The organism is Streptomyces sp. NPDC057445, from assembly GCF_042802855.1.
Classification (GTDB): Bacteria; Actinomycetota; Actinomycetes; order Streptomycetales; family Streptomycetaceae; genus Streptomyces.
The window spans coordinates 57,258-171,086 of the sequence record NZ_JBHVDH010000015.1 but is presented as its reverse complement, the minus strand read 5'-3'; the positions used below and the strand labels follow the sequence as shown (position 1 = coordinate 171,086).

The 113,829-nt window shown below is 71.6% G+C and carries 101 protein-coding genes and 3 pseudogenes; 62 read left to right on the top strand and 42 right to left on the bottom strand.

Features of this window, described 5'->3' with window-relative positions:
* Window positions 1–343: 343 nt before the first annotated feature.
* On the bottom strand, window positions 344–3,484 hold the full coding sequence (gene ileS / locus ACFU5O_RS26875; protein ID WP_384244460.1) for an isoleucine--tRNA ligase: 3,141 nt from the start codon (window positions 3,482–3,484) through the stop codon (window positions 344–346).
* Window positions 3,485–4,040: 556 nt separating this feature from the next.
* Between ileS and ACFU5O_RS26870 the strand changes: the two genes are divergently transcribed.
* The 6 genes from ACFU5O_RS26870 (at window position 4,041) to ACFU5O_RS26845 (ending at window position 9,889) form a co-directional block, all read left to right on the top strand.
* Window positions 4,041–5,135, top strand: a complete 1,095-nt coding sequence (locus tag ACFU5O_RS26870) for a TraR/DksA family transcriptional regulator (RefSeq protein ID WP_384244459.1) — start codon at window positions 4,041–4,043, stop codon at window positions 5,133–5,135.
* Between the two features lie 162 nt (window positions 5,136–5,297).
* The gene (gene lspA, locus ACFU5O_RS26865; protein ID WP_384244458.1) at window positions 5,298–5,858 is read left to right on the top strand and encodes a signal peptidase II; all 561 of its coding nucleotides are present in this window, start codon (window positions 5,298–5,300) and stop codon (window positions 5,856–5,858) included.
* A 51-nt stretch (window positions 5,859–5,909) separates the two neighbouring features.
* On the top strand, window positions 5,910–6,851 hold the full coding sequence (locus ACFU5O_RS26860) for an RluA family pseudouridine synthase (RefSeq protein ID WP_384244456.1): 942 nt from the start codon (window positions 5,910–5,912) through the stop codon (window positions 6,849–6,851).
* Complete coding sequence (locus ACFU5O_RS26855; RefSeq protein WP_384244455.1) at window positions 6,848–7,294, top strand: GNAT family N-acetyltransferase; 447 nt, start codon at window positions 6,848–6,850, stop codon at window positions 7,292–7,294. Before ACFU5O_RS26860 ends, ACFU5O_RS26855 begins: the two co-directional genes overlap by 4 nt.
* Window positions 7,295–7,481: 187 nt before the next feature.
* Window positions 7,482–9,068 carry a Na+/H+ antiporter gene (locus ACFU5O_RS26850; RefSeq protein ID WP_384244453.1) on the top strand — a complete coding sequence of 529 codons (1,587 nt, stop codon included), beginning with the start codon at window positions 7,482–7,484 and terminating at the stop codon, window positions 9,066–9,068.
* A gap of 74 nt (window positions 9,069–9,142) precedes the next feature.
* Window positions 9,143–9,889, top strand: a complete 747-nt coding sequence (locus ACFU5O_RS26845) for an SDR family NAD(P)-dependent oxidoreductase (protein ID WP_384244452.1) — start codon at window positions 9,143–9,145, stop codon at window positions 9,887–9,889.
* A gap of 67 nt (window positions 9,890–9,956) precedes the next feature.
* Here ACFU5O_RS26845 and ACFU5O_RS26840 read toward each other — a convergent pair whose 3' ends face one another.
* The gene (locus ACFU5O_RS26840; RefSeq protein WP_384244451.1) at window positions 9,957–11,051 is read right to left on the bottom strand and encodes a mechanosensitive ion channel family protein; all 1,095 of its coding nucleotides are present in this window, start codon (window positions 11,049–11,051) and stop codon (window positions 9,957–9,959) included.
* A gap of 32 nt (window positions 11,052–11,083) precedes the next feature.
* Between ACFU5O_RS26840 and ACFU5O_RS26835 the strand changes: the two are divergent.
* Window positions 11,084–11,320 (top strand): annotated as a pseudogene (locus ACFU5O_RS26835) (dienelactone hydrolase); the annotation flags it as partial.
* Between the two features lie 295 nt (window positions 11,321–11,615).
* Here ACFU5O_RS26835 and ACFU5O_RS26830 read toward each other — a convergent pair.
* From ACFU5O_RS26830 to ACFU5O_RS26810, 5 genes are all read right to left on the bottom strand, one after another.
* A complete protein-coding gene (locus ACFU5O_RS26830; RefSeq protein WP_384244450.1) occupies window positions 11,616–13,163 on the bottom strand; it encodes a serine/threonine-protein kinase in 1,548 nt (515 codons plus the stop codon).
* Window positions 13,164–13,196: 33 nt separating this feature from the next.
* Window positions 13,197–14,858 carry an alkaline phosphatase D family protein gene (locus ACFU5O_RS26825; protein WP_384244448.1) on the bottom strand — a complete coding sequence of 554 codons (1,662 nt, stop codon included), beginning with the start codon at window positions 14,856–14,858 and terminating at the stop codon, window positions 13,197–13,199.
* A gap of 85 nt (window positions 14,859–14,943) precedes the next feature.
* Window positions 14,944–15,756: a DsbA family protein gene (locus ACFU5O_RS26820; protein WP_384244447.1), complete on the bottom strand. Its 813-nt coding sequence runs from the start codon at window positions 15,754–15,756 to the stop codon at window positions 14,944–14,946.
* 49 nt (window positions 15,757–15,805) lie between these two features.
* Window positions 15,806–16,489 carry a hypothetical protein gene (locus ACFU5O_RS26815; RefSeq protein WP_384244446.1) on the bottom strand — a complete coding sequence of 228 codons (684 nt, stop codon included), beginning with the start codon at window positions 16,487–16,489 and terminating at the stop codon, window positions 15,806–15,808.
* Between the two features lie 88 nt (window positions 16,490–16,577).
* Window positions 16,578–17,906 (bottom strand): DUF2252 domain-containing protein, encoded by a 1,329-nt coding sequence (locus ACFU5O_RS26810; protein ID WP_384244444.1) that lies wholly within the window; start codon window positions 17,904–17,906, stop codon window positions 16,578–16,580.
* 280 nt (window positions 17,907–18,186) lie between these two features.
* Between ACFU5O_RS26810 and dnaE the strand changes: the two genes are divergently transcribed.
* Window positions 18,187–21,726 carry a DNA polymerase III subunit alpha gene (gene dnaE / locus ACFU5O_RS26805; protein ID WP_384244443.1) on the top strand — a complete coding sequence of 1,180 codons (3,540 nt, stop codon included), beginning with the start codon at window positions 18,187–18,189 and terminating at the stop codon, window positions 21,724–21,726.
* 140 nt (window positions 21,727–21,866) lie between these two features.
* Here dnaE and ACFU5O_RS26800 read toward each other — a convergent pair whose 3' ends face one another.
* Window positions 21,867–22,040, bottom strand: a complete 174-nt coding sequence (locus ACFU5O_RS26800; protein ID WP_384244442.1) for a hypothetical protein — start codon at window positions 22,038–22,040, stop codon at window positions 21,867–21,869.
* 224 nt (window positions 22,041–22,264) lie between these two features.
* Between ACFU5O_RS26800 and ACFU5O_RS26795 the strand changes: the two genes are divergently transcribed.
* The 4 genes from ACFU5O_RS26795 to ACFU5O_RS26780 all read left to right on the top strand — a co-directional run bounded on the left by ACFU5O_RS26795 (window position 22,265) and on the right by ACFU5O_RS26780 (window position 26,248).
* A complete protein-coding gene (locus ACFU5O_RS26795) occupies window positions 22,265–23,521 on the top strand; it encodes an NYN domain-containing protein (RefSeq protein WP_384244440.1) in 1,257 nt (418 codons plus the stop codon).
* 37 nt (window positions 23,522–23,558) lie between these two features.
* Window positions 23,559–24,533 carry an ABC transporter ATP-binding protein gene (locus tag ACFU5O_RS26790; RefSeq protein WP_384244470.1) on the top strand — a complete coding sequence of 325 codons (975 nt, stop codon included), beginning with the start codon at window positions 23,559–23,561 and terminating at the stop codon, window positions 24,531–24,533.
* Between the two features lie 205 nt (window positions 24,534–24,738).
* The gene (locus ACFU5O_RS26785) at window positions 24,739–25,575 is read left to right on the top strand and encodes an ABC transporter permease (RefSeq protein ID WP_384244439.1); all 837 of its coding nucleotides are present in this window, start codon (window positions 24,739–24,741) and stop codon (window positions 25,573–25,575) included.
* Window positions 25,576–25,624: 49 nt separating this feature from the next.
* Window positions 25,625–26,248 carry a DUF2567 domain-containing protein gene (locus ACFU5O_RS26780; RefSeq protein WP_384244438.1) on the top strand — a complete coding sequence of 208 codons (624 nt, stop codon included), beginning with the start codon at window positions 25,625–25,627 and terminating at the stop codon, window positions 26,246–26,248.
* A 561-nt stretch (window positions 26,249–26,809) separates the two neighbouring features.
* On the opposite strand, the gene ybaK is transcribed toward ACFU5O_RS26780, so the two are convergent.
* From ybaK to ACFU5O_RS26760, 4 genes are all read right to left on the bottom strand, one after another.
* Complete coding sequence (gene ybaK / locus ACFU5O_RS26775; protein ID WP_384244436.1) at window positions 26,810–27,307, bottom strand: Cys-tRNA(Pro) deacylase; 498 nt, start codon at window positions 27,305–27,307, stop codon at window positions 26,810–26,812.
* Between the two features lie 26 nt (window positions 27,308–27,333).
* Window positions 27,334–28,074, bottom strand: a complete 741-nt coding sequence (locus ACFU5O_RS26770) for an LON peptidase substrate-binding domain-containing protein (protein ID WP_384244435.1) — start codon at window positions 28,072–28,074, stop codon at window positions 27,334–27,336.
* Window positions 28,075–28,079: 5 nt separating this feature from the next.
* Window positions 28,080–29,150 (bottom strand): hypothetical protein, encoded by a 1,071-nt coding sequence (locus ACFU5O_RS26765; RefSeq protein ID WP_384244434.1) that lies wholly within the window; start codon window positions 29,148–29,150, stop codon window positions 28,080–28,082.
* A gap of 371 nt (window positions 29,151–29,521) precedes the next feature.
* Window positions 29,522–31,129, bottom strand: a complete 1,608-nt coding sequence (locus ACFU5O_RS26760; protein ID WP_384244432.1) for an oxidoreductase — start codon at window positions 31,127–31,129, stop codon at window positions 29,522–29,524.
* A gap of 223 nt (window positions 31,130–31,352) precedes the next feature.
* Between ACFU5O_RS26760 and hisD the strand changes: the two genes are divergently transcribed.
* The 10 genes from hisD (at window position 31,353) to ACFU5O_RS26710 (ending at window position 39,351) form a co-directional block, all read left to right on the top strand.
* Window positions 31,353–32,705, top strand: coding sequence for a histidinol dehydrogenase (gene hisD / locus ACFU5O_RS26755; RefSeq protein WP_384244431.1), 1,353 nt, complete (start codon window positions 31,353–31,355; stop codon window positions 32,703–32,705).
* A gap of 71 nt (window positions 32,706–32,776) precedes the next feature.
* Complete coding sequence (locus tag ACFU5O_RS26750; protein WP_384244430.1) at window positions 32,777–33,898, top strand: histidinol-phosphate transaminase; 1,122 nt, start codon at window positions 32,777–32,779, stop codon at window positions 33,896–33,898.
* On the top strand, window positions 33,895–34,488 hold the full coding sequence (hisB, locus tag ACFU5O_RS26745) for an imidazoleglycerol-phosphate dehydratase HisB (RefSeq protein ID WP_384244428.1): 594 nt from the start codon (window positions 33,895–33,897) through the stop codon (window positions 34,486–34,488). Before ACFU5O_RS26750 ends, hisB begins: the two co-directional genes overlap by 4 nt.
* Before the next feature lie 2 nt (window positions 34,489–34,490).
* Window positions 34,491–34,655 (top strand): hypothetical protein, encoded by a 165-nt coding sequence (locus ACFU5O_RS26740; protein ID WP_384244426.1) that lies wholly within the window; start codon window positions 34,491–34,493, stop codon window positions 34,653–34,655.
* Window positions 34,652–35,293, top strand: a complete 642-nt coding sequence (hisH, locus tag ACFU5O_RS26735; RefSeq protein ID WP_384244425.1) for an imidazole glycerol phosphate synthase subunit HisH — start codon at window positions 34,652–34,654, stop codon at window positions 35,291–35,293. Before ACFU5O_RS26740 ends, hisH begins: the two co-directional genes overlap by 4 nt.
* 2 nt (window positions 35,294–35,295) lie before the next feature.
* Window positions 35,296–36,024: a bifunctional 1-(5-phosphoribosyl)-5-((5-phosphoribosylamino)methylideneamino)imidazole-4-carboxamide isomerase/phosphoribosylanthranilate isomerase PriA gene (gene priA / locus ACFU5O_RS26730; RefSeq protein WP_384244424.1), complete on the top strand. Its 729-nt coding sequence runs from the start codon at window positions 35,296–35,298 to the stop codon at window positions 36,022–36,024.
* Window positions 36,021–36,419, top strand: a complete 399-nt coding sequence (locus tag ACFU5O_RS26725) for a RidA family protein (protein ID WP_384244422.1) — start codon at window positions 36,021–36,023, stop codon at window positions 36,417–36,419. The genes priA and ACFU5O_RS26725 overlap by 4 nt, the downstream gene beginning before the upstream one ends.
* Window positions 36,416–37,171: an imidazole glycerol phosphate synthase subunit HisF gene (hisF, locus tag ACFU5O_RS26720; RefSeq protein ID WP_384244421.1), complete on the top strand. Its 756-nt coding sequence runs from the start codon at window positions 36,416–36,418 to the stop codon at window positions 37,169–37,171. The genes ACFU5O_RS26725 and hisF overlap by 4 nt, the downstream gene beginning before the upstream one ends.
* Window positions 37,172–37,338: 167 nt before the next feature.
* Entirely contained in the window at window positions 37,339–38,544 is a 1,206-nt protein-coding gene (locus tag ACFU5O_RS26715; RefSeq protein WP_384244419.1) for a DNA sulfur modification protein DndB, read from the top strand.
* A 159-nt stretch (window positions 38,545–38,703) separates the two neighbouring features.
* Entirely contained in the window at window positions 38,704–39,351 is a 648-nt protein-coding gene (locus ACFU5O_RS26710) for an NYN domain-containing protein (RefSeq protein WP_384244418.1), read from the top strand.
* Between the two features lie 296 nt (window positions 39,352–39,647).
* Here ACFU5O_RS26710 and ACFU5O_RS26705 read toward each other — a convergent pair whose 3' ends face one another.
* On the bottom strand, window positions 39,648–40,289 hold the full coding sequence (locus ACFU5O_RS26705; RefSeq protein ID WP_384244417.1) for a TIGR03085 family metal-binding protein: 642 nt from the start codon (window positions 40,287–40,289) through the stop codon (window positions 39,648–39,650).
* Window positions 40,290–40,373: 84 nt separating this feature from the next.
* Between ACFU5O_RS26705 and hisI the strand changes: the two genes are divergently transcribed.
* The 11 genes from hisI (at window position 40,374) to lgt (ending at window position 49,442) form a co-directional block, all read left to right on the top strand.
* Window positions 40,374–40,733 (top strand): phosphoribosyl-AMP cyclohydrolase, encoded by a 360-nt coding sequence (gene hisI / locus ACFU5O_RS26700; RefSeq protein ID WP_384244415.1) that lies wholly within the window; start codon window positions 40,374–40,376, stop codon window positions 40,731–40,733.
* 11 nt (window positions 40,734–40,744) lie between these two features.
* Window positions 40,745–42,286 (top strand): anthranilate synthase component I, encoded by a 1,542-nt coding sequence (locus ACFU5O_RS26695; RefSeq protein ID WP_384244414.1) that lies wholly within the window; start codon window positions 40,745–40,747, stop codon window positions 42,284–42,286.
* Between the two features lie 14 nt (window positions 42,287–42,300).
* Window positions 42,301–42,954, top strand: a complete 654-nt coding sequence (locus ACFU5O_RS26690; protein ID WP_384244413.1) for a TIGR02234 family membrane protein — start codon at window positions 42,301–42,303, stop codon at window positions 42,952–42,954.
* A gap of 122 nt (window positions 42,955–43,076) precedes the next feature.
* Window positions 43,077–43,340 (top strand): HGxxPAAW family protein, encoded by a 264-nt coding sequence (locus ACFU5O_RS26685; RefSeq protein WP_384244412.1) that lies wholly within the window; start codon window positions 43,077–43,079, stop codon window positions 43,338–43,340.
* A gap of 94 nt (window positions 43,341–43,434) precedes the next feature.
* Complete coding sequence (locus ACFU5O_RS26680; RefSeq protein WP_384244410.1) at window positions 43,435–44,007, top strand: DUF2752 domain-containing protein; 573 nt, start codon at window positions 43,435–43,437, stop codon at window positions 44,005–44,007.
* A gap of 127 nt (window positions 44,008–44,134) precedes the next feature.
* Window positions 44,135–44,944, top strand: coding sequence for an indole-3-glycerol phosphate synthase TrpC (trpC, locus tag ACFU5O_RS26675; RefSeq protein ID WP_384244409.1), 810 nt, complete (start codon window positions 44,135–44,137; stop codon window positions 44,942–44,944).
* 9 nt (window positions 44,945–44,953) lie between these two features.
* Complete coding sequence (gene trpM / locus ACFU5O_RS26670) at window positions 44,954–45,169, top strand: tryptophan biosynthesis modulator TrpM (protein WP_384244408.1); 216 nt, start codon at window positions 44,954–44,956, stop codon at window positions 45,167–45,169.
* 72 nt (window positions 45,170–45,241) lie between these two features.
* On the top strand, window positions 45,242–46,534 hold the full coding sequence (gene trpB, locus ACFU5O_RS26665; protein WP_384244407.1) for a tryptophan synthase subunit beta: 1,293 nt from the start codon (window positions 45,242–45,244) through the stop codon (window positions 46,532–46,534).
* A 14-nt stretch (window positions 46,535–46,548) separates the two neighbouring features.
* Complete coding sequence (gene trpA / locus ACFU5O_RS26660; RefSeq protein WP_384244469.1) at window positions 46,549–47,361, top strand: tryptophan synthase subunit alpha; 813 nt, start codon at window positions 46,549–46,551, stop codon at window positions 47,359–47,361.
* Window positions 47,362–47,464: 103 nt separating this feature from the next.
* On the top strand, window positions 47,465–48,322 hold the full coding sequence (locus ACFU5O_RS26655; RefSeq protein WP_384244405.1) for a DsbA family protein: 858 nt from the start codon (window positions 47,465–47,467) through the stop codon (window positions 48,320–48,322).
* A gap of 151 nt (window positions 48,323–48,473) precedes the next feature.
* Window positions 48,474–49,442, top strand: a complete 969-nt coding sequence (lgt, locus tag ACFU5O_RS26650; protein WP_384244403.1) for a prolipoprotein diacylglyceryl transferase — start codon at window positions 48,474–48,476, stop codon at window positions 49,440–49,442.
* Window positions 49,443–49,721: 279 nt separating this feature from the next.
* On the opposite strand, the gene ACFU5O_RS26645 is transcribed toward lgt, so the two are convergent.
* The 7 genes from ACFU5O_RS26645 to ACFU5O_RS26615 form a co-directional block, all read right to left on the bottom strand.
* Window positions 49,722–50,558, bottom strand: a complete 837-nt coding sequence (locus ACFU5O_RS26645) for an HpcH/HpaI aldolase/citrate lyase family protein (RefSeq protein WP_384244402.1) — start codon at window positions 50,556–50,558, stop codon at window positions 49,722–49,724.
* Complete coding sequence (locus ACFU5O_RS26640) at window positions 50,555–51,787, bottom strand: CaiB/BaiF CoA transferase family protein (protein WP_384244401.1); 1,233 nt, start codon at window positions 51,785–51,787, stop codon at window positions 50,555–50,557. The genes ACFU5O_RS26645 and ACFU5O_RS26640 overlap by 4 nt, the downstream gene beginning before the upstream one ends.
* Window positions 51,788–51,938: 151 nt before the next feature.
* On the bottom strand, window positions 51,939–52,844 hold the full coding sequence (gene rbsK / locus ACFU5O_RS26635; RefSeq protein WP_384244400.1) for a ribokinase: 906 nt from the start codon (window positions 52,842–52,844) through the stop codon (window positions 51,939–51,941).
* Window positions 52,841–54,286, bottom strand: a complete 1,446-nt coding sequence (locus tag ACFU5O_RS26630) for an ADP-ribosylglycohydrolase family protein (RefSeq protein WP_384244399.1) — start codon at window positions 54,284–54,286, stop codon at window positions 52,841–52,843. Before ACFU5O_RS26630 ends, rbsK begins: the two co-directional genes overlap by 4 nt.
* On the bottom strand, window positions 54,283–55,452 hold the full coding sequence (locus ACFU5O_RS26625; RefSeq protein WP_384244398.1) for an ADP-ribosylglycohydrolase family protein: 1,170 nt from the start codon (window positions 55,450–55,452) through the stop codon (window positions 54,283–54,285). The genes ACFU5O_RS26630 and ACFU5O_RS26625 overlap by 4 nt, the downstream gene beginning before the upstream one ends.
* A gap of 109 nt (window positions 55,453–55,561) precedes the next feature.
* Window positions 55,562–56,926, bottom strand: a complete 1,365-nt coding sequence (locus ACFU5O_RS26620; RefSeq protein ID WP_384244468.1) for an ADP-ribosylglycohydrolase family protein — start codon at window positions 56,924–56,926, stop codon at window positions 55,562–55,564.
* A 551-nt stretch (window positions 56,927–57,477) separates the two neighbouring features.
* Entirely contained in the window at window positions 57,478–58,488 is a 1,011-nt protein-coding gene (locus ACFU5O_RS26615) for an ADP-ribosylglycohydrolase family protein (RefSeq protein ID WP_384244397.1), read from the bottom strand.
* Window positions 58,489–58,704: 216 nt separating this feature from the next.
* Here ACFU5O_RS26615 and ACFU5O_RS26610 point away from each other — a divergent pair, with 216 nt between their 5' ends.
* From ACFU5O_RS26610 to ACFU5O_RS26600, 3 genes are all read left to right on the top strand, one after another.
* Window positions 58,705–59,433 carry a VIT1/CCC1 transporter family protein gene (locus tag ACFU5O_RS26610; RefSeq protein ID WP_384244396.1) on the top strand — a complete coding sequence of 243 codons (729 nt, stop codon included), beginning with the start codon at window positions 58,705–58,707 and terminating at the stop codon, window positions 59,431–59,433.
* Window positions 59,434–59,995: 562 nt separating this feature from the next.
* Complete coding sequence (gltB, locus tag ACFU5O_RS26605; RefSeq protein ID WP_384244395.1) at window positions 59,996–64,567, top strand: glutamate synthase large subunit; 4,572 nt, start codon at window positions 59,996–59,998, stop codon at window positions 64,565–64,567.
* Window positions 64,560–66,020, top strand: coding sequence for a glutamate synthase subunit beta (locus ACFU5O_RS26600; protein ID WP_384244393.1), 1,461 nt, complete (start codon window positions 64,560–64,562; stop codon window positions 66,018–66,020). Before gltB ends, ACFU5O_RS26600 begins: the two co-directional genes overlap by 8 nt.
* Before the next feature lie 231 nt (window positions 66,021–66,251).
* Here ACFU5O_RS26600 and ACFU5O_RS26595 read toward each other — a convergent pair whose 3' ends face one another.
* Entirely contained in the window at window positions 66,252–67,166 is a 915-nt protein-coding gene (locus tag ACFU5O_RS26595) for a rhomboid family intramembrane serine protease (protein ID WP_384244392.1), read from the bottom strand.
* Window positions 67,167–67,357: 191 nt separating this feature from the next.
* Here ACFU5O_RS26595 and ACFU5O_RS26590 point away from each other — a divergent pair, with 191 nt between their 5' ends.
* Complete coding sequence (locus ACFU5O_RS26590) at window positions 67,358–68,080, top strand: vWA domain-containing protein (RefSeq protein WP_384244391.1); 723 nt, start codon at window positions 67,358–67,360, stop codon at window positions 68,078–68,080.
* A gap of 399 nt (window positions 68,081–68,479) precedes the next feature.
* Here the strand turns inward: ACFU5O_RS26590 and ACFU5O_RS26585 are convergent, their stop codons facing one another.
* Window positions 68,480–68,860: a VOC family protein gene (locus tag ACFU5O_RS26585; protein ID WP_384244390.1), complete on the bottom strand. Its 381-nt coding sequence runs from the start codon at window positions 68,858–68,860 to the stop codon at window positions 68,480–68,482.
* Between the two features lie 89 nt (window positions 68,861–68,949).
* On the opposite strand from ACFU5O_RS26585, the gene ACFU5O_RS26580 reads away from it, so the two are divergent.
* On the top strand, window positions 68,950–69,462 hold the full coding sequence (locus ACFU5O_RS26580) for a pyridoxamine 5'-phosphate oxidase family protein (protein WP_384244388.1): 513 nt from the start codon (window positions 68,950–68,952) through the stop codon (window positions 69,460–69,462).
* A gap of 59 nt (window positions 69,463–69,521) precedes the next feature.
* On the opposite strand, the gene ACFU5O_RS26575 is transcribed toward ACFU5O_RS26580, so the two are convergent.
* Entirely contained in the window at window positions 69,522–70,097 is a 576-nt protein-coding gene (locus tag ACFU5O_RS26575; protein ID WP_384244387.1) for a hypothetical protein, read from the bottom strand.
* An 83-nt stretch (window positions 70,098–70,180) separates the two neighbouring features.
* Here ACFU5O_RS26575 and ACFU5O_RS26570 point away from each other — a divergent pair, with 83 nt between their 5' ends.
* Window positions 70,181–70,621: a GNAT family N-acetyltransferase gene (locus ACFU5O_RS26570; protein ID WP_384244386.1), complete on the top strand. Its 441-nt coding sequence runs from the start codon at window positions 70,181–70,183 to the stop codon at window positions 70,619–70,621.
* 10 nt (window positions 70,622–70,631) lie between these two features.
* Here the strand turns inward: ACFU5O_RS26570 and ACFU5O_RS26565 are convergent, their stop codons facing one another.
* Both ACFU5O_RS26565 and ACFU5O_RS26560 read right to left on the bottom strand, forming a co-directional pair.
* Complete coding sequence (locus tag ACFU5O_RS26565) at window positions 70,632–71,621, bottom strand: acyl-CoA dehydrogenase family protein (protein WP_384244385.1); 990 nt, start codon at window positions 71,619–71,621, stop codon at window positions 70,632–70,634.
* Between the two features lie 164 nt (window positions 71,622–71,785).
* Entirely contained in the window at window positions 71,786–72,937 is a 1,152-nt protein-coding gene (locus tag ACFU5O_RS26560) for an acyl-CoA dehydrogenase family protein (RefSeq protein WP_384244383.1), read from the bottom strand.
* Between the two features lie 80 nt (window positions 72,938–73,017).
* Between ACFU5O_RS26560 and ACFU5O_RS26555 the strand changes: the two genes are divergently transcribed.
* The 5 genes from ACFU5O_RS26555 (at window position 73,018) to ACFU5O_RS26535 (ending at window position 77,900) form a co-directional block, all read left to right on the top strand.
* A complete protein-coding gene (locus ACFU5O_RS26555; RefSeq protein ID WP_384244382.1) occupies window positions 73,018–73,818 on the top strand; it encodes an SDR family oxidoreductase in 801 nt (266 codons plus the stop codon).
* 25 nt (window positions 73,819–73,843) lie between these two features.
* Window positions 73,844–74,461: a TetR/AcrR family transcriptional regulator gene (locus tag ACFU5O_RS26550; protein ID WP_384244381.1), complete on the top strand. Its 618-nt coding sequence runs from the start codon at window positions 73,844–73,846 to the stop codon at window positions 74,459–74,461.
* 66 nt (window positions 74,462–74,527) lie between these two features.
* Window positions 74,528–75,685 carry an acetyl-CoA C-acetyltransferase gene (locus ACFU5O_RS26545; protein ID WP_384244380.1) on the top strand — a complete coding sequence of 386 codons (1,158 nt, stop codon included), beginning with the start codon at window positions 74,528–74,530 and terminating at the stop codon, window positions 75,683–75,685.
* Window positions 75,686–75,949: 264 nt separating this feature from the next.
* The gene (locus ACFU5O_RS26540; RefSeq protein WP_384244378.1) at window positions 75,950–76,153 is read left to right on the top strand and encodes a cold-shock protein; all 204 of its coding nucleotides are present in this window, start codon (window positions 75,950–75,952) and stop codon (window positions 76,151–76,153) included.
* Between the two features lie 94 nt (window positions 76,154–76,247).
* Window positions 76,248–77,900, top strand: coding sequence for a DEAD/DEAH box helicase (locus ACFU5O_RS26535; RefSeq protein ID WP_384244377.1), 1,653 nt, complete (start codon window positions 76,248–76,250; stop codon window positions 77,898–77,900).
* Window positions 77,901–78,813: 913 nt separating this feature from the next.
* Here the strand turns inward: ACFU5O_RS26535 and ACFU5O_RS26530 are convergent.
* Genes ACFU5O_RS26530 through ACFU5O_RS26515 form a run of 4 tightly spaced genes read right to left on the bottom strand, consistent with a single transcriptional unit; the run spans window position 78,814 to window position 82,203 of the window.
* The gene (locus tag ACFU5O_RS26530) at window positions 78,814–79,863 is read right to left on the bottom strand and encodes an NAD(P)H-dependent flavin oxidoreductase (protein WP_384244376.1); all 1,050 of its coding nucleotides are present in this window, start codon (window positions 79,861–79,863) and stop codon (window positions 78,814–78,816) included.
* On the bottom strand, window positions 79,863–80,609 hold the full coding sequence (locus ACFU5O_RS26525) for a CoA-transferase subunit beta (RefSeq protein ID WP_384244375.1): 747 nt from the start codon (window positions 80,607–80,609) through the stop codon (window positions 79,863–79,865). Before ACFU5O_RS26525 ends, ACFU5O_RS26530 begins: the two co-directional genes overlap by 1 nt.
* The gene (locus tag ACFU5O_RS26520) at window positions 80,606–81,457 is read right to left on the bottom strand and encodes a CoA transferase subunit A (protein WP_384244374.1); all 852 of its coding nucleotides are present in this window, start codon (window positions 81,455–81,457) and stop codon (window positions 80,606–80,608) included. Before ACFU5O_RS26520 ends, ACFU5O_RS26525 begins: the two co-directional genes overlap by 4 nt.
* Window positions 81,454–82,203, bottom strand: a complete 750-nt coding sequence (locus ACFU5O_RS26515) for an enoyl-CoA hydratase family protein (protein ID WP_384244373.1) — start codon at window positions 82,201–82,203, stop codon at window positions 81,454–81,456. Before ACFU5O_RS26515 ends, ACFU5O_RS26520 begins: the two co-directional genes overlap by 4 nt.
* A 66-nt stretch (window positions 82,204–82,269) precedes the next feature.
* On the opposite strand from ACFU5O_RS26515, the gene ACFU5O_RS26510 reads away from it, so the two are divergent.
* Window positions 82,270–83,046, top strand: a complete 777-nt coding sequence (locus tag ACFU5O_RS26510; protein WP_384244372.1) for an SDR family oxidoreductase — start codon at window positions 82,270–82,272, stop codon at window positions 83,044–83,046.
* On the top strand, window positions 83,036–83,965 hold the full coding sequence (locus ACFU5O_RS26505) for an SDR family oxidoreductase (RefSeq protein WP_384244371.1): 930 nt from the start codon (window positions 83,036–83,038) through the stop codon (window positions 83,963–83,965). Before ACFU5O_RS26510 ends, ACFU5O_RS26505 begins: the two co-directional genes overlap by 11 nt.
* Here ACFU5O_RS26505 and ACFU5O_RS26500 read toward each other — a convergent pair.
* Together ACFU5O_RS26500 and ACFU5O_RS26495 are read right to left on the bottom strand one after the other, a co-directional pair.
* The gene (locus ACFU5O_RS26500; RefSeq protein ID WP_384244370.1) at window positions 83,941–84,291 is read right to left on the bottom strand and encodes a hypothetical protein; all 351 of its coding nucleotides are present in this window, start codon (window positions 84,289–84,291) and stop codon (window positions 83,941–83,943) included. The genes ACFU5O_RS26505 and ACFU5O_RS26500 overlap by 25 nt on opposite strands.
* A 165-nt stretch (window positions 84,292–84,456) precedes the next feature.
* Entirely contained in the window at window positions 84,457–84,927 is a 471-nt protein-coding gene (locus tag ACFU5O_RS26495; RefSeq protein WP_384244368.1) for a MarR family winged helix-turn-helix transcriptional regulator, read from the bottom strand.
* 120 nt (window positions 84,928–85,047) lie between these two features.
* Here ACFU5O_RS26495 and ACFU5O_RS26490 point away from each other — a divergent pair, with 120 nt between their 5' ends.
* From ACFU5O_RS26490 to ACFU5O_RS26470, 5 genes are all read left to right on the top strand, one after another.
* Entirely contained in the window at window positions 85,048–85,356 is a 309-nt protein-coding gene (locus ACFU5O_RS26490) for an MFS transporter (protein ID WP_384244367.1), read from the top strand.
* A gap of 191 nt (window positions 85,357–85,547) precedes the next feature.
* Window positions 85,548–86,465, top strand: a complete 918-nt coding sequence (locus tag ACFU5O_RS26485; RefSeq protein ID WP_384244366.1) for a hypothetical protein — start codon at window positions 85,548–85,550, stop codon at window positions 86,463–86,465.
* A gap of 243 nt (window positions 86,466–86,708) precedes the next feature.
* Window positions 86,709–87,101 (top strand): ribonuclease domain-containing protein, encoded by a 393-nt coding sequence (locus tag ACFU5O_RS26480; RefSeq protein ID WP_384244365.1) that lies wholly within the window; start codon window positions 86,709–86,711, stop codon window positions 87,099–87,101.
* Between the two features lie 550 nt (window positions 87,102–87,651).
* Window positions 87,652–88,755 carry a TauD/TfdA family dioxygenase gene (locus ACFU5O_RS26475; protein ID WP_384244363.1) on the top strand — a complete coding sequence of 368 codons (1,104 nt, stop codon included), beginning with the start codon at window positions 87,652–87,654 and terminating at the stop codon, window positions 88,753–88,755.
* Window positions 88,752–89,327 carry a phosphonate degradation HD-domain oxygenase gene (locus ACFU5O_RS26470; protein ID WP_384244362.1) on the top strand — a complete coding sequence of 192 codons (576 nt, stop codon included), beginning with the start codon at window positions 88,752–88,754 and terminating at the stop codon, window positions 89,325–89,327. Before ACFU5O_RS26475 ends, ACFU5O_RS26470 begins: the two co-directional genes overlap by 4 nt.
* Window positions 89,328–89,469: 142 nt before the next feature.
* Here ACFU5O_RS26470 and ACFU5O_RS26465 read toward each other — a convergent pair whose 3' ends face one another.
* The 8 genes from ACFU5O_RS26465 to ACFU5O_RS26430 form a co-directional block, all read right to left on the bottom strand.
* Window positions 89,470–90,225 (bottom strand): GntR family transcriptional regulator, encoded by a 756-nt coding sequence (locus tag ACFU5O_RS26465; RefSeq protein WP_384244361.1) that lies wholly within the window; start codon window positions 90,223–90,225, stop codon window positions 89,470–89,472.
* Window positions 90,226–90,237: 12 nt separating this feature from the next.
* The gene (locus ACFU5O_RS26460) at window positions 90,238–90,885 is read right to left on the bottom strand and encodes an HAD family hydrolase (protein ID WP_384244467.1); all 648 of its coding nucleotides are present in this window, start codon (window positions 90,883–90,885) and stop codon (window positions 90,238–90,240) included.
* 14 nt (window positions 90,886–90,899) lie between these two features.
* Window positions 90,900–91,976 carry an ABC transporter ATP-binding protein gene (locus tag ACFU5O_RS26455; protein WP_384244359.1) on the bottom strand — a complete coding sequence of 359 codons (1,077 nt, stop codon included), beginning with the start codon at window positions 91,974–91,976 and terminating at the stop codon, window positions 90,900–90,902.
* Window positions 91,976–92,839, bottom strand: a complete 864-nt coding sequence (locus tag ACFU5O_RS26450; RefSeq protein WP_384244358.1) for an ABC transporter permease — start codon at window positions 92,837–92,839, stop codon at window positions 91,976–91,978. Before ACFU5O_RS26450 ends, ACFU5O_RS26455 begins: the two co-directional genes overlap by 1 nt.
* Window positions 92,827–93,756, bottom strand: coding sequence for an ABC transporter permease (locus tag ACFU5O_RS26445; RefSeq protein ID WP_384244357.1), 930 nt, complete (start codon window positions 93,754–93,756; stop codon window positions 92,827–92,829). The genes ACFU5O_RS26450 and ACFU5O_RS26445 overlap by 13 nt, the downstream gene beginning before the upstream one ends.
* Before the next feature lie 7 nt (window positions 93,757–93,763).
* Window positions 93,764–94,984, bottom strand: coding sequence for an ABC transporter substrate-binding protein (locus ACFU5O_RS26440; protein ID WP_384244356.1), 1,221 nt, complete (start codon window positions 94,982–94,984; stop codon window positions 93,764–93,766).
* Between the two features lie 1,231 nt (window positions 94,985–96,215).
* Window positions 96,216–97,787: an ankyrin repeat domain-containing protein gene (locus ACFU5O_RS26435; RefSeq protein ID WP_384244354.1), complete on the bottom strand. Its 1,572-nt coding sequence runs from the start codon at window positions 97,785–97,787 to the stop codon at window positions 96,216–96,218.
* A 24-nt stretch (window positions 97,788–97,811) separates the two neighbouring features.
* Complete coding sequence (locus ACFU5O_RS26430) at window positions 97,812–98,726, bottom strand: hypothetical protein (RefSeq protein ID WP_384244353.1); 915 nt, start codon at window positions 98,724–98,726, stop codon at window positions 97,812–97,814.
* Window positions 98,727–98,964: 238 nt separating this feature from the next.
* Here ACFU5O_RS26430 and ACFU5O_RS26425 point away from each other — a divergent pair, with 238 nt between their 5' ends.
* Window positions 98,965–99,738 (top strand): S1 family peptidase, encoded by a 774-nt coding sequence (locus ACFU5O_RS26425; RefSeq protein WP_384244352.1) that lies wholly within the window; start codon window positions 98,965–98,967, stop codon window positions 99,736–99,738.
* Between the two features lie 144 nt (window positions 99,739–99,882).
* Here the strand turns inward: ACFU5O_RS26425 and ACFU5O_RS26420 are convergent.
* Both ACFU5O_RS26420 and ACFU5O_RS26415 read right to left on the bottom strand, forming a co-directional pair.
* Window positions 99,883–100,044, bottom strand: a pseudogene (locus ACFU5O_RS26420) (hypothetical protein); the annotation flags it as partial.
* Between the two features lie 127 nt (window positions 100,045–100,171).
* A pseudogene (locus ACFU5O_RS26415) lies at window positions 100,172–100,351 on the bottom strand (beta-galactosidase); the annotation flags it as partial.
* Between the two features lie 174 nt (window positions 100,352–100,525).
* On the opposite strand from ACFU5O_RS26415, the gene ACFU5O_RS26410 reads away from it, so the two are divergent.
* The 6 genes from ACFU5O_RS26410 (at window position 100,526) to ACFU5O_RS26385 (ending at window position 108,350) form a co-directional block, all read left to right on the top strand.
* Window positions 100,526–101,413, top strand: coding sequence for a helix-turn-helix domain-containing protein (locus ACFU5O_RS26410; RefSeq protein WP_384244351.1), 888 nt, complete (start codon window positions 100,526–100,528; stop codon window positions 101,411–101,413).
* 11 nt (window positions 101,414–101,424) lie between these two features.
* Complete coding sequence (locus ACFU5O_RS26405; protein WP_384244349.1) at window positions 101,425–101,748, top strand: chorismate mutase; 324 nt, start codon at window positions 101,425–101,427, stop codon at window positions 101,746–101,748.
* Window positions 101,745–102,710 (top strand): asparaginase, encoded by a 966-nt coding sequence (locus ACFU5O_RS26400; protein WP_384244348.1) that lies wholly within the window; start codon window positions 101,745–101,747, stop codon window positions 102,708–102,710. The genes ACFU5O_RS26405 and ACFU5O_RS26400 overlap by 4 nt, the downstream gene beginning before the upstream one ends.
* Window positions 102,711–102,889: 179 nt before the next feature.
* Window positions 102,890–105,460: an aminopeptidase N gene (pepN, locus tag ACFU5O_RS26395; protein ID WP_384244347.1), complete on the top strand. Its 2,571-nt coding sequence runs from the start codon at window positions 102,890–102,892 to the stop codon at window positions 105,458–105,460.
* An 83-nt stretch (window positions 105,461–105,543) separates the two neighbouring features.
* The gene (locus tag ACFU5O_RS26390; protein ID WP_384244346.1) at window positions 105,544–106,917 is read left to right on the top strand and encodes a pyridoxal phosphate-dependent decarboxylase family protein; all 1,374 of its coding nucleotides are present in this window, start codon (window positions 105,544–105,546) and stop codon (window positions 106,915–106,917) included.
* A complete protein-coding gene (locus ACFU5O_RS26385; RefSeq protein WP_384244344.1) occupies window positions 106,914–108,350 on the top strand; it encodes a lysine N(6)-hydroxylase/L-ornithine N(5)-oxygenase family protein in 1,437 nt (478 codons plus the stop codon). Before ACFU5O_RS26390 ends, ACFU5O_RS26385 begins: the two co-directional genes overlap by 4 nt.
* A 73-nt stretch (window positions 108,351–108,423) precedes the next feature.
* Here ACFU5O_RS26385 and ACFU5O_RS26380 read toward each other — a convergent pair whose 3' ends face one another.
* Complete coding sequence (locus tag ACFU5O_RS26380; RefSeq protein ID WP_384244343.1) at window positions 108,424–110,229, bottom strand: bifunctional metallophosphatase/5'-nucleotidase; 1,806 nt, start codon at window positions 110,227–110,229, stop codon at window positions 108,424–108,426.
* Between the two features lie 104 nt (window positions 110,230–110,333).
* Here ACFU5O_RS26380 and ACFU5O_RS26375 point away from each other — a divergent pair, with 104 nt between their 5' ends.
* The 4 genes from ACFU5O_RS26375 to ACFU5O_RS26360 all read left to right on the top strand — a co-directional run bounded on the left by ACFU5O_RS26375 (window position 110,334) and on the right by ACFU5O_RS26360 (window position 113,827).
* Window positions 110,334–111,041 carry an SIMPL domain-containing protein gene (locus ACFU5O_RS26375; protein ID WP_384244342.1) on the top strand — a complete coding sequence of 236 codons (708 nt, stop codon included), beginning with the start codon at window positions 110,334–110,336 and terminating at the stop codon, window positions 111,039–111,041.
* Window positions 111,042–111,174: 133 nt separating this feature from the next.
* Window positions 111,175–112,611 carry a pyruvate kinase gene (gene pyk / locus ACFU5O_RS26370; RefSeq protein ID WP_384244341.1) on the top strand — a complete coding sequence of 479 codons (1,437 nt, stop codon included), beginning with the start codon at window positions 111,175–111,177 and terminating at the stop codon, window positions 112,609–112,611.
* An 88-nt stretch (window positions 112,612–112,699) separates the two neighbouring features.
* Complete coding sequence (locus ACFU5O_RS26365; protein ID WP_384244339.1) at window positions 112,700–113,278, top strand: hypothetical protein; 579 nt, start codon at window positions 112,700–112,702, stop codon at window positions 113,276–113,278.
* 24 nt (window positions 113,279–113,302) lie between these two features.
* Window positions 113,303–113,827 (top strand): hypothetical protein, encoded by a 525-nt coding sequence (locus ACFU5O_RS26360; RefSeq protein WP_384244338.1) that lies wholly within the window; start codon window positions 113,303–113,305, stop codon window positions 113,825–113,827.
* The last annotated feature ends 2 nt before the right edge of the window (window positions 113,828–113,829 follow it).

The following is a 113,829-nucleotide window of genomic DNA, read 5'->3' as shown; positions in this document are numbered from 1 at the left end:
GGCCCGGAACGTGAGTTCCGGGCCCGGCCCTTTTGTGTGTGCCTCCGGCGACGGGGGCCGTCCGGTGCGGGCGTGGGTGCGGGCGTGGGCGGTTGTCGGGGTTGGTCTGTGCCGTGTCGGCCGGCCGGTGTGTCCGTCCTCAGACGCCGGAAGGGCGGGTGGTCAGGCCCTCTCGTGCCCAGGAGTGGGGCTGGGAGCCACGCAGGCGGGGCCGGGCGCGGGGCTCGGCTTCCGAGGGGGCGAGCGGGTCGATGTCAGCGCCTGTGAGGGATTCGCCCGAAAGAGACGGGGGAAAACGCAAGGGCCCGCGTGACGGCAGTCGCGCGGGCCCCTGGGGCGGAAGTTACGCCTTGCGGAGGCGGAAGGTGAGGGAGAGGCCCTCGTCGGTGAAGGGGGCGCCGTAGGTGGCGTCCGCCTCGCCACGGGCGTAGTCCGTGGCGAGGACCTCGTCCGCGATCAGGGCAGCGTGGTCCGTGAGGGCCTGCATGACCTCCGGGTCCTCGGAGGACCAGCGCAGGGCGATACGGTCCGCGACATCCAGGCCGCTGTTCTTGCGGGACTCCTGGATGAGCCGGATCGCGTCACGCGCCAGGCCCGCCAGTCGCAGCTCCGGAGTGATCTCCAGGTCCAGCGCGACCGTCGCACCCTGGTCGGAGGCCACCGACCATCCCTCACGCGGTGTCTCCGTGATGATGACCTCCTCGGGAGACAGGGTGATCGTCTCGCCGTTGACGTCCAGCGAAGCCGTGCCGCTACGGAGAGCGAGGGACAACGCCGCCGCGTCCGCGGCCGCGACTGCCTTCGCCACGTCCTGCACGCCCTTGCCGAAGCGCTTCCCCAGCGCCCGGAAGTTCGCCTTGGCCGTCGTGTCGACCAGCGACCCGCCGACCTCGGACAGCGACGCCAGCGACGAGACGTTCAGCTCCTCCGTGATCTGCGCGTGCAACTCCGATGACAGGGACTCGAAGCCCGCCGCCGCGACCAGCGCGCGCGACAGCGGCTGGCGGGTCTTCACGCCCGACTCCGCACGCGTCGCACGGCCCAGCTCCACCAGCCGGCGGACGAGGGCCATCTGCTGGGACAGCGTCGGGTCGATCACCGAAAGGTCGGCCTTGGGCCAGCCGGCCAGGTGGACCGACTCCGGGGCCTCCGGTGCCACCGGGACCACCAGGTCCTGCCACACCCGCTCCGTGATGAAGGGGGTGAGCGGGGCCATCAGCCGGGTGACGGTCTCGATCACGTCGTGGAGCGTGCGCAGCGCTGCGGCGTCGCCCTGCCAGAATCGGCGGCGCGAGCGGCGCACGTACCAGTTCGACAGGTCGTCGACGAACGAGGAGATCAGCTTGCCGGCACGCTGTGTGTCGTACGCCTCCAGCGCCTGCGTCACCTGGTCCACCAGCGCGTGCAACTCGGACAGCAGCCAGCGGTCGAGCACCGTGCGCTCGGCCGGCGCCGGGTCGGAGGCCGAGGGCGCCCAGTTCGACGTACGTGCGTACAGCGCCTGGAAGGCCACCGTGTTCCAGTACGTCAGGAGTGTCTTGCGGACCACCTCCTGGATGGTGCCGTGGCCCACCCGGCGCGCCGCCCAGGGCGAACCGCCCGCCGCCATGAACCAGCGCACCGCGTCCGCGCCGTGCTGGTCCATCAACGGGATCGGCTGCAGGATGTTGCCCAGGTGCTTGGACATCTTGCGGCCGTCCTCGGCGAGGATGTGGCCGAGGCACACGACGTTCTCGTACGAGGACTTGTCGAAGACCAGCGTGCCCACCGCCATCAGCGTGTAGAACCATCCGCGGGTCTGGTCGATCGCCTCCGAGATGAACTGCGCCGGGTAGCGCTTCTCGAAGGTCTCCTTGTTGCGGTACGGGTAGCCCCACTGCGCGAACGGCATCGAGCCCGAGTCGTACCAGGCGTCGATGACCTCGGGGACGCGCGTCGCCGTGGTGGAGCACTGCGGGCACGGGAAGGTGACGTCGTCGATGTAGGGCCGGTGGGGGTCCAGGGACGACTGGTCCGTGCCTGTCAGCTCGGTCAGCTCGGCGAGCGAGCCGACCACGGTGAGGTGGTCCTCCTCGCACCGCCAGATCGGCAGCGGCGTGCCCCAGTAGCGGTTGCGCGACAGTGCCCAGTCGATGTTGTTGTTGAGCCAGTCGCCGTACCGGCCGTTCTTGACCGAGTCCGGGAACCAGTTCGTCTTCTCGTTCTCCTCGAGGAGCCGGTCCTTGATCGCGGTCGTACGGATGTACCAGGACGGCTGCGCGTAGTAGAGCAGCGCCGTGTGGCAGCGCCAGCAGTGCGGGTAGCTGTGCTCGTAAGGGACGTGCCTGAAGAGCAGACCGCGCGCGTCCAGGTCCTTGGTGAGCGCCTCGTCGGCCTTCTTGAAGAAGACGCCGCCGACCAGCGGGACGTCCTCCTCGAAGGTGCCGTCGGGGCGGACCGGGTTCACCACCGGCAGACCGTAGGCCCGGCAGACCCTGAGGTCGTCCTCACCGAAGGCGGGGGACTGGTGGACCAGACCCGTACCGTCCTCGGTGGTCACGTACTCGGCGTTGACCACGAAATGGGCGGGCTCGGGGAACTCCACCAGCCGGAAGGGACGGTCGTACGTCCAGCGCTCCATCTCGGCGCCCGTGAAGGTCTCGCCGGTGACCTCCCAGCCTTCGCCCAGGGCCTTCTCCAGCAGCGGCAGGGCGACGACGAGCTTCTCCTCGCCGTTCGTCGCCACGACGTAGGTGACCTCGGGGTGCGCGGCCACGGCGGTGTTCGAAACCAGCGTCCAGGGGGTCGTCGTCCACACGAGGAGCGAGGCCTCGCCGGCGAGCGGTCCGGAGGTCAGCGGGAAGCGGACGAAGACCGACGGGTCGACCACGGTCTCGTAGCCCTGCGCCAGCTCGTGGTCGGAGAGGCCGGTGCCGCAGCGGGGGCACCAGGGGGCGACGCGGTGGTCCTGGACCAGCAGGCCCTTGTCGAAGATCTCCTTCAGCGACCACCAGACGGACTCGATGTACGCAGAGTCCATCGTCCGGTACGCGCCGTCGAGGTCGGTCCAGTAGCCCATACGGGTCGTGAGCTCGGCGAACGCGTCCGTGTGGCGGGTCACGGACTCACGGCACTTCGCGTTGAACTCCGCGATGCCGTACGCCTCGATGTCCTTCTTGCCGTTGAAGCCGAGCTCCTTCTCGACGGCGAGCTCGACCGGCAGGCCGTGACAGTCCCAGCCGGCCTTGCGGGCCACGTGGTAGCCCTGCATGGTCCGGAAGCGCGGGAAGACGTCCTTGAAGACGCGGGCCTCGATGTGGTGCGCGCCCGGCATGCCGTTCGCGGTGGGCGGGCCCTCGTAGAACACCCACTCCGGGCGGCCCTCGGACTGCTCGAGGCTCTTCGCGAAGACCTTGTTGTCGCGCCAGAAGTCGAGCACGGCGTGCTCGAGGGCGGGCAGGTCGACCTGGGCGGGTACCTGGCGGTACTGAGGCGGCGGCGTCATGTACGGCTCCTCCAACGGACTGCGTCTCTTCCGTCGGAGGGACGAGAGCCGAATGCGCCGTGCTCCCGCGGTACCACCCTCCTTGGCCCTGGACACGCACGTCCACGGCCCCCTCATTGGGGTCGCGATGCCGGTTCTACTCGCCTCTGGTCGCCCGCGGCTTTCTTCCGGCGGCTCCGGGGTGATTGTTCACATCGCGCTGGCCCCCGGGCTCGCACCGTCCCCGGGTCGCTCATGGCTGCGTACGACGCTACTGGTCCCCATCCACGCTTTTCGCTCCGCCCAGTGTACGGGCCCGGGCACGGCGTGGCCGACCGGATTTCGCCGGTGACCCGAATGGCCATACGGGCCCGGCCGGGCTCGGGGCGGGTTCGGGCGGCTCCCGTGCGGCGGATTACAGGGCGGGGAGCTGGGCACAACGGATGCAGGCTCGCGTCTGAGCAGGCGCGGGGTGGGTCCGACCGGCGGCGTGCCCCGTTGCCGCGGGGCTGTGGCCGATTTATCGTCCCAGCACCGAATCGCGTGCAAGATCACAATATGTGAAGGGGCCGCGGCCATGGTGGCGAAGAAGACCGCCGTGAAGAAGACGGCGTCCGCGAGGTCCACCGCCGCTGCGGCGACGGCGGTCAAGGACAGCAACGGCAAGAAGAGCACTGTCGCGAAGCAGACCCCGGGCACCGGGAGGGTGTCGAAGGCGAACGGGGCCGGTGCGAAAGCGCACGAGCCTACGGAGGTGAAGGCCGTGGCACCGGTGAAGAAGGCCGCCAGGAAGGCGACGGGCGCGAAGAAGACCACGCCGGAGAAGAAGACCACGGAGAAGAAGACGGCAGCCGAGCAGAAGGCGGCGGCCCCCGACGAAGCCCCGGCCCCGGCCGCGAAGGAGGCCGCCAGGAAGACGGCGGCGAAGGCCGTGAAGCCCCCCAAGGCCACGAAGGCGGCGAAGAAAACCGTGGGCAGGAGGGAGGCGGAGGGGCGCTCCGTTGCGTCCACCCGAGCGGCTGCCACGAAGGAGCCGGCGAAGGCGAAGACGAAACCGAAGACGAAACCGAAGACGAAGAAGGCGGCGGCTGCCAGGACGACGGGCACCGGCGCCAGGAAGGCCGCCAGGGCGGCCAAGGAGGCGGCCGAGGCCGCCGAGCAGACGGGAGCCAGGACGGTGGGAGCGAAGAAGACCGCGGCGGCCAGTGTCGCAGCCGGCGGGGACAGCACTGCGACGGCGGTGCCCGTGGCCCGCGCGGTCGCCGCGACGGTCCCCGGAGAGCTGGCGGTGCGCCCGGGAGAGGACCCGTGGACACCGGAGGAGGTCGCCGGGGCGCGTGCGGAGCTGGCGGACGAGATGGCCCGGCTCGGGGCCGAGATCAGCCACTCCGAGGAGGCGCTCACCGGCCTGATGCGCGACTCCGGTGACGGTGCGGGCGACGACCAGGCCGACACCGGCACCAAGAACATCACGCGCGAGCACGAGATCGCCCTCGCCAACAACGCCCGCGAGATGCTCGAACAGACCGAGCGGGCTCTGCACCGCCTGGACGCCGGCACGTACGGCCTCTGCGAGATCTGCGGCAAGCCCATCGGCAAGGCCCGGATGCAGGCGTTCCCGAGGGCGACCCTGTGCGTGGAGGACAAGCAGAAGCAGGAGCGTCGCAGCTGAGGTCACCGGATCCCGTCCGGACGCACCCCCGGAACCCCCGCGGCATCCCGGGCCGGGCCCGGGGGCCGCGGCCGGACGTGCTTCCGGACGGCTCGGGACCGGGTCGGTTCCCTCTGTGCCGTACCCTCGTGACCAGTCAGGTACCTAGGTTGAGGGACTCACGTGGCAGAGGCGGAGCGCATCATCGGTACGCCGGATGTTGACGACGAGGCTGCGGCTCCTGCCGAGCGGCCCAGAGGCAGGCGCCGGATCCTGGTGCTGTTCGCCGTGGCGGCTGTCGCGTACCTGCTGGACCTGGGCACCAAGATGCTCGTGGTGGCCAAGCTGGAGCATCAGCCGCCGATCCCTGTCATCGGCGATCTGCTGAAGTTCGTGGCGGTACGCAACCCCGGTGCCGCCTTCGGCTTCGGCGGGGCGTTCACCATCATCTTCACGATCATCGCGGCGTCCGTGGTCGTGGTGATCGCGCGGCTGGCTCGCAAGCTGTACAGCCTGCCCTGGGCCATCGCGCTCGGGCTGCTGCTGGGCGGCGCCCTCGGCAACCTCACGGACCGGATCTTCCGCTCACCGGGCGTCTTCCAGGGCGCGGTCGTCGACTTCATCGCGCCCGCGCACTTCGCCGTGTTCAACCTCGCCGATTCGGCGATCGTGTGCGGCGGCATCCTGATCGTGATCCTGTCCTTCAGGGGACTGGACCCGGACGGCACCGTCCACAAGGACTGATCCAACGCCGGGCCGGAACGGTCACGGGGAACGGCAAGGCATACTCGACGGGTGAGTACGCTTCCCGAAACCCGCACCCTGCCCGTACCCGACGGCCTCGAGGGCGAGCGCGTCGACGCCGCCATCTCGCGCATGTTCGGGTTCTCCCGTACGAAGGCCGCAGAGCTCGCGGCCGCCGGGAAAGTGCAGGTGGACGGCGCGGTCGTAGGAAAGTCCGAGCGGGTCACCGGTGGTGCCTGGCTCGAGGTGGAGATGCCTCAGGCGCCCGCCCCGGTGCAGATCGTGGCCGAGCCGGTCGAGGGCATGGAGATCGTGCACGACGACGACGACATCGTCGTGATCATGAAGCCGGTCGGTGTGGCCGCGCACCCGAGCCCCGGCTGGACCGGGACGACGGTGATCGGCGGGCTCGCGGCGGCCGGCTACCGGATCTCGACGTCGGGAGCGGCGGAGCGGCAGGGGATCGTGCACCGGCTGGACGTCGGTACGTCCGGGCTGATGGTGGTCGCGAAGTCGGAGCGGGCGTACACGCTGCTGAAGCAGCAGTTCCGGGACCGTACGGTCGACAAGCGCTACCACGCCCTGGTGCAGGGCCACCCGGATCCGCTGAGCGGCACGATCGACGCGCCGATCGGCCGGCACCCCCAGCACGACTACAAGTGGGCCGTGACCGCGGAGGGCAAGCCGTCGGTCACCCACTACGACCTGATCGAGGCGTTCCGGGCCGCCTCGCTGCTGGACATCAAGCTGGAGACGGGCCGTACCCACCAGATCCGGGTGCACATGGCCGCGCACCGGCATCCCTGTGTGGGAGATCTCACGTACGGCGCCGACCCGACGATGGCGAAGCGGCTCGGTCTCACCCGGCAGTGGCTCCACGCGGTACGGCTCGGCTTCGAGCACCCGTCGGACGGCCGGTGGGTCGAGTTCGCCAGCGACTACCCGGACGACCTCCGCTCGGCGCTGGACAAGATCGCGGCAGAGAGCGCGTGAGCAGGGGCTTCGCCGTACGGGAGGCGGTCGGCCCGGCCGACCGCGAGGCATGCTTCGGGGTGCGCAAGGAGGTCTTCGTCGTCGAGCAGGGCGTCCCGGCGGAGATCGAGTACGACGTCCATGACGCGGACGCGGTCCACCTGCTCGCCGTCGGCCCCGAGGGCCCGCTCGGCACGGCCCGACTGCTGACCGGCCTCCTGCCCGACCCCGCGAGCGGCTCCCTCGGCCGCCTCGCGGTCACCCGCTCCGCCCGTGGGCTCGGGGTCGGCGCGGCTCTGGTCGGTGCGGTCGAGGCCGCGGCCCGCGCCCGTGGGCTGACCTCGGTCGATCTTCATGCCCAGACCCATGCCCTGGGCTTCTACGAGCGGCTGGGCTACGAGGCGTACGGCCCCGAGTTCCCCGACGCGGGCATCCCTCACCGGTCGATGCGGCGCGTGCTCTAGGGATCCCTTTCGGGTCTTGCCGGGTACGTGTGCCCCGGCGCCGTACCCCGCTCACCGGTCCGGCCTGATCCAAACGAAAGACCCTGGCCGCGCAACGGAAGGTCGATCGGGATGATTCGGGGCAAACGCGTGGGACGCTTGGCGCGCTGACCGTCGATGTCCCGGCCTTCCGGAGGGGTGCGCGCCCGTGGACCAATTGGCCCTGCTGTTCCTGCTGTTGCTGGGGGCCGTGGTCACCGTGCCGCTGGGCGAGCGGCTCGGGCTGCCCGCGCCCGTGCTGATGACGATCGCCGGAGCGGTCCTCGCCCTGATGCCCTTCGTGCCGAACGTCACCCTGCCGCCCGACTACATCCTTCCCCTGCTGCTGCCGCCCCTGCTCTACGCCGCCGTGCAGCGCACCTCCTGGCGGCAGTTCACGGCGAACATCCGGCCGATCCTGCTGCTGGCCGTCGCGTTGGTGTTCGTCACCACGGCGGCGGTCGCGGCCGTCGCGCACGCCCTCGTCCCCGGGCTGCCGCTCGCCGCCGCGGTCGCGCTCGGAGCGCTCGTCGCCCCGCCCGACCCGGTCGCCGCGACCGCCGTCGCGGGCTCTCTCGGGCTGCCCCGGCGGCTGGTGTCGATCCTGGAGGGCGAGGGGCTCTTCAACGACGTCACCGCGATCGTGCTGTACCACGTGGCGATCGCGGCAGCGGTGAGCGGGACGTTCTCCTGGCCGAGGGCGGCCGGGGAGCTGGTGCTCTCCGCGGTGGTGGCCGTGGTGGTCGGCCTCGCCCTCGGCTGGCTCTCCAACAGACTCATGGGGCTGCTCGGCGACCCGACCCTGCAGATCGGGCTCAGCCTGCTGGTGCCCTACGTGAGCTATGTGCTCGCGGAGGAACTGCTGGGCTCCGGCGTGCTCGCCGTTCTCGTCACCGCGCTCTACCTCGCCGAGAACGCCGGGGACGCGGACGACGTCATGGGACGCTTCGCCGGGAACACGTTCTGGCAGATCGTGGACACCCTCGTGACCGGCCTTGCCTTCGGGCTGATCGGGCTCGAACTCCACCATGTCTTCGGTCCCGGCCAGGGCCGGAACCTCGCCATGGTGGGGTGGGCGGCAGCGGTCGTCGGGGTCGTGGTCGGCGTACGGCTGCTGTATCTGCTGCCCGCCACCTGGCTCGCGAAGCGGCTGCACAAACGCCGTGACTACGACGAGGAGATCCCCGTCGGCTGGCGCGAGACCGTCGTGATGTGGTGGTCGGGGATGCGGGGCGTGGCCTCCGTCGCGCTGGCCCTGGCGATCCCGCTGCGCACCGACGACGGTGCGCCGTTCCCGGCCCGCGACGAGATCATCTTCATCGCCTTCGCGGTGATCATGATCACGCTGGTCGTCCAGGGGCTCACTCTTCCGTGGCTGGTGAGGCGGCTCGGCGTACGGGCCGACACGGACGCGGAACAGGCGCTGCAGCGAGACCTCGCACTGCGAGCGGCAAAGGCGGCGAAGCACCGCCTGAAGGAGATCCAGGAGGTCGAGGACCTGCCCGAGGACATCGCCGAGCGGCTGCAACGGGCGGCCTACGACGTCGGCACCCGGATCAGTCCGGACATCGTCGACGACGAGCGGCGCGAATGGTTCGCCGGACGGGCGAAGCGGCTGCGGACCCTCTCGCGCATCCAGCGCGAGATGATGTCCGCCGCGCGCCACGCGGTCCTCGCGGCCCGCAGCGAGCCCGGCACGGACCCCGAGGTGGTGGACCGCGTCCTGCGTCATCTGGACGTGCGCAGCCTCCGCTGACCAGGGCTCCGCAAGCCACCGGAGACCAGCGCGGGAAGCTCCGGACGCCCGGAGGCCGGTCGTATGATCAAGGTATGGCGCGCACCGTGGTGATCAGTGGCGGAGGTACCGGGATCGGGTTCGCGGCGGCCGAGGTGTTCGCCGCGGACGGGGAACAGGTGGTGCTGCTCGGGCGGCGCGAGGAGGTGCTCGCGCGGGCCGCCGGACGGATTCCCGGGGCCCGCTACTGCGCCGCCGATCTCAGTGAGCCCCAAGGCGCCCGCCGTGCCGCGGAGTTCGCCGCGCGTGAGTTCGGCACGGTGGATGTGCTGGTGCACAGTGCGGGCGGAAACGGAAGGCTCGAGCGGCGGCCGGAGTCCGGGGACCCGCTGGAAGCCGTCGCACACGACTGGACCGTCAACTTCCGGCTGAACACCCTCACGGCCGCCCTGCTCACCGAGGCCCTCAAGGACCATCTGGCCACGCCGGGCGGCCGGGTGCTCTTCCTGAGCTCCATCGCCGCGTACCGGGGCTCGGGCTCGGGTGCCTACGCCGCGTCCAAGGCCGCCCTCCACCCCTATGCCTTCGACCTCGCGCGCCAACTCGGGCCGCGCGGAATCACCGTGAACCTCGTCGCCCCGGGCTACATCGAGGAGACGGACTTCTTCGGGGACGCGATGACCGATGAGCGGCGGAGGGCACTCGTCGCCGAGACCTCCACCGGGCGGGCCGGCCACCCCGGCGACGTGGCCCAGACCCTGCGCTGGCTCGCTTCACCGGCCGCCGGTCATGTGACCGCACAGGTCGTCCAGGTCAACGGCGGTGCGGAGCGCGCCCACTAGGGTCCGGGCGGGTCCCGCCGGGTCGGTCCTGCCGGGCGGGACCCGAGGAACGTGCGGGCGAAAAACCCTAGCCCCGGCCGGTGCGGCGCGGTGTGCCCTCCTCCGGCTCCACGTGCTTCCTCGGCGGCTCGGGGGCCTCTGCCGTGCTGATGCGCGGCAGCGCGTAGGGGTGGTGGTCGCACAGCCAGGTGATCATCTGCTCGCGCACGGCGCAGCGCACCGTCCAGATGTCGTCCGCGTCCTTCGCGGTGACCACCGCGCGCACCTGCATCGTCGACGGCGTCGTGTCCGTGACGGCGATCGACCAGTCCCGGCCGTCCCACGCCTTGCACTCGTGCAGGATCTCCTGGAGCTTCTCGCGCATCTCGTGCACGGGCGCCGAGTGGTCCAGATGGAAGAAGACCGTGCCGGTCATCTGCGCCCCGCCGCGCGACCAGTTCTCGAACGGCTTGCTGGTGAAGTACGACACAGGCATCGTTATGCGCCGTTCGTCCCAGGTCCGTACGGCGAGGAACGTGAGCGTGACCTCCTCCACGGTGCCCCACTCGCCGTCCACCACGACGGTGTCGCCGATCCGCACCATGTCGCCGAAGGCGATCTGGAATCCGGCGAAGAGGTTTCCCAGCGTGGACTGGGCGGCGACACCGGCCACGATGCCGAGCACGCCGGCCGAGGCCAGCAGCGACGCCCCGAGCTTGTTCATCCCCGGGAAGGTCAGCAGCATCGACGCGAAGGCGACCACACCCACGATCGCGGTGACGATCCGCTGGACCAGCGCCACCTGTGTACGAACCCTGCGGACCCGTGCCGGATCCCGCGTGGTCGCCGCGTAACGGGAGTACGAGGACTCCACCACGGCCGCGGCGATCCGTACGAGGAGCCAGGCAGAGGCGGCGATCAGCACCAGGGTCAGGACGTGGCCGATGAACCCCTCGTTCTGTTCGACGACCGTGATGTGGGTCTCCCGGTACGTCCCTCTCAGCAGCGCGGTGAGCAGCACGACCTGCAACGGCATGCGGCAACGGCGCAGCAGGCCCCACAGCGGGGTCTCGCTGTGCCGGGCGTCGGTCCGGCGGAGCAACAGGTCCGCCAGCCACACCAGAACCAGCGTGAGCCCCACCGAGCCGGCCAGGACTGTCAACGGTCGCAGCACGTTCTCCATGCCTTCGAACGTAACCTGACCCGACGGACATCATGCTTCTTCGTTCGACATTCGGGCTCCGGCCCGCCGTGCAGTCGGGCGCGGAGCGCCTGCGCGCAGCGGGGCGCCGGGTGTGGACGCCGGATCTTTTCGACGGGCGGACCTTCGAGTCCGTCGACGAGAAGGCGCGTGGGCCGCCCTTTTTATGTGGTACGTCAGATTCTGCGAAGAATGTCCATGTTGATGAGCCGCCCGTGCAGCTGCATGTGGCCGACCCGGCCCCGTTCGAGCCGCAACCCGGGACCGGGCAGCGGTTCGGGGCGTCGTCGGGCGGACGCGGCCCGACCGACGGTGATACGGGTCACGCCTCCTCCCGTGCTCTGCGGTCCGCGGTCTCGTGCTCTCACGACAACGACGCGGAGGCCGGCAGTTCCGCAGGGCCCGCGCGTTCCGCCGACAGGCCGCGAGGACCCGCCGGAGTCCGAGCCCCATGCGTCGGCCGGTGGACCGTCGGCGGTATTCCGACCTCGTGCCGGGAGCGCCGAACGCGAGCCGCACACGCGCCACTGGTGCGGCCCGGACGTCCTAGGAACGGGTACAGCGGCCGGAAGGGCTGCTCGCCGGCGGGCGGCACTGCAGTGGGAAGTCGGCCGCCCTCGTGCTCAGATAGCGGCCGAGGCAGGCGTTCGCCGTGGTTCTGCCGCGCTCCGCGCAGAAGTCGACCGCGGCCGCGCCGCTCGCGAAGGGGCCAGGTGCGTAGATCACCCAGAAGCCGGGCCGCAGCGAGGCGTAGTCGTCGCTGCGTACGAAGACGGCTTCTGGCACGGTCCTGCGGACTTCGGCGAGCCTCCGGTCCCGGGCGGCGGTGCCGGAGCCGACGGGCTCTGAGAACAGCTGGGCGATCCACCGGCCGGAGGGCGGGGGCGGGTTGTCGCCGGGCGTGGCGGACTGCGTGGCAGCGCGCGTGGGCTTGGGAGCCGGGGCCGCGGTTGCGGGCGGCGTGGGGCTCGGGGCCGTACCCGACATGGGTGTGGCCGGCGCCGTACTGCCGGACGTACCGCCGGCCTCCTTCGCGCTCCCCGCCGCCCGTGCTCCGGAGTCGCGCAGCGCGAGGGCCAGTGCCGTGGCGGCGGTGAGCGCGACCGCCACGGCGACCACCGCGACGACGACGGGCGCTCGGCCGCGCTGCCGACCGGGCGGGACCGGCGGCTGCGGGGGCCGGGGAACCGTGGGCCGAGGGCTGTCCAGCCGGGTCGGCACGGGCGGCACCGGCGTCTGCCCGGGCGGCACCGCCGCCGTCATGGTCGGCTGCTCCCAGTACGGGGTTTCGCCCGCCTCCACCTGCGCCAGCATCGCGTCCAGGCGCCGGGCGTCCGGCCGTGCCGCCGGATCCCGTACGAGCAGCGCCCGCAGCACGGGCGCGAGCGGCCCGGACCGCGCCGGGGGCGGCACGGGGTCGTCGAGCACCGCGGCGAGTGTGGCCAGGGTCGTCGCCCGGCGCAGCGGACTGACGCCTTCCACGCAGACGTACAACACCAGCCCCAGCGACCAGAGATCGGAGGCGGGGTTGTCGTCGTCATGGCCGCGGACCCGTTCCGGGGCGATGAACTCGGGCGAGCCGACCAGCTCGCCGGTGACGGTCAGCGAGGTCGAGCCCTGCAGCGCGGCGATCCCGAAGTCGGTGAGCACGGCGGTGCCGTCCGGCCGCAGCAGGACGTTGGCGGGCTTGACGTCCCGGTGCTGGACACCCGCCGCGTGCGCGGCGCTCAGGGCGGAGAGCACCTGGCGTCCGGCGCGCGCGGCCTCGGACGGGGTCATCGGGCCCCGGGCGAGCCGCTCCTGGAGCGAGACGCCAGGGACCAGCTCCATCACGATCCACGGATGGGGCTCCGCGTCCACGATGTGATGGACGGTCACCACATGGGGATGGCTGAGCCGCGCGAGCGCCCGGGCCTCGCGCAGTACACGCTCGCGCACGGCCCCGGACGCACTCGCGTCGGATCTGACCGCCTTCAGGGCGACTTCGCGATGGAGCACGGTGTCGCGAGCGCGCCACACCGTGCCCATGCCTCCGCTGCCGAGCCGCTCGATCAGCTCGAACCGCCCGTCGATCAGGTCCCCCGGCGCAGTCATGGCGCCAGGTTAGAGGAACCGGAACCGCCCTGCTCAGCGCACGGGCTGGTTCACCCTCTCGACCTTCTGCGTTCCGTTGAGGGTCCGGTACGAACGGGTCCAGGCGGCCGACGCGTCGGGCTTCGACTTGTCGGACAGCGTGAAGTAGTCCATCTGCGAGCTCTCGGCGGTCACATCGAGGACGCCGTATCCGTGGTGGTCCATGTCGACCCACTTCACATGGCGGTTTGCGGCCTTGACGGCCACCGACGCCACCAGGGAGACCGTTCCGGGTGCGACATGCAGGATGTCGTCCAGGTTGTCGGACGTCACCGAGGTCACCACGAACTCGGTGGCGGCCGACTGCGACAACGGATACGTCGCCGCCTTCACCGGAACGTCGTTGGCCCACGCCATGTGGATGTCACCGGTGAGGAAGACGGTGTTCTTGATGCCGCGGTCCGTGAGGTGCTTGAGCAGCTCCTTGCGGTCGTCCGTGTACCCGTCCCACTGGTCCACGTTGACCGCGAGCCCCTCCTTGGGCAGACCGAGCAGTTCGGCGATCGGACCCAGCAGATGGGCCGGTACGGAACCGAAGGCGACCGGCGAGATCATCACCGAGGTGCCGACGAGCTTCCAGGTCGCGTCCGACGCCGCCAGACCCGCCTTCAGCCAGTCCAGCTGGGCGCGGCCGGTGATGGAGCGCTCCGGGTCGTCGACCTTTCCGCTGCCCACGGACGCCTGCTGCGAGCGGAACGAGCGCAGGTCGAGCAGATGGAGATCGGCCAGCTTGCCGAAGCGCAGCCGGCGGTAGACCGTGCCCTCGGTCGAGGTGCGCACGGGCATCCACTCGAAGTACGCCTGCTTGGCGGCCGCGGCGCGCGCCGCGTAGTCACCCTCGGTGCCCGGCGTGTGGTTCTCGGCGCCGCCGGACCACGCGTCGTTGGCTATCTCGTGGTCGTCCCAGATCGCGACGAGCGGGTGCGCGGCGTGCAGCGACTGCAGATCCGGGTCGGTCTTGTACTTGCCGTGCCGGGTGCGGTAGTCGGCGAGGCTGAGGATCTCGTGCTTGGGCTCGTGCTGCCGTACGACGTACTTCTCCTCCGGGTAGCCGCCGGTCGCGTACTCGTAGATGTAGTCGCCGAGATGGAGCACCGCGTCGAGGTCGGCGCGGGCGGCCAGATGCCGGTACGCGGAGAAGTAGCCCGACTCCCAGTTGGCGCAGGAGACGACGCCGAAGCGGACGCCGGGCGCGGCGGAGTCGGCGGCCGGCGCGGTACGCGTGCGGCCGACGGGGGAGGCAGCGGTGCCGGCCGTGAAGCGGAAGTAGTAGACGGCGGCCTGGCGCAGGCCCCTCACGTCGACCTTGACGGTGTGGTCGGAGGCGGCGGTGGCGGTGGTCCGGCCGCTCGCGACGACATTGGTGAAGTTCTTGTCCTCCGCGACCTGCCAGCTCACCTCGGTGGCGGGGCCCTTGCCGGAGCCGGGCACGGCGTCCGGGGCCGGCGTGACCCGGGTCCACAGCAGCACGCCGTCGGGGAGCGGGTCGCCGGAGGCGACACCGTGGAGGAAGGCCGTGGTCTGCGCTTCGGCGGCGACGGCGGTGGAGGCGGCCGCGATGGCGGGCGCGGCGACTGCGGTGGTGGCGACAGCGGTGGCGGCGGCGGCCTTGACGACCGTGCGGCGGCTGGGAGTTGTGGGGAGTCTACTGGTCACGGCCGATCAGACTACTGACCGGTAGAGCGAACGGGCAGGCGAATTCAGGAAGTTCGCCTGCCCGTTCGTAAAGCGCCGCGCGCTGTTATCCCTTGAGGGCCTTATCGATGGCGGCGGTGTACTCCGGCACCGTCATCGGCGTGTTGTCGCTGCCCTCGCCGGTGACCTTCTTGCCGTCCATCTTCAGTGTCGGAGTGCCCTCGACACCACTGGAGGTGAACGTCGCGGACATCTTCAGTGCCCAGGCGTCGTAGGTGCCGTCCTTGACGGCCTTCTCGAACGCAGCGTTGTCCTTCAGCGCGGGCACCGTGTCCGCCACCTCGATGAGGTAGTCGTCCTTGGCGAACTTGTCGTCGCGCTCCGCCGGGTGGAACTTCGCGGAGTAGAGGGCCGCCTTGTACTCCATGAACGCCTCGGGGCTCACATTGAGCGCCGCGCCCAGCGCGGAGAGGGCGTTCTTCGAGCCTTCACCGTTGTCGCTCTTGTCGATGAACGTGGCGCCGATGTACTTGACCTTGTACTTGCCGGCGTCGACGTCCTTCTTGACGGTCTCACCGACGGCCTGCTCGAACGTCGCGCAGATCGGGCAGCGCGAGTCCTCGTACAGCTCCAGGGTCTTCTTCGCGGCCGGCTTGCCGATGACGACGGTCGTGCCGTTCTCGCCCTCGGTGTTCTTCGGCTGGACGACCTTGGCGCTCTTGGCCGCCTCCCAGGCGGTGGGCTTGTTGAGCTGCATGACGCCGTAGCCGATGCCGCCCGCCGCGGCCAGTACGACGACGATCGAGCCGGCGACGACGAGCTGCCGCCTGACCTTGTCCTTCTTGGCCTGGCGCTCGCGCTCCGCGCGCAGCCGCTCGCGGGCGGCTGCCTTGTTCGCCTGGCTGTTGCGTGCACTCATGATCGTGTTCTCCGTGTGGGTGAGGTGGTGCGTGGTGGGGGGCTGCTTCTCAGGCAAGGGCGGGAGCCTGGAGCGGCGGTCCCCTCCGCCCCACGGAGTGCACGAGAAGACGGGTCAGGCCGGGGCGCGGGCGGGCGGCGGGCCGGACGGAGCGGCACAGGAGGCCGGTGCCCGCGCCCACGGCGGCCACCGCGATCAGCAGCGGCCGGAAGGCGAAGGCCGCCACCGCCCGCAGCAGGCCCGCGAGGGCCGACTCGCCGTGCCGCAGCCAGACGGCGGCGAGCAGCCCGACCGACACATGCGCGGCCAGCAGCAGCCAGGGCAGCGACGGGTCGGGGGAGTTGAGCACAGCGGCCAGGCGGCCGCCGGACGCGGCCACACCCGGCAGCGGGGTGCCCGCGCTGCCGCCGCAGAGCACATCCACCCCCACCGCGCGCAGCGATCCGGCGACCGGTCCGCCCGCGGCGCCGTAACAGACGTGCTGACCGGTGGTGAAGACGGTGTCGGCGGCGAGCTCGAGCGGGACGAGCACCCCCGCGATCGGACCGTATCCGCGCTCGCGTCCGGCGAGGGCATAAGCGATCAGGAACACCCCGGCCGCGACCGCCCCGACGGTCATCAGTGGCAGCGGCACCCGGGAGAGCAGCACATGGGAGGCCACGGACAGCGTCACGACGACTGCCGTGAAGATCGCTGCCCGCAGCCCTCTGAGCCGGGTTCCTGGTACGTCCATCGTCGGAGGAGTCTGCCATGTCCCGCTGTAAGCAGCCTCTAAGGAATCGCCTTGTCCTGCGCCGCTTCCTCGGCCGGCCCTCCCGGGTTCACCGCAGTCCCGGGATCCTTCCGTTGCGGAAGAGATCCACGAAGATCTGATGGTCGGCCCGCGCCCGCGCGCCGTAGCTGTGCGCGAAGTCCACGAGCAGGTCCCCGAAGCCTTCCTCGTCGGCCGCGATCGCCGCGTCGATCGCCCGCTCCGTGGAGAACGGCACCAGCGAGTGGCCGCTCTCGTCGTCCGCCGCCGAGTGCATCGTGGCCGTCGCGCGGCCCAGGTCCGCGACGGTCGCCGCGATCTCCGCCGGGTCGTCGATGTCCGACCAGTCCAGGTCCACGGCGTACGGCGAGACCTCGGCGACCAGCTGTCCGGCGCCGTCCAGCTCGGTCCAGCCCAGCCACGGGTCGGCGTGGTCCTGGAGCGCGCGCTGCGAGATCACCGTGCGGTGACCTTCGTGCTGGAAGTAGCCGCGGACCCGCTCGTCGGTGATGTGCCGGGAGACCGCGGGGGTCTGCGCCTGCTTCATGTAGATGACGACATCGTTCTCGAGAGCGTCGCTGTTGCCCTCCAGGAGGATGTTGTACGAGGGCAGCCCGGCCGATCCGATGCCGATGCCGCGCCGCCCGACGACGTCCTTGACCCGGTAGGAGTCGGGGCGCGTCAGGCTCGACTCGGGCAGCGTCTCCAGATACCCGTCGAAGGCCGCCAGCACCTTGTAGCGCGTCGCGGCGTCGAGCTCGATCGAGCCGCCGCCCTCGGCGAAGCGCCGCTCGTACTCGCGGATCTCCGTCATCGAGTCCAGCAGTCCGAAGCGGGTCAGCGCGCGGGCGCTGCGCAGCGCCTCGAGCAGCGGGCCTTCCGCGGTGTCCAGCGTGAAGGGCGGCACCTCGTCGTTCTTGGCGCCGGTGGCCAGCGAGTGGATGCGCTCGCGATAGGCGGCGGCGTAGATCCTCACGAGCTCGCTGATCTGCTCGTCGCTGAGGGCCTTGGTGTAGCCGATCAGCGCCAGCGACGCGGACAGCCGCTTGACGTCCCAGGTGAAGGGACCGACGTACGCCTCGTCGAAGTCGTTGACGTTGAAGATCAGCCGACCGTTCGCGTCCATGTACGTGCCGAAGTTCTCGGCGTGGAGGTCGCCGTGGATCCAGACCCGGCTCGTGCGCTCGTCGAGGTACGGGCCGCCGTGCTGCTCCCGCGCCAGGTCGCCGTAGAACAGACACGCCGTCCCCCGGTAGAAGGCGAAGGCCGAGGCGGCCATCTTGCGGAACTTCACCCGGAAAGCGGCGGGGTCGGCGGCCAGGAGCTCGCCGAAGGCGGTGTCGAAGACGGCGAGGATCTCCTCGCCGCGCTCGCCGGCCGAGGACTGGTGGACCGACATCGCTGGGTGCCTCCTGGTGCATGACAATTGGGACAGGCGTTCCGCCCCGCTCAACGCATGACGGTAGTCCGGAGTGCCCGGCGGCCCAACCCGTCGCCGGGCCGCGCCGGCCACCGGGGTCCCCCGGACTTCGTCCGGGGGACCCCATCGTGCCGCCGTCTTTTGTCGGTGGGGAGCCGTAGACTTCCAGGCTGTCCCCCGGGCTGTCCGATGCCGGGGGGTCCGGGGGGTGACCCCCGGGTAAACACCGTGCTCACCCGTTCTCCGGAGGCCTTCCGCCGTGACCAAGCCGCCCTTTACGCACCTCCACGTACACACCCAGTACTCGCTGCTGGACGGTGCCGCGCGGCTCAAGGACATGTTCAACGCCTGCAACGAGATGGGCATGACGCACATCGCCATGAGCGACCATGGCAACCTGCACGGCGCGTACGACTTCTTCCATTCCGCGAAGAAGGCCGGAGTCACCCCGATCATCGGCATCGAGGCCTATGTCGCCCCGGAGTCCCGGCGGAACAAGCGGAAGATCCAGTGGGGTCAGCCGCACCAGAAGCGGGACGACGTCTCCGGTTCCGGTGGTTACACCCACAAGACGATCTGGGCGGCGAACTCCACCGGTCTGCACAACCTCTTCCGGCTGTCGTCGGACGCCTATGCCGAGGGCTGGCTGCAGAAGTGGCCGCGTATGGACAAGGAGACGATCTCCCAGTGGTCGGAGGGGCTGATCGCCTCCACCGGCTGTCCGTCGGGTGAGCTGCAGACCCGGCTGCGCCTCGGCCAGTTCGACGAAGCCCTGAAGTCGGCGTCCGAGTACCAGGACATCTTCGGCAAGGACCGCTACTTCCTCGAGCTGATGGACCACGGCATCGAGATCGAGCGCCGCGTCCGCGACGGCCTCCTCGAGATCGGCAAGAAGCTCGGCATCCCGCCGCTCGTCACCAACGACTCGCACTACACGTACGCGCACGAGGCGGGCGCCCACGACGCCCTGCTGTGCATCCAGACCGGCAAGAACCTCTCGGACCCGGACCGCTTCAAGTTCGACGGCACCGGCTACTACCTGAAGTCGACCGACGAGATGTACGCGATCGACTCGTCCGACGCCTGGCAGGAGGGCTGCCGCAACACGCTGCTGGTCGCCGAGCAGATCACCACCGAGGGCATGTTCGAGGCCAGGAACCTCATGCCCAAGTTCGACATCCCCGAGGGCTACACCGAGGTCACCTGGTTCCGTGAGGAGACCATGCGCGGTATGCACCGGCGCTTCCCCGACGGGATCCCGGACGACCGCATGAAGCAGGTCGAGTACGAGATGGACACGATCATCTCGATGGGCTTCCCGGGCTACTTCCTCGTCGTCGCCGACTTCATCATGTGGGCGAAGAAGCAGGGCATCGCGGTCGGCCCCGGCCGGGGCTCCGCGGCCGGCTCGATCGTCGCGTACGCCATGGGCATCACCGACCTCGACCCGATCCCGCACGGACTGATCTTCGAGCGCTTCCTCAACCCCGAGCGCATCTCCATGCCCGATGTCGACATCGACTTCGACGAGCGCAGGCGCGTCGAGGTGATCAGGTACGTGACGGAGAAGTACGGCGCCGACAAGGTCGCCATGATCGGTACGTACGGCACCATCAAGGCCAAGAACGCGATCAAGGACTCGGCCCGCGTCCTGGGATACCCGTACGCGATGGGCGACCGGCTCACCAAGGCGATGCCCGCCGACGTCCTCGGCAAGGGCATCCCGCTCTCGGGCATCCTCGACTCCTCCCACCCCCGGTACTCGGAGGCGGGCGAGATCCGCGGGATGTACGAGAACGAGCCGGACGTGAAGAAGGTCATCGACACCGCACGCGGCGTCGAGGGCCTGGTCCGGCAGATGGGCGTGCACGCCGCCGGCGTGATCATGTCCAGCGAGACCATCACCGACCATGTCCCCGTGTGGGTCAGGCACACCGACGGCGTCACCATCACGCAGTGGGACTACCCGAGCTGTGAGTCGCTCGGCCTGCTGAAGATGGACTTCCTCGGCCTGCGCAACCTCACGATCATGGACGACGCCGTCAAGATGGTGAAGGCCAACAAGGGGATCGACATCGATCTCCTGAGCCTGCCGCTGGACGACCCCACGACCTTCGAGTTGCTCCAGCGCGGCGACACCCTCGGCGTCTTCCAGTTCGACGGCGGCCCCATGCGGTCGCTGCTGCGGCTGATGAAGCCCGACAACTTCGAAGACATCTCCGCCGTCTCTGCCCTCTACCGGCCGGGCCCGATGGGCATGAACTCGCACACGAACTACGCGCTGCGCAAGAACGGCCAGCAGGAGATCACCCCGATCCACCCTGAGCTGGAGAAGCCGCTCGAAGAGGTCCTGGCCGTCACCTACGGCCTGATCGTGTACCAGGAGCAGGTGCAGAAGGCGGCCCAGATCATCGCCGGGTACTCGCTCGGCGAGGCCGACATCCTCCGCCGTGTGATGGGCAAGAAGAAGCCGGAGGAACTGGCCAAGAACTTCACGATCTTCCAGGCCGGCGCCCGGAAGAACGACTACAGCGACGAGGCCGTCCAGGCCCTGTGGGACGTGCTGGTCCCCTTCGCCGGCTACGCGTTCAACAAGGCGCACTCCGCCGCGTACGGCCTGGTCTCCTACTGGACGGCCTATCTCAAGGCCAACCACCCCGCCGAGTACATGGCGGCGCTGCTGACCTCGGTGAAGGACGACAAGGACAAGTCGGCGGTCTATCTGAACGAGTGCCGTCGCATGGGCATCAAGGTGCTGCCGCCCAATGTGAACGAGTCGGAGTCGAACTTCGCGGCCCAGGGCGACGACGTCATCCTGTTCGGCCTGACGGCGGTGCGGAACGTCGGGCAGAACGTCGTGGAGTCGATCATCAAGTGCCGCAAGTCCAAGGGGAAGTACCTTTCCTTTCCCGACTTCCTCGACAAGGTCGAGGCGGTCGTCTGCAACAAGCGGACCATCGAGTCGCTCATCAAGGCCGGTGCCTTCGACGAGATGGGCCACACCCGCAAGGGTCTGGTCGCCCAGCACGAGCCCATGATCGACAATGTGGTCGCGGTCAAGCGCAAGGAGGCCGAGGGGCAGTTCGATCTCTTCGGCGGTATGGGTGACGAGGGCAGCGACGAGCCGGGCTTCGGCCTCGACGTCGAGTTCTCCGATGTCGAGTGGGAGAAGTCCTATCTGCTCGCGCAGGAGCGCGAGATGCTCGGCCTCTATGTCTCCGACCACCCGCTCTTCGGCATCGAGCATGTGCTGAGCGACAAGTCGGACGCGGCCATCTCCCAGCTCACCGGCGGGGAGCACGCGGACGGCGCGGTCGTCACCATCGGCGGCATCATCTCGGGCCTGCAGCGGAAGATGACCAAGCAGGGCAACGCATGGGCGATCGCCACGGTGGAGGACCTCGCGGGCTCCATCGAGTGCATGTTCTTCCCGGCGACGTACCAGTTGGTGTCCACACAGCTCGTCGAGGACACGGTCGTCTTCGTCAAGGGACGGCTCGACAAGCGCGAGGACGTGCCGCGGCTGGTGGCGATGGAGCTGATGGTCCCCGACCTGTCCTCGGCAGGGACCAACGCGCCCGTGGTGATCACGATCCCCACGGTGAAGGTCACCCCGCCCATGGTCAGCCGGCTGGGAGAGATCCTCGGCCACCACAAGGGCAACACGGAGGTGCGGATCAAGCTCCAGGGCGCCCGCAAGACCACGGTGCTCCGCCTCGACCGGCACCGGGTACAGCCCGATCCCGCGCTCTTCGGCGATCTGAAGGTGCTGCTCGGCCCGTCCTGTCTGGCGGGCTGACACCGGGCGCCGACACCGGGCGTTGTCCGTGACGCGGTGGGCACGTCGCGTACCGCCGCACCTCCCAGGACGCATTTGAGGGGCGCACCCCGTCCGTTGCGGGTGCGCCCCTCAGGCGTACGTCGACGCGACGCGAAGCGTCAGTTGTGGCCGAAGCGCTTCTGCCGGCCCTTGTTGGCTCCGCCGGTCGCTGTGACCTGCGTGTCGTGCCGCTCGGCCTGTGCCTCCATCGACGAGGTGCGGGCGTCCTGGGCACTGCGCTCGTGGTTCGAGCCGGTCTGCATCTTGCGTTCACGGTTCTTGTTCTTGGCCATGGTGCTGCCTCCTGTGGGATCTAGGGGCCAGGGCCGCAATCAGACTCACATAACCGTTCAGACGACGCATTTCGGACCATTGCGGTGAGTAACGGACTGCTGTTACGGTGCGGCTTCACGATCCGCCACGCCGATGATCGAGTTCCGGCGGTCAACCCTCCGGCGTTCGGGCAGACTCGAAGGAAACCCGAAGCGACTTCCGATCCCGAGGTTCCGGAAAGAGGGTGGAATACGTGGACCGCTGCGTCGTCCTGGTGGACGCCGGCTATCTGCTGGGCGCCGCCGCGAGTCTCCTCGCCGGAGAACCTGCCCGCTCCCGTATCACCGTCGATCACGCCGCCCTCATCCATGCCCTGCGCGAGCGCGCGGAGGCCGATACGGAACGCCCGCTGCTGCGTATCTACTGGTTCGACGGGGCCCCCGACCGCGTACCCCAGCCCGAACACCGCCGACTGCGCGTCATGCCGCGCGTCACCGTCCGGCTCGGCGCCCTGACCCGCAGCGACGGCCGCTGGGCACAGAAGGGCGTCGACGCCGCCATGCACGCCGGCCTCACCGAACTGGCCAGAAACCGCGCCTGCTCGGACGTGGTGCTGGTGACCGGCGACGGCGATCTGCTGCCCGGCCTGATGTCCGCCAAGGAGCACGGAGTCGCGGTCCACCTCTGGGCCGTGCAGGCCGCCGACGGCGACTACAACCAGTCGGAGGATCTGGTCGCCGAGGCCGACGAGCGCCGTGTCCTCGACCGGGCCTGGATCACCCAGGCCGTGAGGGCGAAGGACCTCGGAGGTGTCTGCGCCCCGCCACCCGCCCCACGTCCCGAGATCGCGGCGATCCTCTCCGCCCCGCTGCCGGAGTCGGCGCTCGCCGCGGCGGCGGAGCGGCCGGACGAGGCCCGCGCGCAGGTGGCGGAGGTGCGCAACGGCACGGCGGCCACGGCCGCGGACACCGCTCAGGCCGGGCCGGTGGGCCCCGGCGCGAAGGGTGTCCCCACCCCCAAGGACCTGGCGGGACTACGCGGCCCGGCCGCACCGGCCGACCGGCAGCCGACGGGCGCCACCCTGCGCTGGTCCTCCGACAAGGGCTGGATCGAACGCCCCGGCGGCGGAGCGCTCGGCGAGCCCCCGGAGACCGCGTCCCTGCCCACCCTGGCCCAGCTCACCAGCGCCGAGCAGCGCTGGGCCGACCGTGAGGAGGACATCACCACGGTCGGCGGTGACCCCTACGAGGTCGGGCAGGTCTTCGCCCGGCGCTGGATGGAACGGCTGCCGGACCCCGCGCACGTACAGAAGCTGTCCACCATGTACCCCCGCATCCCGCACCGCATCGACGGCGAACTGCTTCGCTACGCGGCCCGTTTCGGACTTCTCGCCCACAAGGACGACCAGATCGACGAGCACGACCGCTATGCGATCCGGGCGGGATTCTGGCGTGAGATCGATGTCCGGGCCGCCGCGGAACACGCCCCCGCGGGGGAGTAGTCCCGAACACCCCGTAGGCTCGTCCCTCGTGAGTACGGTGTGCGTGGTGCGGGATCTGGTCAAGACGTACCCCGCCGTGCGCGCCCGGCGGGGGACTCCCGCAACCCCCGAAGTGCGTGCCAACGACGGCATCTCGCTGGTCGTGCGCGCCGGTGAGATCTTCGGTCTGCTCGGTCCCAACGGCGCGGGAAAGTCCACCCTCGTCCGCCAGCTGACCGGTCTGATGCGCCCCGACTCCGGCACCGTCGACGTGCTCGGTCACGATCTTGTCCGCCACCCCGAGCGTGCGGCCCGGCTCATCGGCTACCTGGGGCAGGAGTCCACCGCCCTCGACGAGCTCACCGTCGCGCTGGCCGCGGAGACCACGGGGCGGCTGAGGGGCCTCGGGGTACGGGAGGCGCGGGCCGAGCGCGACACCGTACTCGAAGAGCTCGGGCTGACCGGCCTGGCCGGGCGGCCCCTGAAGAAGCTGTCCGGCGGGCAGCGGCGGCTGGCCTGCTTCGCCGCCGCGCTGGTCGGCGAACGGCCGGTCCTCGTGCTGGACGAGCCCACCACGGGGATGGACCCGGTCGCGCGGCGCGCGGTCTGGGCCGCCGTCGACCGGCGCAGGGCCGAGCACGGAGCGACGGTCCTCCTGGTCACCCACAACGTCATCGAGGCCGAGACCGTCCTCGACCGCGTCGCCGTGCTGGAGCGCGGCAAGGTCATCGCCTGCGACACCCCGGCGGGGCTCAAGGAGCACGTGGCCGGGGAGGTGCGGGTCGAGCTGGTGTGGCGTGAGCGGGCGCCCCTGGATGTTCCCGAGGTCGCCGCGCTGCGGGCCTCTGCCCAGGAGTCGGGCCGCCGCTGGGTGCTGAGGCTCGCCCCCGACGAGGCGCGGGCCGCCGTCGCCGCGGTGACCGGTGGCGAGGCGTTCGCGGCGCTGGACGACTTCACACTCGCCACGCCGAGCCTGGAGGACGTCTATCTGGCGCTGGGCGGGCACGCGATGAAGGGCCTGGTGAAAGCGTGACCGAAGTGTCCTCGCCGATCGGCGGGCCCGGGCTCCGGCCTCGGACACCGGCGTGCGCGCCGCGCGTCGCGGATGCCGCGGCCCGCGGGTCCTCTGCGGGCCCGGACGAGCGGGGGGCGCTGGGCCGGGTGCGGCGGGCGCGCGGGCCGCGCCGGGCCGGGCGTGGCACAGTGGGGCCGTACGTACCGAACAGGAGCAGCGCCAGGTGAGCATCGTGCCCGTGGAGGCCGTGTCCGCGAACGTGCCGGAGGCACAGGCCGCAGCGCGTGCGGTGCCGGGCGGCGGTGCCGCGCCGCTCGCGCCGCGCGCCCGGCTGCTGCCCGCGCTGGCCGCCGTGTACCGCGCCCAGCTGTCCCGGGCGCGGGTCGCCCGGATTCCGCTGCTGTTCGTCGCGACGTTCCAGTCCGTCGGGATCATGGTGCTGATGCGGGGCGTCGTCGACGGCGGGGCCGAGGCGCGGGCCGTCGTCGCCGGATCCTCCGTCCTGGTCGTCGCGTTCGTCGCGCTGAATCTGCTCGCCCAGTACTTCGGGCAGCTCAGGGCCGGGGGCGGCCTCGACCACTACGCCACGCTGCCCGTGCCGCCAGCGGCGGTGGTGCTCGGCGCGGCCGGGGCGTATGCCTCCTTCACCGTGCCCGGGACGGTCGTGACCGCGGTCATCGGCTCGGTGCTGTTCGGGCTGCCGCTCACGCATCTGTGGGTGCTCGCCGCAGTGATCCCGCTGGCGGGCGCCGCGCTCGCCGGTCTCGGCGCCGCGCTCGGACTGCTCGCGCCGCGCCAGGAACTCGCGACACTGCTGGGGCAGTTGGGGATGTCCGCGGCGCTGCTGCTGGGCGTGCTGCCCGCCGGGCGACTGCCGGAGCCGATCGGGTACGCGCGGGACCTGCTGCCCTCGACGTACGGGGTGGAGGCCCTGGCGCGTACCTTCGACGCGCATCCGCACTGGCCCGCCGTGGCGCTCGACCTCGTGGTCTGCGCGGTCGTGGGCGTGGTGTCGCTGGGCGTCGCGACATGGGCGTACCGGCGGGCCGCCGTCCGGTGAGGCGCGGTCCGGTGAGGCGGGCCACAAGGACGTTTGGCACGATGTCAGGGTGACCGCACCCCTGACGCCGCCCCACCAGCCTCCGCCGCACGGCGCGCCCTGGAATCTCCCCTATCCCGTCCATCCCGAGGACGGAGAAGGGCAGGACATGAAGAGGGAGCTGCGACAGGCCGCGATCGTCCTGCCTGCCGTGGCGCTGGCGGGGATCGCGCTCGGTCTGATGTGGCTGTGGCTCGCGCCGCGGGTCGGGCTGATCGCCACCGACAAGGCGGTCTTCGTCGCCGAGACGGAGGGCGAGTCGGCGGCGGGCGCGGACGGTACGTTCGTGCTGCTGGCACTGGGCTTCGGGGCACTCAGCGCGGCTCTGGTCTTCCTCTTCCACCGGCGCGGCGGAATCGCGCTCGTCGCCGCGCTCGCGCTGGGCGGGCTGCTGGCCTCGTTCCTGGGCTGGGGCATCGGCTACTGGTTCGGACCCGAGCACGACGTCGTCGCCCACGCGCGGGAAGTGGGGCAGGGCGTCACGTTCGACGCGCCGCTGCAGCTCCGTGCCCGTGCGGCTCTGCTGGCCTGGCCGGTCGCCGCGATGGTCGTCCACCTGGCCCTGACGGCCCTCTTCGGTCCCCGGGACCCGGAGCCGGACTGGTCCTCACCGCTGGGCGGCGACGAGCGCTGAGGCCGGCGGGCCGGGCGCGATGCCCTGGCGGGGCTTGGACATGGGCCCGTGCCCGGCCCGGGCACGCCCGCGAGCGCCCTTGCTCGGAGGGCCGGGGCCGCGACTGCGTCAGATGCGGGGTCGCTGCGCGGGCCCTTCCCGTACCGCCTCTTCCACATGACCGGGGGCAAGCCCCCGGTCCCCACAGCCCCCGGGCGCCCTTCGGGCGCGTCCCCGATCGCCGGACGGGGCCCACACGGGCCGCGCGTGTGCCGACGATGCCTGGGCCGGGCGTACATCCTCGTGTCGGCGCCCACGCACACCCCGCCCGGCGCTCGCCTCGGATCGTGTCCGCTTCGTACCCCGGGACCGTGCGTCGGCCCCGGGGTGGGGAGGTCCGGTGCGGGCTCCGGGCCGACGGGGTCCGCGAGGGGCCTTCCCCCGCTACGCCGGCCGGCGGCCGTGGTTCGCGCGGTGCTTGCGGACGCGCCACTTCCGCTTGCGGGTTCGCTTGGACATGCGGGCCCCCTCAGGTCGGGTCGTCCTTCGTGTCGTACCGAAGGACGGGCCCCCTGTCGAGAGCTAGACCCGGCCGATCGGAGCCAGTGCGGCGCCCGTCAGCGTCGCCAGGTCTGATGGTGAGAGCTCGACCTCCAGGCCGCGGCGGCCGGCCGAGACGCAGATGGTCGGGTGGGCGGAGGCCGAGGCGTCGATGACCGTGCGGAGGCGTTTGCGCTGGCCCAGGGGTGAGATGCCGCCCCGGACGTAGCCCGTCGTGCGCTCCGCGGCTGCGGGGTCGGCCATCGTCGCGCGCTTGCCGCCGACCGCCGTGGCGAGGGCCTTCAGGTCCAGCTGGCCGGCCACGGGGACGACGGCGACGGTGAGCTCGCCGTCCACGTCGGCGACGAGGGTCTTGAAGACCCGCTCCGGGGAGACCCCGAGAGCCTCGGCGGCCTCCTCGCCGTACGAGGGCGAGGCCGGGTCGTGCTCGTACGCGTGGACGGTGAAGTCCGTACCCGCGGCCGTCAGGGCGACCGTCGCCGGGGTGCCGCCCTGCTGCTTCCTGGGTTTCTTCGCCACAGTCCTCGTTCCTCGTCGTCCCTGGTTCAGTTCGGGCTCGTCGGCGCGCGCGTCAGCTCGACCGCGGGCAGCGACGGAAGATGCCGGATCATCGCGGTCTCCGAGCGCAGCAGCTTCAGCTCCTCGCGCAGCCGCGTCGCGGTGTCCGGTGCCTGGAGCAGCCGCTGCTTCGCAGGGGTGTCCAGCACGGCCGCGGCGGCCACCAGGTACGACACCACCGACGGCTCGTCAGGCAGCTCGGTGGCCGTCGACAGCGAACGTTCCCGCGCACCGGCCAGGCGCTTCTGGTAGTTGCGGAACGCCCGCAGCACACCCTCGGCGAGGGCCCCCGCGCCGTCCCCCGACTCCTCCGGGATCTCCTCGAGTTCGGCGGTCAGAAAGGGGCCGCTCGCGTCGACGGTGAGGAGTTTGACCCGGGTTGTGCCGGTGGCCAGTATCTCGAAACTGCCGTCCTCGCGCTCGCGGATCGTCGCGGCGTCCGCGATGCATCCCACCCGGTGGAACGCCTGTACGGGGTCCGGACCGAAGCCGGCCCCCGGACCCTTCTCCGGCAGTGCGGTCTGGTCGGGCATCCCGGGCGCGGTCGGCGCGACTTCGCGGCCGTCGCGGATGGCGACCACGGCGAACCGGCGGGGTTCGGACTCGTCGGTCTTCAGCAATTCGCGCATCATGGCGCGATAACGCTCCTCGAAGACGTTCAGCGGCAGGACGAGGCCTGGGAAAAGCACCGCGTTGAGCGGAAAGAGGGGCAGGCGAGCGGTGGTCACAGCGGTCAAGCGTAATGGCCGCCGGACGGGCTCTGCCCGGCCCGTCTGCGGATCGGACCCACGGGGCCCGGCCGGCCGGGCGACGGCCGCCTGAGCGGCGTCGCCGACGCCACCTCGATCCGGGCGCCGTCCCGGGCCTCCAGGAACTGGCCGAGCGGGTCGTCCGTCAGGCAGTTCCAGGGGAACGACGTCGCGTACGGACCGATGAGCCGGAACTGCTCCATCGCCTCGGACCAGCGCCGGCGCGCGAGGAGTACGTACACCAGGAGATTGCGGACCTCGGCGGGCCACGGGTCGCCTGCCGCGTACCGGCCGGACAGCGCGATCGCCAGATCGGCCGCCGCGTCGATCCGGTCCGCCTGTACGGAACTGGGCTCGCCGCTCACCAGCAGCGCGAACGCGGCACGCGCGGGCAAGGCCTGGACCAGCGAACCGGGCAGCGCGTCCTCGGCCGCGCGCTCGGCGAAGTCGAAGCATTCGCGGTGCGAGCCGTACCAGACGGCGGAGAGGTACTGGAGGGCCGCGACATGGCAGCCGTAGTGGTGGGAGGAGCGGCGCACGGCCTGCTCCCACAGCGATTCGAACTCCGTGTGCGTCGCATGTGTGCCGCGAGCGTGGTCGAGTGCGAGCCGCCAGGGCACCGGATCGCGCGGACCGGCCGCCGCCGCGGCGTCGATGAGCGGACCGACCTCGCGCAGCCGCTCGGCGCCGGCCGGTGACTCCCAGGCCCTTCGCACCGCGAGTTCGGCCTTCACCAGCAGCGCGTCCGGGTTGCGCGGGTCGGTGGCGAGCCAATCGGCGAGCCAGTGGCCCCGGTTGTACGCGAACGCCGCGAGGCGCGTCACATAGCGGTCGCGGTTCTCCCATTCGGCCGCGTCGCGTGTGGTGGTCAGCAGCGCGGCGGCCGGCCCGTGGTCGCCGACCGCGGCGGCGACGAGCGCGGGACCGAGCCGCGCGTCGGGCGCGTCGAGCAGCACCGCATCGTCCGGGGGCAGCCCTTCGGCGAGCCGCGGGGTGTGCCGGATCATGCGGGCGGTGCTGATCAGGGCGCGGATCAGAGACATGGTGCGGACCATTGAAAGCTGCAGGTGGGGGCAGCGCCAGGGGGTATCTGTGAAGTTTTGGTAGCAGGTGGAATGGTTGTCCTGTCGAAGGTCAAGAAAGCGCAAAAGCGCGGTTACCGGGGTGGCGCGCGGAGGGCATCCGCGCACCCGCGTGCACCGGCGCGCGAACCGGCGCGCAGGCAGGCGAGGGTGCTGTCCGTGTTCACGGCGTTCACGGCGTTCACGGCCACGGCCACGGCCGGGCCGTGCCGTGCCGTGAGGGATGGTGTCCCGCCCCGCGGTCGCCTTCCGGCCCCGGGTTCCACAGCGTCACGCAGTGCGCCTTGCAGGGGCCGAGGATCAGATAGCGGGATACCGCGCGTCACGCCTGCCTGGGCCCGGCGTCACCCCCGCCTGAGCAGCCTCGACGCCCCCGCCGCCACCGTCGTCGCGAGGATCCAGCCCAGGAGGATCAGTACGGCCGCGGCCCACTGCCAGCGGCCCTCCAGGCGCCAGTAGCCGTCCTGGCCGAGATTGATGACCGGCAGCAGCAGGTCGAGGGCGAAGAGGGGCGCGTTCCACTCCGGGTGTTCGTCCGGTTTGATCGCCGCGGGGTCGTACCGGGAGAACGCGATCGTTCCCGCCGCCCACAGCACTGCCATCCAGAGCGCCGCACGCCCCGGGCGGTAGCCGTAGGCCACCGTCCAGTCCTGGACGAAGCCCCAGAGCTTCGCGGCGAGCGGCAGCGTCTCGCGGCGGCGGCGCTGCTTGGCGAGCAGCACCTCGCGCGCGTCCGCGTCCTCGCCGCTGTTGCGCAGCACCGTCGCCAGCCGTTCGTACGGCTCCGGCGCGTACTCGGGAGTCGCGGCGGCCACCCATTCCAGGCGCCGGGCGAGCGGGAAGCGGCTGTAAGGGACGAGGTTCTCGTAGGCGAAGCCGCCCATCGCCAGCCCACCGGGCCCCGGCCAGCTCGTCGACAGGTCGATCAGCGTGACGACCTTCGCGCCGTTCAGCACGACGCGCCCCTCCTCCGGCCGCTCCCCGTTGAAGCGCAGCTCGGGGGTGACGATCCTGCGCAGCGACAGCTCCTCCCGCCGGGCGTCCGACAGCACGAAGCGGGCCTTGTAGCAGTCGACCGCGTCTCCGAACCGCCCGTCGTCCAGTCGCACCCCGCCGTGGCACTCGAAGCGCCGTTCCTGCTGGCCGGGCGGTCGGCCGCCGACGGCGTCGAGGATGCCGAACGGGGGAGTGGCCCCCTGGTCCCCGGCCACGTTCACCCAGGCCCGGGTCATGTACAGCGTCCGCTCCACCGTCAGCTGCGGCGCGTTCAGGGCGCGCCGCCCCTCCACCGCGCGCAGCCGGCTGCCGCGCAGGCTCAGCGACACACCGACCTTCGCCCCGCGCAGGCTGACCTCGCCGTAGGTCTCGATCAGCTCGGCCTGCAGGTCCTGGGCGACGCACAGTCCGTCGGCCGCGATCGCCCGGCCACGCCGGTCCGGCCGCACCTGGATCTGGTTGATCAGCAGATCCGTGCCGATCTGCGCGTCCGTGAGCCGTATCCCCCGCTCGACCCGGCAGCGCGGCATGTGCAGATCGCCCTCCGTGTGCAGGCGGGCGGCCTCCAGCCTCGGTATCGCGCAGCCGACCATGCGCAGTGTGGTGAACCTGGCCTCCGGGAACGCCAGCTCGTTCTCGAAGCGGCAGCCGGTCAGCTCGACGTACGGCCCTATCGTCCCGCCCGCGAGCGTCAGCTTCCCGGTGATGAACGCCCCGCGCAGCTTGAGTGCGCAGACCCGGCCAGGCCGTGCGGGCGGGCCGCTGAGCAGCAGCATCGCGATCACATCGGCGCGCACGCTGCGATCCGGGCCCCACGCCGGACCCGAGAAGGGATCGTTCAGCAGCGGACTGCTGTCACGCAGGTCGCAGCTCCTCCCGCTTTCGAACGAGGTCCACACGGCCCGTTCGGCCGTGGTGAGATCGTCGGGCATGTCGATGCCCTGCGGCTCGGTCAAGGCCGCCCCCTCGCTTCCCCGGTGACTTCCCCGGTTTCGTACAGCCGTTCTTCCCTCTGAGTAACGGACTGAACGCTAGTGGTCATGAACGACTTCTGTGACACGGGGGATGGCGCAAAGCGCTCGATGCGCCTCGCTGACGGGTGCCGGCCGGGAGACCGGCGGAGTATCAGCCACTGATACGCGCGGCCGGTCGTCGGAGTCCGTCTGCGAGAATTGACCCGTGATCTCTCGAATCGACCTGCGTGGCGACGCCCTCCCCGAGGGTGGCGCCCTGCGCGACCTGCTGCCCCGTGCCGAGTTCGACGTGGAAGCCGCCCTGGAGAAGGTGCGGCCCATCTGCGAGGACGTGCATCATCGGGGCACGGCCGCGCTGGTCGAGTACGCGGAGAAGTTCGACGGCGTGAAGCTCGAGCGGGTACGCGTGCCCGCGAAGGCCCTCACAGAGGCGCTCGAGCAGCTGGACCCCCAGGTCAGGGCGGCGCTGGAGGAGTCGATCCGGCGCGCCAGGATCGTCCACCGTGAGCAGCGTCGCGAGACGCACACGACCCAGGTCGTGCCGGGCGGCACGGTGACCGAGAAGTGGGTGCCGGTCGAGCGCGTCGGTCTGTACGCGCCGGGCGGCCGTTCCGTCTACCCGTCCTCCGTGATCATGAACGTGGTTCCGGCGCAGGAGGCAGGCGTCGAGTCCATCGCGCTCGCGTCGCCGCCGCAGAGGCCGCGTTTCGAAGGAGACACGGCCGGTGGACTGCCCCACCCGACGATCCTCGCCGCATGCGCGCTCCTCGGCGTCGACGAGGTGTACGCGGCCGGTGGCGCCCAGGCCGTCGCGATGTTCGCGTACGGCACCACCGGACCCGACGGGTGTGCGCCGGCGAACATGGTGACCGGCCCCGGCAATGTCTGGGTCGCCGCCGCCAAGCGCTACTTCACCGGGCGCATCGGCATCGACACCGAGGCGGGTCCGACAGAGATCGCCGTCCTCGCGGATGCGACCGCCGACCCGGCCCATGTCGCCGCCGACCTGATCAGCCAGGCCGAGCACGACCCGCTGGCGGCGGCGGTCCTCGTCACCGACTCGCCCGAGCTCGCGGACAAGGTCGAGCAGGAGCTGGAGACGCAGATCGCGGCGACCAAGCACGTCGAGGACCGGATCGTGCCCGCCCTGTCCGGAAAGCAGTCCGCGGTCGTCCTCGTCGACGGCATCGAGGAGGGCCTGCGCGTCGTCGACGCGTACGGTGCCGAGCACCTGGAGATCCAGACCGCCGACGCCGCGGCCGTCGCGAACCGGGTCCGCAACGCGGGCGCGATCTTCGTCGGCCCCTGGGCGCCGGTCTCCCTCGGCGACTACTGCGCGGGCTCCAACCACGTGCTGCCCACCGGCGGCTGCGCCTGTCACTCCTCCGGGCTCTCCGTCCAGTCCTTCCTGCGCGGCATCCACATCGTGGACTACACGCGCGACGCGCTTGCCGAGGTCACCCACCATGTGGTGACGCTGGCGGAGGCGGAGGACCTCCCCGCGCACGGCGCCGCGCTGAAGGCACGGTTCGGCTGGAAGGTACCCGAGAGCAAGTGAGCACAGAGCAAGTGAGCACGGAGCAAGTGAGCACGGAGCAAGTGAGCACGGGTCGAGTGAGCACGACACCGGTGAGCACGAGCGACGTCGGCATCGACGATCTCCCCATCAGGGACGAGCTGCGCGGCAAGTCCCCCTACGGCGCGCCCCAGCTCGACGTACCCGTCCAGCTGAACACCAACGAGAACCCGTACCCGCTGCCCGAGCCCCTCGTCGAGCGGATCGCGGAGCGCGTACGCGAGGCCGCGCGCGGCCTCAACCGCTACCCCGACCGGGACGCGGTCGAACTGCGCACCGCGCTCGCCGCCTATCTGACGCGCACCGGAAGGCACTCCGTCGGCCTGGAGAACATCTGGGCGGCCAACGGTTCCAACGAGGTCATCCAGCAGCTGCTGCAGACCTTCGGCGGACCTGGCCGCACGGCCATCGGCTTCGAGCCGTCGTACTCGATGCACGGCCTGATCGCGCGCGGCACCGGCACCGGCTGGATCTCCGGGCCCCGTAACGACGACGACTTCACGATCGATGTGGTGGCGGCCTCCGAGGCCATCGCCACGCACCGCCCCGATGTCGTCTTCATCACCTCGCCCAACAACCCCACGGGCACGGCGGTCGACGCGGAAACGGTTCTCGCGCTCCACGAGGCCGCACAGCAGGCCAAGCCGTCCCTGGTCGTGGTCGACGAGGCGTACGTCGAATTCAGCCACCGCCCCTCGCTGCTGCCGCTGATCGAGGGCCGGCCGAATCTGGTCGTCTCACGGACCATGTCCAAGGCCTTCGGCGCCGCCGGACTGCGCCTCGGCTACCTCGCCGCGCACCGGGCCGTGGTCGACGCCGTCCAGCTCGTACGGCTGCCGTACCACCTGTCCGCCGTCACCCAGGCCACGGCTCTGGCCGCCCTGGAGCACACCGATACGCTGCTGAAGTACGTCGAGCAGCTCAAGGAGGAGCGGGACAGGCTGGTCGCCGAACTGCGCGCGGCCGGCTACGAGGTGACCGAATCCGACGCCAACTTCGTCCAGTTCGGGCGCTTCGACGACTCCCACGGCATGTGGCAGAAGATCCTCGACCGGGGCGTCCTCGTCCGCGACAACGGCGTACCGGGATGGTTGCGGGTCACAGCCGGAACCCCCGAAGAGAACGACGCGTTCCTCGACGCGGTCCGTGAGTTGAAGAAGGAGCAGAGCGCATGAACCGCGTAGGGCGCGTGGAGCGCACCACGAAGGAGACGTCCGTCGTCGTCGAGATCAACCTCGACGGCACCGGAAAGGTCGATGTGTCGACAGGGGTCGGCTTCTACGACCACATGCTCGACCAGCTCGGCCGTCACGGTCTGTTCGACCTCACCGTCAAGACCGACGGCGATCTGCACATCGACTCGCACCACACCATCGAGGACACGGCCCTCGCGCTCGGCGCCGCCTTCAAGCAGGCCCTCGGCGACAAGGTGGGCATCTACCGCTTCGGCAACTGCACGGTGCCGCTGGACGAGTCGCTCGCCCAGGTCACCGTCGACCTCTCGGGCCGTCCGTACCTCGTGCACACCGAGCCGGAGAACATGGCGCCGATGATCGGCGCGTACGACACGACGATGACCCGCCACATCCTGGAGTCCTTCGTCGCCCAGGCGCAGATCGCGCTGCACGTCCACGTGCCGTACGGCCGCAACGCCCACCACATCGTGGAGTGCCAGTTCAAGGCGCTGGCCCGGGCCCTGCGGTACGCGTCGGAGCGCGACCCGCGCGCCGTCGGAATCCTGCCTTCCACGAAGGGTGCGCTGTAGTCGTGACGGGACTTTCCACCCTTCTGATCGTCGTGGGGCTCTTCCTGGTCGGCGGCATCATCTCGTTCGCCAAGCAGCAGATGCCCAAGGGCCTGATCGTGCTGCTCTCCATCGGCGCCGTGCTGTGTCTTGCCGCAGGCGTCCTGCGCCTGGACGTGTGGTCATGAGCGAGCGCAAGAAGGTCGTCGTCTTCGACTACGGCTTCGGCAACGTCCGGTCCGCCGAACGGGCCCTCGCCCGGGTCGGCGCGGATGTCGAGATCACCCGTGACTTCGACAGGGCCATGAACGCCGACGGACTCCTCGTCCCCGGCGTCGGTGCCTTCTCCGCCTGCATGACCGGGCTCCAGGAGGCCAGAGGGCACTGGATCGTCGACCGCAGGCTCTCCGGCGGCCGGCCCGTCATGGGCATCTGCGTCGGCATGCAGATCCTCTTCGAGCGCGGTATCGAGCATGGAGTGGAGACAGCGGGTCTGGACGAGTGGCCCGGTGTCGTGGCGCCGCTGAAGGCCCCGGTCGTGCCCCACATGGGCTGGAACACCGTCAAGGCCCCCGAGGACAGTGAGCTCTTCGCCGGACTCGACGCCGACGCCCGCTTCTACTTCGTGCACTCCTACGCCGTGCACGAGTGGTCCCTGGAGGTCACCAACCCCGCGATGCGCGCCCCCAAGGTCACCTGGGCGACTCACGGCGAGCCCTTCGTGGCGGCCGTCGAGAACGGTGCCCTGTGGGCGACCCAGTTCCACCCCGAGAAGTCCGGCGACGCCGGCGCCCAGCTCCTCACCAACTGGATCGAGACCCTCTGATCATGGCTCAGAAGCTTGAACTCCTCCCCGCCGTGGACGTCCGCGACGGCCAGGCCGTCCGCCTCGTCCACGGCGAGTCCGGTACGGAGACGTCCTACGGCTCTCCGCTGGAGGCCGCGCTCGCCTGGCAGCGGGCGGGCGCCGAGTGGCTCCACCTGGTCGACCTGGACGCCGCGTTCGGCACCGGCGACAACCGCGATCTCGTCGCCGAGGTCACCGGGGCCATGGACATCAAGGTCGAGCTCTCCGGCGGCATCCGCGACGACGCCTCGCTCGCCGCGGCGCTCGCCACCGGCTGCACCCGGGTCAACCTCGGCACCGCCGCCCTCGAGACCCCCGAGTGGGTCGCCAAGGTCATCGCCGAGCACGGCGACAAGATCGCGGTCGGTCTCGACGTACGCGGCACGACTCTGCGCGGCCGCGGCTGGACCCGCGACGGAGGCGACCTCTACGAGACGCTGGCCCGCCTCGACTCCGAGGGCTGCGCCCGTTACGTCGTCACCGACATCGCCAAGGACGGCACCCTCCAGGGCCCCAACCTGGAGCTGCTGCGCAATGTCTGCGCCGCCACCGACAAGCCGGTCGTCGCCTCCGGCGGTGTCTCGTCGCTGGACGACCTGCGGGCGATCGCCGAGCTGGTCCCGCTGGGCGTGGAGGGCTCGATCGTCGGCAAGGCGCTCTACGCCAAGGCGTTCACGCTGGAAGAGGCGCTCGAGGCGGTGTCGCGATGAGTGACGTCGTCCGCCGCGTCGCCGGCAGCAGCCCCTGGGAGGAGAACTTCGGGTACTCCCGCGCGGTCGAGCTGCCGAACGGCCTGGTGCTGGTCTCCGGCTGTACGTCCGTGAAAGACGGCGTGCTGGTCGACGGCGGCCCTTACGACCAGGCCGTCAACTCCTTCGACGTGGCGCTCGGCGCGCTGAAGGAGCTCGGCCTCGGCAGCGAGGACGTGGTGCGCACCCGTATGTACATCACGCACGCACGGGACGTCGACGAGGTCGGCCGCGCCCACAAGGAGCTGTTCGGTGCGGTCCGCCCGGCCGCATCGATGATCATCGTCTCCGGCTTCGTCGACCCGCGCCTCGTCGTGGAGGTCGAGGTCGAGGCGTACCGAGGAGAGACAGCATGACCCTCGCCGTCCGAGTCATCCCCTGCCTGGACGTGGACAACGGCCGGGTGGTCAAGGGAGTCAACTTCCGCAATCTGCGGGACGCGGGCGACCCGGTCGAGATGGCCAAACTGTACGACGCCGAAGGCGCCGACGAGCTGACCTTCCTCGACATCACGGCGTCCTCCGGCAACCGTGAGACGACGTACGACGTGGTGCGCCGCACCGCCGAGCAGGTCTTCATCCCCCTCACGGTGGGCGGCGGCGTCCGCTCGGCCGAGGACGTGGACAAGCTGCTGCGGGCCGGAGCCGACAAGGTCGGGGTCAACACGGCGGCCATCGCCAGGCCCGAGCTGATCCGCGAGATCGCCGAGCGTTTCGGCCGGCAGGTGCTGGTGCTGTCGGTGGACGCCCGCCGGGCGCCCGGGGGCACGTTCGAGGTGACCACGCACGGCGGACGCCGTGGCACTGGCATCGACGCCGTCGAGTGGGCCCATCGGGCCGCCGAGCTGGGCGCGGGTGAGATCCTGCTCAACTCGATGGACGCGGACGGCACCAAGGACGGCTACGACACCGAGATGATCACAGCCGTGCGCAAGCACGTCACGGTCCCGGTCATCGCCTCCGGCGGCGCCGGCAAGCTCGCCGACTTCCCGCCGGCCGTCGCGGCGGGCGCGGACGCGGTGCTGGCGGCGTCCGTCTTCCACTTCGGCGACCTGCGCATCGGCCAGGTCAAGGACACGCTGCGCGAGGCCGGTCACCCGGTCAGGTGACACCTCCGTCCGCTGAACCCCTACGTCCGCCACGGGGCCTTCTCGAGCTCGCCGACAATCCTTCTCGAGCTCGCCAACGGCAATCTCGAGAAAGCCCTGCGGTGAACTCCATTGCTCCTCTAGCCTAGTTGGCGCTGGCAATGGGGCCGGGGAGACGGGTGGGGACTGTGGCGAAGCTGAACACCGAGGCGCTGGACCTCTCGGCGGGGATCTTCATCCGGTCCATGCCGGTCGACGAGTGGACGACCCACATCCAGGTCCAGTTCAGGCAGCTGCGCGTGGTCACCCACGATCCCGTGGTCCTCCAACCGGGGACGAAACTGCGTCCCGCCGATGTCACGGAAGAGGACGTCGAACTGCACTCGCTCGTGCAGCGGGGACTGGAGCTGGGCAAGAAGACCAACATCCCCAAATACGCGGCCTACATCCGGCGCCATGTGACAGGTGAGAGGGTCGGGGTGCTGCCCCCGATCCACCTGTGGACCGAACAGCCGCTGTCGACACACCAGTTCACCGACCAAGGCGTCCTGCAGAACTTCCTCTGTGTGCCGCACGGTCTGAAACTGATCGCCATCGACGGTGAGACGCAGCTGGCGAGCCACTATCACCTCCAGCAGGACCCCGGTGTCCCGCAGGACGTGAAGGAGCGGCACGCCACGGCGTATCTCAGTGCTGTGGTGCACGACAACCGGCCCTATCTGCAGGCACGTCAGTTCTTCTACGACCTCAATGTGCTGGGTGTCCGGGTGAACTCGACCATCGCGCTTGCCATGGACACCGCCGATCCACTGATGGCCGTGGTGGGACGTCTCTCGGAGGACATCCCGTTCCTCCGGGGGAAGGTCGAGCGGATCGCCCGTCAGATCAAGAAGACCAGCTCCAAGCTGATCAAGCTCCAGGACCTGCGGCAGTGCGTGGTCAACATGGTGCACGGCATCTCGGGCGTGCAGTTCGGTACCAAACCCGCGCCGGTGGAGAAAGCGGACCTCGCCGACCTCGAGACGGTCGCCCGTGACTGGCTCACGGCGTACACGGAAGCCTTCGGCTCTGAGCTCACGGACCGGGAGGGCTGCGTGGCCGGAACGGGGACGGTGCTCGCGGCTGTCGGAGCGATGGGCAAGACCTTGCTGTCGGCGCCGGCCGAGGAGCGCGACTCGCGCCGGGAGGCGCTGATCGCCGGTCTCAAGCAGGTCGACTGGCGCAAGGGTGACCACTGGCTGGGCACGGTGCTCACCCAGACACCCAAGGGCAACTTCACGATCAACGGTCCGAAGCAGTCGGCCTACGCCGTGTACGCGGCCCTGTACCACTCGGAGAACGGCGCCTACCGCCGCGTCCGCGGCCTCCCCGTGCTCGCCTCCGAGTCCTCGTAGTCCGAGTCCTGGTAGTCCGAGTCCTCGCGGTTCCGCGCCAGACATCCTCGCGGTCCCGCAGCAAAAAAAACGGCCCCGTCGCCGGGGCCGTTCCTGTCGGCATGGCCGACGTTGTATGCCTTCACACTAGCAGGCGGCGTGTCCCGCCGGGAGAAGCTCGTGAGCACCGTCATCGCCTACGTCGATGGTTTCAACCTGTACTACGGAATGCGGGCCAAGTACGGCCATCGCTACTACTGGCTGGATCTCGCCGCCCTGGTCAGGCGGCTGCGGCCGAGCGACACTCTGGTCGGCGTCCGCTATTTCACCGCCAGGGTCGTGGCCGAGCGCGCTGCCGCGGCGAACCAGCAGATCTACCTTGACGCGCTGGCCGCACACAGCCCCGGTGAGGTGGAGACCGTCCTCGGCCGCTTCAGCGACCAGCGGCCCCGGTGCGGTGCGTGCCGGCAGAGCTGGGAATGCGGCTGTGTCCCGGCCCGCCAGTACCGCCGCTACGAGGAGAAGGCCACGGACGTGGCCATCGGAGCCCGTCTGGTGGAGGACAGCGCGCTGCGGGCCTCCGATGTGGCGCTGATCGTCTCGGCGGACACCGATCTGGTGCCGGCGGTGGAGTCGGCCCAGCGCGTCGATCCGCAGCGCTTGATCTACCTCGCTCTGCCGCCCGGGAACATGTCGCCGAGCAGGCACTTCCGCTCCGTCGGCCATTTCAACATCAACGAGACGGCCCTGCGCGCGAGTCAGCTCCCGGAGGACGTCACCGACCCCGTCACCGGTGCGGTGCACCGCCGCCCCGCGAAGTGGAAGTAGGCGGGCCGAGCGCAGACGTTCCATTCCCCTACTGGGACTCCACGACTGTGTGACCGACCCGAAGTTCCTCGCCGAGCCGGAGGCGGCCCCGTCCAGGCCTGTCGTCCCGCCGAGCGGCTCGCCACCGCCATCGCCGTCGCGACGACCCAGTGCACCTGGCAGGGCAACCCCGCTCGGACGATCATGAACCGGATCGCCGAGGCCCTCGCCCCGGACCGCCCGGTCCCGCCGCCCAGCTGAAGCCCTCGCCTCGGACCCGCGCCATCGGCCGTGGAGCAGGGCGCCCGTCGGCACCCCTACAGGCCGCCCATCCCCAGCTGAGCCGTCGCCACCTTGGCGATCGCATCCGCGTCGCCCTCGAGCTCCACCCTGGCCGCGTCCTGCCGGCCGAAGGCGAAGAGCGTCAGCTCACCCGGCTCACCGGTCACCGTCACCACCGGTGCGCCGCGATGCGCGACCACCGTCTGCCCGTCGGGACGGCGCAGCACGACACCCACCGGCGACTTACGGCCCAGGAGCCTGGCTGCCTTCTCCAGCCGGGACCACAGCACGTCCGCGAAGACCGGGTCCAGCTCCCGGGGAGTCCAGTCGCGCTGTGCCCGCCGCACGTCCTCGGTGTGCACGTAGAACTCGACCGTGTTCGCGCCTTCGTCCACCTGCTTGATCGCGTACGGCGACAACTTCGGAGGGCCCGTACGGATCAGCTGGATCAGCTCCGCGTACGGCTTCGCGGCGAACTCGGCCTGCACCCGCTCCAGCCGGCCCCTCAGCGGGCTCAGCAAGATCCCCGCGGCGGCGTCCGGGCGGCGCTCGCGCACCACCGTATGAGCCGCGAGATCGCGGGTGTTCCACCCCTCGCACAGGGTCGGTGCGTCAGCTCCCGTCGCCTCCAACAGATCGGCGAGCAGAAGCCGTTCACGCTTGGCATGGGTCGACATGCCGGCCAGCCTACGGCCGCGACGCCGAGTCCGCCCAGTGGACGTACCGCCGGACGTGACGCGAGGGCGCGGCACAATGGCTCCATGACCAGCACGCCCAGCGCACTCGACCCCGCCATCGCCGCCCGCCTCAAGCGCAGCACGGAGGGTCTGGTTCCCGCCATCGCCCAGCAGTACGACACCGGCGAGGTGCTCATGCTCGGCTGGATGGACGACGAGGCCCTGCACCGCACCCTGAGCACCGGGCGGGCCACGTACTGGTCGCGCAGCCGCCAGGAGTACTGGGTCAAGGGCGACACCTCGGGCCACGTCCAGCACGTCAAGTCGGTCGCACTCGACTGCGACGCCGACACCGTCCTCGTCAAGGTCGACCAGATCGGCGCCGCCTGCCACACCGGCGACCGCACCTGCTTCGACGCCGATGTGCTGCCGCTGGGCCAGTAGGGTCGTACGCCATGGATCTCGAGACCTTCCGCAAGCTGGCGGCCGACCGCCGCGTCATCCCCGTCAGCCGCCGTCTCCTCGCGGACGGCGACACCCCGGTCGGCCTCTACCGCAAACTCGCGGGTGAGCGGCCCGGCACCTTCCTCCTCGAGTCCGCGAACGAGGGCACCTCCCACGCCGTAGGCGGTGGGGGAGGCAGGTCCTGGTCCCGCTACTCCTTCGTCGGTGTGCGGTCCGACGCGGCCCTCACCGTCCGGGACGGGCAGGCCCACTGGCTCGGCACCCCGCCCGTCGGCGTCCCCACGGACGGCGACCCGCTGAAGGCGCTGCGCGCCACCGTCGACGCCCTGCACACCCCGCGCGACCTCGCCGAACTGCTCGGTGGGGACATGCCGCCCTTCACCGGCGGCATGGTCGGCTACCTCGGCTACGACATCGTCCGCCGCCTGGAGAAAATCGGTGAGCACGGCGGGGACGACCTGCGGCTGCCCGAGCTGACCATGCTGCTCACCTCGGACCTCGCCGTTCTCGACCACTGGGACGGGAGCGTCCTGCTGATCGCCAACGCGATCAACCACAACGACCTCGACACGGGCGTCGACGAGGCGTACGCGGACGCCATGGCCCGCCTCGACGCCATGGAGGCCGATCTGGCCCGGCCCGTCGACTACCGGCCGCACGTCCTGCCGGCGTCGGAGCTGCCCCCGTACACGGCTCTGTGGGGCGGCGAGCAGTTCCAGGAGGCCGTCGAGGACATCAAGGAGCGCATCCGCGCGGGCGAGGCCTTCCAGGTCGTTCCCTCGCAGCGCTTCGAGACCCCGTGCGCGGCGAGCGCACTCGACGTCTACCGGGTGCTGCGGGCCACGAATCCCAGCCCGTACATGTATCTGCTGCGCTTCCCCCATGAGGACGGCGGCTTCGACGTCGTCGGCTCCAGCCCGGAGGCGCTGGTCAAGGTCGAGGACGGGCGTGCCATGGTGCACCCCATCGCCGGCACCCGCCCGCGCGGCGCGACCCCGCAGGAGGACCAGGCGCTCGCCGAGGAACTGCTCGCCGACCCGAAGGAGCGCGCCGAGCATCTGATGCTGGTCGACCTGGGGCGCAACGACCTGGGCCGGGTCTGCGAGCCGGGCTCGGTCGAGGTGGTCGACTTCATGTCGATCGAGCGGTACTCGCACGTCATGCACATCGTGTCGACCGTGACCGGCAAGGTCGCCGACGGCCGCACCGCCTTCGACGTGCTGACGGCGTGCTTCCCCGCGGGCACGCTCTCCGGGGCGCCCAAGCCCCGCGCGATGCAGATCATCGAGGAGCTCGAGCCCTCACGGCGCGGCCTGTACGGCGGCTGCGTCGGCTATCTCGACTTCGCGGGCGACTCCGACACCGCCATCGCCATCCGCACGGCGCTGCTGCGCGACGGGACCGCGTACGTCCAGGCGGGTGCGGGGATCGTGGCCGACTCCGACCCGGTCGCCGAGGACACCGAATGCCGTAACAAGGCGGCGGCGGTGCTGCGGGCCGTACACACGGCCAACCGGCTGAACGGCGACTGAACCCATAGGGGATAGTGGGGTGCGTGAGTGCTGCATCCGTACCCCAGCCCCGTACCGAGAGCGCCGCGGCCGCGACAGACGGCCGGCGCAGCCTCGCCGTCGCCCTGCTGCTCGGCGCCGTCGGCGCCGCTGTCGCCCTGCTCGCCTCCGGGCAGACCTGGGCCGAGGGCACGGCCGCCGCTCTCGGCGGCAGCGTGCCGCTGGAGGCCACCGGCCGCGATGTCACCGGTGTTCCGGCCGCGCTCGCCGTCGTCGGCCTGGCCGCGCTCGTCGCCCTCTTCGCCGTCCGCGGCAGGAGCCGACTGCTGGTCTCCGTCCTGCTCGCCCTCAGCGGCGCGGGCGCGGCGACGGCCGCGTACACCGGTGTGTCCGGGACCGCGGCCCTCGACGAGAAGGCGCGGCGGACCACCGGCGACACCGCGGCCGTGGTGGACTCGGTCGCTCACACCGCCTGGCCGTACGTCACCGCTGCCGCCGGACTGCTGATACTGGCCGCCGGAGTGCTGGCCCTGCGGTACGGCGCCTCCTGGCCCGCGATGTCCGGACGCTACGAGCGCGAGGGCGGGAGCGGCGTCCCGCACAGGGCCCGCCCCGTGGCCGACCCTGAGCGTCCCGAGGAGCTCTGGAAGGCCCTGGACCGCGGCGAGGACCCCACCCGCGATCAGTGACGACCCCCACATCCAGGCACCCCTGGGCGTACTGGACAATGGATGACGAGGGGGTCCCCCACGCCGCAGGGCGCAGGGGAGTCCGAACCACCCCACAGCGCGACATCAACGAGGAGCAATTCATGGCGGGCAGCGCCCACGGACACACCCCGGCCGCCTGGACCGGCGTCACCATCACCTTCATCGGCTTCTGCATCGCGGGAGTCTCCATGGTGGCGGTCAACCCGCTCGGCTTCTGGGCCGGAATGGCCGTGACCCTGCTCGGCGGCGTCGTCGGCCTCGCGATGAAGGCCGCCGGTCTCGGCATGCCGAAGCAGCAGGCGATCCGCGTCCAGGCCGCGGCGTCGGCCGCGAAGCCCGTCCCGGCGGAGGCCACGGCCTCCTGACCCGGGGTCGCGAGCACCCCTGAACGCTCCGAGCGAGGCGCAGTCCGGCGGCCCCGGGCTGCGCCTCGCCGCATGCCCGGGGGACAATCACGGGGTGGATGCCATTCCTGCCGCCGCCCCCGTGCCCGACGAGCCGCCCGTGAGGGAGCCCGCGCGGGTCCCCGTCCCCGGGCACGCCCGGCCGGCCGGGTCCCCGGCGGCCTCCGGGCCTGGCTCCGCGCCCGGCCCCGTGCGTGACTTCGCGCCCGAGCCCGGGGTCGTCCCTCCCGTCCCGCTCGCGCGGAGGCTCGCCCCACCGCTGGCCACCATGGCGGGTGTCGCCGCCGCTTTCGCCTACGTGGGCGCGATCGACCCCAATGAGCCCGGTCACTACCCGGTCTGCCCGCTGCTGCGGCTCACCGGGATCTACTGCCCCGGCTGCGGCGGCCTGCGCAGTGCCCACGCCTTCATCCACGGCGATCTCGGCGCTGCCCTGGGCTCCAACGCCATCGCCACCGTCGGCTATGTGGTCTTCGGCGTCGTCTGGGCCGTCTGGCTCGCCCGCGCCGTCCGGGACCGGCCCGTGCGGATCGGGGTCCGGCCCGCCTTGTGGTGGGCTCTCGGCGGGGTTCTGCTCGTCTTCACGGTCGTCAGGAATCTTCCGTTCGGGGCGGTCCTGGCGCCATGACCAGCAGTAAGCGGTTCCAGGTAGTGGGACGCCCGTCAACCGGATGCGGGGCCTTCGCCTTCCTCCGGATACCATCGACATTGCTGACAGTGATCCACCACCAACCTCCCGGAAGGGGGCCGCTCGCGTGAGTGTGCTCGACGAGATCATCGAAGGCGTGCGCGCCGACCTCGCAGAGCGGCAGGCGCGGGTCAGCCTCGACGAGCTCAAGGAGCGTGCCGCCAAGGCGCCCCGTGCCAAGGACGGCGTCGCTGCTCTGCGCGGCGACGGGGTCAAGGTCATCTGCGAGGTGAAGCGCTCCAGCCCCTCCAAGGGCGCGCTCGCCGCGATCGCCGACCCGGCCGGACTTGCCGCGGACTACGAGGCGGGTGGCGCGGCCGTCATCTCCGTCCTCACCGAACAGCGCCGCTTCGGCGGCTCGCTCGCGGATCTCGAGGCCGTACGGGCCCGGGTCGACGTCCCGGTGCTCCGCAAGGACTTCATCGTCACCTCGTACCAGCTGTGGGAGGCCCGTGCGTACGGTGCCGACCTGGTCCTGCTGATCGTCTCCGCGCTCGACCAGGAGGCGCTGGTCTCGCTGATCGAGCGTGCCCAGTCGATCGGCCTCACCCCGCTCGTCGAGGTGCACGACGAGGACGAGGTCGAGCGTGCCGTGGACGCCGGCGCCAGGATCATCGGCGTCAACGCGCGCGACCTCAGGACCCTGAAGGTCGACCGTTCCACGTTCGACCGCGTCGTTCCGGAGATCCCCGAGACCATCGTCAAGGTCGCCGAGTCCGGCATCCGCGGTCCGCACGACCTGATCGCCTACGCCAACGCCGGCGCGGACGCCGTCCTCGTCGGCGAGTCACTGGTCACCGGCCGCGACCCGAAGGCCGCCGTGGCCGATCTGGTCGCCGCGGGTGCCCACCCGGCGCTGCGGCACGGGAGGGGCTGACCCCCGCCCATGACCGCCGTCGTCCGCTGCGTACCGTCCGCCCGGCCGGGGCTTCGCCGCCCCGCCGGTGCGGACGCGCAGGCGTGCGTGCCCCACGCGCCCCTGGCGCGCGGCTGCCGCCCGCGCGGCTGCCGGGCACCGGCACGGCGGGTGCACGGACGGCGCGTCCGGTACGTCATCGGGGACGAGCCGGGCCAGGTCAACGGCATGCGATGGCGTCGCTGAGCGACGCGCTCAGCGATCCGACGTCATCACCCTGACACTTCTTCCGGCTTTCAGCTCACAAGGAGTTCTGGCATGCCCAGTGACTACTTCATTCCCGACCCCCAGGGCCTGGTGCCCGACGCCCAGGGCTATTTCGGCGCCTTCGGCGGCAAGTTCATCCCCGAGGCGCTCGTCGCCGCCGTCGACGAGGTGGCCGTCGAGTACGACAAGGCCAAGGCCGACCCGGCGTTCGCCGCCGAACTCGACGATCTGCTCGTCCACTACACGGGGCGGCCCAGCGCCCTGACCGAGGTGCCCCGCTTCGCCGGGCACGCGGGCGGCGCGCGGATCTTCCTCAAGCGCGAGGACCTCAACCACACCGGCTCCCACAAGATCAACAATGTGCTGGGGCAGGCGCTGCTCACCAGGCGCATGGGCAAGACCCGGGTGATCGCCGAGACCGGCGCCGGGCAGCACGGCGTCGCCACCGCGACCGCCTGCGCCCTCTTCGGCCTCGACTGCACCATCTACATGGGTGAGATCGACACCCGGCGCCAGGCGCTGAACGTCGCCCGGATGCGCATGCTCGGCGCCGAGGTCATCCCGGTGAAGTCCGGCAGCCGCACGCTGAAGGACGCCATCAACGAGGCGTTCCGCGACTGGGTCGCCAACGTCGACCACACGCACTACCTCTTCGGCACGGTCGCCGGCCCGCACCCCTTCCCCGCCATGGTCCGCGACTTCCACCGGGTGATCGGCGTCGAGGCCAGGCGCCAGATCCTGGAGCGCGCGGGGCGCCTCCCGGACGCGGCGGTGGCCTGTGTCGGCGGCGGCTCCAACGCCATCGGCCTGTTCCACGCCTTCATCCCTGACACCGGCGTACGGCTGGTGGGCTGCGAGCCCGCGGGCCACGGCGTCGAGACCGGCGAGCACGCGGCCACGCTGACCGCGGGGGAGCCCGGCATCCTGCACGGCTCGCGCAGCTACGTCCTCCAGGACGACGAGGGCCAGATCACCGAGCCGTACTCGATCTCGGCGGGGCTCGACTACCCCGGCATCGGTCCGGAGCACTCCTACCTCAAGGACAGCGGACGCGGTGAGTACCGTGCCGTCACCGACGACGCCGCGATGGACGCGCTGCGGCTCCTGTCGCGTACGGAAGGCATCATCCCTGCCATCGAGTCCGCGCACGCGCTGGCCGGTGCGCTGGAGATCGGCAAGGAACTCGGCAAGGACGGACTGATCCTCGTCAATCTGTCCGGCCGCGGCGACAAGGACATGGACACGGCCGCCCGCTACTTCGGGCTGTACGACGCGGAGGCCGTCGCGACCGTCGAGGCCGACGCGGCCGGCGAGATCGCCGAGATCGAGGGGGACGCCAAGTGAGCGGGGCTGCATTCATCAGCGGGAAGGGCCAGTTGCTGAGCGACACCCTCGCGGCGGCCAGGTCGGAGAACCGGGCCGCGCTCATCGCCTACCTCCCCGCCGGCTTCCCGACCGTCGACGGCGGCATCGAGGCGGTCAGGGCCGTCTTCGACGGCGGTGCCGATGTGGTGGAGGTCGGCCTGCCGCACAGTGACCCCGTCCTGGACGGCCCGGTCATCCAGACCGCCGACGACATCGCCCTGCGCGGCGGCGTCAGGATCGCGGACGTCATGCGCACGGTCCGCGAGGCGCACGAGGCCACGGGCAAGCCGGTGCTCGTGATGACGTACTGGAACCCGATCGACCGGTACGGCATCGAGCGCTTCACCACCGAACTCGCCGAGGCGGGCGGCGCGGGCTGCATCCTGCCCGACCTGCCGGTCGAGGAGTCGGCGGTGTGGCGGGAGCACGCCGAGAAGCACGGCCTCGCCACCGTCTTCGTCGTCGCCCCGAGCAGCAGGGACGAGCGGCTCGCGAAGATCACGGCGGCGGGCTCCGGCTTTGTCTACGCGGCCTCCCTGATGGGTGTCACCGGCACCCGTGAGTCGGTCGGCGAGCAGGCGCACGACCTGGTGCGGCGTACCCGCAGCACCACCGACCTGCCCGTCTGCGTGGGCCTCGGGGTGTCCAACGCCGAGCAGGCCGCGGAGGTCGCGGGCTTCGCCGACGGCGTCATCGTCGGCTCGGCCTTCGTCAAGAGGCTGCTGGACGCGGAGGACCACGAGACGGGGATCGCCGCCGTACGGGCGCTGGCGGGCGAGCTGGCGGACGGCGTCCGCAAGCGCTGACCGCTGCGGGTCGACTCCGGGAGAGATCCTGGACATCTCACCCGTACGGGTGGACCTCGGACGGGGAGGCACATACGTGCCTCCCCGGTTCGTTGCTGTGGGCGTGAGCGACAACAACCGTGACGGGAAGCGGGCCGCGCGAAAGCGGCTCCTGCAGGAGCGCGAGCTGCAGAAGGCGCGCGAGAAACGACGGCGTCTGTTGATCGTGTCCGCGGCCGTGGTCTGCGTGCTCGGCCTGGCGGCGGTCGTCGGCGTGATCGCGGCCAACACCGGGGACAAGACCACGGACACCTCCACGGCCACCCCCACCCAGGCGGGGCCGGTCGTCGCCCCCAGCGGCGCCGGGGGGAAGGACCGGCCGGCGATCCCGGCCGGCGCGAGCGACGCCCCGTCCACGCTCACGATCTGGGAGGACTTCCGCTGCCCGGTATGCGCCCAGGCGGAGAACATCCTCCGGGACACGATCCATGAGCTGACGGATTCCGGACAGCTCAGGGCCGACTACCACTTCGCCACGATCATCGACGCGAGGTTCGGCGGCACCGGCTCCTTGCGCGCGGCGAACGCGGCGGCGTGCGCTCAGGACGCCGGGAAGTTCGTTCCGTACCACGACGTGCTCTACCAGAACCAGCCGCCGGAGTCCGAGGACGCCTTCGGGGACCCCAAGAGGCTCATCGAGCTCGCCGGCAAGGTCGAGGGGCTCGATACGCCCCGGTTCCGCAGCTGTGTGGAGCAGGGCAAGTACAACGGCTGGGTGGAGAAGTCGGCGGAGGCCTTCCGGAACAGCGACTACGGGGGCACCCCCACCATGCTGCTCAACGGTGAGCCGGTCTTCCCGGGGAAGGGCAACGAGCCGCTCTCCCCGGAGAACCTGAAGAAGTGGGTGGCCGAGGCGAACAAGGGGAAGCAGCCGGCGACGGCTCAGCCCGGCCCGGCCGCCTCCCGAAGCGCCACCGGGTGACCTCGCGTGGCGGTCGGCGGCCCCTGGCCGCCCGGGCACGCCCCTGCCCGCACCCCCCGAGTGCGAGGCATGTCATTCGGCTGCTCGTTATGCAGACGTTGCCGGGTGGGTTGCGACGGGTCCTGCCCGGCAGGGTAGCGTCGGACCTGCCATGGACCTTGCCTACATTCCCAGCCCGTCGACCGGTGTGATCAACCTCGGACCGGTTCCGCTGCGCGGCTACGCCTTCTGCATCATCATCGGCGTCTTCGTTGCCGTCTGGTACGGCAACAAGCGCTGGATCGCCCGCGGCGGCAAAGCCGGCACGGTGGCCGACATCGCCGTCTGGGCGGTGCCGTTCGGCCTCGTCGGCGGCCGTCTGTACCACGTGATCACCGACTACCAGCTGTACTTCAGCGAGGGTGAGAACTGGGTCGACGCGTTCAAGATCTGGGAGGGGGGCCTCGGGATCTGGGGGGCGATCGCCCTCGGCGCGGTCGGCGCCTGGATCGGCTGCCGACGGCGGGGCATCCCGCTCCCGGCCTACGCGGACGCCATCGCACCCGGTATCGCCCTCGCCCAGGCGATCGGGCGCTGGGGCAACTGGTTCAACCAGGAGCTGTACGGCAAGCCGACCGATCTCCCCTGGGCTCTCAAGATCGCCGAGGGCACGAACCGCGAGGCGGGTCTGTACCACCCGACGTTCCTGTACGAGTCCCTCTGGTGCATCGGCGTCGCCCTGCTGGTCATCTGGGCCGACCGCCGCTTCAAGCTCGGACACGGGCGGGCGTTCGCCCTGTACGTCGCCGCGTACTGCGCCGGCCGGGGCTGGATCGAGTACATGCGCGTCGACGAGGCCCACCACTTCCTGGGCCTGCGGCTGAACGTCTGGACCTCGATCGTCGTCTTCGCACTCGCGGTGGCCTACATCGTGATCTCGGCGCGGCTGCGGCCGGGCCGCGAGGAGGTCGTCGAGCCACCGAAGCCCGGCTCCGCCGACGCGTCCACGGGCTCCGGTACCGCCGAAGACGGCACCGACGCCACCCCTGCGGACCCGGCGACGGACGACTCCGGCCCGCTGGACCTGGACAAGGACCGCGAGGCGGACCGCGCAGATTCCGAGTCCGCCCCCAAGGGCTGATCGCTTCGCTCACGCGCCAGAGGGCCGCCCGACCGTCCTGGTCGGGCGGCCCTCTGCGTATGCCCGTCCGGGCCGTCCTGGCCGTGTCGTGCCGGTGGAGGCAGCGGGCGGCGTGACCGGACGTCCTCAGCCGTTGGGAGACGCGGAGGCTCGCGGGGTGAGGGAACAAGCTCCCGGGACCATCCCGGGTGAGCGGGGATGCCGCTGGGCCCCGGCTGTACGGCCCGGGCCTCGCGGAGTGGCCGAGAAGGCTTCGCGGGACGATGACGAGTGCCCCGGTCATTCCCCGCGACGCGCCAGTTCGAGGGTGCGGTGGGCCGTCGCCACCACCGCCGCGTCGACGAAGCGGCCGTCCGGGAGCGCCAGCGCGCCCGCGTCGGTCTCGGCCGCCTCGACGATCTCCTCCGCCTGCTCCACCTCCTCGGGGCTGGGGAGATAGGCCCGCTCGATGACCGGCAGCTGTCGGGGGTGGATCGCCGCGCGGCCCAGGAAGCCGACCGCCCGGCCATGGGCACAGGATTCTGCGAGGCCGTCCAGGTCGCGGATGTCGGGGAACACCGACTGCGGCGGCGGGGCGAGCCCCGCCGCCCGTGCGGCGACCACGATCCGGCTGCGCGGCCAGTCGAGTCCCCGGTCGTCCCGTACCCCCAGATCCGCCCGGAGGTCCGCCTCACCGAGCGCGATCCCGCGGACGGCGGGATCGGCGGTGGCGATGGAGTACGCGTGCTCCACGCCGGCCGCCGATTCCAGCAGCGCGTACAGGCCGGTCCCCGGGGCCAGCGCCGCAGGACCCCGGATGTCGGTGGCGCGTGTCACCTTGGGGATACGCAGAGCGGACAGGCCGGGGAGTCCGGCCAGTGCCGCGATGTCCTGCTCCGCGTGGATCCGGACATGGACGGGGACCGGCTGGGGGGAGGTGAGCATTTCCGCGGTCGCCGCGAGGGCGTAGTCCTTGCGGTCGGGAGGGACCGCGTCCTCGAGATCGACGATGACGATGTCGGCTCCGCAGGACAGCGCCTTGTGGACGACGTCGGGATGGTCCCCGGGGGCGTACAGCCAGGTGAGGGGAGTGGTTTCCGGAGTGAGGGCCAGAGGGGCGTCCGAGGGGGCGGTCATAGGGCGCCTTCGCTGCGCAGGGCCGCGATCCGCGCCGGTGAGAGCCCGATCTCGCCGAGCACCGCATCGGTGTCCGCGCCGTGCGGCCGGCCGGCCCAGCGAATCCCGCCAGGGGTGTCGGAAAGGCGGAAGAGGATGTTCTGCATACGGATCGGCCCCAGCTCGGGGTCGGCGACCTCGGTGATGCTGTCCAGCGCGCGGTACTGGGGATCTTCCATGACGTCGCGGATGTCGTGGACGGGGGCGATCGCCGCCTCCGCCTTCTCGAACGCGTCGAGGACCTCGTCGCGGGTGTGCCGGGCGATCCAGATGCCCACCGCCTCGTCGAGCACGGACGAGTGCTCGGCGCGTCCACTGCCGGAGGCGAACCACGGCTCGTCCGTCAGCTCGGGGCGGCCGACCAGCCGCATGACGCGTTCGGCGACGGACTGGGCGGAGGTGGACACGGCGAGCCAGTGCCCGTCGGCGGCCCGGTAGGTGTTGCGCGGGGCGTTGTTGCGGGAGCGGTTGCCGCTGCGCGGCTGGACGTAGCCGAGCTGGTCGTACCAGATGGGCTGGGGACCGAGGACGGTGAGGATGGGTTCGATGATGGCCATGTCGACGACCTGGCCGCGCCCGGACACGGCCCGGGCGGTCAGCGCGGTCATGACGGCGTAGGAGGTGGCGAGGGCCGCGATGGAGTCGGCGAGGCCGAAGGGGGGAAGCGTGGGCGGACCGTCGGGTTCGCCGGTGATGGCGGCGAACCCGCTCATCGCCTCGGCGAGCGTGCCGAAGCCGGGCCGGTGACTGTACGGGCCGAACTGACCGAAGCCGGTGACGCGGGCCAGGACGAGACGGGAGTTGGCGGCGCTCAGCTCCTCCCAGCCGAGCTGCCACTTCTCGAGGGTCCCCGGGCGGAAGTTCTCGATGACGACATCGGCGGTGGCGGCGAGCGTCAGGAGGGTCTCGCGGCCACCGGGCGTGGACAGATCGAGCGTGATGGTGCGCTTGTTGCGGCCGAGCAGCTTCCACCACAGGCCGATGCCGTCCTTGTCGGGTCCGTGCCCACGTGACGGGTCGGGTCTGCGCGGATGCTCGACCTTGATGACGTCGGCTCCGAAGTCGCCGAGCATCGTCGCGGCGAGCGGCCCGGCGAAGAGCGTCGCGAGATCGAGGACACGCAGCCCGGCGAGCGGACCGTCTCCGGCAGGGTGATGGGCGGCGACACCGTCGGCGTCAGGGTCGTGCATGGGGGCTCCCGGTTCCTTGCGAGGCTCCTGCGGGGACGTCTCCGGCGGATACGGCCCTGGCGGTGGGTGGGCTGTGGGTCCTGTGGATGCTGCCGGGCGCGCCGGCCCCGGCACACACGCTCTTCGGCCCGGGCCGGTCCGGGCTGCCCCGCTAGGAGGCGGTGCCGTCGTCCACGGCCGCGTCGATCTCGGGCCGCGTCGGCATCGAGGAGGAGGCGCCGGGACGCCGGACGGAGATCGCGGCGGCTGCCGATGCCCACGCCATCGCCGCGGGCATCGGCCTGCCCTCGACGAGGGCCACCGCGAGGGCGCCCACGAAGGTGTCGCCCGCCGCGGTCGTGTCGACGGCGCGTACGCGGGGGGCGGGGACGGCGACAGGTTCGGCGCCGCGGGCGGCGTAGAGGCTGCCCTCCGCGCCGAGGGTGATCACCACTTCGGGCACCTGGACCAGCAGCGCCGCTGCGGCGGCGCGCGGATCCGTGGTGCCGGCGAGGACGGCGGCCTCGTGCTCGTTCGGCACCAACAGGTCGGTGACGGCGAGCAGTTCGGACGGCAGGGGCTGGGCCGGCGCGGGGGTGAGCACGGTGCGTACACCGTGCCGGCGAGCGGCCTCCGCTCCGGCGATCACGCCGGCCAGGGGAAGTTCGAGCTGGAGGAGCAGAGCGTCCGCGGAGCCGATGACGGCCTCGTCGCCAGGGGTGAGGTGATCGACGGTGCCGTTGGCGCCAGGAATGACGACGATCGCGTTGCCGCCCTCGTCGTCGACGACGATGTGCGCGGTGCCGGAGGCGCCCTCGGCGGTGCGCAGCAGGTCGGTGTCGACGCCGGAGCCGTCGAGCGTGGCCCGCAGACGTACGCCGAAGTCGTCGGTGCCGACGGCGCCGATCATCGATACGTCGCCGCCGGCGCGTGCGGCGGCCACCGCCTGGTTGGCGCCCTTGCCGCCGGGAACCGTACGGAACTCGCGTCCCGTGACGGTCTCTCCTCGCTCGGGGGCCTTGGTGACGTACGCGACGAGGTCCATGTTGGTGCTGCCGAGCACCACGATGCCGGTCATGGGCGGAGGTCCTCCCGGAGGGTGATCTGGGCGCGCGTGAGGTGGGCGAGGGAGTCGAAGCCGATGCCGTCGAAACCGGTGACCGTGGTCGAGAGCCGGTTCTTCAGCGGGGCGGTCCACCGCTCGGGCAGCCGGTCGGGGTGTCCGGCGAGCAGCCCGGCGAGAGAACCGGCGGTCGCGCCGTTGGAGTCGGTGTCCCAGCCGCCGGACACGGCACGGCAGATGGAGCCGGAGAAGTCGCCGTCGGCGTGGGTGAGGGCGGCGCACAGGAGGGCGGTGTTGGGGATGACGTGCACCCAGTGGTAGGTGCCGTAGGCGGCATGGAGGCGATCCACGACGTCGTCGAAGTCCTTGTGCCCGTCGGCCGTTTCGATGCCGAGAAGGACGGCTTCGGCGAGGCGGGAGCGGGGAGGGACGACGCGCAGTGCGGTACGCAGGCACTGATGGACATCCGCGGTGCCCGTGGCCGCCTCGGCGAGTGCGGCCGCGACGAACATCGCGCCGTAGACGCCGTTGGCGGTGTGGGTGAGCGCCGCGTCGCGGTGCGCCTGCGCGGCGGCGGCCGCCGGGTCGCCGGGGTGCGTCCACCCGTGCGTGTCCGCGCGGATGGCGGCGCCGATCCACTCCCGGAACGGATTGTGGTGAGCCGCGGTGAGCGGTGGCCCCAGCCCGGAGAGGAGGTTGCGGTACGCGACACGCTCAGCGGTGAAGGTGCGGCCCGCGGGGAGTTCGTCGAGCCAGAGCCGCGCGACGTCCGCGGTGCTGAAGCCGTGTCCGTACCGCTGGAGGAGCAGCAGGTTGAGGAGGGGGTAGTTGAGGTCGTCGTCCTCGGGCATGCCGTCGATGTTCTCCGCGAGGGAGGTGGCCGCGGAACGTCTGTTCCAGGGATGTTCGGCGAGCAGCCCGGCGGGGACGCCCTTGGCGGTGAACCAGGTGCCGAGAGGCCAGTTGCCGGTGGCCCGTGCGAGGGCACGGATCGCGTGGAGGGCCAGCTTCTCCACGGGCTTGCCGAGCAGACACCCGGCGGCCCGGCCGAGCCAGGCGGCGTGCAGGCGGTGCAGGAGCACGTCGTCCCCCTGCCCCGCGTCGTGGCCTCGCTCCGTGGGGAGACCCCGTCCCGTGGGAAGCCCCTGCCCCGCCGGGAGGTCGTCCCGGTCGGGCCAGGAGGGGCAGGCCGCGCGGATCTCGTGCAGGGGGGTCGGTTCCAGGTCCGCCGAGGGGGAGGGAAGGCGGTCCAGTTCGTCGAGGAGGCGTACGGCCAGGGCGCGGACGTGAGGGGATGCGGGAGCGGGGGACGCACCGGCGGACGCAGGGGCGGTGGCGCCGCCCGAGGTGTGCCAGCGGTGCGCGATGTCCGAGGCGTCGCGGCCGTCCTCCTCGGCCTGGCGGAGCTCGTGGCCCACCAGATCCTCGGGCTGGACCCAGGTGAGGCGCAGGTTCACCGGGCGTCCGTCAGGCGGGCGAAGGCCGATTCATGGGTCCGGCGGCGTTCGGTGTCGCGGTCGAAGATCTCGTACGTGACCTCCGTCAGTGTCCGTGCCGGGGCGTGCAGATCGAGGCGGCTGGCCTCGGCCACGGTCTTCACCCAGTCGGGCGGGACCGGCTCCTCGCCGTGCAGCGCCCCCGAGATCGCTCCCGCCATGGTGGCGATCGAGTCGCAGTCGCGCCCGTAGTTGACGGCTCCGAGGACCGTACGGCGGTAGTCGCCGTCGCCGACGAGCAGCATGCCCAGGGCGACGGGAAGTTCTTCGACGGCGTGCAGCCGCGACGGGCGGCGGGCCGCCAGGGAGGGCGCCCGGTAGTCGGGGCCGACCGTGTCGAAGGGGGCGACGGCCTCGCGCAGGGGCGCCAGCGCGGACTCGAAGTCGCTGTGCCGGGCGGCGGCTTCCGCCACCGCCTCGATCGCCGAGCGGGTGCCGTCCTTGGCGAGGGCGAGACAGGCGTCGACGACGGTTCCCGGGCTCGCGTCGGGCGCGCAGGCCGCCGCGACCGCCGCGGCGAAGACTCCCGCAGCCTCACGGCCGTACGAGGACTGGTGGGCGCCGGCGACGTCCAGCGCCTCGGCGTACGCGGCGGCCGGGTTCGCGGCGTTCACCAGACCGACGGGCGCCATATACATCGCCGCACCGCAGTTGACGATGTTCCCGTTGCCCGCCTCGCGCGGGTCGGCGTGGCCGTAGTGGATGCGGGCGGCGAGCCATTTCTCGGCGAGGAAGACCCGCTGGAGGAGAAGCGCCTCGGCTTCGAGCTCGGGGATCCAGCGCGGGTTGGAGACGAGGTCGGGGACGAGGTGGTCGGCGATCGCGTAGGCGTCGAGGTGGTCGCGCACGGACGCGTAGACGCGTACGAGCGCGTGCGTCATGAGGGTGTCGTCGGTGACGTGTCCGTCGCCCTTGTGGTAGGGCGCGATGGGGCGGGCGGTCCGCCAGTCGTCACCGTGCCACGGTCCGACGATGCCGCGCACGCGGCCACCGTGGCGTTCCACGATCTGCTCCGGGGTGTAGCCCTCGACCGGGCCGCCGAGGGCGTCGCCGACCGCCGCGCCGACGAGCGAGCCCGTGATCCGGTCGTCGAGTGTCGCGACAGTCGGGAGCGATGAGAGTGTCATGCCGGAATTGTCCACCTGGGGTGGTCGCGGGGGCGGAATGCCGGGGCGGGCATTCGTGTCCGGTGCCCGGCATTCCGCGCCAGGGCGGCACAGGGCGGACGGCCGTGGGTCATGGACGCGTCGTCCGGGCCAGCAGCCCGGCGAGTTCCACGAGATCCGTGCCCGCGAGGCGGGGAAGGGCGCAGCCGGCGAGGATGCGGCAGGCGTCCCGCCACGCGGCGGGGACGGCCGCGCCCCCGCCCAGCGCACCGGTCAACGCCCCGGCGAGGGCGGGCGCGGAGTCGGCCACGCGGGACAGGCAGGCGGCGGCGGGGATCGCACCGGCGACCTCACCGCGGGCGGCGGTGGCGAGGGCGAGGGCGACGGGGACGGTTTCTGCCGCCGCGATGCCGTAGCTGTAGACGTGGTCGACGATCTGGTGCTCCAGGAGCGGGACCAGGGAGAACGCGTCCTCGGCGGCACGGGCGAGTTCGACGGCGTGCCGGGCGTTGCGGCCGATCTCGGTCGTGTCGGGGAGCTGGTGGAGGGCGGCGTCGACGGCCGTGTCGACGTGCGCGCCACCGAGCGCCGCGGCGACGGCCGCCGCCATGGCGCGGGCGCCGTGGACGCCGTCGCCGTCCTGGGTGTAGCGGGCGTCGAACTCGGCGAGTTCGGCGGCGGCTAGCGGGTTGCCGGGGTGGACGGCGGCGAGGACCACGGCGCGCACGCAGGCGGCGTCGTCGAAGTAGTGCGGGTTGTCGTGGCCGGTGGCGGGCGGGCGCAGACCGGTGGCGAGGTTGCCGAGACCGGCGCGAACGGAGATCCGGGCGCGCAGGGGGAGTACGGCGGACTCCACCTCGGGGGCGCGGGCGGCGGCAGCCGCGACCTTCCCGGCGAGAGCGTTCCAGGCGAGGTCGACCGCGGCGCGCATACGGCGGTCGAGGTCGGGGCCGTCGAAGTGATCGGCGGCGGTGATGACGGTCCCGGCGGTGAAAGCGGCCCACTCGGCGTCGTCGGAGGGGCCGAGACGGAGGGGCTCGGGGGGCTGGTTGAGGGCGATGGGGACAGGGAGCGTGGTCGTGGCGTTCTGCTCGGCGAAGGTGTCGAGCTCACGGGTGAGCCGCCGGGTCCACTCGGGCATCCGCGCGGCCCGGTGCCGCGCCGCCGGCCACCCGGCGGCGTCACCCGCGGCAAGGCCGAGAAGGAGTCCTTCGACGCGGGAGCGAAGGGTGCGGGTCGCGCCTTGGCGGACGGAGGGCGTGGTCGCGCCCGGGTGGGCGGAGGGCGTGGTCGCGCCTTGGCGGGCAGAAGGTGCGGTCGCACCTTGGCGGACGGAGGGCGTGGTCGCGCCCGGGTGGGCGGAAGGCGCCGTCGCACCTTGGCGGACGGAGGGCGCTTCCCCGCCGTCCCGGGGTGCCGGCCGGCGTTCACCGGCCGCCCCCCGGGACGGGCCCCGGCTCCGCCCTTCGCGCGGCCGTGAGGCCTCTGAGCTCACCGGTGTCGCGTAGGGGCGTGCGACCGACCCGGCGACGTCGGCGAGTGCGTGGTGCGGCACCCCGGCGGCGCCCGGTGAGGTCCCCGGCACCTCGCGCGCCGGCCGGGCACCGGCCCGCCGCGGCTCGTCCGGGGGAGCGGACGCGGGCGACGGGTCCTGGAGCGATCGCGTCCCGTGCCCGTCGGCGGCGCGGCCGGGACGATCATCGGTGTCCGGAGCGCTGCGGCTGCCGGAGGCGTGGTGGGGGCGGGCGGCGGTGGCCGGTGTCCCGTGCCCGTCGGCGGCGCGGCCGGGACGATCACCGGTGTCCGGAGCGCTGCGGCTGCCGGAGGCGTGACCGGGACCTGCGTCGGTGTCTGGTGTGCCGCGGCTGTCGGAGGCGTCGCCGGCGCCCGGCGCCCCGGGCAAAGGTCCGTTCGGCCGGGGGTCCGGGTGGGGCGGGGGTGGCAGGGGCCCCTGGACCTCCGGGTCCACGGCTGGGCCGGTGTCCGCGTCGGGGTCGAGGTCCGGGAAGGTCTCCGGGGGCTCGGAGGCGGGCCCGGGCGCGGGGTCTAGGGGGCCGGGGGGCATGACAGGGCCTCGGTGTCGTCGTCGGGGGTGAGGAGGTCGGCGATGTCCAGGACGTGGTAGCCGCGCATGGAGGGGAGGCAGCTGCCGCGGACCGGGCCGATCGCGGCTGCCCAGTCCGCGGGGATGGAGCGGGCCCCCGACATGGCGCCCGCGAGGGCTCCGGCCACCGCCGCCGTCGTGTCGGCGTCACGGCCCATGTTGACCGCGGTCAGGACCGACGTACGGAAGTCGCCCCGGGCCGCGGCGAAGGCGCCGAAGGCGAGGCCCACGGCCTCGGGTGCCAGGTCCGTCCAGGGGTAGCCGCCGATGACGACCGCAGAGCGGACCATGCGCTCGCGGGTGAGGGGGTCGGGATCCGCCCGCTCCGCCGCGACGATCGCACGCCGCATGGAGCGCGCGGTCCAGGAGTCCATCGGGACCACCGACAGGGCCGCACCGATGATTCCGGCGGGTCCCTCGCCCGCCACGGCCGCCGCGACCCCTGCCGCCACCGCCTGGCCGCCGTAGATGCCCTCCCCGTCGTGGCTGACGCAGCCGTCGATGGCGACCAGCCGGGCGGCCTCCGCGGGGTCGCCCGCCGCGAAGACGCCGAAGGGCGCCGCCCGTATGGCGAGCCCGTCGCTCCAGGCGTGCCGGTGCTGGGCCGTGATGGGGGCCGCCAGTCCGCGGCGGAGGTTCTCCAGCGTGCCGCGCTCGCTGAAGCCGGCCCCCCGGAAGGGCCCCTCGTCGAGGTCGGCGATCCAGTGGTGCCACGCGTTCTCGACATGTGAGACGGTCAGCGCGGAGCCGTGCCTGGCGAGCAGCAGCCCGGAGAAGATGGCGTACTCCGTGTCGTCCGTGCCCGCGGGGTTGTCCGTGACAAAGCCTTCGATCCGTCCCCACCGGCGCCGGATCTCGGACGGCCGCATGTTCTCCGCGGGCGCTCCGAGCGCATCGCCGACGGCGAGCCCGAGCAGCGCGCCGCGGGCCCGATCGCATGCAATCCACTCCAACGCGTCACCCCTTCGTGCGGCACCGAGCCTGTCCTGGATCTCTGCCACATGGGGTGCGCCGCGCTCTGCCGGGGACCCGCGTGTCACTCGGCTGACCGCAGGTAAGTAAAGCCTGCCTTGCTGGCGCGGTCCTTACATCGCGCGTACTTTCGAGGCATTGAGAGGTGCGGGACGCAGGTACGAACCGCCCTGGGGCAACTGGTCAAGGGGAGAGCTGTGTCCATCATCGAAACCGAGGCAACACTTCACGAGGCGCACCGCGACAATCACACGCACCGCGATGTGAACGGCGGCTGGCTTCGTCCCGCGGTGTTCGGCGCGATGGACGGGCTCGTCTCCAACCTCGCCCTGATGACCGGCGTCGCGGGTGGGGCCGTGTCCCAGCAGACCGTCGTGATCACCGGGCTCGCCGGTCTCGCCGCCGGTGCCTTCTCGATGGCCGCGGGTGAGTACACGTCGGTGGCCTCGCAGCGCGAGCTCGTCCAGGCGGAGCTGGATGTCGAGCGGCGGGAGCTGCGCAAGCACCCGGTCGACGAGATGGAGGAGCTGGCCGCGCTGTACGTGGCCCGTGGTGTCGAGCCCGGGCTCGCCCGCGAGGTGGCCATGCAGTTGTCCAGGGACCCCGAACAGGCGCTGGAGATCCACGCCCGCGAGGAGCTCGGCATCGACCCGGACGACCTTCCGTCGCCCACCCTCGCCGCCGTGTCGTCCTTCGGCTCGTTCGCGCTCGGCGCCCTGCTGCCGGTGCTGCCCTATCTCCTCGGTGCCACCACCCTGTGGCCCGCGGTCCTCCTCGCACTGCTCGGTCTCTTCGCCTGCGGTGCGCTCGTCGCCAGGGTGACCGCCCGCGGCTGGTGGTTCAGCGGTCTCCGGCAGCTGGCGCTGGGTGGCGCCGCTGCCGCCGTGACCTACGGGATCGGATCCGTCGTCGGGGCAGCGGTCTGACCGGGCCGGTCCTTCACCCCGCCGGCCCGGCGGGGTGAAGGACCGGCCTGCGGCTGCTACCGCGCCGTTGCCTGTGCCCGACTGGTCGGCCGGCGCGGGTCGCGTGCGCGGTGCCGGGTCGTGTGCGCGGTGCCGGGCCGGGTGTGCGGGGTCGGCCGGTGCCGTGGCGATGGCCGGGGAGCCTCCGGATCCCCGTTCCGGAGGCTGCGGCCATGTCTTTGTGACGCACGTCCCGGTGCCGGATCGCGTTCCCGATGCGACACTGGCCGTGGTTCCACATGTCAGCCGTTACTCGGCGGTTTCGAATCCTTAACCACCGGGCATGAGCCGTAAGCGCTGCGGGCAATGAGGCCTGCGCTGCACCACGGGTCACGGATGCCGATCTGTCCGTACCCGTCCCCACCTGCGCCGCTACCGAAAACCCCTGAGCGGTGTCCGCATGTTGGAATGGGCTATCCGCTTCTCGAGAATCACTCCATCATGTAACCTGCACGAAATTTCACGGAGGGCCAACGTCGTCCCTCTGGCACTTGCATATGCCACGACGACGACGGGAGAGCCGATGCGTTCCGACGCCTGGTCGCCCATGGACGGTCGCCCTGCCCCGCAGGGGATGTACGACCCCCGTAACGAACACGACGCCTGTGGTGTCGGGTTCGTGGCCACCCTCACCGGTGTTGCCAGCCATGAGCTGGTCGAGCAGGCGTTGACCGTTCTGCGCAACCTCGAGCACCGCGGCGCCACCGGTTCGGAGCCCGACTCCGGTGACGGTGCCGGCATCCTCCTCCAGGTCCCGGACGCCTTCCTGCGCGAGGTCACCGGCTTCGCGCTTCCCGAGGCCGGTTCGTACGCCGTCGGCATCGCCTTCGTCCCCGAGGGCGCCGAGGACGAGTCCGTCTCACGGATCGAGACGATCGCCGCCGAGGAGGGCCTGAACGTCCTCGGCTGGCGCGAGGTCCCCGTCGCCCCCGAACTGCTCGGTGCCACCGCCCGCTCGACGATGCCGGTCTTCCGCCAGCTGTTCGTCTCGGACGGCGTGAACAGCGGCATCGCCCTCGACCGCAAGGCGTTCGTGCTGCGCAAGCGCGCCGAGCGCGAGGCCGGGGTGTACTTCCCCTCGCTCTCCGCCCGCACCATCGTCTACAAGGGCATGCTGACCACCGGCCAGCTGGAGCCCTTCTTCCCGGACCTGTCGGACCGCCGCTTCGCCACCGCCGTCGCGCTCGTCCACTCCCGGTTCTCCACGAACACCTTCCCGAGCTGGCCGCTCGCCCACCCGTACCGCTTCGTCGCGCACAACGGCGAGATCAACACGGTCAAGGGCAACCGCAACTGGATGCAGGCCCGCGAGTCGCAGCTGGTCAGCGACCTCTTCGGTGGCGAAGAAGGCCAGGATCTCGCCCGGATCTTCCCGGTCTGCACGCCGGACGCCTCCGACTCCGCCTCCTTCGACGAGGTCCTGGAGCTGCTCCACCTCGGTGGCCGCTCGCTGCCGCACAGCGTCCTGATGATGGTCCCCGAGGCGTGGGAGAACCACGACTCCATGGACCCGGCGCGGCGGGCCTTCTACCAGTACCACTCCACGATGATGGAGCCCTGGGACGGACCGGCCTGTGTCACCTTCACCGACGGCACCCAGGTCGGCGCCGTGCTGGACCGCAACGGTCTGCGCCCCGGCCGCTACTGGGTCACCGACGACGGTCTGGTCGTCCTCTCCTCCGAGGTCGGCGTGCTGGACATCGACCCCGCCAAGGTCGTCCGCAAGGGCCGCCTCCAGCCCGGCAGGATGTTCCTCGTCGACACGGCCGAGCACCGCATCATCGAGGACGACGAGATCAAGGCGGCCCTGGCGGCGGAGCAGCCGTACCAGGAGTGGCTGGAGACCGGGATCATCGAGCTCGAGGACCTGCCCGAGCGCGAGCACATCGTCCACACCCACGCCTCGGTCACCCGCCGCCAGCAGACCTTCGGCTACACCGAGGAGGAACTGCGCGTCCTCCTCGCGCCGATGGCCCGAGCCGGCGCCGAGCCGATCGGCTCGATGGGTACGGACTCCCCGATCGCGGCACTGTCCGAGCGCCCCCGGCTGCTCTTCGACTACTTCACCCAGCTGTTCGCGCAGGTCACCAACCCGCCGCTGGACGCCATCCGCGAGGAGCTCGTCACCTCGCTGATCTCCTCGCTCGGCCCCGAGGGCAACCTGCTGGAGCCGACCGCGGCCTCCTGCCGCTCGGTCACCCTGCCGTTCCCGGTGATCGACAACGACGAGCTGGCCAAGCTCATCCACATCAACGCCGACGGCGACATGCCCGGGATGAAGGCCGCGACGCTCTCCGGCCTCTACCGGGTCTCCGGCGGCGGCGAGACGCTCGCCGCCCGTATCGAGAAGATCTGCGCCGAGGCCGACGCCGCGATCGAGAGCGGCGTCCGGCTGATCGTGCTCTCCGACCGGCACTCCGACGCCGAGCACGCGCCGATCCCGTCGCTGCTGCTCACCGCCGCCGTCCACCACCACCTCATCCGCACCAAGCAGCGCACCCAGGTGGGCCTGCTGGTCGAGGCCGGTGACGTCCGCGAGGTGCACCACGTTGCGCTGCTGATCGGTTACGGTGCCGCCGCCGTCAACCCGTACCTGGCGATGGAGACCGTCGAGGACCTGGTGCGCGCCGGTACGTTCATCGAAGGCATCGAGCCCGAACAGGCCATCCGCAACCTGATCAAGGCCCTCGGCAAGGGCGTCCTCAAGGTCATGTCCAAGATGGGCATCTCGACCGTCGCCTCCTACCGCGGCGCCCAGGTCTTCGAGGCCGTCGGCCTGGACGAGTCCTTCGTCGACAAGTACTTCAACGGCACGGCGACGAAGATCGGCGGCGCCGGCCTCGACGTCGTCGCCAAGGAGGTCGCCCTCCGGCACGCCAAGGCGTACCCGGCCAGCGGCATCGCACCCGCGCACCGTGCGCTGGACATCGGCGGCGAGTACCAGTGGCGCCGCGAGGGCGAGCCGCACCTCTTCGACCCGGAGACGGTCTTCCGCCTGCAGCACGCCACGCGCAGCAAGCGGTACGACATCTTCAAGCAGTACACGGGCCGGGTGAACGAGCAGTCCGAGCGGCTGATGACGCTGCGCGGCATGTTCGGCTTCAAGCCCGGGGACCGGCAGCCGATCTCCATCGACGAGGTCGAGCCGGCCGCCGAGATCGTCAAGCGCTTCTCCACCGGCGCCATGTCGTACGGCTCCATCTCCAAGGAGGCGCACGAGACCCTCGCCATCGCCATGAACCAGCTGGGCGGCAAGTCCAACACCGGTGAGGGCGGCGAGGACCCGGACCGTCTGTACGACCCGGCGCGGCGGTCCAGCATCAAGCAGGTCGCCTCCGGCCGCTTCGGCGTGACCTCCGAGTACCTGGTCAACGCGGACGACATCCAGATCAAGATGGCCCAGGGCGCCAAGCCCGGTGAGGGCGGCCAGCTGCCCGGCCACAAGGTCTACCCGTGGGTCGCCAAGACCCGGCACTCCACCCCCGGTGTCGGTCTGATCTCCCCGCCGCCGCACCACGACATCTACTCCATCGAGGACCTGGCCCAGCTGATCCACGACCTCAAGAACGCCAACCCCGCGGCACGTATCCACGTGAAGCTGGTGTCGGAGGTCGGTGTCGGCACGGTCGCCGCCGGTGTGTCCAAGGCACACGCGGACGTCGTCCTCATCTCCGGCCACGACGGCGGCACGGGCGCCTCGCCGCTCACGTCCCTGAAGCACGCGGGCGGCCCCTGGGAGCTCGGCCTCGCCGAGACCCAGCAGACGCTGCTGCTCAACGGACTGCGCGACCGTATCGTCGTCCAGACCGACGGCCAGCTGAAGACCGGCCGTGACGTCCTCATCGCCGCGCTGCTGGGCGCCGAGGAGTTCGGTTTCGCGACCGCGCCGCTCGTCGTCTCCGGCTGCGTGATGATGCGGGTCTGCCACCTGGACACCTGTCCGGTCGGTATCGCCACCCAGAACCCGGTGCTGCGCGAGCGCTTCGCAGGCAAGGCCGAATTCGTCGTGAACTTCTTCGAGTTCATCGCCGAGGAGGTCCGTGAGCTGCTCGCCGAGCTCGGCTTCCGCACGCTGGAAGAGGCCGTCGGCCACGCCGAGCTGCTGGACACCACCCGGGCCCTGAACCACTGGAAGGCGCAGGGCCTCGACCTCGAGCCCCTCTTCCACGTTCCCGAGCTGCCCGACGGCGCCGTACGCCACCAGGTGGTCGAGCAGGACCACGGCCTCGCGAAGGCCCTCGACAACGAGCTGATCGAGCTGGCCGCCGACGCTCTGGCCGCCGGCTCCGCGGAGCAGGCCCAGCCGGTCCGCGCCCAGATCGCGATCCGGAACATCAACCGGACCGTCGGCACGATGCTCGGCCACGAGGTGACCAAGAAGTTCGGCGGTGCGGGCCTGCCCGACGACACCATCGACATCACCTTCACCGGCTCGGCCGGCCAGTCCTTCGGCGCGTTCCTGCCGCGCGGCGTCACGCTGCGCCTGGAGGGCGACGCCAACGACTACGTCGGCAAGGGCCTCTCCGGCGGCCGCGTCATCGTCCGCCCGGACCGCGGCGCCGACCACCTGGCCGAGTTCTCGACCATCGCGGGCAACACCATCGCCTACGGCGCGACCGGCGGCGAGCTGTTCCTGCGCGGCCGCACCGGCGAGCGCTTCTGCGTCCGCAACTCCGGTGCGCTGGTGGTCTCCGAGGGCGTGGGCGACCATGGCTGCGAGTACATGACCGGCGGCCACGCCGTCGTGCTCGGCGAGACGGGACGCAACTTCGCGGCCGGTATGTCCGGCGGCATCGCGTACGTCATCGACCTCGACCCGGACAACGTCAACGTCGGCAACGCCGAGGCCGTCGAGGGGCTGGACGACACCGACAAGCAGTGGCTGCACGACGTCGTGCGCCGCCACCACGAGGAGACGGGCTCCACCGTCGCCGAGAAGCTGCTGGTCGACTGGGCCGCGGCCGTCGACCGGTTCAGCAAGATCATCCCGACCACTTACAAGGCAGTGCTCGCCGCCAAGGACGCCGCTGAGCTCGCCGGTCTCTCCGAGCAGGAGACCACCGAGATGATGATGGAGGCGGCGACAAATGGCTGACCCCAAGGGCTTCCTGACCACCGGGCGCGAGGTCGCCAAGACCCGTCCCGTCGGTGAGCGCGTCAAGGACTGGAACGAGGTCTACGTCCCCGGCTCCCTGCTGCCTATCATCAGCAAGCAGGCCGGGCGCTGCATGGACTGCGGTATCCCGTTCTGTCACAACGGCTGTCCGCTCGGGAACCTCATCCCCGAGTGGAACGACTACGCCTACCGCGAGGACTGGCAGGCCGCGAGCGAGCGACTGCACGCCACCAACAACTTCCCGGAGTTCACGGGCCGGCTGTGCCCCGCTCCGTGCGAGGCGGCGTGTGTGCTCGGCATCAACCAGCCTGCCGTCACCATCAAGAACGTCGAAGTGTCGATCATCGACAAGGCGTGGGACGCCAACGACGTCAAGCCGCAGCCGCCCGAGCGGCTGTCCGGCAAGACGGTCGCGGTCATCGGCTCGGGTCCCGCGGGCCTGGCCGCCGCGCAGCAGCTGACCCGGGCGGGCCACACGGTCGCCGTGTACGAGCGCGCAGACCGCATCGGCGGGCTGCTGCGTTACGGCATCCCCGAGTTCAAGATGGAGAAGCGGCACATCAACCGCCGTATCGAGCAGATGCGCGCGGAGGGCACCAAGTTCCGCACGGGCGTGGAGGTCGGCCGGGACATCGACGCGGCGAAGCTGCGCCGCCGGTACGACGCCGTCGTCATCGCGGCCGGTGCCACGACCGCCCGCGATCTGCCGGTGCCCGGTCGCGAGCTGAACGGCATCCACCAGGCGATGGAGTACCTGCCGCTGTCCAACAAGGTCGTCGAGGGCGACTTCGTGGCCCCGCCGATCACCGCCGAGGGCAAGCACGTCGTGGTCATCGGCGGCGGCGACACGGGCGCGGACTGCGTCGGTACGGCCCACCGCCAGGGCGCGGCGTCCGTCACCCAGCTGGAGATCATGCCCCGGCCGGGCGACGACCGGAACGTGGGCCAGCCCTGGCCGACGTTCCCGATGCTCTACAAGGTGACGTCCGCGCACGAGGAGGGTGGCGAGCGGGTCTACTCCGTCTCCACCACCCACTTCGAGGGCGACGAGGACGGCAACGTCCAGTTCCTGCACCTCATCGAGGTCGAGTTCGTGGACGGCAAGCTGACGCAGAAGCCGGGCACGGAGCGCAGGATCCCCGCCCAGCTGGTCACCCTCGCCATGGGCTTCACCGGTACGGACGTCCAGAACGGTCTCGTCTCCCAGTTCGGCGTGGAGCTGGACGAGCGCGGGAACGTGGCGCGTGACGCGGACTTCGCGACGAACGCCGACGGTGTCTTCGTCGCCGGTGATGCGGGCCGCGGCCAGTCCCTGATCGTCTGGGCCATCGCCGAGGGCCGCTCGGCGGCGCGGGGCGTGGACCGGTACCTGACGGGCGTGAGCGAACTGCCCGCGCCGATCCGCCCGACGGACCGTGCGCTGACGGTCTGAGCCCCACCCCCAATACGTCCCGTACAACGGCGTACGGAACTGACCGCGGCGCCTGCCAACTGTCCCCGACCGGACGACCGGCAGGCGCCGCGGTGTGTTCGCGGACGCGGATCCTCGGGTTCGCGCTCACGGCGCGAATGCCGCGCGGCTACGCTCGGTGAGAACGGGTCCACGCCCGCAGTTCCGGGGAGAGCGCGGCGATGCCGAAGCGGTGCGGCGGAGTCGCCCGGGTCATGCCGTACCGGCTGCGAGCGCCGAGGTCTTCAGAACGACCAGGGTGACGAGCAGAGCCAGCATCGCGACGCCCGCGGCCGCCTGGATCAGGGTGCGGCGGTTCTGTGGGGCGTAGGCGAAGGTCAGGGTGACGGCGCCGCCCACGAGGAGGCCGCCCAGGTGGCCCTCCCAGGAGGTGAATCCGGCGGAGATCACCATCCAGAGCAGGAAGCCCGCCATGAACCGGTTGACGGCCTGCATGTCGTGGTTCAACCGGCGGCTGATGACGTAGAAGGAGCCGGCCAGGCCGAAGATCGCGCCAGAGGCGCCCACCGCGAGGTCGCCCGGGGAGATGAGGTAGACGAGGACGGAGCCGCCGAGGGCCGAGAGCAGATAGAGGAAGAGGAAGCGCGCCCGGCCGAGCCGGCTCTCGACGACCGGACCCAGGTTCTTGAGCGCGAACATGTTCAGAACGACATGGATGATGCCGAACGTCGTCTCCGTCGCGTTCAGATGCAAGAACGCGCCCGTGAGCAGGCGGTACCACTCACCGGCCGCGACGCCCACCACGTCGTAGTCTCCGACGACGGGGCCCGGCTCGTAGATGTAGAACTCCCCGGAGGGGCCCGCCAGTCCAGCGCCCAGCATCCCGAACCGGTCGACCAGTTCGGGACGCACCAGCTCGCCCAGATACAGAACGAGGTTGAGTGCGATCAGCGCGTACGTCACCGTCGCGGACGCGCCGGCCTTTCCGCCGAAGGCCGTGCGTGCCTGCCGGACGCTCCTGTGTCCCTCCTTCACACACTCCACGCACTGGTGGCCGACAGCCGCCTCACGCATGCAGTCGGGACAGATGTAGCGGTCGCAGCGAGTGCAGCGCACATGGCTCTCCACCTTGGGGTGGCGGTAGCAGGTGGTGGCAGCGGCTTCCACGGCCGGCTCCTCGGGCTTGGGGTGCGGGACAGTCGGCCGGTGGGGTCGGCGGCGAACAAAATAGCGAATGCCGTCCTTTGCCGGGGAGCCGGGGCGCGGTGAGCAGGGCAGCCCGGCGCACGGCTATGCCGTCTGCCCGAGTTCCCGTAGATTCCTCCGCGTTGGCACACCCGGCGAAACGGAGACGCGTCATGGCGGCGATAAGCCTCCGCAAGATGGAGGAGTCCGCTCCGGCCCTCGTCAGCCTCTACAAGAGCGCGGGCATATCGCTTGAGAAGCACGGGCTGAGCGGGCAGCGCGCGGCGGTCTATCTGGTGGTGGACCACTCCGGTTCGATGAAGCCCTACTACAAGGACGGCAGCGTGCAGGCGCTCGCCGACCGGGTACTCGGGCTCTCCGCCAACGTCGACGACGACGGACGGGTGCCGGTCGTCTTCTTCTCCACGGACGTCGACGCGGAGACCGACATCGTGCTCGCCGACCACGAGGGCAGGATCGACCGGATCGTGGCCGGGCTCGGCCACATGGGCAGGACGAACTATCACCTGGCGATGGACGCGGTCATCGACCACTATCTGGACAGCGGGTCCACGGCTCCCGCGCTCGTCGTCTTCCAGACCGACGGCGGGCCCAGCAGCAAGTCGGCCGCGGAGCGCTATGTGTGCAAGGCGGCGAAGCTGCCCATGTTCTGGCAGTTCATCGGCTTCGGTGACCCCGGCAGCAGGCAGTTCGAGTTCCTGCGCAAGCTGGACGAGCTCGCCGTCCCCGCGAAGCGGCCCATCGACAACGCGGGGTTCTTCCACGCGGGCGAGGACCCGCGACGTGTCCCGGACGCGGAGCTGTACGACCGGCTGCTGTCCGAGTTCCCGGTATGGCTGGCGAACGCCCGGGCGATGGGCATCGTCAGGGCGTGACCTGGTGCTCTCACCGGAGAGCTTCGCCGGTTGCCGGGCGTCGGCGGGGGTGCTGAAGGAAGACGACGCGGCGGTCCTGCGCCTCGTCGGTGTGGACTGGGTCGGCTTGGGCGAATCTGGCGGTAGAAGGCCGGGGCCGCCGGCCGAACTCACGTACTCGAGTACCAGGGCGTGGTGCACCGAGCGGGCGCGCGACAGCGGGCGCCGTGCAGCAGAAGCGCCCGAAGGGAGACGGCTTTGCCGAAGTCGTGGGCGACCAACGGCGTTTCCTCCAGGCCCCGGTGCGTCAGGAGCTCGGTGAGTGTTCTCACCGGTTCCGGTTCCGGTTCCGGTTCCGCTCCCGGTCCCGGTGCTGCCGCCGTGGGAGTTCGTCCTGGGGGAGGCCCCGGCCCGCACCGGTCACCGATGCCGTACCAGGCAGAAGGGATGCCCCGCAGGGTCGGCGTAGACGCTCCAGGAGCGGCCGGCGTCCGCGCCGTCCAGGAGCGTCGCGCCCAGCGCGAGCACCTGCCGGCCCGCCTCCTCCAGGTCGGGGACGGCGAAGTCCGGATGGAACTGCTGGGGGTGGGCCGGGTCCGGCCGGCGGGGCGGACGGTAGTCCGACACCCGCTGGAAGGCGAGCACCTGGCCGCCGGGCAGGTGCAGGGTCGCCCAGCCGTCACCGGTGGCCCAGCGGTGGTCCGGGCGGTTGACCTCACCGCCGAGGACCGCGGCGTAGAAGCGGGCAAGGCCCGGTGGGTCGGGGCAGTCCAGAACCAGGCACTGGAGTTCGGCGATCATGCCGCGGACGATACGCCGAACGGCTGCGGGAGCGGCACTCCGGCCAATCACGACAGAGGATGTCGGGTATCCGCGCTTCCATGGGCTTCATGACCTTCAGCTGGGCAGACTTCCAGGCGGCGGAGCCGGACTTCGCCGCGACCGTGCAGCGGCGCTTCGAGAAGTACAAGCACCACGTCCTGGCCACACTCCGCAGGGACGGCGCGCCCCGGGTGAGCGGGCTCGAAGCGAACTTCAGGTTCGGGGAACTGTGGCTCGGGATGATGCCGAACTCGCGCAAGGCCCTGGACCTCCTGCACGACCCCAGGTTCGCCCTCCACGCCAACCCGGGGCCCGACGCGTCCATGGACGACGGTGACGTCCGCGTCGGGGGCCGGGCCGTGGAGGTGACGGACCCGGAGGCGAAAGCACGGTTCCAGGAAGCGGTGGACGAGCCGCAGCCGTTCCATCTGTTCCGGGTCGAGCTGACCGAGGTCGTAGGGACCGGGGTCGACGGCGACGAACTGGTGGTCCGGACCTGGCAGCCGGGCGGAGGGCTGCGGACCATCCGGCGCGGGAACGACGACAGCCCGCCCCGCACGGAGCGCACGGAAACCCCGTAGACCCTGTCCCGTTCGTTCGTGAGCGGGGCGCCGGGAATCGTGTCGTTCGCCCGATCGGATTACCGGGGCCACTCACTCAGGGATCTGTCGGTCCCGTCCTGCCTGTCACCTCGGATCGCCCGGCCGTCACCCGCCGCCTGCTGCGTCCTGTGAGGAAGCGCGGTCAGCGGGTCCCCGGCAAGGTGGACGGGGTGAGCGAGCGCGTTCTCGTAGGCGGCGCGCGGGAAGACGTACGGACCCATGGGCAGCTCGCCCCAGGTGGGGCGGTAGGGCTGCCGGAAGCCGGACCATTCGACGGTCTCGGGGGTGACCGTGATGTGCGTGAGGAGCGGCCAGCACTCCCAGATGCCGCAGCTGCAGCCCAGCACGGCGACGGCGCCGGTGGTGGCGCGGAGCAGACCGGGACCGCCCTCCCCGAGGAAGTGGCGTGCCGGATCGCCGAGTTCGTCCTGTGTCAGCCCGGCGTGCTGGGAGAACAGGAACTCCTCCCGTTCCTCCGGCGTCGTGTCGTCCTGGTTCTCCAGGCGCCACGGCTCGCGGGTTGCGTCCGCCGCATGGACGCGCAGATCCGTCCCGTCGACACGGACGCCCCACTGGAGGGCGGACGCGTAGGTGAAGAACTCGATGCACTGCATGACGGTCATCATGCAGGCACCGGTGATGAGTCCGAACCCAATTGCGGTTGACGCTTTCCGGCACGTACGGCTTTTCTGAGGCGGTGTCGAAACTTCGCATCGAACAGCCCCACGACGACGCCACGTTCAAGGACTGGCAAGACGTCCACAACGAGATCATCCCCACGCACATCCTGTCTCTCGACGACGTGCGTGAGCGCGCGGGGCGCAACCATCTCGAGGTCGCGTACGAGGGCGATGTCCTTGTGGGATGCACGACGGTGCGCCCGCCCGGGGAGGACACCTCCACCGCCACCGTGATCGCCCGGGTGCTCCCCGCGCACCGCGGACGGGGCTTCGGTGAGGAGCTCTATGCGCGAGGGCTGGACCGGGCGCGAACGCTCGGCGCCGAGGTGATCGAGACGGTTGTCCTCGCGTCCAACGAGGACGGACTGCGGTTCGCGCAGAAGCACGGGTTCGTCGAGTTCGACCGCTATCTGCTGCCGGGGGACACCATTCACTGGATCGATCTGCGACTGGCCTGAGCCGGGGCTTTCAGGCCGCCAGCACGGTGGCCCGGCACTGCGCCGGCGTGCCCCACGCGTCGCGCAGCGGCCGCGCCTTGCGCAGCCAGAGGGAGAGATCGAGCTCCTCCGTGTAGCCGACCGCGCCGTGTATCTGGAGAGCGGTGCGGGCCGCGGTGTACGCGGCTTCGCCGGCCGCCACTTTGGCGGCGGCGATGTCGGCCGGGGCCATGGAGAGCGCCGCCCCGAAGAGCAGGGGACGGGCGAACTCGAGGGCGATCATCGTGTCCGCGAGACGGTGCTTGACCGCCTGGAACGACCCGATCGCGGCACCGAACTGGGTGCGCCGCCGGGCGTGGGCGACCGTCCGCTCGAGCAGGGCGCACCCGACGCCGAGGGACTGCGCCGCCGTGGCGAGCCGCGCCCAGTCGCCCGCCCGCCGCGCGGCGGACGCCACGTCCGGCCCGGCGGCCAGCACTTCACCGCCCGGCCGGGGCACGGCCAGCCGCCGCGTCGGATCCGCCGAAGCCCGTACCGGACCGTACCCGGGCGCGATACCCAGCCGGAACGTCCGTCCCTCCGCCTCCGGTCCGGCCACGAGGACGTACGTCGCCGTATCCGCGTCCAGGACGTACGGACCCGAACCCGGCAGCTTGAGTGTCGCCGTCGCCTCGCCGGAGGCGATGTCCGGCAGGAGACGCTTCACCGGTCCTGGATCGCCCAGCTCCGCGAGCAGAACGGCGGCGGCGGCGGTCTCCACCAGCGGCCCCGGCACCGCGTGGCGGCCCAGTTCCACGAAGGCGAGGGCCAGTTCGACGGGCAGCGGGCCCAGGCCCTCGTACGCCTCCGGCACGGCCAGCGCGAAGACGCCTGCCCCGGCGATCCGCGTCCACAGCGCGTCCCCGGGCGCTGGGTCCCCGGCGGCCCAGGACCGTGCCACGGCGGGTGTGTCCGCGGCCGTCAGCATGGCACCCAGCGAGCGGGTGAACGCCTCTTGTTCTTCGGTGAGCAGGAACTTCACGGGGGCGTCTCCTTGTGGGGGCGGGCGGTCGGCCCGGGGAACGGTGCGCTGCGGGTGCCGGCCGGAGGACGGCAGCCGGTCGGTCGGGTCCCGACGGCCTCAGACTTGGCCACGGCCTCAGCCACGACCTCAGCCGCGGCCGTGTCCCAGGCCGCATCGGCGGATCAGCGGCGGCCCTTCGGCAGCCCGAGCAGACGCTCGGCGATGATGTCGCGCTGGATCTCGTTCGTACCGGCGTAGACCGGTCCGGCGAGCGAGAACACGTAGCCGTCCGCCCACCCGTCCGGCCCTTCGGCCAACTCACCGTCCGCGCCCAGCAGGTCGAGCGCCGTCTCGTGGAGGGCGATGTCGTACTCGGACCAGAAGACCTTGTTCAGGCTGGACTCGGCGCCGATGGCCGCTCCCGCGGTGAACCGGGAGGCGCCCGCGTAGGTGAAGAGCTGGTAGGCGCGCGCCCCGATCACCGCGTCCGCGACCCGGTCGCGCAGGGCGGTGTCGGAGGGGTCGGCGGCCGAATGCCACAGCTCCCTCAGCCGGTTCGCGGAGGCCAGGAAACGGCCGGGGGAGCGCAGGGTGAGTCCGCGTTCGTTGCCGGTCGCCGACATGGCGATGCGCCAGCCCTGTCCGGGCTCACCGATCACGTCCCCGTCCGGTACGAACACGTCGTCCAGGAAGAGCTCGGCGAACGCCGGCTTTCCGTCGAGGCGGCCGACGGGACGGACCGTGACACCCGGCGCGCGCAGGTCGAACATCAGGTAGGTGAGGCCCTGGTGGGGTCTGGCGGCACCGGGATCCGTGCGGAAGATGCCGAACGCCCGGTCCGCGAAGGCGGCTCGCGAGGACCACGCCTTCTGCCCCGACAGCAGCCAGCCGCCGTCCGTCCGTACCGCCCGGGACTTCAGGGATGCGAGGTCCGAGCCCGCCTCCGGCTCCGACCAGGCCTGGGCCCAGATCACCTCGCCGCCCGCCATGGGCGGCAGGACACGCGCGCGCTGTTCCTCTGTCCCGAAGTCGAAGAGGGTCGGGGCGAGGAGGCTGATGCCGTTCTGCGAGACCCGGCCCGGTGCGCCCGCCGCGTAGTACTCCTCCTCGAAGACCAGCCAGTGGAAGATGTCGACGCCGCGGCCTCCGTACGGCTCGGGCCAGGTCACCGCGGACCAGCGGCCGGCGCCCAGCTCCGCCTCCCACTCCCGGTGCGCGGCGAAGCCCTCCTCCGTTTCCAGGGACGGCAGCGGCCGGGTGGGCACATGGGCGCTCAGCCATGAGCGGGCCTCGGCGCGGAACGCGTCCTCGTCCCCCGTGTGGGTCAGGTCCATGACGTGCCCGCTCCCCTCCCCGCCCGGAACAGCGGCAGCAGCGCTTCCCTAACAAGTGTTTGGTAGGTTAACGTCCTGGTGTGACGGACAACAAGGCTCAGTACGTTCCGGGGCATGCGCTGCTGGACGGCCGTACCGCCGTCGTCACCGCGGCCGCCGGGACCGGGATCGGCGGAGCCACCGCCCGCCGGTTCCTGGAGGAGGGCGCGCGGGTCCTCATCAGCGACGTCCATGCACGCCGCCTCAAGGAGACCGAGGAGGCGCTCGCGGGCGAGTTCGGTCCGGGGGCCGTGGCCTCACAGGTGTGCGACGTCACCGAAGAGTCCCAGGTGCAGGCCCTGTTCGAGGAGGCCGTACGGCTGCACGGCGGCCTCGACCTCGTCGTGAACAACGCGGGCCTCGGCGGCACGGCCGCGCTCGTCGACATGACCGACGAGCAGTGGTCCCGCGTCCTGGACGTCACCCTGGGCGGCACCTTCCGGTGCACCAGGGCAGCCCTGCGCTTCTTCCGTGACACCTCCCGCGGCTCCGGTCGCGGCGGGGTGATCGTCAACAACGCCTCGGTCGTCGGATGGCGTGCCCAGGCCGGGCAGGCCCACTACGCGGCCGCGAAGGCGGGCGTCATGGCGCTCACCCGGTGTGCGGCGCTCGAGGCGGCTGCGTACGGGGTCCGGGTCAACGCGGTCTCGCCCAGCCTCGCCATGCACCCTCACCTGGTGAAGGTGACCTCCGCGGAGCTGCTCGACGAGCTCACCGCCCGCGAGGCGCTCGGCCGGTACGCGGAGCCGTGGGAGGTGGCCAACGTGATCGTCTTTCTCGTGAGCGCGTATTCCTCGTACATGACGGGCGAGACGGTCTCCGTCAGCTCCCAGCACCCGTAGTCCCGGGCAGGACCAGAATGGACATGTGCCTACCACCAAGAAGAAGACCCAGGTGACCGCCTCGCCCGAGCGGCGCCGCGAACTGCTCGACACCGCCGCCGAGGTGTTCGCCGCCCAGGGGTACAACGCCACAACCGTCCGCAGGATCGCGGACGAGGCGGGGATGCTCGCGGGCAGCCTCTACTACCACTTCGATTCCAAGGAATCGATGCTCGACGAGATCCTGTCCACCTTCCTCGGCGAGCTGTGGGACGGGTACGACGCCGTCCTCGCGGCCGGGCTCGGCCCGAGGGAGACGATCGAGGCACTCATCACCGAGTCCTTCCGGGAGATCGACCGGCACCGGGCCGCCGTCGCGATCTACCAGAAGGAGTCCAGGCACCTCTCCGCACTGCCGCGTTTCCACTATCTCGCCGAGTCCCAGCAGAAGTTCGAGAAGGCATGGCTCGGCACGCTGGAGCGCGGGGTCGCCGCGCGCGTCTTCCGCGAGGACCTGGACGTCAGGCTCACCTACCGGTTCGTCCGGGACACGGTGTGGGTCGCGGCGTCCTGGTACCGGCCGGGCGGCGGCCACAGCCCCGAGGAAATCGCGCGCCAGTACCTGTCGATGGTGCTGGACGGCATCTCCGTACGTGACACCTGACACCTGACACCTGACACCTGACACCTGACACCTGACACCTGCCCCACAGCCGAACGAGGAGTTGTCATGGCAGAGGCCTACATAGTCGAAGCGGTACGCACCCCGGTGGGCCGGCGCAAGGGCGGCCTCGCCGCCGTCCACCCGGCAGACCTGGGCGCGCACGTCCTCACCGCACTGGTCTCGCGCTCCGGCATCGACCCGGCCGCGGTCGAGGACGTCGTCTTCGGCTGCCTGGACACAGTCGGCCCGCAGGCCGGTGACATCGCCCGCACCTGCTGGCTGGCGGCGGGCCTGCCCGAGGAGGTGCCGGGCGTCACCGTCGACCGCCAGTGCGGCTCGTCGCAGCAGGCGGTGCACTTCGCGGCCCAGGGCGTGATGTCCGGAACCCAGGACCTCGTCGTCGCGGGCGGCGTGCAGAACATGACCCAGATCCCGATCGCCTTCGCCTCCCGGCAGGCCGCCGAGCCTCTGGGCCTGACCGACGGCCCCTTCCGCGGCTCGGCCGGCTGGCGCGCGCGATACGGCGACGCGCCCGTCGACCAGTTCCACGGGGCCGAGCTCATCGCCGGGAAATGGGGCATCTCACGCCTCGACATGGAGGAGTTCGCCCTCCGTTCCCACCAGCGGGCGATCCGCGCGATCGACGAGGGCCGCTTCGCGCGCGAGACCGTTGCGTACGGAGAGATGACGGTCGACGAGGGCCCGCGCCGCGACACCACCCTCGAGAAGATGGCGGCCCTCCGGCCGGTCGTGGAGGGCGGCACGATCACCGCGGCCTGCTCCTCCCAGGTCTCGGACGGCGCGGCGGCGATGCTGCTGGCGAGCGAACGGGCGGTACGGGAGCACGGCCTGACCCCGCGCGCCCGCGTCCACCATCTCTCGGTCCGCGGCGAGGACCCCATCCGTATGCTCTCGGCCCCCATCCCGGCGACCGCCCACGCCCTGAAGAAGACCGGCCTGTCCATCGACGAGATCGACCTCGTCGAGATCAACGAGGCCTTCGCCCCGGTCGTCCTCGCCTGGCTGAAGGAGACCGGCGCCGACCCCGCCCGGGTCAACGTCAACGGGGGCGCCATCGCCCTGGGACACCCGCTGGGCGCCACCGGGGTGAAGCTGATGACGACGCTGCTGCACGAACTGGAGCGCACGGGCGGGCGGTTCGGTCTCCAGACGATGTGCGAGGGCGGCGGCCAGGCGAATGTGACGATCATCGAGCGGCTGTGATCCGGAGGCCGCCCGGCCACCGGGACGGGCCGGAACCCCGCCCGTGCGTCGCCGAGACCGCGCGTCAACCCCGCCCGTGCGTCGCCGCGACCGCGTCCGGCGCAGAGGGCCCGCCGGGCCCGGCGCCGGGGCGTGCTAGAGTTCCAGGGTTGCATTTTTGGTACCCATGAACGTTATGTGCGCCTGATGGAAATGTTCCTCAGGCGCATTGCTGTTTTTCCGGCATCTCCGGATGGGGCCCCCGACCTGATCAGGAGAAATGACATGGCCACCGGCACCGTGAAGTGGTTCAACTCGGAAAAGGGCTTCGGCTTCATCGAGCAGGACGGCGGCGGCCCCGACGTCTTCGCCCACTACTCGAACATCGCGAGCTCCGGCTTCCGTGAGCTCCAGGAGGGCCAGAAGGTCTCCTTCGACGTCGCGCAGGGCCAGAAGGGCCTGCAGGCGGAGAACATCCTTCCCGCCTGATCCCCGGAGCGCGTAGCTCGCAGCCGGGACCCGCACCTTCGTGGTGCGGGTCCCGGTTTGTGCTGTTCATGAGGTTCAGGAAGGTAATTCAGCAATGACTCGCTCCGAACGCCCCGCTTCCGGTCCGTCCCGGGGACGCCCGTCGAGATCCCGTGGGGGTGCTGCCGCGAGGACTGCCGGGAGAGGCGCTCCGAAGGCCGCCGCGAAGACCTCGGCCCGCCCGGCCGCGCGCTCGGCCGAATTCGCCGTACCGGAGACCGTCACACCCGCACTCCCCGCGGTCGAGGCGTTCGACGAGCTCGACATGCCCGCGGCGCTGCTGAAGACCCTCGCCGCGCAGGGCGTGACCGAACCCTTCCCGATCCAGGCCGCGACTCTGCCGAACTCCCTCGCCGGCCGCGACCTCCTCGGCCGTGGACGCACGGGGTCCGGCAAGACCCTCTCCTTCGGTCTCGCGCTGCTCGGCCGCACCGCCGGCCGGCGGGCCGAGTCCGGAGCGCCGCTCGCCCTGGTCCTCGTGCCCACCCGTGAGCTCGCACAGCAGGTCAGCGACGCCCTCACGCCGTACGCGACCGCCGTCAATCTGCGCCTGGCGACGGTCGTCGGCGGAATGTCGATCACCAAGCAGGCCGCTGCGCTGCGACGCGGCGCCGAGGTGCTCGTGGCGACGCCCGGCCGTCTGAAGGACCTGATCGAGCGTGGTGACTGCCGGCTGGGACAGGTCGCGATCACGGTCCTCGACGAGGCCGACCAGATGGCGGACATGGGCTTCATGCCGCAGGTCACCGCGTTGCTGAAGCAGGTGGAGCCGGGCGGGCAGCGCATGCTGTTCTCGGCCACGCTGGACCGCAACATCGACCGGCTGGTCCGGCAGTTCCTGAGCGACCCCGTGGTCCACTCGGTCGACCCTTCCGCCGGTGCGGTGACCACGATGGATCACCACGTCCTGTACGTCGCGGACGAGACGGACAAGAAGGCGGTCACGACGCGTATAGCCGCTCGTGACGGCCGGGTCATCCTCTTCCTGGACACCAAGCGGTCCGTCGACCGGCTCGTCAAGCGGCTGCTCGCCAGCGGAGTACGAGCGGCGGGACTGCACGGCGGCCGTTCGCAGCCGCAGCGCAACCGCACCCTCGACCAGTTCAAGAACGGTCAGGTCAGCGCGCTGGTGGCGACCAATGTGGCGGCCCGTGGCATCCACGTCGACGACCTGGACCTCGTGGTGAACGTCGACCCGCCGATGGATCACAAGGACTATCTGCACCGGGGCGGGCGCACCGCCCGGGCCGGCGAGTCGGGCAGCGTCGTGACGCTCGTACTGCCGGAGCAGAAGCGCGAGATGACGAGGCTCATGTCGGACGCGGGCATCAGCCCGCGGACCGCCAGGATCAAGTCCAGCGACGAGGAACTCACCAGGCTGACCGGGGCGCGTGAGCCGTCCGGTGTGGCCGTCACCATCGAGGTGCCGCAGCCGCAGCAGCCGGCCGCCCAGTCGCGGCCGAAGCGCAGGCGTACGCCGAGCGGCACCGGGCGCACCCAGTCCGGCGGCGGCCAGAACGCTCGCGCCCAGTCCGCGGGCGGCCAGACGGGCGGCGGCCAGCCGGGCCGCGGCCAGGCTGCCGGCCGTGGCCGTGCGGGCCGTCCCGAGGGCACCCGTTCCGAAGGTGGCCGCACCCAGCCGGGGCGGGGCCGTGCGTCCGGCGCCGGCCGGGGTACGGGCGGCGGCCGACGGGCGGCTGCCCGGTAGTTCGCGGGGCAGGAAACCGGGCGTCCGCCGTCGATGCGGCAGCCCGGCGAGTACGGCCGGAGTCCGCGTTCCCCTCAGGTCCAGGTCGCCCGGCCGGTGAGCGGAAAGCCGGAGCCGCGCAGCCGCGGCCGAAGCGCAGGCGTACGCCGAGTGCGACCGGGCGTGGCCAGGCGGGGTGCATCGGTCCGGCGGTGGTGAACGCTCGCGCCCAGTGCGCGGGTGCCAGACAGGCGGTGGCCAGGCGGGCCGCGGCCGGGCTGCCGGGCGGTGGCCTGCGCGGGCCGTGTCAAAGGCGCTGGTTCCGGGCGTGGCCGTGCGGGCCGGTGAGCGGAAAGCCGGAGCCGCGCAGTCGCGGTCGAAGCGCATGTGTAAGCCGAGCCCGACCGGGGGTGGCCAGGCGGGGTGCATCGGTCCGGCGGAGGTGAACGCTCGCGCCCAGTGCGCGGGCGGCCAGACAGGCGGTGGCCAGGCGGGCCGCGGCCAGGCTGCCGGGCGTGGCCTGCGCGGGCCGGTCTGCCGGGCGTGGCCGTGTGAGCCGTGCCGAGGGCACCCGTTCCGAGGGTGGCCGACCGGCCGGGGCGGGGCCGTGTGCCCGGCGCCGGACGGGGTGCGGGCGGAGGCCCGCTCGTTCGCCGAGGGTGGCCATGGTCTGCGCGGGCCCGGCTGTCGGGCGTGGCCGTGCGGGCCGTGTCGACGGCAGCTTGTTCCGGGGGTGGCCGACCCGGCCGGGGCGGGCCGTGTCGAGGGCACCCGTTCCGTGGGTGCCGCGCCCGCCGGGGCCGGGCGGCTGCCCGGTCGTCCGACGGGGCGGAACCCGTGGCCCCCGGCGCAGCCGGAGTCCGCAGGTCCGGCTTCCGGCCCCGGACCCGCGGACGCACCAGTACCGCCGCCCGCCGGACCGGAGAGCCCGCTCTCACTCCGGGACCGGCAAGGTGCGGAGCACCTGCTCGGCCTCCGACATCACCCGTGTGACCAGCTGCGCACAGCTGGGGAGGTCGTCGATCAGCCCCGCGACCTGGCCGGATGCCATGACGCCCAGGTCCGTGCGGCCGTCGACCATGGACGCCTTCAGGAGCATCGGGGTGTTCGCTGCGAGCAGGATCTGGCTCCAGGACAGCTCCTTCCCGTGCCGCATCGCGAGTCCGTCGCGGATCATCGCGGCCCAGGACAGCCCGGAGAGCTTTCTGAAGCCGGCGGCCCTGCGCACCGCGTGCAGGAGGGCCCGGCCGCGGCCGGACCGTTCCAGCGTCTCGACGAGTTCCGTGCGGAGCATGCGGTGCGGCAGCCCGTCGACCGCCGTGGTGACGGTGACGTCCTTGACGGACGCCGCGAGATAGCGGGCCTTGACGGCCTCCGGGACGGTCGAGTCGGAGGTGAGCAGGAAGCGGGTACCCATCGCGATGCCCGCGGCCCCGTAGGCGAGAGCCGCCACCAGCCCACGCCCGTCGTGGAAGCCGCCCGCCGCGATCACCGGGATGCCGACCGCGTCCACGACCTGCGGCAGCAGCACGGTCGTCGCGACGTCACCGGTGTGCCCACCGCCCTCGCCGCCCTGCACGACGACCGCGTCCGCTCCCCACGCCGCGACCTTCTCGGCGTGGCGGCGCGCACCCACGGACGGGATGACGACGACGCCCGCGTCCTTGAGCTCGGCGATGAGTTCGCGTGACGGCGCGAGGGCGAAGGAGGCGACGCGTACCCCTTCGTCGATGATGATCCGTACCCGCTCCCGGGCATCCCCGGCGTCGGCGCGCAGATTGACCCCGAAGGGCGCGTCCGTACGTGATGTGACCTCGCGCACGGCCTGCCGCAGCTGTTCGGTGGTCATGGTCGCGGAGGCGAGGATGCCGAGCGCCCCTGCCCTGGCGGACGCGGAGACGAGTCTGGGTCCCGCGACCCACCCCATGCCGGTCTGCACGATGGGGTGCTCGACCCCGACGAGCCTGGTGAGCGCGGTCTCCATCAGGACCTGACCTCGCGGTCACGGGCGCCGGCCGGGTCGATGACCTCACGGATGAGGCGCAGTTCCGTGCCGCTCGGTTCCCGGGTGTACGGGACGTCGTCGCCGACCACCAGATCGAAGCCGGTGGCTTCCACGACCTCCTCGACGGTCACGCCCGGGTGCAGGGACGCCAGCCGCATCGCACGGCCCGGGGTCTCGAAGTCGAAGACCCCGAGATCGCTCACCACACGCGGGATACGGTGGAAGCGGGCCCCTGCCGCGTTGTCGTAGCCGACGCCGCTGACCATGTCGACCTGCTCCACGAAGACCCGGGCCGAGTGCCGGGGCACCCAGTAACTGACGGGATTGTTGAGGGTGTTGACGGGCGCGCCGCGTACTCCGAGGAGCTGGCGCACCGGCCGGGCCCAGTCGCCGATGCAGGAGATGTTCTGGTTGCCGAACCGGTCGATCTGGCTCGCGCCCATCATGACGTGGCGTCTGCCGCCGGTGACCATGGTGAGGTGGCGGCGGTACGGCAGCCAGCCCTCGACCGTGCCGTCGAGGCCGACGAGCAGGGCCTCGCCGTCCGTCAGCAGGAGATCGGGGGAGAAGGTCCGCTTGGCGAGGCGCGCGCCGATGGACGGGACCACTCCCATGGGACTGGCCAGCACCTCGCCGTTGTCGCGCCAGGCCTCCGCGCAGCCGATCACGCAGTACTCGGACCGGGTGGGCGGGGGAATCGGGGCACGTCCGACGCCGGCGCTCATCGCTGCTCCTTGTGCCAGGCCTGCACGGCCGACTGGTAGGCGTGTTCGTCCGGTCCTGACAGGAAGCGCTCGGCGAACTCCCGCCAGGGCGTGGTGGCGTACAGCTTCTGGAAGTCCTCGTCGCGGGCGTGGTCGGGGGCGCAGGAGGTGAAGTGCGCGCCGTTCGGGGCCTCGACGACTCCGGTGACGCTGTGCCGGCTGACGAGAAGGGTCTGCGGGGCGGCGTCCTTGGTCAGTTCGGCCGTCTCGACGAGCCGTTCGCAGGAGATGTACGCCGCGTCCGCCGCCTCGCAGTAGAGGTCGTCGAAGTACGGATCGGGGCCCAGGTACTGGCCGTTGCCGAGCCGGTCGGCGCGGTTCATGTGGACGAGCGCGGCGTCCATGCGCAGGGCGGGTACGGCGACGAACTCCTCGCCGTCCTCGTACGGGGAGACGACCGTCCGCAGCCCGGGGTTGACGCGCATCACGTCCGAGCCGAGACCCGCCCGTACCGGCAGGAACGGCAGCCGGTTGGCGGCGGCGTGCAGACCCCACATGAACATGGCCTCGTCGAGCTCCGTCATCTCGAAGGCGCCACGCTCGCGGGCAGCCCGGAAGTGCGGCTCGAGCGGGATCGAGTCGAGGGTGGCGAAGGGCGCGACGAGCCTGCGGATGCGGCCCGCCGCGGCGAGGAGGCCGACGTCCGGGCCGCCGCAGGAGACGACGGTGAGATCGCTGATCCCGCTCCGGAGCAGTGCTCTGACCAGGGCCATGGGCTTGCGGCGCGAGCCCCAGCCGCCGATGCCTATCGTCATCCCGCTGCTCAGACGGGACACCGCCTCTTCGGCCGTCATCGTCTTGTCGGTCACGGCTGTTGTTCCTTCCCGAACGTGTCACGCACGCGGTCCGCGGTCCCGCTGAGACCGGCCTCGAAGGTGAAGCCCTGCTCGAAGCGGTAGCTGCGGCGTACGTCGACGGGGTCGATGCCGTTGATGGCGGCCTTGGCCAGCCGGATGAGGTGGCCGTCCTTCCGCGCGATCTCGCGGGCCAGCTCCAGGGCCGCGGCACGCAGTTCGTCGCGCGGTACGACCTTCCACACCGAGCCGTGGGCGTGCAGTTCTCCGGCCGTCGCCGTGCGCGAGGTGTAGTACAGGGCCCGCATCAGGTGCTGCGGGACGAGACGGGCGAGATGGGTTGCCGCACCGAGCGCGCCCCGGTCCAGCTCCGGCAGCCCGAAGGTGGCGTCGTCGGAGGCCACGATCGCGTCGGCGTTACCGACGAGGCCGATCCCGCCGCCCAGACAGAATCCTTGCACGGCTGCGACGACGGGGACCTCGCACTCGTACACCGCGGCAAAGGCCTCGTAGCAGCCGCGGTTGGCGCCGATCAGCGCGTGGTGCGAGGTGTCGCGCTGGAGCTCCTTGATGTCGACGCCCGCGTTGAAGCCCCGGCCCGCGGCTGCCAGCACGACGCATCGGATCTCCGGGTCGCGGCCGGCGGCGCGGACGGCGTCGGAGAGGTCGTACCAGCCTTGTACAGGAAGGGCGTTGACGGGCGGGAAGTCGACCGTGACGACGGATATGCCCTTCTCCGGGCTTGCGGTGGAGACACCCATGGGCGGATCAGCTACCTTTCCACCAAACGTTTGTTAGGTGTTGCTCGGTGAGGAAGGTAGCAGCCCATGGAGCTGGACGGGAGGGTCACCGTCGTCACCGGCGGCACGCGGGGCGTCGGCGCGGGGATCGCACGGGCGTTCCTCGCCGCCGGGGCGGAAGTCGTCGTCTGCGCCCGCAGACCGCCCGACGCACCGGTCGAAGTGGCGGGGCGGGCCGCGCACTTCGTGCCCGCCGACCTGCGGGACACCGGCGCCGTGGACGCTCTCTTCGCCGGGGTCGTACGGCGCCACGGGAGGCTCGACACCCTGGTCAACAACGCCGGCGGAACGCCCTACCGGCTGCTCGATGAGGCGGAGGCGCAGAGGCACGCCCGGGTGGTGGAGCTGAATCTGCTGGTGCCGATGACCACGTCGCTGGCGGCGTACGAACATCTGCGCGCGGCACGGGGCTCCGTCGTGATGATCGGCAGCGTGAGCGCGACCCGGCCCTCCCCCGGGACCGCGGCGTACGGGGCCGCGAAAGCGGGTCTGGAGAACCTCGCGCGGTCGATGGCGGTGGAGTGGGCGCCGGAGGTCCGGGTGAACACGCTGGTGCTCGGCATGGTCCGTACGGAGCTGTCCTCTCTGCACTACGGCGACGAGGCGGGCGTCGCGGCGGTCGGCCGCACGGTGCCGCTCGGCCGGCTGGCAGAGCCGGACGAGATCGGCGACGCGGCCGTGTTTCTCGCGTCCGGGCGGGCCGGGTATGTGAGCGGGGCGTCGCTGCTCGTGCACGGAGGCGGGGAGCGTCCCGCGTTCCTGGATGCCACAACTGTCAACAAGGAGAGCCGAGATGGCCGCTGAGCCGACTTCCGGGATCTGCGCGGGCCGGGTGGTGGTCGTGACGGGCGCGGGCAGGGGGCTCGGGCGGGCGCATGCGCTCGCCTTCGCGGCGGAGGGGGCGCGCGTCGTGGTGAACGACCTGGGCGTCGGCCTCGACGGGTCCGGTGCTTCGGGTACGCCCGCGGGGCGCGTCGTCGAGGAGATCCGGGCGCGCGGGGGCGAGGCCGTTGCGCACGGCGGCGACATCGCCACCGCGGAGGGCGCGCAGTCGCTGGTGGCGGTCGCGCTCGGATCCTTCGGCCGGCTCGACACCCTGGTCAACAACGCGGGCTTCCTCCGTGACCGGATGCTGGTCAACCTGGACGAGGACGACTGGGACGCGGTGATGCGGGTCCATCTGAAGGGCCACTTCCTGCCGTTGAAGCACGCGGCGGCACACTGGCGCGCCGAGTCGAAGGCGGGCCGTGAGGTGGCGGCCAGGGTCGTCAACACATCCAGCGGCGCGGGCCTGCTGGGCTCGGTCGGCCAGGGCAACTACAGCGCGGCGAAGGCGGGCATCGTCGGCCTGACCCTGGTCGCGGCGGCGGAGATGTCCCGCTACGGCGTCCAGGTCAACGCGATCGCGCCGGCGGCGCGTACCCGTATGACCGAGCAGACCTTCGCCGACACGATGGCGGCGCCGCCGGGGTCCGGCGCCTTCGACGCGATGGCCCCCGGGAACGTCTCGCCACTGGTCGTCTGGCTCGGCTCCGCGGCGTCGGCCGGCGTGACCGGCCGCGTCTTCGAGGCCGAGGCGGGCCGCATCACCGTCATGGAGGGCTGGCGCCCGGGCCCCACGGCGGACAAGGGCGCCCGCTGGACCCCTGCGGAGGCGGGCGACGCGGCCCTGAAGCTGCTGGAGTCCGCGGAGCGGCCTCAGGGGGTGTACGGGGCGCGGTAGCCGGTGCGGAGGTCCTGGCCCGGTCCGCGTTGGTGTCGCGCGCGGGCACGGCCGGGGCGGGCTCGTCGCACACGGTCCCGGGCGCGGCCCCGGCGTGTCAGGGCCAGGGCGCGCACCCAAGGGGCGAGGCGTTCGCCGGGGGCGAGGCCGGTGCGCCAGTAGCGGTAGACCGTGACCCGCTCGACGCGGACATGGTCCGCGGCGATCAGGCAGGCCGCCGGGCAGGTGCCGCCCACGTCGGCGTCGAACGCGACAAGGGCACGGGGCGGCTCGCCCAGGCAGGCCGCGGCCGTCGCCGCCTCGACGGGCGTCGGCGGCCGGAACACCGGGTCCTGGAACGTTGTCGGGCACCTCACCAACGACGTGCCGGTGAAGACGACTTCCAGATGGTGGGCGTAGGTGAGTCGTGCCTGCGGCGAGCCGCAGCGTGGACGACTCGCACGCGACGATGTCCCGGTCCCACCACGGTCCCTCCGGCCGCCGCAGCTCCGTCATGTGTGCAGCCGCTGCGTCGCAGCCCGCTGACGCTCGTTCGACCCCTCGAGGAAGCGGGCCACCACCGCCAGCTCGTCGGTGGTGAACTCCTCGTAGAGCTCGGCGACTTCACGCGCCCAGTCGTCGAAGAGCGGGGCGAGCTCCGCGAGCTTCTCCGGGCGGGACTCGACGAGCACCCGGCGTTTGTCCGTGGGGTGCTTCACGCGGCGGACGTAGCCCTTGGCCTCCAGGCGGTCGACCAGGCCGGTCACCGAGGCCGGGGCCAGGCCCGAGCGTTCCGCGAGGTCCTTGGCGGTCAGGGGGCCGTGGCGCTGGAGGAGGTCGAGGGACTTCGTCTCCGTGGGGCCGAGTCCCTGCTTCGCCGCGACCGCCGTGTGGAAGGCGACGGCCGCCGCGCTGGAGTCCCGCCCCGCGGCGGTCAGAGCCGCGATCACCTCGGCCCGTCGTGAGCTGTCGTCCCTGGTCATGACGGCAGCCTAGCAAATTATTTCGTTCGGGCGAACGAAGTGCTTGCGGACCCGCCCGGCTCCGTGCCAGCCTTTCGTTAGTCCGAACGAAATAAATTGCCGAGGACTCGGGGAGTCAGGATGACCGCGACAACGACCGGCACCGCCGCCGCACCCCCCGCGGCACTCCACCCGCGCCGCTGGGCCGCAGCCGCCGTCATGATGGTCGCCGCGCTGATGGACCTTCTGGACGTGACGATCGTCAATGTGGCGATCCCGTCCATCGGCCGCGACCTGGGCGCATCCGAGAGCGCCCTGCAGTGGACGGTCTCCGCCTATCTGCTCGGCTTCGCCGCCACGCTCATCGTCTCCGGGCACCTGGTCGACCGGTACGGGCGAAAGGCGCTCTTCCTCTGCGGCACCGCGGGTTTCGGCATCGCGGCGGCCTGACGGACGCGCTGTCGACGGCGATGCCCTGGGTGGTCGGGGCGTTCGAGCTCTGCGCCGCACTCTGTCCGGCCCTGCCGCGCACCGCGGCAGCGCAGCACGACTAGTTCGACGTCGAGCAGCGGCTCGACGGGCGGATACCGCCCTGGTTCCACCCCGGTTGTCAGTCGTACCCCCGTCCAAGGAGGCTTTTCATGAACGCGAAGAAGCTGCGTACCGCCGTGCTCGTCGTGGCCACGCTGATGGCCACCGGCCTCGCCGCGCCGGCGGTGAACGCCGCACCCGGGCACGGGGCCCGGACACCCGTCGAGCAGGGCGCCAGGCCGGCGCTCGACGTCACGGCGGGTGGCGGCGACCTGGCCGCGCCGGACACCGCGCGCCCCGGCCCCGCCACGTTCCGGGTGACTGCGACGGACCTGAGGTCGGGTCATGTGGGGCTCGTCCGGCTGCGCGAGGGCGCCACGCTCGACGCGTTCCGCACCGGTCTGCGCAAGGCCTTCTCCGACGATCCGGCCGTCGTCGTCGAGGGCAACAGGGAGGTGACTGCTCAGGCCGAACTGGTAGGCGGTGCGCTGACCTTGCCCGGAAGTCCCGGGTCGTTCAGCCTGGTGCTGCGGCCCGGTACGTACCACCTGCTCGAGTACCGGGACTTCCAGGACGGCACCGTGCCGGCGGGGCGGGAGCGCATCCGTGCGCTCACGGTCTCCGGGACCCCGCACGGCCGGCTGCCTTCGGCCGACGCGACGGTCGTCTCGGAGACCGTTCCCGGAGAGGGGCCCCGCTTCCGGGCGCCGGGCCGACTCCGGGCGGGGGAGCGCGTCCGCTTCGTCAACTTCATGGGCGAACAGGTCAACGAAGCCGTCTTCTACAAGCTGTTCCCGGGCAAGACGGACGCGGACGTCCAGAAGTTCTTCACCGGCCCTGACTGGAACGACCTGCCCTTCGATCCGTCGGCGAACGTCGGCAGCCCGCCGCTCTCGCCCGGCCGCTCCACCGTGCTCGCGATGACGCTCACGCCGGGCCGGTGGGCGCTGGTCACCTGGGTCGGAAGCGCTGTCGACGGCGGCAAGCTGGCCGCCCGGGGCATGCACACCGTCATCACCGTCCAGTAGCGGCGCGGTCGCCGCGAGCCGGGCTTCCCGTCGGCCTTCCGGGCCGGGCGGGAAGCCCGGCTCCCTGCGCGGACGGCGGACGCCGGCCCGGCACGGAAGGCGCGGGCACATCACCGATCCGGCCACCGCGCAAGGGCGTTCGCGCGTCGGGTCGGTGATGGCCGGGTGATGGAGGTGAACTGCACGAGAACTCCCCAGGATTGACATTGACACGTCAATGTCTACGCGCGTCATCATGAGCCCATGCGAATCCCCCCACGGATCACATTGCTCGGCGGCGCTGCCGCCCTCGTCTCGGCGCTGCTCGTCGGCGGCCCCGTGACGGCCACCGCGACCGCAGCCCCCACCGCGGTCGGTGACATCTGCTACTCCGACCTGCCCTCCCAGGCCCATGACACGCTCCAGCTCATCGCGTACGGGGGCCCGTTCCCGTACTCGCAGGACGGAACGGTCTTCGGGAACCGGGAGCGAGTCCTGCCGGACCGGTCGAGCGGCTACTACCACGAGTACACCGTCAAGACGCCCGGCTCCTCCACACGCGGCGCCCGTCGGATCGTCACCGGCGAGTCGGCGCAGGAGGACTACTACACCGCCGATCACTACAGCACGTTCGACCTGGTCGACTACGACTGCTGACCGCCGCACAGCCACCACCCCACCCCGTGCCGCCGGCCCTTCCCGCTTCCTGGCCGGCGGCACGGCCATGTACCTCGTCCGCCTGGCGCGCATGACGCCGCGCGGCGCGGGCGACGCGCGGAGGGGGCCCCGGAGCCCGTCGCGCCCCGCATCAGTGGCGGGTGGACCGGGCGCGCACCGAGCATCCGTGACCTCGGACGCGGCCGGAGCTCGTGGGGTCCGAGCGTCCTGCCCTCGGGCGGACCCTCGGCTGAGCGCGCGGGGTCTGAGTGTCCCTGACCTCAGGCGGCGCCCGCAGCGTCCCTGACCTCGGACGGCGCCCCCGGCCTCCCCCTCGGACGGCGCTCGCAGCGTCCCTGACCTCGGACGGCGCCCCCGGCCTCCCGGCTTCGCGGGGCGCGGGACGGCACCGGCCTCCAGGAGTCCACGCGTCACCTCTCGGGCACCGGCGCGCCTTCGCGCCGTCCATCTCGCCGTAACCCCGGCGTCATTCCCGGCTGCGAGGCTCCCGGCAGTGAAGAAGTTGTCTGTACAACTTGGAGTTCCGCTGATGCCCTCCCTCGCGTCCGCCCCGCCGCTCTGGCTGCGCGACAACTGCCCGTGCCCGGACTGCCGGGACCCCCGCAACGGCCAGAAGCTGTTCCAGATCACCGAACTGCCCGCCGGTCTCGCCGTCGGCACCGTCCAGGACGCGACGACAGAGGACGGCGCCCCCGCCCGCGAAGTCGTCTGGACCCCCGACGGACACCGTTCCGTCTATCCCGAGACCTGGCTCGGCGCCCATCTCCCCGGCGCGCCCGCGGCCCCCGGCGACGGCCGTACCGAGGACGACAAACACCTGTGGGACGCGGCCGGCCTCGCGGACCGGATCCCCGAGGCCGACTGGGCCGCGTACAGCGCCGACCCCGCAGCCAGGGCCGACGCACTCGAGGGCGTGATGCGCCTCGGCTTCGTCCTTCTGCGCGGCGTCCCCGTCCGCGACCGCCAGGTCCTCGACGTGGCACGGACCTTCGGGTTCGTGCGCGAGACGAACTACGGCGAGCTCTTCGAGGTCCGCGTAGAGGCGGACCCCAACAACCTCGCCTTCACCGGTGCCCGCATCACCCCGCACACCGACAACCCGTACCGGGACCCGGTGCCCACCCTCCAGCTGCTGCACTGCCTCACCAACGCGGCCCGCGGCGGCGACTCCGGCCTCGTCGACGGCTTCCACGCCGCCGCCCTGCTGCGGGCCGAGGACCCCGAGGCGTACGACGTCCTCACCCGCGTCCCCGTACCGTTCGCCTTCGCCGACGCACACACCGACCTGCGCGCCCACCGGCCGCTGATAGGCACCGACCCGGCCGGCCGGATCCGGGAGATCCGCTTCAACAACCGTTCCATCGGCACCCTTCGCCGGCCCGCCGCAATCCTGGACGCGTTCTACGCCGCCTACCGCCGCTTCGGCGAGCTGCTGCTCCGCCCCGAGCTGCAGCTCGACTTCCGGCTCACCCCCGGCGACTGTCTGATCTTCGACAACACCCGGCTGCTGCACGCCCGTACGGCCTTCGCCGAGTCCGGTGACCGCCACCTCCAGGGCGCCTACGCCGACATCGACGGCCTCGCCTCCACACTGGCCGTACTCCGCCGCGACCTTCAGGAAGGTGCCGTATGACCGGCCACGCGAATCCTCTCGACACCCTCGCCGAGCTCTTCGAAGGAGAAGGCAGCGCGGAGTACTTCGGTGAGGCCGTCACCCAGGCCGAGCACATGCTCCAGGCCGGCGCGCTGGCCGAGGCGGCAGGGGCTCCGCCGCACCTGATCGCCGCCGCGCTGCTGCACGACGTCGGCCACTTCCAGGGCGCCGTCACGGGCCGTGACCTGATGGAGAACGGCACCGACAACCGGCACAGCCACACCGGGGCCGACTGGCTCGACCGGTGGTTCGGCCCCGAAGTCACCGAGCCCGTACGGCTGCACGTCGCCGCCAAACGCTATCTGTGCGCCGTCGAGCCGGGCTACTTCGCACTGCTCTCCGAGGCGTCCGTGCACACCCTCCGGGTCCAGGGGGGCCCGATGACGGATGAGCAGGTACGGGAGTTCGAGGCGCACCCGGGGGCGCGTGACGCCGTCGCCGTACGCCGCTGGGACGAGCAGGCGAAGGACCCGGAGATGGCGACGCCAGGCTTCGCCCACTTCCGGTCGCTGCTGGAGCGGCTCCTGCGGCCGCAGGTGGGCACCGGCTGAGCCTCACATCACCCGCGACGCCGTGACGACGGCCGAGGCCGGGACCCCCGAGGGGTCCCGGCCTCGGCCGTCGTCACGGTGTGAGGTGTCAGGTGTGAGGTGCGCGGCGGGTGTTGCGCTGCGGGTGGGGCGCGGCGTGCGCTCAGGGGTTGAGCCGCCGCCCCAGCGCACTCGTCGCCGTCGAACTCTGCATCGTGAACGCCACCGTGCCCGGCAGATAGCGGTCCTGCGACCACTCGACCGGCGCCCCCGTGGGGTCGGTGGAGTGCCGGCGTTCCCGCAGCAGCGACTGACCCGCCCGGCAACCGAGCAGCTCGGCGTCGTCCTCGTCCGCCGGCACCAGGTCGATCGTGTGCCGGGCATCCGCGAACAGCACGCCGTGCAGCTCCAGTTGCTCCGAGTACGAAACCGTGTCCAGCGGCATCCCCGCCACCAGCTCCCCGATCCGTTCCGGGTACGTCGTCCGCTCCACCATCACCGGCGAACCCGAGAGCGTACGCAGCCGCCGCACCCGGTACACGAACGCGCCTTCCGGGAGGCGCAGCTTCTCCGCCTCCTCCTCGCTCGCCGTGACCCGGTCGAGCGCCACGACGCGGCCACCCGGCTCCTCGCCCAGTGACCTCGCCCAGCGGGTGAACGATCTCAGTTCACCGAAGCTGTGCAGCCGCGGGCCGCCCAGCACCACCCGGCGCGTCCCGCGCCGTGAGGTGATCAGCCCGTCGGCGCGCAACGAGGCGAGCGCCTGACGGACCGTACCTCTGGACACGCCGTAACGGCGGGCCAGTTCGTCCTCCGCGGGCAGCTTCGCCCCGGAGCCGTACTCGCCCGCCGTGATGGCGGTACGCAGATCGGCGGCGACCTTCAGATACAGCGGCGTCCTCTGCCGTCCTTCACTCACGCGCACACCCTGTCATGTCGTCGTGTCGCCATGCCATCGGACCAGCGAGCTCAGCAGCTCAGGGTCCACCTCGGTCAACGACCCCGCCACCGTCACCCCGTCGGCCTCGGCGAGGGGTTCGGTCGACGGTACGGCCAGCACCCGGCAGCCCGCGGCGACCGCGGACGCCACCCCGGCAGGGCTGTCCTCCACGGCGACGCACTGCCGCGGATCGGCGCCGAGCGCCGCGGCGGCGGCCAGATACGGATCGGGCTCCGGCTTCGTCCTTACGGTGTCCTCGGCCCCGAACAGCGCGTCGAAGCGGTGCCCGTCCAGCGTCCCGGCCACCTGCTCGACGACCGCCCGCGGCGACGCCGACACCAGCGCCGTCGGCACCCGACGGGCGCGCAGCGCGGCGAGCAGCCGCAGCGCGCCGGGGCGGGGCACGGCGGCCGCCGCGAGCCGGGCGGCGAAGTCCGCGCCCAGCTCCGCGGCGAGCTCCCCCTCCGCCGCCCCCAGGTAGGTGTGCAGCATCGCCGCGGTGTCCTCGACCGAGCGGCCGGTCACGGCCTTGCGCCGCTCGGCGTCCAGGGCGCGTCCACGCCGCACCGCCGCCGACTCGACGACATCGAGCCAGACACCCTCGGTGTCGACGAGCGTTCCGTCCATGTCGAACAGCACCGCGCGCAAGCCGGTCACTCCGCCCCGCCCCGCGCCGCGACGAGCACGGGGCGCTCCTGCGGGCGTACGGAGACGGCGGTGCCCGGCGTCAGCGCGGCAGCCGTGTGCGTGGGCACATCCGCCTTCACGGACGTGCCGTCGGCGAGGACGACGCGCACCCGGGTGGTGGGACCGTGGAAGGCGCCACCCGTCACCCGGGCCGTACCGCCCTCGTCCGCCGTCACATCGAGCGCCTCCGGCCGGATCAGCGCGTGGACGTCACCCGGCGCGGGCGCCGAGCCCTCCACCGGCAGCCGGGCGCCGAGCACCTCCACCACGCCGCCGTCCACGGCCAGCGCCGGTATCCGGTTCATCGTGCCGATGAACTCGGCGACGAAATCCGTCGCGGGACGGGCGTACAACTCCGTTGGAGCGGCGCACTGTTCCAGCCGTCCCTGGTTCATCACCGCGACCCGGTCGGCCATCGACAGGGCTTCCTCCTGGTCGTGCGTGACGAACACGGTGGTGATGCCCAGTTCCAGCTGGAGCCGGCGGATCTCCTCCCGCAGGGTCACGCGCACCTGTGCGTCCAGCGCCGACAGCGGCTCGTCGAGCAGCAGCAGCCGGGGGCGCAGCGCCAGCGCGCGGGCCAGCGCGACACGCTGCTGCTGGCCGCCGGACATCTGGTGCGGGAAGCGGTCGCCGTGGCCGGGAAGCCCGACGAGCTCCAGCAACTCGGTGGCACGGGCCCGCCGTTCGGCACCGGAAACCTTGCGCATCCGCAGTCCGAAGGCCACGTTGTCGGCGGCCGTGAGGTGCGGGAAGAGGCTGTACGACTGGAACACCATCGCCGTGTCACGGCGGTTGGCGGGCACCGGCACGATGTCGTCGCCGTCCAGCAGCACCTGTCCTTCGTCCGGCTGCTCGAAGCCGGCCAGCACCCGCAGCGCGGTGGTCTTGCCGCAGCCGGAGGGGCCGAGCAGGGCGAGGAGTTCGCCGGGAGCGACATCCAGGTCGAGGCCGTCGAGCGCGACGGTGGCACCGAACGTGCGGCGCAGTCCGCGCAGTTGCAGGGCCGCGCCGGTGCGTACCGGTGCGTCGGGCGAGGTCATCAGGAGGTCTTTCCTTCGGGGGTACGGGAGGTACGGGGCCTGCGGGAGGCACGAGGCGTACGCCGGCCTCCGCCCAGCGTGGTCAGGGCCAGCAGCAGCACCCAGGTGAGCAGCAGACTGAGCAGCGACACGGCCACCGAGAGCCGCGCGTCGGAGCCGGACGCCTGCACGATCCAGACCGCGAACGGCTGGAACCCGAGCAGCGAGGCGACGGTGAACTCGCCGAGCACCAGGGCGAGGGTGAGGAACGAGGCGTTCAGCAGCGCGGCCCGCAGATTGGGCAACACGGCCGAGAGGAGGGCCCGCGGCCAGGACGCGCCGCAGTCACGCGCGGCCTCCACCAGCGTGCGTACGTCGATCGAGCGCAGCCCCGCGTCCAGTGCCCGGTACACGAAGGGCAGGGCCATCACCGCGTACGCGAGGACGAGTACGAACGGGAAGCCGGGATTCTGCACGGCCACGAACGTCTGGTACAGCGGCGTCGTGGACAGTTTCTCCGGCCCCCAGCGCAGCACCGTCTGGAGCCCGGCGGTCAGCGCCACGGGCGGCACCACCAGCGGCAGCGTGCACACCACTTCGAGCACCGGCCGCAGTCGCGGGGCCGCGAGCCGGGCGGCGACCGCCGCCGGGACGGTGATCAGCAGGACGAGGACGACGGTGGCCACGGCGAGCCCCAGCGACAGCAGCAGGCTGCCGGTGAAGCCGGGCGCGACGACGATCCTCGTGTACGAGGACAGGGTCAGCCCCTGGCCGGGGACGTCCAGGGTGAACACGGCGGACGCCAGCAGCGGCACCAGGAAGTACAGCGCGGCCACGAGCAGGACGGCGGCGCGCCCCGGCCGGACAACACCTATCCGAGCCATCGGGTGCTCCTTCGCTGAAGCGGCAGATGAACGGCCATCACCAGGGCGGCGACCAGCACCATGTCGAGGCTGAGCGCGAGCGCCACGTTCTCCTGACCGACGAGGACGTTGCCGGAGAGCGCGTCGGCTATCTGAAGGGTGACGAGTGGCACCGAACTGCCGACCATCGCCGCGGCGGTGGCGTACGCCGCGAAGGCGCTGCCGAAGAGCAGAACGAACCCGCCGAGCAGCGTCGGCAGCAGTACGGGCAGGCCGACATGGCGCCAGTACTGCCAGGTGGAGGCACCGCAGTCGCGGGCCGCCTCGCGCCACTGGACGCGCAGCCCGTCGAGCGCGGGTGCCACGGTCAGCACCATCAGCGGGACGAGGAAGTACAGATACGTCAGGGCCAGTCCCCAGAAGCCGTAGAGCGACCAGCCGTGCCGGTCGAGGCCGAGCCCCGTGGTGAGGACGCCCGCGTTGCCGAGTGTGGCGACGAAGGCGAAGGCGAGCGGTACGCCACCGAAGTTGGCCAGCACTCCGGAGGCGGTGAGCACGGCCTCGCGCAGCGCCCGGCCGCGGGAGGTGACGACGGCCTGGGCGAGCAGCAGCCCGAAGAGCGTGCCCGCGGCGGCGGTCAGCGCGGAGAGCTTCACGCTGCCGATGAGGGCGGTGCGGTAGGCGCCGTCGACCGAGCGGGTCACATTGCCGAGGCCGTAGCCGTCGGCCGCGCCGGTGGCGGGGTCGGTGACGGTGAAGGCGCCGTCGGCCATGGCCAGGGCGGGCAGCCCGAAGGCGACGGCGACGACGAGGAGCAGCGGTACGGCGGACAGCCAGGCCAGGGACCGCCGACGGGGCCCCCGGCGGGGGCCCGCGCCCGCGCCGTCGGCCGGTGCGTGACCGGACGAGGCGCGGGCGGGGGAGTCGAGCAAGGTCATCGGCGGATCACCCGGAGACGGCCGCGGCCCAGCCCTGCGAGAGGGTCTCCTTGGCCTTGGCGGTCTGCTGCTCGGTCGGGAACTTCGGGGTGCCCTCGACGACCGGGAGTGCGGCCGCGGCCGCCTTGTCGACGGTGCCGTCAGCGGTCATCGCCGGCATCAGCACCGGCCGGGCGTGGCCCTTGAGCCAGAGGTTCTGGCCCTCGGCGCTGTACAGGTACTCCTGCCACAGACGCGCGGCGGCGGGGTGCGGGGCGTCCTTGTTGATCGCCTGCGAGTAGTACTGGGCGTAGACGCCGTCGGACGGGACGACGGTCCTCCAGTCGATGCCCTTGGCCTTGAACTGCTCGGCGTAGCCGGAGTTGAGGTAGTCCCAGTCGATGCTGATCGGGGTCTCGCCCTTCTCGACCGTGGCCGGGGTGGACTCGACGGGGTTGTAGTTGCCGTTCTTCTTCAGCTTGCCGAAGAAGTCGATGCCGGGCTGGATGTCGTCGAACGAGCCGCCGTTGGCGAGGGCCGCCGCGTAGACACCGCCGAACGCGGAACCGGACTTGGTGGGGTTGCCGTTGAGGGCGACCTTGCCCTTGTACTCGGGCTTGAGCAGGTCGGCGAAGGTCTTCGGGCAGGTCTTGACGCGCCCGGCGTCGCAGCCGATGGAGACGTAGCCGCCGTAGTCGTTGAACCAGCGGCCCTGCGCGTCACGCTGGGTCTCGGGGATCTTGTCGAAGGCGGTGACCTTGTACGGGGCGGTCAGCACCTGCGCGGCGGCGGCCTGTGCGAAGGAGGCGCCGAGGTCGAGCACGTCGGGGGCGCGGTCCTGGCCCTTGCGGGACTTCACTGCGTTGATCTCGTCCTGGCTGGAACCGTCGGGGTTCTCGACGTTCACCTTGATGCCGTACTTGGCGGTGAAGCCGTCGATGATCGCGCCGTAGTTCGCCCAGTCGCGCGGGATGGCGATCGCGTTGAGCGTGCCCTCCTTCTTCGCGGCGGCGACCAGTGCGTCCATCCCGCCCGCGTCGGCTGCGGACGCCGCGGTCGCGATGTTCTTTCCGTCGGCGGTGGTCGATGCCTTGGTGGGTGCGGCGCCACAGGCGGTGAGCGTCAGAGTGATACCGAGAGCGCCGACGATAGCGGCGGCGCGGGCAGGGCTGGTCACGCGTACTCCAGGAGGGAATGCGAGGCGGGGCCAAAGCTGTATGGACAACTGTTGTCCATACAACTCCGTCATTACGGGGGGCGGGGATGTCCCGACGGTGAACACGAGGCGTCGCCCGCGATGCGATTACCGGGCGGCTAGGAGTGCGACGCGACACCGGGGGCCGGGCGCCCCTCCGCCGACCGGCGGACCCGTGGGGGGAGCCCCCGCCCCGACCGGTGCGGCCCACCTGCCGCCCCGCCGCGGTTGCTCCGCGGCTTGCTGTCGCCCGCTCGCGGCGTGATGGGTGTCGGTCGCGCGGTCGCGCGGGGTGGCGCTGCTGCTCGTCCGGCCTTGGTCTGTTTGCCGGTTGGGCGTGGGACGTGCCTGGCTGCGTGCGCGTGGGCCGGTTTGCCTGCTGGGTGGTGGAGGGGACTGCTCTCCGGCTTGCTGCCGACCCGCTCGTGGCGTGGTGGGTGTCGGTCGCGCGGTTGCGCGGGGTGGCGCCGTTGCTCGTCCGGCCTTGGTGTGCTTGCGGGTTGGGCGTGGGACGTGCCTGGCTGCGTGCGCGTGGGGTGGTTTGCCTGCTGGGTGGTGGAGGCGGTTGCTCCGCGGCCTGCTGTCGCCCGCTCGCGGCGTGATGGGTGTCGGTCGCGCGGGGTGGCGCTGCTGCTCGTCCGGCCTTGGTCTGTTTGCCGGTTGGGCGTGGGACGTGCCTGGCTGCGTGCGCGTGGGCCGGTTTGCCTGCTGGGTGGTGGAGGGGACTGCTCTCCGGCCTGCTGTCGCCCGCCCGCCTTGTGGTGGGTGTCGGTCGCGCGGTCGCGCGGAATGGCGCCGTTGCTTGTCCGGCCTTGGTGTGCTTGCGGGTTGGGGCGGGACGCCCCGACCCACGGTCCGCTTCACAGAGGTACCTGCGGTCCACCTGCCCCGTTGGGTGGTTGGCGCGCCCTGTCTGCTCGCCGCGGGCCGGCGGTGCGGCCTCCGGCCCGCGGGATGTCCGCCGTCCGGTCGCCGGGTGCTCTGATGCCTGTCTGGACGCTGCCGGGCTGCTCCCCTCCGTCCGCGTCGCCGTCGGCCCGCTCGGCCCCTCCGCCTGGGAAGGTCGCTTCGCGGAGGGCCGTGCACCGCCTGATTGCTGGGTGAAGGTCCCGCCGACCCGCCCGCCGGGATGGGGCACGCGCATGCCCACGCCCGCCGCGCAGGCCAATGTGCGCCCGGATCCCCGTGCTTGGGCGCGGCCTCTGCCGTCGGGTCCGCGGGCCGCCGGCCGGGTGGTGGGAGGCGGCCTCCCGCGCACCCCGTCACGCGCCGCCCCTGGCGCCGGTCAGCGCGTGCGTCGCGGGCTCGTCGTCTCCAGCCGGCGCCTGGCGTGTTCGTCCTCGACGTACTCGACCGCCTGCTCGGCGGTGGAGTAGGCGTATCCCTCCGGGTCCTCGTCCTCCAGAATGCGGGTCAACGCCTCCACGGCCCGGTCGTCGTGACGCATCGCCAGCCCGCGAGCCGCCTCGGCCGCGATGTCCGGCACCTCGTCCGTGAGCCGGGCCGCGAGTGCCTCCCGTACCTCCGGACTGTCCGCCTCCGCGTCCGCCAGCGCCGTCGTCGACCAGTCCCTGACCCCTTCGTCGCCGTCGCGGGTGAGCCCGACCACCACGCCGATGCCGTCGGCGTGATTCCCGGGAACCAGACCGTGCAGCGCGACCGCCACCCCGAAGCGCACCTCGGGGTCCTCGTGCTCGGCGTGCCGCAGGATCTCCTCGACCCCCGCCGGATCACCCTGCTGTCCGAGCGCCGCCACGGCCGCCCGGATGACCTCGGGGTCGGTGGCCTCCCGCGCGAGCTCCCGCAGCAGCGGCACGGCCCGCGCCGACAGTCCGGCACGCCCGCCGGTCCCGGGGCCGATTCCGGCCGCGCCGGACCCGTCGGGCCGATCGGCGGACGGACCGGGTCCGTCTGCGCCGTCCGGGTCGCCCAGCCCCGCCAGGACGTCCGCGGCGAAGGTCTGCCGCAGGGGGTCCTCCGTTCCGCACCATGCCGCCGCGGCCCGGAACGTCTCCTCGTCGCCGCGTCGCTGCAGCACGCCCACCGCCTCGGTCCAGTCGTCCTGGTCCGGGTTCGCGCAGCGCAGCGCCCGCTCGGCGAGCTCCTCGGGAGGTGTCCGCACACCCAGCGCGGCCTCCAGCAGCGTGGCGACCGCCGCGTGCCCGGTCTGCTGCTCGGCCCCGGACACATGATCCCCGTCCCGGATCAGCTCGACGACCACGGTCGTCCCGCCGTCCTCGTCGACCCACCGCGAGACGGTCTCGTGGCCCTCGCCGTACGTCTCTGCGAGTTCCCTCCGCAGCTCCGCCTCGACGTCGCGGCCGAGCCACCGGCGGGCCTCCGCCAGCGCGTCCTCCGTGGGCCGGGCGCCGTGCCGCAGCAGGGCCCGTACGCAGGAAGGCGACCCGCGCCTGGCCGCCGTCACCAGCGGTGGCTCCCCGCCCGGCCCCGGCAGGTCCGGGTCCGCGCCCGACGCGAGCAGCAGGTCCACCACCTCGGTACGGCCGTGGGAGCATGCCCAGGTAAGGGCGCGGAGTCCCGGCGCCTCCTCCAGATCGGGACGCGCGCCCGCCGCGAGCAGGGCGCGCATCACCTCGGTGCGACCCCACACCGCGGCTCCGCACAGCGGCAGCTCGTCGCCTTCGGGACCGCTCGCCCGGTCGGGATCGGCGCCCGCGGCGAGCAGGAGCCGCACCATGCCCGTCCGGTTCTGCGCCGCGGCCGCGTACAGCGCGGTCTGCCCGTCGTCGTCGACCGCCTCCGCCGGGGCTCCCGCCCGCAGCGCCCGTACGACCGCGTCGTCGTCGCCCCCGTAAAGTGCCTCGAACAGCTCCCCGGTCAGGTCCTCGGTGCTCATATCGAAAACCCTACGGAACGCTCCTCAGGTGTCGCATTCGAGAACCGTCCGGCACAGCGCGCAACGGGCCCGCACCCGCCCCCGCACCGGCACTCGGATCCGCTGGTGGCACGTCGGACACGGGAACGACACCCGCAGCCCGCCTCCGGGCACCCGCTCGAACGCGTAGGTGGATCCGGGCCCCGTGCCAGGCCCCGGATGCCCGGGACCGCCAGGGTGGTCCTGTGCGTGGCGCCGGTCCTTCGCATAGCGCCGTCGCCCGTTCCAGCCCGCCGCCGACAGCGGCGGCTGCTGCCCGTCGCGCAGCGCCTGTGCCCTGCCCTTCGTGTAGGCCGTGTAGCCCTGCGGGCTGGTGAACCACACCGAGGGGTCCTCGTCGAAGACCAGGGCGCGCTTCGCGAGGACGTAGCCGAATTCCTCCGGAGTCAGATAGCCCAGCTTCTGGCTGGAGACCTCGTCCTCGCGGAACGCGTCGAGCAGCAGCCACCCCGCCCCGAGATACGTCGTCACCGTGTCCGTGAGGATCTCGTTGTCGCGCGTGCCGGGAAAGGAGAGCCCCAGCCGGTGCAGCAGCACATGTGTGATCTCGTGCGCGAGCGCCGCCCCGATGTCCCTGCGATGTCCTCGGAAGCGGTCGTTCAGCTCGATGAAGTACTCGGGGCCGGCGGTGAGTTCGACACTCGCCGCGTGCGTCATCTCCCGGAAGCTCACGACCATCCGAGCCTCGGGGAGCCTCAGCTGATGCACCAGCGCATGGGCCACCCGCTGCGCCCCGAGATGCAGATCGTCCTGGTCGCAGAAGGCCACGTCGGCGGGGGGAACGCTGCTCGCGTACGCCCGCACCCCGTCGTACGACAGCCGCTTGTGCAGCGCGGTGATGGCGGCCCGCACGGTGTCGAGATGCGGGTAGCCGTGTACCACCTCGCTGCCGTTCGTCACGCCCGTACCCCCTGCAGGTGCCGTACGAAGTCACCCTGAACGACGGTCGACCGCTCTCAACTCTACGGCGCACACCGGGCGTGCCGCGTTCCGGCACAGGTGCCTCACCTGGCCGAAAAGTGCGCCTTGTGGGCCCCCGTGCGCGCTCCTCATAATCCGGTTCACGCGTTGACGGGCCCATGTCACCCACTTGGGCTGTTTCCGCGTACCCAGCAACCCCCCACGAGAGAAGGCATACGTGAACAACAAGTTTGTACGTGCCCTCAAGAGATGCGCGGCCGCCGGTGCGGTCGTGCTCGCCGCGATCAGCCTCCAGCCGTCCTCCGCCTCCGCCGCCCCGCCGCCCGTCGTCGGCGGAACCCGCGCCGCCCAGGGCGAATTCCCCTTCATGGTCCGTCTCTCCATGGGCTGTGGCGGCGCGCTCTACACCAAGCAGATCGTGCTGACCGCCGCCCACTGTGTGAACGGCTCCGGCAACAACACCAGCATCACCGCCACCGCCGGGGTCGTGGACCTCCAGAGCTCCAGCGCCATCAAGGTGAAGTCGACCAAGGTCCTCCGGGCCCCGGGCTACAACGGCACCGGCAAGGACTGGGCACTGATCAAGCTCGCCCAGCCGATCAACCTGCCGACGCTGAAGATCGCGGAGACGACCGCGTACAACAACGGCACGTTCACCGTCGCCGGCTGGGGCGCCCGCTCCGAGGGCGGCGGCCAGCAGCGCTACCTGTACAAGGCCCAGGTGCCGTTCGTCTCCGACGCCTCCTGCTCGTCGTCGTACCCCGACCTCGTCGCGAACGAGGAGATCTGCGCAGGCTTCAACCAGGGCGGTGTCGACACCTGCCAGGGTGACTCCGGCGGCCCGATGTTCCGCAAGGACAACGCCGGCGCCTGGGTCCAGGTCGGCATCGTCAGCTGGGGCATCGGCTGCGCCCGGCCCGGCTACCCCGGCGTCTACACCGAGGTGTCCACCTTCGCCACCGCGATAAAGAACGCGGCAGCGACCCTGTAACGGGCTCCACGCACCAGGCGGGGCGGGGAGGCCACAGCGGACGCACGTCCTCCCCGCCCCGCTCCACTCCAGCACCCACACCTCGTTCGCGCCCCGGCGCAGCACCGGACCAGGGACGAAGAGGAACCGCTGCGGGCCCACGGCCCAGTAGCGGCCAGGACAGAAGCCGTTGACCCGGACGAACCCACGGGTCCGGCCGGGCAGCCCGAGCGCCGCGTCCCGGACGAGAGGGCACCTCCACGGCCGCCCGGTGCAGCCCCCGGATCGCCGCAGCCGTCCACCGCGCGGAACGGCACCCCCGCCCATGTGTCCGCATGGCCGAACGCGTCCAGCCGCAGCCCATGTGTCGCATCGCCGAACGCGTCCAGCCGCAGCCCATGTGTCGCATCGCCGAACGCGTCCAGCCGCAGCCCGCGCCCGGAAGCCGTGCGGCCGGCTCATGAAGACTCCACGGGACGTACGTCTCCACGCAGTTGAGCCCCAGGGCCCGCAGCATCGCCGGCCGGCCCCACTGCGCCTCCCGCACCCGGCAGCAGTGCAGCGCCCCCGACAGCAGCCGCACCGGCCACCCGCCCGGCAGGAAGTGCTCCTGACCGACCGTGAAACCGGCCACCGTACCCGCCCCTTCGCCACGGCACGCGCCCTTAGCCGCCCGGCCGCCCCCGGGCACCCGTACATCCCGGCCGAAACGCATGGCCACGATCGCCCTCTGGCGGCCAGGCCGTCCACGGACAAAGATCGGCACTGTTCGGACGCACGCGCAGCCCGAGCCGGCCGGGAGGGCGGGATGTACCACACCTGGATGCGCTACTTCACACCCAGCGCCGTGCACCACCGCCTCGGTCTGGTCTGCCTCGGCGTCGGACTGCAGCACGGAGCCCTGCCCACCGTCGGCCCCCGCACCCTCGACCACCATGTCGCCGTCCTGATCAGCGCCGGCGGCGGCTGGTACCGCGGCGCCGACGGCCGGCGCCTCACCGTCAGCGCCCCCGCCGTGCTCTGGCTCACCCCCGGCGTCCCGCACCACTACGCCCCCGACCCGGCCACCGGCTGGGACGAAGGCTTCGTCGACTTCTCGGGCCCCGCGACCGCCACCTACACCGAACTCGGCTACATCGAGCCCCAACGCCCCGTCGTCCCCCTCACCGACGCCACCCCCGCCCGCGCAGCCGTCGGCCGCATCGCCCGCGCCGCCCGCCGAGGCAACCCCCTGCTCGAGGTCGAGACCGGCGCCGCCGTCCATGAACTTCTCGTCGCCCTGCGCCGCGCCCGCGCCGACACGAGCCCCGACGGCGACCCCGTACTGCGGCTGCTCGCCCGCGACGCCTTCCAGCCCCTGACCGTCGCCGAACACGCGGCCCGCCACGGCATGACCTCCACCGAGCTGCGCACCGCCGTCCGCCGGGGCGCCGGCTGCGGCCCCAAGGACTACCTCCTCGGCATCCGCCTCGGACGCGCCAAGGAGCTCCTCGCCGCCACCGATCTTCCCGTCGCCGCCGTCGCCCGCCGCGTCGGCTACGACGACCCCGCCTACTTCTCACGGCTCTTCACCCGGCGCGTCGGCACCGCACCGGTCCGCTTCCGCGAACAACAGGGCCGCACCGTACCGGGAGGCTGGAGCAACCGCGTCCCGGATCCCGAACACCCCCCGACCATCGGGCCGGGAGCGACGTAAGCTCCCTCCCCATGACCACCAGCGAGCCCAACGGCATCGACGAGTCCGTACGCGCCGAGCTGACCCGGCTGCGCGAGAGCATCGACAACATCGACGCGGCCGTCGTCCACATGCTCGCGGAACGCTTCAAATGCACCCAACAGGTCGGCCACCTCAAGGCCGAGCACCACCTCCCGGCCGCCGATCCCGCCCGCGAGGCCCGCCAGATCGCCCGCCTGCGCCAGCTCGCGGAGAGCGCCAAACTGGACCCGGCGTTCGCCGAGAAACTGCTGAACTTCATCATCGCCGAGGTCATCCGGCACCACGAGACCATCGCCGACGGCGACCGCCCATGAGCCACGTCGTCGTCTTCACGCTCGGCGGGACGATATCCGCGCGGGGCGGCGAAGCGGCACGGATGACCGGCGCCGAGGTCCTGGCCGGGGCCGGCGTCCCCGTCACCGCCCAGGTCGAGCTGCGCGACTTCCGCAGGCTGCCCAGCTCCTCGCTGTCGTTCGACGACATCGCCGCGCTCGCCGGGGAGATCGAGGCGGTCACCTCGGCCGGATCCGCAGCGGTCGTGGTCCAGGGCACCGACACCCTGGAGGAGACCGCCTTCCTGCTCGACCTGCTCTGTACGGCGCCGGTGCCGGTCGTCGTCACCGGGGCGATGCGCCGCCCCGACCTGCCGGGAGCGGACGGCCCCGCCAACCTGGCCGGGGCGATCGCGGTCGCCGCCGACCCCGGCTGCCGGGGCCTCGGGGTGCTCGTGGTGTCCGCCGACGAGATCCACGCCGCGCGTCATGTGCGGAAGACCCACACCACCTCGATCGCCACCTTCGCGTCGCCGGGCGCGGGGCCGCTGGGCACCGTCGTCGAGGGACGGCCACGGATACTGCTGCGCCCGGCGCGGCCCCCGGCCGAAAAGCCTCTGGCCCTGCGGCGCACGGTCCGGGTGGCCCTGGTCACCCTCACGCTCGGGGACGGCGGCGAACTCCTCGAGGCCGTCGACGACCGATTCGACGGCCTGGTGGTGGCGGCCTTCGGCGCGGGCCACGTCCCCACCTGGCTGGTCGGCCCGCTGGAGCGGCTGGCCGCCCGGATCCCCGTGGTGCTGGCCTCCCGCACCGGCGCGGGCGCCCTGCTCAGCCGGACCTACCGGGGCCCCGGCTCCGAGTACGACGTCCTCTCCCGCGGGCTGCTCTCCGCGGGCCACCTGGACGCCCCCAAGGCGCGGCTGCTGCTGCACGCACTGCTCGCGGACGGCGCCGGCCACGACCGGGTCGCGCGCACGTTCCACACCGTCGCGGAAGGCTGAGACCACGCTCCCGGTGACTGCGGCCACCACGCCCCGGTGACGGCGGCCGAGGCCGTACGGCACCGCCGCCGGGCCCCTCGGCCCCCTGAGCGACCGCCCCCGCCGCCCCGGAAGCCCGCGGAAACCTGTGCACGCTGAGAGCGAATCCCCCGTGCCCCCGGCCCACCCCATCAGGCAGCATGGCCCCCATGTCCGTTCTCATGCGCGACGAAGCGCAGACCCGAGCCCAGCTCCTCGACGTCCACCGGTACACGATCGACCTCGATCTGACGACCGGCGACGAGACCTTCGACTCGCGAACCGTCATCCGGTTCACGGCACGCGTGGCCGGAGACACCTTCGTCGAGCTCAAGCCCGCCACCCTGCGCTCCGTCACCCTCGACGGACAGCCCCTCGACCCCGAGGCGCTCGAAGGGAACCGGCTCCCCCTGAAGGGGCTCACCCCCGGAGAACACGAGCTGCGCATAGACGCCGCGATGCGCTATTCGCGCACCGGCGAGGGCATGCACCGCTTCACCGACCCCACCGACGGCAGGACGTACACCTACACCCAGCTCTTCATGGAGGACGTGCAGCGCGTCTTCGCCGCCTTCGACCAGCCCGACCTCAAGGCCGTCTTCGAGCTCACCGTCACCGCCCCCGACAACTGGACCGTCCTCGCCAACGGCGTCACCACCCACCACGGCGACGGCCGCTGGAGCGCCGCACCCACCCCCCTGATCTCCACCTACCTCGTGGCCGTGGCCGCCGGCCCCTGGTACTCGGTGCGCACCGAGCACGCGGGCCTGCCCTTCGGCATCCACTGCCGTCAGTCCCTCGCCCCGTACATGGACGCCGACGCCGAGGAAATCCTCGACGTGACACGCGCCTGCTACGACCGCTACCACGAGAAGTTCGAGGAGCCCTACCCCTTCGACTCCTACGACCAGGCCTTCGTGCCCGAGTTCAACGCGGGCGCCATGGAGAACCCCGGACTGGTCACCTTCCGCGACGAGTTCATCTACCGCTCCGCCGTCACCGACACCGAGCGGCAGACACGCGCCATGGTCATCGCCCATGAGATGGCCCACATGTGGTTCGGCGACCTCGTCACCCTGCGCTGGTGGGACGACATCTGGCTGAACGAGTCCTTCGCCGAGTACATGGGCTACCAGACCCTCACAGAGGCCACCCGCTTCACGGACACCTGGACCGACTTCGGGATCACCAGGAAGGCCTGGGGCTACGACGCGGACCAGCGCCCCTCCACCCACCCCGTCGCCCCCGACCCCGAAGCCGTCCCCGACACGGCGTCGGCGATGCTCAACTTCGACGGCATCTCCTACGCCAAGGGCGCCTCCGCGCTCCGCCAGCTCGTCACCTGGCTCGGCGAGAAGGACTTCCTCGCCGGCATCAACCTCCACTTCACCCGCCACCGCTTCGGCAACGCCTCCCTCGCCGACTTCATCGACTCCCTCGCCGAGACCACCGACCGCGACGTCCACGCCTGGGCCGACGCCTGGCTGCGCACCACCGGAGTCGACACCCTCACCCCGGCCCTGTCGGACGCCGACGGCGCCTGGCGCCTCGACATCACCCACGACGGCAGCCGCCCGCACCGCATCGCCGTCGGCGCCTACGACCGCGATCCCGTCGACGGCCGAAACCTCGTCCTGCGCGAGCGCTTCGAGACGGACGTGCCGCAGAGCGCCCCCACCACCCTCCCCGGCCGCCGCCCCGCCCTCGTCGTCCTCAACGACGGCGACCTCTCCTACGCCAAGATCCGGTTCGACGCGGCGTCACAGGAGCCGGCGCTGCGCGCCCTCTCCGGCATCCCCGACGCCCTCACCCGCGCCGTCGTGTGGAACAGCCTGCGCGACATGGTCCGCGACGGCGAACTCGAACCCGTCGCCTACCTGGAGACCGCGCGCGCCCACCTCCCGCACGAGGCGGACCTCGCCGTCACGCAGGGCGTCCTCGGCTTCGCCGTCACCCAGATCGCCGACCGCTATCTCGCCCCCGAAGCCAGGCCCGCCGCCCTCGCCCTGATCACCGACCTCACCCGCGATCTGATCCGCCGCACCGAGGACGGCCGCAGCCCCGGCCTGCGGCTCACCGCCGTACGCCACTTCATCGACTCCGCCGCCCACCCCAACGGACTCCACGACTGGCTCGAGGGCGGCAGCGTCCCCGGCGGACCCGAACTCGACCCCGAGCTGCGCTGGCGCATCCTCGCCAGGCTCGCCGTCCTCGGCGCCACCGACGAGGCCGAGATCGCCGCCGAACTCGACCGCGACCCCAGCGCCACCGGCCAGGAAGGCGCAGCCCGCTGCCGCGCCGCCCTCCCCACCCCGGAGGCCAAGGAGGCCGCCTGGTCCCGGCTCTTCGAATCCGACGACCTCTCCAACTACCTGTTCACCGCCACCGCCCAGGGCTTCTGGCAGCCCGAACAGGCCGATCTCGTACGGGACTACGTGCCGCGCTTCTACCCCGCGGCCGTCGCCCTCGCCGCCCGCCGCGGCCCCGCCATCGCCGAAGCGGCCGGCCGCTACGCCTTCCCGTTCCACGCCGTCGACGCCGACTCCCTCCGCCACGGCGAGGACTGCCTCGCCGGCACCGGGATGATCCCGGCCCTGCGCCGCAAGCTCGTCGACCAGCTCGACGATCTGCGGCGCGCGCTGGCCGTACGGGACGCGGCGGCAGGAACCGCCGCGGCGGGCGCGGAACCCGAGCAGCCCGGGAACGCCGGGAAGGTCCCCCTTTCGGGTTGAGATGACCCGACCCCGGCCCACGCGGTCATGCGACGAGTCCACCCTGGTGCAGCTGTTCCCGCACACCAGAAGGACCCGCCCGTATGAGCATCCCGCCCCTTGCCGGAGGGGTCGCAGGGCATGACGCCCTGCGGCCCCTTCTGGCCGTGGTACTCGACGCGTTGAGGGAAGGCGCCGCCGCACGCGGCGGACCGCTGCCGTCCGGCGGACCCGAAGCGGTGGACAGGGCGGTGCGGGACGCCGTCGCCCCCGTCATCCCCCAACACGGCACCGGCGCCCACGAAGCCCTGCGCACCCTCGTACGCACCCTCGCACACGGCGCCGCGGACCCCGCGGACCCGCTGTGCGCCGCCCATCTCCACTCCCCGCCCCTCGCGCTCGCCGCCGCCGCCGACCTCGCCGCGTCCGCACTCAACCCCTCACAGGACTCCTGGGACCAGGCACCCGCCGCATCCGCCCTGGAGGCCCAGGTCACCGGCGCCCTCGCCGCCGAGGTGTACCCGCGGGCCCAGCACCCCGACGCACTCGTCACCACCGGCGGCACCGAGGCCAACCAGCTCGCCCTGCTCCTCGCCCGCGAGCGGCACGGCACCGTCCAGGTCGTCTGCGGCAGCCACACCCACCACTCCGTCCGGCGCGCCGCCTGGCTGCTCGGCCTCCCCGAGCCGGTCACCGTCCCCGCCCCCGGCGGCACCACCGACCTCGCCGCCCTCGACGCCACCCTCACCGGCCTCCACGGCCCGCTGCTCGTCACCGCCACCGCCGGCACCACCGACACCGGCAGCATCGACCCGCTCCCGGACATCGCCGACCTCTGCGACAGACACGGCGCCGAACTCCACATCGACGCCGCCTACGGCGCCATGCTGCTCTTCAGCCCCCGCCACCGCGACCGGCTCCGAGGCCTGGACCGCGCCAGGACCGTCACCCTCGACCTGCACAAACTGGGCTGGCAGCCGATCCCGGCCGGACTCCTCGCCGTCCGCGACAGCACCCTGCTCGCCCCCCTCACCCACACCGCCGACTATCTGAACGCCGACGACGACACCGAAGCCGGAATCCCCGACCTCCTCGGCCGCTCCCTCCGCACGACCCGGCGCCCCGACATCCTCAAGATCGCCGTCACCCTCCGCGCCCTCGGCAGCAGCGGGCTCGCCGCCCTCGTCGACCGCACCCTCACCGCCGCCCAGGACCTCGCCGACCTCATCGAGAAGCACCCGGCCCTGGAACTCCACCACCGGCCCGTCCTGACCACCGTCCTCTTCCGCCCCCGCGGAGCGAGCGACGAAACCGTCGCCGAGATCCGCCGCGCCCTCCTGCACCAGGGCCGGGCCGTACTCGGCCGCGCCCGCGCCGACGACCGCCTCTGGCTCAAGGCCACCCTCCTCAACCCCCACACCGGCCCCGGAGACCTCGCCACCCTGATCGCACTCGTGGAAGGCAGCACCACCCGATGACCGGCACGCCCGCCCCCGGCGCCCACGACCTCGACCGGCCCCACGACCTGGTGGGCATCGGCATCGGACCGTTCAACCTCTCCCTGGCCGCACTCGCCCACGGACTGCGGCACGGAGAGGGCCCGGGCGGCATCGCCGCCGTCTTCTACGAGCAGCGCCCCGCCTTCCACTGGCACCCAGGACTGCTCATCGACGGCGCCACCCTCCAAGTTCCCTTCCTCGCCGACCTGGTGACCCTCGCCGACCCCGCGAACCGCTGGTCGTTCCTGAACTACCTCAAGGCCCGCGACCGGCTCTTCCCCTTCTACTTCTCCGAGAAGTTCCACATCCAGCGCGCCGAGTACGACGCGTACTGCCGCTGGGTCAGCGGCCTGCTCCCCGGACTCCACTTCGGCCACCAGGTCGACGCGGTCCGCTGGAACCCGGAACGGTCCCTGTTCGAGGTCGACTTCACCCGCCTCGACGCCCACGGGGAAGCGGAATCACTCGGTCGCACCTACACCCGCCACATCGCCCTCGGCATCGGCACCGAGCCCTTCGTCCCCGAACCACTGAAACCCCTCGTCGAAGCCCCCGCCGCTCCCGTGCTGCACTCCGCCGACTACCTCGAGCACCGCGAGCGGCTCCTCGCGGCCGGGCACATCACCGTCATCGGCTCCGGCCAGTCGGGCGCCGAGGTCTTCCTCGACCTCCTGCGCGCCCGCCCCGCAGGAGCCGAGAAGATCCACTGGCTGACCCGCACCGAGGCCTTCGCCCCCATGGAGTACTCCAAGCTCGGCCTCGAACACTTCACGCCCGACTACACCCGCTACTTCCACGCCCTGCCCGAAGCCGTACGGGACGGCCTCGTCCCCCAGCAGTGGCAGCTCCACAAAGGCATCGACGCCGACACCATCGGCGCCATCCACGAAGAGCTCTACCGCCGCACCCTGCACGGCGGCTGGCCCGACGCCGTCCTCACCCCCGGCGTCCAGGTCCGCACCGCCGGCCGGGTCGCCACCACCAAGGTGGAACTGCACCTGGAACACCTCCAGCAAGGCACCCGCTCCCGCCTCACCACCGACGCCGTCGTCCTCGCCACCGGCTACCGCGAACGCCCACTCGACCGGATCCTCGCCGGACTGGACCCCTGCATGCGCCGCGACTCCTCCGGACGCCCCCGCATCGACGACCAGTTCCGCCTCGTTCTCGACCCCGCCCTCACCGGCTCGGTGTACGTCCAGAACGCCGAGCGGCACACTCACGGCGTCGGCACCCCCGACCTCGGCCTCGCCTCCTGGCGCAGCGCGACCATCCTCAACTCCCTCACCGGCAAGGAGCTCTATCCCCTGCCACGCCGCACCGCCTTCACCAGCTTCGGCCTGGAACGGCGCGAGGCACCCGGCGTTCCCGGCCAGGCGCCCCACCTCGTTCCCCTCGACGACCGGTGCTGAAAGCTGTCTTCCGGCCGGTCGTGCCGCCGGCCGGCGGTCCACTGCGGAACCGCCGGTGGCGGCGGCCCACCACCTAGAAGACCGCAACTCCGTCCCGGGTCAGCTTCCAGCCCACGGACGCGAACGTGGCCGGATCCACCGTGCCCTTCGCCGTCACCCACTGAATGATCGTGTTGCGGATCTCGTCCGAATTCGCCCACAACTGCTGGGCCTTCGCGACATGCGGGAACGCGCCACCGCCGCTCGCCCGGTAGTTGTTCACCGCCAGCACGAACTGCGCCGCCGGATCGACCGGCTTGCCCTCGAACGACAGACCGACGATCCGCGACCCGGCCGGCTTCGCGATGTCGATCTCGTACGTCAGCCCGGAAACCGCGTCGTAGTTGTAGTCCGGGATGCTGTCGGCGTTCGTCAGCTTCGCCGTGTCCACGGGCGCCCCCGCCGGGGTCTGGACGTAATACCTGGCCGAGTACTCCAGGTAGTCCTTCAGCTGGGCACCGGTCATCAGCCGGGCCTCCAGCGTGTTCTCGAACGGATACAGACCCGCCGCGTCCTTGATCGTCACCTGCCCCGCCGGGATCGCCGCGGTACGGGAGAAGCACGAAGCCTGCGAGAGCACCGGCAGAGCCGCGTACTGGCCGCCCGCCAGCGCCGCCTTCACCGTCTCCGCCTGCACCTGGTTGATCAGATCGATGATCGGCTCGTCCTTCCACGGCGCCTCGGCCGTGGCCATGGCGGCGGTGGACGTGCCGATGACCTGGTTGACGTACGCCACGACCTTCTTGTGCTCGTCCCCGAGCAGCTCGGCGATCGCCGGGTCCTCCGCGACGGTGTTCGAGTTGAGGACCTTCGCGCCCACCTTCTCGACGCTCCAGCGCCCCTTCTCCCACACGAGGCCGAAGTCGAAGAGGGTCAGGCGCTGGCCCCACTTCAGCGGCTCCGACAGCACGACCTGCTTACCGGTCTGCTTGTTGGTGACGAAGTACTCGACGATCTCCGTGTGCGCGTGCCCGACGAGGATCGCGTCGATGCCCGGCACCTGCTCGGCGACAAGAGCCGCCGCGTTCTCGATGTACGGGAGCTGGTCACCGTACGAGGACGTGCCGCTGGAACCGGAATGGGCCGAGACGATGACGACGTCCGCACCCATCGAGCGCAGCTTCGGCACCCACTTCGCGGCCTGCTCCTCAAGACCCGGGAACACCATCTTCCCGCTGACGTTGGCCTTGTCCCAGATCGCGATACCCGGGTTGGTGAGCCCGAGGACCGCGACCTTCACATCCCGGCCGCACGGGGTGCGGAGCCGGTGCATGCTGTACGGCGCGAAGGCGGGCCGCAGGGTCTTCGCGTCGAGCGCGTTGGCGCCGAGCAACGGGAAGTCGCACTGCTCCTCGAACTTCCGCAGCACCGGTATGCCGTAGTTGAACTCGTGGTTGCCGAGCGCTGCGGCGTCGTAGCCGATGGCGTTCATGGCCTGCGCCATGGGGTGGACCGGGCCCCGGCGGGCGGTGATCGGGTCGACCTTCGCGTAGTAGTACGAGAGCTGGGTGCCCTGGATGGTGTCACCGGCGTCGATGAGCAGGGTGTTGCGGCGCCCCTTCTCGAGCCTGACCTGCCGTACCAGGGTGGAGATCTTGGCAAGGCCCACGTCGTTGTGGCTCTTGTCGTCGAACTCCTTGTCCGTGAAGTAGTCCCAGTTGAAGACATTGCCGTGCAGGTCGGTCGTGCCCATGACGGTGAACGAGTACCGCTTCGGCGGCCGTCCGTGGCCGTGGTCGTGTCCATGGGCCTCGGCCGGGACGGCGACCGCCCCCGCGACGGCGACGCCGGCTCCGGCGGCGGCCGAACGGCCCAGGAACGTCCTTCGATTCAGCGGCATGTGATCTCCTCGTTCAGTGGCACAACGCGCGTAGATTCTGGCGCAGCACGCGCCCGTGCGAAAGTGATTCGAGGACAACGGTCAGCGAAGTGAGGGAGTCCACGATGACGAGTGACACCGCCGCACCGGCACCGTACGGAACCCCCGAGACACCACGCGTGGCCGTCCGCGGCGAAGCGCGCCTGGAGGTCGACCCGGAGATCGCCACCATCGGCGTGACGATCGGCGCCCGCGGAACGGACCGCCGCAGCGCCCTGGAAGACCTCACCCACCGCAACGGCCAGGCGCTCGAACTCATCAAGTCGTACGGGGAAGCCGTCGAAAAGCTGGAGACCGGCGCGTTCTCCATCAGCCCCGAACTGACCAGACACGGCCGGGGCGAGCGCGTCCGCGCCTACCACGGCCGCGTCCACATCACCGCGGTCCTCGCCGACTTCACCGCCCTCGGCGAACTCACCACCCGCCTCGCCGACCTGGAGCTCACCCGCGTCGACGGCCCCTGGTGGTCCCTGCGCCCCGACTCCCCGTCCCACGGCGAGGCCCGCCGCACGGCCGTCCGGGAAGCCGTCCAGCGCGCCCGCGAATACGCCGACGCCCTCGGCGCCCGCCTCGCCGCCCTCGTCGAACTCGCCGACCTCGGTGCCGAGGCCCCCGCGTCCTACGGCATGCCTCCCGCCCAGGGCGCGATGCGCTCCGCGGCCTTCGCGGGCGCGGCCGGCGAATCGGCCCCGGCGCTCGACCTCGAACCGCAGCGCCAGACCGTGTACGCCCAGGTGAACGCGCGCTTCACGATGACACCGCCGCAGCTGTGACCCGCGAGCCGAAATGCTCAGAAGAGCGGCCCCGTGCACAATTCAATACTTGTCAACAACCCTTCACGTAAAGGTTGTTGAGTGGCCATGCGCCACCAATTCGCTACCGGCCGGTAAGCCATAGGCTCGAACCATGCGCCGAGCAAAGATCGTCTGCACCCTGGGGCCCGCCACCGACTCGTACGACCAGATCAAGGCGCTGGTCGAGGCCGGAATGGACGTCGCCCGCTTCAATCTCAGCCACGGCACCTACGCCGAGCACGAGGAGCGCTACCACCGCGTCCGCAAGGCCTCCGACGAAATCGGGCACAGCGTCGGAGTCCTCGCCGACCTTCAAGGCCCGAAGATCCGCCTCGGGCGTTTCCGCGAAGGACCGGTACTCCTTGAACGCGGTGACGAGTACACCATCACCGTCGAACCCGTGGAGGGTGACCGCCACACCTGCGGAACAACGTACTCCGGCCTCGCCGACGACGTGACCGCCGGAGAACGCATCCTCGTCGACGACGGACGCGTCGCCCTCGAAGTCACCAAGGTCGACGGCCCCCGCGTCCACACGACCGTCGTCGAAGGCGGCGTGATCTCCGACCACAAGGGCCTCAACCTCCCCGGCGTCGCCGTCTCCGTCCCGGCACTGTCCCGCAAGGACGTCGAAGACCTCCGCTGGGCGATCAGGACCGGCGCCGACATCATCGCCCTCTCCTTCGTCCGTACCGGACGCGACATCGACGACGTCCACCGCATCATGGACGAGGAAGGCCGCCGCCTCCCCGTCATCGCGAAGATCGAGAAACCCCAGGCCGTCGACAACATCGACGGCATCGTCGCCGCATTCGACGGCATCATGGTCGCCCGCGGTGACCTCGGCGTCGAGATGCCCCTCGAGCAGGTCCCCGTCGTCCAGAAGCGCGCGGTCAAACTGGCCAAACGCAACGCCAAGCCGGTCATCGTCGCCACCCAGATGCTCGACTCGATGATCGACAACTCCCGGCCCACCCGCGCCGAGGCCTCCGACGTCGCCAACGCCGTCATCGACGGAACCGACGCAGTGATGCTCTCCGGCGAAACCAGCGTCGGCAAACACCCCGTCGAAACCGTCAGGACCATGTCGCGGATCGTCGAAGCCGCCGAGGAAGACATCCTCGCCAAAGGCCTCCCCCCACTCACCGAACGCAACAAACCCCGCACCCAGGGCGGAGCCGTCGCCCGCGCCGCCGCCGAAATGGGCGACTTCCTCGGAGCCAAGTTCCTCGTCGCCTTCACCCAGTCCGGCGACACCGTCCGGCGCCTCTCCCGCTACCGGTCCCCGATCCCCCTCCTGGCCTTCACCCCCGACCCCGCCACCCGCTCCCAGCTCAACCTCACCTGGGGTGTCGAGACCTTCCTGGTCCCCCAGGCCGAGTCCACGGACGCGATGGTCGCCCAGGTCGACGAAGAACTCCTGCGGATCGGCCGCTGCCGCAAAGGCGATCTCGTCGTGATCACCGCCGGCTCCCCGCCCGGAGTCGCCGGCTCCACCAACCTGGTCCGCGTGCACCACATCGGCGAGGACGACTCCCCGAGCACCTGACGGCGTTTGCCACGGACCTTTTCGGGCAGTCGGGCGACTACAGGAGGCCTACAGGGCTCGCCGACAACGGACGCCAGCGGAGGTCCGGATGTCCACAGGAACTCTCATCGCCATCATCGTCGCTGTCGCAGTCGTTCTGATCCTCATCGCGACAGCGGTATGGATCACCATGCGCCGGCGCCGGCTCCAAGAACGGTTCGGACCCGAGTACGACCGGACCCTCGACACCGAGGACAGCAGGGGGTCCGCCGAACGCGACCTTCGTGCCCGCGAGCAGCGGCACCACGACCTCGACATCAGGGAACTGCCTGCCGAGGCCCGAGACCGCTACGCCGAAGAATGGAAGCGCGCACAAGAAAGCTTCGTCGACCGGCCGAGCCAGAGCGTCGACGACGCCGACCGCCTGGTCACCCGCGTCATGGGCGAACGCGGCTACCCCACGGAAGGCTACGAGCAGCAGCTCCGCGACCTCTCCGTGGAACACGGACGCACCCTCGAGCACTATCGGGTCGCCCACGAGATCAACATCCGCAACAGGGACGGCAGCGCCACCACGGAGGAACTGCGCGGCGCCATGGTCCACTACCGCGCGCTCTTCCAGGAACTGCTCGGCAACAGCGGCCAGAACACCCGAACCCCCCGACACACACGGCACGACGCGGCCTGACCCGCGCCGACGAGGTGACTTGATATGCGAAACCCGGAAACGACCAGGGGCTCATCGCCGGAGAGAGGCCTCACGACCGAGGACCTCGCCCACCCCAAGCAGGACACCACGGCACACGAGGACATGGTCCCCGACAGGCCCGCGCCCGCCTACCCCGGCGAGGCCACGGCAGTGCCCGGGACCACGGAAGTACCCTCCGCGGATGGCCCAGCCGCGGACCTCGGCGAGGAACCGGACGCCGGTCCGGCGGCGGCAGCGGAGCCGGGCCCCGACGACGGCCAGCCACCCCTCATCCCCTCCGGGGACGCCGAGAGCTTCCGCGACCGCTGGCAGCAGATCCAGGGCACCTTCGTCGACGACCCCCGCGAAGCCGTCCGCACCGCGGACGCCCTGGTCGCCGAGGTGATCCAGTCCCTGGCCGCGACCTTCTCCGACCACAAGCAGGACCTCGAGTCCCAGTGGAGCCGAGGCCAGGAGGTCCAGACCGAGGAACTTCGCATGGCACTCCAGCAGTACCGGGCGTTCTTCAACCAGCTGCTCCACGCCTGAGC

Coding starts and splice junctions, on each gene's coding strand:
- ACFU5O_RS26575 (WP_384244387.1), bottom strand. CDS start 70,097: ATGCAGTGCATCGAGTTCTTCACCTACGCGTCCGCCCTCCAGTGGGGC.
- ACFU5O_RS26765 (WP_384244434.1), bottom strand. CDS start 29,150: ATGGTCCGCACCATGTCTCTGATCCGCGCCCTGATCAGCACCGCCCGC.
- hisH (WP_384244425.1), top strand. CDS start 34,652: ATGAGCGAGCGCAAGAAGGTCGTCGTCTTCGACTACGGCTTCGGCAAC.
- ACFU5O_RS26600 (WP_384244393.1), top strand. CDS start 64,560: ATGGCTGACCCCAAGGGCTTCCTGACCACCGGGCGCGAGGTCGCCAAG.
- ACFU5O_RS26515 (WP_384244373.1), bottom strand. CDS start 82,203: ATGGGTGTCTCCACCGCAAGCCCGGAGAAGGGCATATCCGTCGTCACG.
- gltB (WP_384244395.1), top strand. CDS start 59,996: ATGCGTTCCGACGCCTGGTCGCCCATGGACGGTCGCCCTGCCCCGCAG.
- ACFU5O_RS26525 (WP_384244375.1), bottom strand. CDS start 80,609: ATGAGCGCCGGCGTCGGACGTGCCCCGATTCCCCCGCCCACCCGGTCC.
- ACFU5O_RS26845 (WP_384244452.1), top strand. CDS start 9,143: ATGGCGCGCACCGTGGTGATCAGTGGCGGAGGTACCGGGATCGGGTTC.
- ACFU5O_RS26685 (WP_384244412.1), top strand. CDS start 43,077: ATGGCGGGCAGCGCCCACGGACACACCCCGGCCGCCTGGACCGGCGTC.
- ACFU5O_RS26495 (WP_384244368.1), bottom strand. CDS start 84,927: ATGACCAGGGACGACAGCTCACGACGGGCCGAGGTGATCGCGGCTCTG.
- ACFU5O_RS26530 (WP_384244376.1), bottom strand. CDS start 79,863: ATGGAGACCGCGCTCACCAGGCTCGTCGGGGTCGAGCACCCCATCGTG.
- ACFU5O_RS26820 (WP_384244447.1), bottom strand. CDS start 15,756: ATGAGTGCACGCAACAGCCAGGCGAACAAGGCAGCCGCCCGCGAGCGG.
- ACFU5O_RS26450 (WP_384244358.1), bottom strand. CDS start 92,839: ATGGCTCGGATAGGTGTTGTCCGGCCGGGGCGCGCCGCCGTCCTGCTC.
- ACFU5O_RS26840 (WP_384244451.1), bottom strand. CDS start 11,051: ATGGAGAACGTGCTGCGACCGTTGACAGTCCTGGCCGGCTCGGTGGGG.
- trpB (WP_384244407.1), top strand. CDS start 45,242: ATGCCCAGTGACTACTTCATTCCCGACCCCCAGGGCCTGGTGCCCGAC.
- pepN (WP_384244347.1), top strand. CDS start 102,890: ATGGCCCCCATGTCCGTTCTCATGCGCGACGAAGCGCAGACCCGAGCC.
- ACFU5O_RS26405 (WP_384244349.1), top strand. CDS start 101,425: ATGACCACCAGCGAGCCCAACGGCATCGACGAGTCCGTACGCGCCGAG.
- ACFU5O_RS26590 (WP_384244391.1), top strand. CDS start 67,358: ATGGCGGCGATAAGCCTCCGCAAGATGGAGGAGTCCGCTCCGGCCCTC.
- ACFU5O_RS26480 (WP_384244365.1), top strand. CDS start 86,709: ATGCGAATCCCCCCACGGATCACATTGCTCGGCGGCGCTGCCGCCCTC.
- ACFU5O_RS26830 (WP_384244450.1), bottom strand. CDS start 13,163: ATGACTGCGCCGGGGGACCTGATCGACGGGCGGTTCGAGCTGATCGAG.
- trpM (WP_384244408.1), top strand. CDS start 44,954: ATGACCGCCGTCGTCCGCTGCGTACCGTCCGCCCGGCCGGGGCTTCGC.
- ACFU5O_RS26475 (WP_384244363.1), top strand. CDS start 87,652: ATGCCCTCCCTCGCGTCCGCCCCGCCGCTCTGGCTGCGCGACAACTGC.
- hisF (WP_384244421.1), top strand. CDS start 36,416: ATGACCCTCGCCGTCCGAGTCATCCCCTGCCTGGACGTGGACAACGGC.
- ACFU5O_RS26365 (WP_384244339.1), top strand. CDS start 112,700: ATGTCCACAGGAACTCTCATCGCCATCATCGTCGCTGTCGCAGTCGTT.
- ACFU5O_RS26380 (WP_384244343.1), bottom strand. CDS start 110,229: ATGCCGCTGAATCGAAGGACGTTCCTGGGCCGTTCGGCCGCCGCCGGA.
- ileS (WP_384244460.1), bottom strand. CDS start 3,484: ATGACGCCGCCGCCTCAGTACCGCCAGGTACCCGCCCAGGTCGACCTG.
- ACFU5O_RS26435 (WP_384244354.1), bottom strand. CDS start 97,787: ATGAGCACCGAGGACCTGACCGGGGAGCTGTTCGAGGCACTTTACGGG.
- ACFU5O_RS26640 (WP_384244401.1), bottom strand. CDS start 51,787: ATGCACGACCCTGACGCCGACGGTGTCGCCGCCCATCACCCTGCCGGA.
- ACFU5O_RS26400 (WP_384244348.1), top strand. CDS start 101,745: ATGAGCCACGTCGTCGTCTTCACGCTCGGCGGGACGATATCCGCGCGG.
- ACFU5O_RS26695 (WP_384244414.1), top strand. CDS start 40,745: ATGGATCTCGAGACCTTCCGCAAGCTGGCGGCCGACCGCCGCGTCATC.
- ACFU5O_RS26375 (WP_384244342.1), top strand. CDS start 110,334: ATGACGAGTGACACCGCCGCACCGGCACCGTACGGAACCCCCGAGACA.
- ACFU5O_RS26455 (WP_384244359.1), bottom strand. CDS start 91,976: ATGACCTCGCCCGACGCACCGGTACGCACCGGCGCGGCCCTGCAACTG.
- hisB (WP_384244428.1), top strand. CDS start 33,895: ATGAACCGCGTAGGGCGCGTGGAGCGCACCACGAAGGAGACGTCCGTC.
- rbsK (WP_384244400.1), bottom strand. CDS start 52,844: ATGACCGGCATCGTGGTGCTCGGCAGCACCAACATGGACCTCGTCGCG.
- ACFU5O_RS26810 (WP_384244444.1), bottom strand. CDS start 17,906: ATGTCGGTCCACCAGTCCTCGGCCGGCGAGCGCGGCGAGGAGATCCTC.
- priA (WP_384244424.1), top strand. CDS start 35,296: ATGGCTCAGAAGCTTGAACTCCTCCCCGCCGTGGACGTCCGCGACGGC.
- hisI (WP_384244415.1), top strand. CDS start 40,374: ATGACCAGCACGCCCAGCGCACTCGACCCCGCCATCGCCGCCCGCCTC.
- ACFU5O_RS26505 (WP_384244371.1), top strand. CDS start 83,036: ATGGCCGCTGAGCCGACTTCCGGGATCTGCGCGGGCCGGGTGGTGGTC.
- ACFU5O_RS26560 (WP_384244383.1), bottom strand. CDS start 72,937: ATGGACCTGACCCACACGGGGGACGAGGACGCGTTCCGCGCCGAGGCC.
- ACFU5O_RS26705 (WP_384244417.1), bottom strand. CDS start 40,289: ATGTCGACCCATGCCAAGCGTGAACGGCTTCTGCTCGCCGATCTGTTG.
- ACFU5O_RS26815 (WP_384244446.1), bottom strand. CDS start 16,489: ATGGACGTACCAGGAACCCGGCTCAGAGGGCTGCGGGCAGCGATCTTC.
- ACFU5O_RS26470 (WP_384244362.1), top strand. CDS start 88,752: ATGACCGGCCACGCGAATCCTCTCGACACCCTCGCCGAGCTCTTCGAA.
- ACFU5O_RS26385 (WP_384244344.1), top strand. CDS start 106,914: ATGACCGGCACGCCCGCCCCCGGCGCCCACGACCTCGACCGGCCCCAC.
- ACFU5O_RS26535 (WP_384244377.1), top strand. CDS start 76,248: ATGACTCGCTCCGAACGCCCCGCTTCCGGTCCGTCCCGGGGACGCCCG.
- ACFU5O_RS26445 (WP_384244357.1), bottom strand. CDS start 93,756: ATGACCTTGCTCGACTCCCCCGCCCGCGCCTCGTCCGGTCACGCACCG.
- lgt (WP_384244403.1), top strand. CDS start 48,474: ATGGACCTTGCCTACATTCCCAGCCCGTCGACCGGTGTGATCAACCTC.
- ACFU5O_RS26800 (WP_384244442.1), bottom strand. CDS start 22,040: ATGGCCAAGAACAAGAACCGTGAACGCAAGATGCAGACCGGCTCGAAC.
- ACFU5O_RS26440 (WP_384244356.1), bottom strand. CDS start 94,984: ATGACGGAGTTGTATGGACAACAGTTGTCCATACAGCTTTGGCCCCGC.
- ACFU5O_RS26510 (WP_384244372.1), top strand. CDS start 82,270: ATGGAGCTGGACGGGAGGGTCACCGTCGTCACCGGCGGCACGCGGGGC.
- ACFU5O_RS26645 (WP_384244402.1), bottom strand. CDS start 50,558: ATGACCGCCCCCTCGGACGCCCCTCTGGCCCTCACTCCGGAAACCACT.
- ACFU5O_RS26390 (WP_384244346.1), top strand. CDS start 105,544: ATGAGCATCCCGCCCCTTGCCGGAGGGGTCGCAGGGCATGACGCCCTG.
- ACFU5O_RS26580 (WP_384244388.1), top strand. CDS start 68,950: ATGACCTTCAGCTGGGCAGACTTCCAGGCGGCGGAGCCGGACTTCGCC.
- pyk (WP_384244341.1), top strand. CDS start 111,175: ATGCGCCGAGCAAAGATCGTCTGCACCCTGGGGCCCGCCACCGACTCG.
- ACFU5O_RS26625 (WP_384244398.1), bottom strand. CDS start 55,452: ATGACACTCTCATCGCTCCCGACTGTCGCGACACTCGACGACCGGATC.
- ACFU5O_RS26870 (WP_384244459.1), top strand. CDS start 4,041: ATGGTGGCGAAGAAGACCGCCGTGAAGAAGACGGCGTCCGCGAGGTCC.
- ACFU5O_RS26360 (WP_384244338.1), top strand. CDS start 113,303: ATGCGAAACCCGGAAACGACCAGGGGCTCATCGCCGGAGAGAGGCCTC.
- ACFU5O_RS26490 (WP_384244367.1), top strand. CDS start 85,048: ATGACCGCGACAACGACCGGCACCGCCGCCGCACCCCCCGCGGCACTC.
- ACFU5O_RS26485 (WP_384244366.1), top strand. CDS start 85,548: ATGAACGCGAAGAAGCTGCGTACCGCCGTGCTCGTCGTGGCCACGCTG.
- ACFU5O_RS26410 (WP_384244351.1), top strand. CDS start 100,526: ATGTACCACACCTGGATGCGCTACTTCACACCCAGCGCCGTGCACCAC.
- ACFU5O_RS26540 (WP_384244378.1), top strand. CDS start 75,950: ATGGCCACCGGCACCGTGAAGTGGTTCAACTCGGAAAAGGGCTTCGGC.
- ACFU5O_RS26545 (WP_384244380.1), top strand. CDS start 74,528: ATGGCAGAGGCCTACATAGTCGAAGCGGTACGCACCCCGGTGGGCCGG.
- ACFU5O_RS26585 (WP_384244390.1), bottom strand. CDS start 68,860: ATGATCGCCGAACTCCAGTGCCTGGTTCTGGACTGCCCCGACCCACCG.
- ACFU5O_RS26725 (WP_384244422.1), top strand. CDS start 36,021: ATGAGTGACGTCGTCCGCCGCGTCGCCGGCAGCAGCCCCTGGGAGGAG.